Below are 112,004 nucleotides of genomic sequence, written 5' to 3'. Positions count from 1 at the left end.
CGGAACGCTTGGCCACGTGCTCCAGCGGGTAGGCCGCACGGCTGTTCTGGGTCAGGCTGACGTCGGTGTAGTCGGCGTGCTTGTTGGCGTCGAGAACGACGTTTTCCAGCACTGCACCGTGCTTGATGGCTTTCCAGATGACCGGCTCGTTCTTCTCGGACAGGTCGATGCACTTGGCGTAGCAGCCGCCTTCCATGTTGAACACCACGCCCTCGCCCCAGCCGTGCTCGTCGTCACCGATCAGGTAACGGCTTTCGTCGGCCGACAGGGTGGTCTTGCCGGTGCCGGACAGGCCGAAGAACAGGGTCACGTCGCCGGCTTCGCCGATGTTGGCGGCGCAGTGCATCGGCAGCACGTCGGCAGCCGGCAGCAGGAAGTTCTGCACCGAGAACATGGCTTTCTTCATTTCGCCGGCGTAGCGCATGCCAGCGATCAGCACCTTCTTCTGGGCGAAGTTGATGATCACGCAACCGTCGGAGTTGGTACCGTCACGCTCAGGCTCGCAGACGAAGTTGGCGACGTTGAGGATCTGCCACTCGCCACGGCCAGCCGGGTTGTACTGCTCCGGGTTGATGAACAGGCAACGACCGAACAGGTTCTGCCAGGCAGTCTGGGTGGTCATCTTCACCGGCAGGTAGTGCTCGGCAGCCGCCCCTACGTGGACGTAGGAGACGAAGTGATCCTGGGCGTTGTTGAACGCCTCGACGCGGTCCCACAGGGCATCGAACTTGTCGGCCGGGAACTTGCGGTTGATCGGGCCCCAGGCAATGGCGTCCTGGGTGGAAGGTTCTTCGACGATGAAACGGTCAGCCGGCGAACGGCCAGTACGGTGACCAGTCTCCACGACCAGTGCGCCAGTATCGGCTAGTACGCCTTCACCGCGTTGCAGCGCTTCTTTTACCAGCTCATCGACGCTCAGGTCGGTGTACACGGTGTTGTTGGCTTGCGTCATGAGATACCCCATCCGGCCCGAGGCCGAGTGCTCCAAACGTTTTGTAGTTGTCTCGAAAAAACTACTACAGCGAAAAAAGTGGCCGGATTATGCCAGAAACGCCCAAAAAAAGTAGGCCCCTCCTGTCAGAACTGCGCTTTTGCGCAATTAGACAGGAGATTATCCTGTAGTTAAACGTTTCAGTGACGAGTTTCTGAGGCTACGTCCGTGCCGCCACCGGCAAACAGTTGCGCCACGTCACTGGCGTCGAAGAAATAGCGCTCGTTGCAGAACTGGCAATCGATCTCGACCTGCCCGCCGCACTCTTCCACCAACGCCTTGGCGTCCTGCTCGCCCAGACTGACCAGCGCATTGCCGGAACGTTCACGAGAGCAACTGCAATTGAAGCGCAACGGCTGGATGTCGAACAGGCGCACGGCATCTTCGTGGTACAGGCGGTGCAGCAAGGTTTCGTTGCCCAAGGCCCATTCATCGGCCTTGAGCGTGGTGGCCAGGGCGACCACGTGCTGCCAGCTTGCTTCGCGCTCTTCGTCGTCGGGCTGGCGATCGCGCGGCAGTTGCTGCAGCAGCAGGCCACGGGCCTTGCCGCCTTCGGCATGCAGCCAGAAACGGGTATTGAGCTGTTGCGACTGCACGAAATAGTTGGTGAAGCACTCTGCCAGGTTGTCGCCATTGAGGTCGACAGTACCCTGGTAGCGCTGGCCCTTGACCGGGTCGATGGTGAGGGTCAGGTGGCCATCGGGCATCAACTCCGACAGGGTCGCCTGGGGCGGGATCTGCTCCGCTTCGTAGCGGGCCATGCCGCGGATGTCGCGGTCACCGGAACACTCGACCATCAGCAGCGGGATCGGCCCGGCCGAACGCGCCTGCAGAATCAGCAGGCCGTCGAACTTCAGTGCCCCGACCAGCAGTGCAGTAGCGGCCATCAGTTCGCCGAGCAGTGTCTGCACCGGCTGCGGGTACTCATGACGCGCCAGCACCGCGGCGTAGCTGTCATCGAGAGACACCCACTCGCCGCGCACATCGCGCTCGTCGAAGATGAAACGTTGGGTGAAATCGGTATCAGGCAAGTCGCTCATAGGTTTTGGCTATCTGAGAATAATGACAAAATGGTTACAAGGGTTGTCGAAAATCGAGCGAGAACCCCGTTATAGAGCGCTTACGATGCGCTCCGCGTCCTGTTTGCAATAGAGGTATTTTATGGACAATCCACCACTGTTCCAAGCAAGGTGGTCCTTCGGGCCATTGGCAGCCTGTACGCTGCTTCCCATCGTTCTACTGTGTTTCTGGTTATGGCCCGTTGGCCAGATCCTGTGCCTGACTTTCGACGAATGGCTGTTCCACAGCCTGAATGCGCCGCTGGCGGAAAACACCACCTGGCGCTACATCTGGACGCTCGGTAGCCTGCGCCCGTTCGACATCGTCGTTGGCCTGATCCTGCTGGCAGTGCTTATCCGCGGCGACTGGGTGTTCAAGGCGGCACAGGTTCGCCAGGCCTTTTTCGGCTTTCTGGTCACGCTTGTCCTCTTAGTGGTGATTCGCGCGCTGTTTTCCAAGTGGGTGGATGCCGCCGGCTGGCAACACAAGAGCCCGTCGATGGTGTTCGACGACGTGGTGCACCTGAGCGACTACTACCCGAACCTGGAGGCTGCCTGGGAGCTCAAGGACCGTTCCAGCAAGAGTTTCCCGGGCGACCACGCTTCGGTGCTGTTGATCTGGGCATTGTTCATGAGCGTGTTCAGCCGGCGCCTGGTGCAGTACCTGGTGATCTGGGCGCTGGCGCTGCTGTTCATGCTGCCGCGCCTGGTGGCCGGTGCGCACTGGGGGCAGGATGACTACATCGGCGGGTTGCTGATGGCCGTGCTGGCATTGGGCTGGAGCTATTACACGCCACTGGCGGCCAAGGGCAGTGCGGCGCTGATGCGCTGGACAGCGCCGTTGTTCAACCTGCTGGGCAAATTACCGTTGGTCGGACGGATGGCCGTCATCCGGTGAGGCCATGGGGCCGCAACGCGGCCCCTTTCAATCGAAACTGCCATGCAACTGGTGAATCTGCCGCCGCTGCTTCTTGGTCGGCCGGCCATCGGTCGTTACCCCCAGGGCGCCCGCCTTGCGCATTTCTGCCGCCTGCTCACGGCGGCGCACGCTCTCTTCGGTTTCCTCATACAACGCCTGCGCCTCCGGCGCCCCACGCCGCACCACCGACAGTGCTTTTACCACCACCGTGCGTTCGTCGAACCCGGTGCGCAGCACGAACTCGTCGCCCACCCGCGGCTCCTTGCCCGGCTTGCAGCGCTCGCCCCGGCAATGCACCTTGCCGCTCTCGATCGCCGCCTTGGCCAGTGCGCGAGTCTTGTAGAAGCGAGCCGCCCACAGCCATTTGTCCAGGCGGACCTTGTCGTCGTCTTCGGCTTTTTGTGCCATCCCATTACCTCGAACGCTGTGTTTCATCGAACTGTACTACCGTAACGAGCGGATGCAAAAAATCCCCGCCGTGCTTACAGTTCAACACCTCATCAGCAGGGTGCGTTTCGTGAAGACATTTGACCATTTGACAGTGATCGGCCTGCGCGAGTGGGTAGCCCTGCCCGACCTTGGCGTGGCCGGGTTGCGCGCCAAGATCGACACCGGTGCCAGCACCTCCAGCCTGCATGCCACCGAAATCGAACCGTTCGAGCGCGACGGCCAACCCTGGGTCCGCTTCACTGCCCACCTGGGTTCTGTGGTGCAACTGCGCCACCGTCGCTGCGAAGCACCGCTGGTGACCATGAAGACCATCAAGAGCTCCAACGGCCAGGCCCAGACCCGCTATGTCATCCGCACGTCACTGGCATTGGGCGATGGTGTGTGGGAGGTGGAGTTCACCCTGGCCTGCCGCAAGAACATGCGTTACCGCCTGTTGCTGGGTTCCAAGGCACTGATCCACGGCCAACTGGTGGTCAACCCCGGGCTGAAATACGTACAAGACAAACCGGCCTTCCCGGCCACCCTTCCCCCTGTCACAGGTGCTGCATGAAGATCGCTGTGCTGTCGCGCAATCCGCGTCTGTATTCCACCCGCCGCCTGGTCGAAGCCGGAACCCAGCGGGGCCACGAAATGGTAGTGATCGATACCCTGCGGGCCTACATGAACATTGCCAGCCACAAGCCGCAAATCCATTACCGCGGCAAACCGCTGGAAGGTTTCGATGCGGTGATCCCGCGCATCGGCGCCTCGGTGACTTTCTATGGCTGCGCAGTGCTGCGCCAGTTCGAGATGATGGGCGTATATCCGCTCAACGAGTCGGTGGCGATTGCCCGCTCGCGGGACAAGCTGCGCTCACTGCAGCTGCTGTCGCGGCGTGGCATCGGCCTGCCGATTACCGGCTTCGCCCACTCGCCAGACGATATCCCCGACCTGATCCAGATGGTCAACGGCGCGCCGCTGGTGATCAAGGTGCTGGAAGGTACACAGGGCATCGGCGTAGTGCTGTGCGAAACCACCAAGGCGGCCGAGTCGGTGATCGAGGCGTTCATGGGCCTGAAGCAGAACATCATGGTGCAGGAGTACATCAAGGAAGCTGGCGGCGCGGACATCCGCTGCTTCGTGGTCGGTGACAAGGTCATCGCCTCGATGAAACGCCAGGCCAAACCCGGCGAATTCCGTTCCAACCTGCACCGTGGCGGGGTGGCCAGCCTGATCAAGATCACGCCGGAAGAACGCATGACCGCCATTCGCGCGGCCAAGGTGATGGGCTTGAGCGTGGCGGGTGTGGATATCCTGCGTTCCAACCATGGGCCGCTGGTGATGGAGGTGAACTCGTCACCGGGGCTGGAGGGCATCGAGGTGACCACCGGCAAGAACGTGGCAGCGATGATCATCGAGCATCTGGAGAAGAATGGCGGGCCTAATCAGACCCGGACCAAGGGTAAAGGCTGAGATTTTGGGGCTGCTGCGCAGCCCATCGCGACACAAGGCCGCTCCTACAGCAGGTCGCGCACTTTTTGTAGGAGCGGCCTTGCGTCGCGAAAGGGCCGCAAAGCGGCCCCGGTAATCACACGGCATTACGTGGCAGCAACAGCCCCAAAGGCAGCCTTACCCGCGCCTCGATCCCGCCCCCGGAGCGGTTGCGCAGCTCCACATTGCCGCCATGCTGCGCCGCGATCCGCTTGACGATCGCCAACCCCAACCCGGTGCCCTTGCCACCACGCGCCCGGTCGCCGCGAATGAACGGGTTGAAGATGGTTTCCAGCTCCGACTCGTCGATCCCTGTGCCACGGTCCAGCACACTCAGCACCACGTACGGCGCACTCTCGTCGCCCGACACATAGGCGGCCACCTCCACACCCTTGCCGGCATGGTGCAAGGCGTTGCCGATGAGGTTGCCAAGCATGCGCTTGAGCGAAACCCGGCGCAGCGGGAACGGCGGAATCGGCTCCAGGCACAGGCGCACGCGCTCTTCCGGCTGGTTGTACGGCGCCACCACTTCGCGCACCAGGTCGGCCAGGTCGACCTCTTCGAGCGGTTCGTCACGGCCATCGCGAATGAAGGCCAGGAACTGATCGAGGATCGCATCCATGTCCTCGATATCACGGACCATGTCTTCACTCAGCTCGCTGTCGCTGTTCAACAACGACAGCGACAGGCGCAAGCGCGTCAGCGGCGTGCGCAGGTCGTGGGACACCCCGGCGAGCATCAGCTCGCGCTCGCGCCCGGCCTGCTCGACATCCTCGGCCATCTGGTTGAAGGCCTTGTACACCTCGGTCATCTCGCTGGGCGTATCGCTGATCGGCAGGCGCACGCTGCGCCCCTGGCCGAGCAGCCGAGCAGCGAATACCAGGCGCTTGAGCGGCTGGTTCAGCTGACGCACGAAGATCCACGCCGAGGCAGTGGACAACAGGCCAATGGCCAGGAACCAGCCCAGCACGTTCCAGATCTTCTGCCCGCGCAGCGGGTGCGGATACAGCGGCACTTTCAGCCAACCGGGGCCCAGGCTGGGCGCGTTGACCCACAACGCCGGCGGCGCGTGAATACGCAGGCGCACCTCGGTGTCATCGCCGAGCTCGGCCTGCATCTGCCGCTGATAGATTTCACTGTAGGGCCAGTGCTGTTCGCCCTCGGGTACTCCCGAGCCGGTAACCCGGATAAGGCCTGCCGCTTCGGCGATCTTGTCGCGGTTTTCTTCGTCGGCAGCCCAGTAGGCACGCAAGGTCAGCGCGACGCCGTGGCTGTACTGGCGGTCGACCAGCACGTCCTCGTTCATCAACAGGTAGACCAGGGTCAAGGCCTTGGAGAACAGGACGACGATCAACACCAGCCACAACGTGCGGGCGAAGAAGCTTTGCGGAAACCACAGCGGTGTCTTCATCAATGACGAGGCATCATTTGCCGGCGTTTCCGTCCGGTACGAACACGTAGCCCACGCCCCAGACAGTCTGGATATACCGCGGCTTGGACGGGTCCGGTTCGATCATGCGGCGCAGGCGCGAGATCTGCACGTCGATGGAGCGCTCCAGCGCATCCCATTCGCGGCCACGGGCCAGGTTCATCAGCTTGTCGCGGGTCAGCGGCTCGCGTGCATGCATGACCAGCGCCTTGAGCACGGCGAACTCACCGGTGGTGAGCATGTGCACTTCGTCGCCACGCTTGAGTTCGCGGGTAGCCAGCGACAGCTCGTAATCGCCGAAGGTGACCGACTCGTCTTCACTGCCCGGCGCACCCGGCACGCTCGGGGCCTGGCGGCGCAGCACGGCCTTGACCCGGGCCATCAGCTCGTCCGGGTTGAACGGCTTGCCGAGGTAGTCGTCGGCGCCCAGTTCCAGGCCCTTGATGCGGCTGAGCTCGTCGCCCTTGGCGGTGAGCATGATGATCGGGATCTGGTTGTTCTGCTGGCGCAGGCGCTTGCATGCCGACAGGCCGTCTTCACCGGGCAACATCAGGTCGAGTACCACCAGGTTGAACACCTCGCGCTGCAGCAGGCGGTCCATCTGCTCGGTGTTGGGCACTGCGCGGGCACGGTAGCCCTTGCTGGCGAAAAAACGCTCCAGCAGGCTGCTCAGCCCCGGGTCGTCATCGACGATGAGAATCTTTTCACCTTCAGCGGTGTTTGGCGTGCCGGTCATGAATTACTCCTCTGGTATCGCCGCGCATTATGGCGTAGCCATTGCTGCACGTTGCGTGAGCATTGTTAGCAGATTTTTCCCCGGGCGCCAGTTCCGGCTGGCCGGGCGCCATCACCGCAAGGCGGTTGCGATGGGTATAATGCGCGGCTTTCATCCAGCGCCGCCGGGCGAAAGGCCCACAGGCGCCCTCCGTATTCATCAATGTCAGGTGGTTTACATGGACAGCATCAACAGCCGTATCGCCGAGGAACTGGGCGTACGCCCCCAGCAGGTCGAGGCGGCCGTGGGCCTGTTGGACGAAGGCTCGACCGTGCCCTTCATCGCCCGTTACCGCAAGGAAGTGACCGGTAGCCTGGACGATACCCAGCTGCGCCATCTGGAAGAGCGCCTGCGCTACCTGCGCGAACTCGACGAACGCCGCGCCAGCATCCTGGCCAGCATCGAGGAACAGGGCAAGCTGACCCCGGAACTGGCCCGCGAGATCAAGCTGGCCGACACCAAGACCCGCCTCGAAGACCTCTACCTGCCGTACAAGCAGAAGCGCCGCACCAAGGGCCAGATCGCCCTCGAAGCCGGCCTCGGCGAGCTGGCCGAGGGCCTGTTCAACAACCCTGACCTGGCCCCGGAAAGCGAAGCCGCACGGTTCGTCAACGCCGACAAAGGCGTGGCCGACGTCAAGGCGGCGCTGGAAGGCGCCAAGTACATCCTCATGGAGCGCTTCGCCGAAGACGCCGCGCTGCTCGACAAGCTGCGCAGCTTCCTCAAGCAGGAAGCCGTGCTCAGCGCCCGCGTGGTGCCCGGCAAGGAAGAGGAAGGCGCCAAGTTCCGCGATTACTTCGCCCATGACGAACTGCTGCGCAACGCGCCATCGCACCGTGCCCTGGCGATTTTCCGCGGGCGCAACGAGGGTGTGCTGAGCGCCTCGCTCAAGGTTGGCGAAGAACTGCCTGGCACCCTGCACCCCTGCGAGCTGATGATTGCCAACCACGTCGGCATCGACAACCGCAACCGCCCGGCCGACAAGTGGCTCGGCGAGGTGGTGCGCTGGACCTGGAAGGTCAAGCTGTACACCCATCTGGAAACCGACCTGTTCGGCGAACTGCGCGACAACGCCGAAGGCGAGGCGATCAATGTCTTCGCCCACAACCTGCACGACCTGCTGCTGGCCGCCCCGGCCGGCCCGCGCGCGACCCTGGGCTTCGACCCGGGCCTGCGCACCGGCTGCAAGATCGCCGTGGTCGATGCCACCGGCAAGCTGCTGGACCACACCACGGTCTACCCGCACGCGCCGAAGAACGACTGGGACCGCACCATTTCCATCATGGCCGCGCTGTGTGCCAAGCACTCGGTGGAGCTGATCGCGATCGGCAACGGCACCGCCAGCCGCGAGAGCGACAAGCTGGTGACCGAGCTGGTCAAGAAGTATCCAGCGCTGAAGATTACCAAGGTCATGGTTTCGGAAGCCGGTGCTTCGGTGTACTCCGCCTCGGAACTGGCTGCCCGCGAATTCCCGGACCTGGACGTGTCGATCCGTGGCGCTGTTTCCATCGCCCGCCGCCTGCAGGACCCGCTGGCCGAGCTGGTGAAGATCGACCCGAAATCCATCGGCGTCGGGCAGTACCAGCACGACGTCTCCCAGGTGAAGCTGGCGCGTGGCCTGGACGCCGTGGTCGAGGACTGCGTGAACGCCGTGGGGGTCGACGTCAACACCGCCTCGGTGGCGCTGCTGACCCGTATTTCCGGCCTCAACGCCACCCTGGCGCAGAACATCGTCGCCCACCGCGATGCCAACGGCCCGTTCGCGACCCGCGCGGCGCTGAAAAAAGTCAGCCGCCTGGGTGAGAAAACCTTCGAACAGGCCGCCGGCTTCCTCCGCGTGATGAACGGCGACAACCCGCTGGACGCCTCGGCAGTGCACCCTGAAGCCTACCCGCTGGTGCAGCGCATTGCCGCCGACACCGGCCGCGACATCCGTTCGCTGATCGGTGACAGCAGCTTCCTCAAGCGCCTGGACCCGAAGCAGTTCACCGATGAAACCTTCGGCCTGCCGACCGTCACCGACATCCTGCAGGAACTGGACAAGCCTGGCCGTGACCCGCGTCCGGAATTCAAGACCGCCACCTTCCAGGACGGCGTCGAAGACCTCAAGGACCTGGAGCCGGGCATGATCCTCGAGGGCGTGGTGACCAACGTCACCAACTTCGGCGCCTTCGTCGACATCGGTGTGCACCAGGACGGCCTGGTGCACATCTCGGCGCTGTCGGAGAAGTTCGTCAAGGACCCGCGTGAGGCGGTCAAGGCCGGCGACGTGGTCAAGGTCAAGGTCATGGAAGTGGACATCCCCCGCAAGCGTGTCGGCCTGTCCATGCGCATGAGTGACACTCCGGGCGAAAAGGTCGAAGGCAACCGCGGCGGCAACCGTGGCACCGGCGGCAACCGCCAGCAGCAGGCACCGCGCCAGCGCGAAACTGCCACTGCCGCCCCGGCCAACAATGCCATGGCCGCACTGTTCGCCAATGCCAAGCAGTTGAAGAAGAAGTGATGGACGTACCCGGCGAATACGTCGAAAGCGCCTTCAGCCAGCTACTCGGCTGCCGCCTGCAACACCTGGAGACAGGTGTCGCCGAGGTAGCCCTGGCGCTCGGGCCGCACTTGCGCAACCGTGGCCAGAAACTGCATGGCGGGGCGATCTTCAGCCTGGTGGATATCGCCATGGGCCTGGCTTGGCTCGGCCAGCCATGGCTTTGACCAGCAAAGCGTGACCATCGAGTGCAAGATCAACTACATGCGCGCCGTCAGTGACGGCGAGGTGCTGTGTACGGCTCGCGTGCTGCACGCCGGGCGGCGCACCCTGGTGGTCGACGCCGACGTAGTCCAGGGCGACAAACTGGTGGCGAAAGCGCAAGGAACCTTCGCGGTTCTCTAGCTCACCAACCGCCATGTGCGGTATTTTCGGCAACAGCCGGGGGCTGCGAAGCGGCCTCCGGAGTCGGCGTTGTGCAATGCCGGAACCGCATAAACCAGGCGACAACGCCAGTTCCTTTTCCCACTACCCTTGTAGACCGTCCGTTCTACCCCCATATTGGGGCGACTGACGCGTGAAGGAATACATCTTGAGCGACCTCCTCAACCGCCGCCTGAGCCTGCTCGGCGCCAATCTCCCCCTGCTCAAGCAGTGCCTGCACGGTATTGAGCGCGAATGCCTGCGTGTGACCGCCGAAGGTCGCCTGGCCCAGACGCCGCATCCGCAAGCCCTGGGATCGGCGCTGACCAACGAGCAGATCACCACCGATTATTCCGAGTCGCTGCTGGAGTTCATCACCCCGGCCCTGCCCGACCCGGCCAAGGTGCTCGAAAGCCTCGAGGAAACCCACCGTTTCGTCTACAGCAAGCTGGGCGACGAATACCTGTGGAGCCCCTCGATGCCGTGCACGCTGCCGGCCGAGGAAGACATCCCGATCGCCGAATACGGCAGCTCCAACATCGGCAAGCTCAAGCACGTCTACCGCAAGGGCCTGGCCCTGCGCTACGGCCGCACCATGCAGTGCATCGCCGGTATCCATTACAATTTCTCCTTGCCGGAGGCACTGTGGCCGCTGCTGCGCAGCGCCGAAGGCAGCAGCGAGAGCGACCGCGACTACCAGTCGTCGGCCTACATCGCGCTGATTCGCAATTTCCGCCGTTACAGCTGGCTGTTGATGTACCTGTTCGGCGCCTCGCCGGCCCTGGACAAAGGCTTCCTGCGTGGCCGCCCGCATCAGCTCGAAGAGCTCGACGCCGAAACCCTGTACCTGCCCTATGCCACCAGCCTGCGCATGAGCGACCTGGGCTACCAGAGCAACGCCCAGGCTGGCCTCACGCCGTGCTACAACAACCTGGCCAGCTACACCGACAGCCTGCGCAAGGCGGTGGGCACGCCCTACCCGCCCTACGTTGAAATCGGCACACACGTGGACGGCGAGTGGGTGCAACTGAACACCAACATCCTGCAGATTGAAAACGAGTACTACTCGAACATCCGCCCCAAGCGCGTCACCTACACCGGCGAGCGGCCAATCCAGGCCCTGACCTCGCGCGGCGTGCAGTATGTGGAAGTACGCTGCCTGGACATCAACCCGTTCCTGCCGGTGGGCATCGACCTGACCGAGGCGCGCTTCCTCGATGCGTTCCTGCTGTTCTGCGCGCTGGAAGACAGCCCGCAACTGGATAACGGCGAATGCGGCCAGTGCACCAGCAACTTCCTGACCGTGGTCAAGGAAGGCCGTCGCCCGGGCCTGGAACTGCGCCGCGATGGCCAGCCGATCGGCCTCAAGGACTGGGCTGGCGAGCTGATCGGGCGTATTCGCCAATTGGCCGACCTGCTCGACCAGGCGCATGGCGGTGCCGAACACGCCAAAGCCCTGGATGCGCAGCAGGCCAAGGTCGACGACGCCTCGCTGACGCCATCGGCCCAGGTGCTGGCGCGCATGACCGAGCATGACGAAAGCTTCGTCAAGTTCGCCCTGCGCCAAAGCCATATCCACGCCGAAACCTTCCGTGAGCAGCCGCTACCGGTCGAGCGCCAGCAAGCCTTCGAGACCCTCGCCCGCGAATCGCTCGCCGAGCAGTCGCGCCTGGAGCAGCAGGAGGTGGGCGATTTCGACCTGTTCGTCGGCGCCTACCAGGCCAGTATCCTGGCGATCAGCAACTGATGACCCGCACGGCCACCCCGCGCAAGCCCCGCGCCAGCAGCCAGGCCAGGATCGCGGCGATCCTGGCGGCGGCACGCGAGCTGCTGGCCGAACAGGGGGTGGCCGCTCTGTCGATCTACAGCGTGGCCGAGCGCGCGCAGATACCGCCATCGTCGGTGTACCACTTTTTCGCCAGCGTGCCGGCCTTGCTGGAAGCGTTGACCGCGGATGTGCACCGTGCCTTTCGCGAAGCCCTGAGCGCACCGATCGACAGCCGTGCATTCACCACCTGGCATGAGCTGTCCCGGCTGATCGAGCAGCGCATGCTGGATATCTACAACGAGGATGCAGCAGCACGGCAGCTGATTCTGGCTCAGCATGGGTTGAGCGAGGTGGTGCAGGCTGACCGGCAGCACGACATGGAGCTGGGCGACTTGATGCACAAGTTGTTCGACCAGCACTTCCATCTGCCGGTGATGCCGCTGGATGTGGATGTGTTCGCCCTGGCCATGGAGCTGAGCGACCGGGTGTATGCGCGCTCGGTGCAATTGCATGATGCAATCACCCCGCGCATGGCCGAGGAAGGCAAGCGGGTGTTCGAGGCGTATCTGGGGTTGTATCTGCCGCCATTTCTGGCCAGGCGTTCCAGCTGAGATCATTGGGGCCGCTGTGCGGCCCTTCGCGGGCACGCCCGCTCCCACAGGGTCCGCGCAAAAACTGAAACCTGCGCAGGACCTGTGGGAGCGGGCGTGCCCGCGAAGGGCTGCCAAGCAGCCCCATGGCCGACACCCATCACAGCTTGGCGATGGACACTTCAGTCGATTTCACGAAGGCAATCACTTCACTGCCCACCTGCAGCTCCAGCTCACGCACGGAGCGGGTAGTGATGACCGAGGTGACGATGCCCGAGGCTGTCTGCACGTCGATTTCCGACAGGACCGGGCCTTCGAGGATCTCCTTGACGGTGCCTTTGAACTGATTGCGGACGTTGATGGCTTTGATGGTCATGATTTCATTCCTTCTCTAGGGACTTTCGGGGGTTCAGTGCGCCCAACGCAATTGCGTGGGCAAAGGGGCGACAGGATCCGGCTCGGGCGCAGCGCCCGGGGCCGACAGAACACGGTTGAGCACTTCGCTCTCCAGCGCGGCCAGGCGGTGCGAACCACGCGCCCGGGGCCGTGCCAGGTCGACGGTGAGATCGAGCCCGACCTCACCGTCCTCGATCAGGATCACCCGGTCAGCCACGGCAACCGCCTCGCTGACGTCGTGGGTGACCAGCAGCACGGTGAAGCCGTGCTGGCGCCACAAGCGTTCGATCAGTTGCTGCATCTCGATCCGGGTCAGTGCATCCAGTGCGCCGAGCGGCTCGTCCAGCAGCAGCAGGCGCGGCTGGTGGATCAACGCCCGGGCCAGGGCCACGCGCTGCTTCTGGCCACCGGAGAGCGCTGCCGGCCATTCGTTGCCACGGTCGGCCAGGCCAACCGCCTCCAGGGCTTCCAGCGCACGCGGGCGCCAGTCGCCGGACAGGCCCAGGCCGACGTTGTCGATTACCTTCTTCCACGGCAGCAGGCGCGCATCCTGGAACATCAGGCGGGTTTCTTCGCGGGCCTCTTCCAAGGGTGCGGCGCCAGCCAGCAGCTGGCCTGCCGTAGGCTGGTCGAGGCCGGCCAGCAGGCGCAGCAAGGTGCTCTTGCCGCAGCCACTGCGGCCGACGATGGCGACGAACTGGCCAGCCGGGATATGCAGCTCGATGCCCTTGAGCACTTCGCGCCGGCCGAAGGTCTTGCGCAGGCCGCTGGCAGCCAGCGGGATACCACGCAACAGGCGTGGCGGCTGTTCCTTGAGCACAGTCATGCGCCCTCCTTCTTCGCCACTTGATAGGCCGGGTGCCAGCGCAGCCACACGCGCTCCAGGCCCCGCGCAGCAAGGTCGGCAAGCTTGCCGAGCACGGCGTACAGGACGATGGCCAGTACCACCACGTCGGTCTGCAGGAATTCGCGGGCGTTCATTGCCAGGTAGCCGATGCCAGCGTTGGCCGAGATGGTTTCGGCAACGATCAGGGTCAGCCACATGAAGCCCAGGGCAAAACGCACGCCGACCAGGATCGATGGCAGGGCACCCGGCAGGATCACCTGGCGGAACAGGCTGAAGCCGGACAGGCCATAGCTGCGCGCCATCTCCACCAGCGCCGGGTCGACATTGCGGATGCCGTGGTAGGTGTTCAGGTAGATCGGGAACAGCGTGCCCAGCGCGACCAGGAACACCTTCGCCGACTCGTCGATACCGAACCACAGGATCACCAGCGGGATCAGCGCCAGGTGCGGCACGTTGCGGATCATCTGCACCGAACTGTCGAGCACGCGTTCGCCCCAGTTCGACAAGCCGGTGATGAAGCCCAGCACCAGGCCGATGCTGCCACCAATGACGAAGCCCAGCCCGGCGCGCCAGCCACTGATCGCCAGGTGGGTCCAGATCTCGCCACTGCGCACCAGTTCGACGCCGGCACTGACCACGGCGCTGGGCGCCGGCAGGATGCGCGTCGACAGCCAGCCGGCGCTGACCGCCAGCTGCCAGGCAGCCAGCAGCAGGACCGGCAGCGCCCACGGCGCCAGGCGCTGGCCAAGGCTATTGGAAGTTGCACGACTCATGGCCAGGCCCTCAACTTTGCGCAACGGACTTGGGCAGGATGTCGTTGGCCACCATCTCGCCGAACGGGCTCACGTAGCCGCCGGCCTTGGCTTGCTCCGGGCGCTGCACGTCCAGGTGCGGGAACAGCAGCTCAGCCACCCGGTACGACTCTTCCAGGTGCGGGTAGCCGGAGAAGATGAAGGTGTCGATGCCCAGCGCGGCGTATTCCTTGACCCGCGCCGCAACGGTCGGGCCGTCCCCGACCAGCGCGGTACCGGCACCGCCACGCACCAGGCCGACGCCAGCCCACAGGTTGGGGCTGACTTCCAGCTTGTCGCGGCTGCCGTTGTGCAACGCCGCCATGCGCTGCTGGCCGACCGAGTCGAAGCGCGCCAGCGAGGCCTGGGCACGGGCGATGGTGTCGTCATCCAGGTGCGAAATCAGCTTGTCGGCGGCGGCCCAGGCTTCTTCGTTGGTTTCCCGCACGATCACGTGCAGGCGGATGCCAAAGCGCACTTCGCGGCCCTGGGCAGCAGCTTTTTCTCGGACCTGGGCGATTTTTTCCGCGACCGCGCTCGGCGGCTCGCCCCAGGTCAGGTACAGCTCCACCTGCTCGGCAGCCAGGTCCTGGGCTGCTTCGGAGGAGCCGCCGAAATACAGGGGCGGGCGTGGTTGCTGGATCGGCGGGTACAACAGCTTGGCGCCCTTCACCTGGATATGCTTGCCGTCGTAGTCGACCACCTCGCCTTCCAGCACTTTGCGCCAGATACGGGTGAACTCCACAGACGCTTCATAGCGTTCCTGGTGGTTCAGGTGCAGGCCGTCGCCGGCCAGTTCGTCCGGGTCACCACCGGTCACCAGGTTGAACAGCGCGCGGCCATTGGACAGCCGGTCGAGGGTGGCCGCCTGCCGTGCCGCGACGGTGGGCGAAATGATGCCGGGGCGCAGGGCAACCAGGAATTTCAGCCGCTGGGTCACCGGGATCAGCGACGCTGCGACCAGCCAGGAGTCCTCGCAGGAACGCCCGGTAGGGATCAGCACGCCACCAAAACCGAGGCGGTCGGCCGCCTGGGCGATCTGCTGCAGGTAGCCGTGATCGACAGCGCGGGCGCCATCCGAGGTGCCCAGGTACTTACCGTCACCGTGCGTGGGCAGAAACCAGAAAATGTTCAGGCTCATTGGAGTTGTCTCCTCAAGGGGGCTCGGCCAGGGCAAGGCCCCGGCGCGGCAAGTCAATCAAGGCGCACTGGCGACCTTGGCCGGGGGTGTCCAGATCACGTCCTTGATGCTCAGCGGCTTGGGAATCAGCTTCAGTGCCTGGAACGTGTCGGCGATCTTCTGTTGCGCGGCCACCACTTCCGGGGTGAGCGCTGCGGCGCCATAGCCCTGGCGCTTGACCGAGGTCAGGGTGATGTCGGCGGGCAAGCCGAGCAGCGGTGCGACTTGCTCGGTCACCTGCTGCGGGTTGGCCTGGGACCACTGGCCCACCGCACGGACTTCTTCGATCAGGGTGTTGATCACCGCCGGGTGCTGGGTCGCATAGTTGCGGGTAGCGAGGTAGAACTGGTGGTTGTCGACCAGCCCTTTGCCATCACGCAGGGTACGTGCCTGCAGCTGTTGTTCGGCAGCCGCCTGGTAGGGGTCCCAGATCACCCAGGCATCGACACTGCCGCGCTCGAAGGCGGCGCGGGCGTCGGCCGGTGGCAGGTACACGGGCTGGATGTCGCTGTACTTGAGGCCGGCATCTTCCAGCGCGCGAACCAGCAGGTAGTGCACGTTGGAGCCCTTGTTGAAGGCGACTTTCTTGCCCTTGAGGTCCTTGACCGACTGTACCGGCGAACCCTTCGGCACCAGGATCGCCTCGCTGTGCGGCGCTGGCGGCTCATAGGCGACGTACAGCAGGTCGGCACCGGCGGCCTGGGCGAACACCGGCGGTGTTTCGCCGGTGACGCCGAAATCGATGGAGCCGACATTCAACCCTTCAAGCAGCTGCGGGCCGCCGGGGAATTCGGTCCACTGCACCTGCACGCCCTGCTCGGCCAGGCGCTTCTCCAGCGTACCTTTGGCCTTGAGCAGCACCAGGGTGCCGTATTTCTGATAACCGATACGCAGGCTCTCGGCCTGGGCTTGGGTAATGGCGCCGAAGGACACAGCCGCCGCAAACAGGGCGACCAGACCGCGACGCAAGAAGACTGTGCGCATGGCGCTCTCCTGTGCGATGGGGTTCGGGTTGCACCTGCTTGCCTCGTTGTCGGGCGAGTAAGGTGGTAAAGCAATAAAGGCCGGTCAGATGCTCCAGCGAGCGCTGATCAGGCGTTCTTCCAGCACGCCGGGGGCCACGGGGCGCGGCCGGCGGGCCAGGGCGACGTGGAAGGTCTCCAGCGAATCCTGCAGGCGTTCTTCCAGCGCCGGTACCAGCTGCGCGGGTTTGCTGCCGTCTGCGTAGGCAACCTGGCTGTCGTCGGCGAAGATCCCTTGCAGGGTCTCCTGCGCCTTGAGTGCCGACAGCACGGGTTTCAGTGCGTAATCCACCGCCAGCATGTGGGCGATACTGCCGCCGGTGGCGATTGGCAACACGATCTTGTGGGCCAGGGCCCGTTCAGGCAGCAGGTCGAGCAAGGTTTTCAGGGCGCCGGCAAAAGAGGCCTTGTACACCGGGGTGGCAACGATCAGGCCATCGGCCTGGGCTACCAGTTGCTGGAAATGCTGCACCTGCGGGCTGTCGAAACGGGCATGCAGCAGGTCTTCGGCGGGGAAGTCGCGTACCTGGAACGTCACCACTTCGACACCACGGTCCTGCAGCCACTGGCGCGAACGCTCCAGCAGCACGCCGGAGCGTGAACGGGTACTGGGGCTACCACCGATTGAGACAACCAACATTGCAGCGTTTCCTTGTCTGGGTTGGGAGTGACATTACCAGTGCAGTCATATATCTAGAAATCATATTTTTTCATTTGTTTATTCCATTCTGTTTTTCATCTGGAAGGCCCGCGAAAAGGCCAATGCGATTTCCACAGGCATAAAAAAGGGCCGTCAAAACGGCCCGAATATCCCTGCTATGGCTAAGAGCAATGCAACGAGGAATTCTTTAGCGATTGGGCTGTGGGGTCAGACGCAAGTAAGGCTTGACCGCCCGGTAACCTTTGGGGAAGCGCTGCCTGATTTCCTCTTCGTCCTTCAGCGAAGGCACGATCACCACGTCGTCACCGTCCTGCCAGTTAGCAGGCGTGGCCACCTTGTGGTTGTCAGTCAGCTGCAGCGAGTCGATCACCCGCAGGATTTCGTTGAAGTTGCGCCCGGTACTGGCCGGGTAGGTGATGGTCAGGCGCACCTTCTTGTTCGGGTCGATGACGAACAGCGAGCGCACGGTCAGGGTGTCGCTGGCATTCGGATGGATCAGGTCGTACAGGTCGGACACCTTGCGGTCGGCGTCGGCGATGATCGGGAAGTTGACCACGGTGTTCTGGGTCTCGTTGATGTCCTCGATCCAGCGCTGGTGCGAGTCGACCGGGTCGACCGACAGGGCGATGCCCTTGACCCCGCGCTTGGCGAATTCGTCCTTGAGCTTGGCAGTCAGGCCCAGCTCGGTGGTGCACACCGGGGTGAAGTCGGCCGGGTGGGAGAACAACACGCCCCAGCTATTGCCCAGCCATTCGTGGAAGCGGATCTTGCCTGCGCTGGAATCCTGTTCGAAATCGGGGGCGATATCACCGAGTTTGAGGCTCATGGGCTGCGGCTCCTGTGCTGTGTTCTGTAGGGCATGGAGTGAATGTGCCTGTACTCGGAGAGAAATAAAAAGAATAAATAACGATTTATTTATAACCCCAAGGAATTATCGACGACAGGCATAAAAAAAGCCTCGCACTAGGCGAGGCTTTCTTTGTGACTACGGCTTACAGGAAGCTGTAAGTGTAGTTCACGATGAAGCGAGCCTGATCCTGGTCGGCGCTGCTCTCGCCGGACCCACGGTAGACGCCTTGGCGCAGGCTGAAGCCCAGGCCTTTGAAGGTGCCTTCCTGAAGGGTGTAGTCGATGCGCGCATCGCGCTCCCATTCGTTGTAGGTGCCGTTGCCCGACTTGTTGCGGATATCGTCACCGCGCAGGTACGCAACCGATGCCTTCAGGCCTGGTACACCCAGGGCCGCGAAGTCATAGGAGTACTGACCGAAGGTGGTGTTTTCGCCAGCGCGGGCGAACGAGTTGATCATGCTGTCGGTGAACAGGTAGAAGCTGGAACCTGCAGCGCCTTCGGAGGTGCCGCTGTCGTTGCTCAGGCTGCCCTGGTTCAACCATACGAAGCCGCCGTCGTCACTCACCTGCTGGTGGCCGACCATCAGCGCGTGGCCACCCAGGGTATAGGTGAACATGGCCGACCAGGTCTTGTTGTCGATCTCGCCGGTGTTCTTGGCGTAGCCACCGTTGTTGTTGAAGTTGTAAGCGCTGTCGTTGCCATTCTTGCCGTCGCTGCTGCTGTCGAAGTAGCGCAGGTCGGTCTTGAACGACTGGTCGTCAGCGATCTTGAACACGTGGGTGGCGCCCAGGAAGTGCTGCTTGTAGAAGTCTTCCAGGTTCGAGTAGTAGTACTGCAGGGTCAGGTCTGGAGTGAGCTTGTAGTCCAGGCCACCGTAGCGGAACTTGTTGCTCTCGGCATTGGAACCGGCAACAGACAGGCCGGTACGGTTGCTCGAAGCACGGCCCATGGCGTGGGTCAGCTGACCGGCGTTGATGGTCAGGTTGTCGATTTCCTTCGACTGGATGGTGCCACCCTCGAAGGTTTGTGGCAGCAGACGACCATCGTTGGAAACCAGGATCGGCAGGTTCGGTGCGAGCGCGCTACCGAAATGCGCTTCGGTCTTGGAGAAGCGCGCCTTGGCATTGGCACCGAAACGGGCCCACTGGGCAGCGGAACCTTTGCCGTCATCCGGGAAGAAGCCAGACTTGTGGTAGCCCTCGCCGCCATCCAGGTGAATACCCCACAGCGCCTGCGCATCAACACCAAAGCCTACGGTGCCTTGGGTAAAGCCCGAGATGTAGTCGAGCTTGAAGCCTTGGCCCGACTCACGCTGGTCCGGACGCTCAGCAGTGCCGGTAGCGTGGGCTTCACGGTTGTCGTTGTTGAAGTACATGGTGCGCGAGCTGAGCGACAGTTTGCTGTCTTCAACGAAACCGGCAGCGCCTGCTTGCTGGGCGAGAACCCCCAATGCCACGGCCAGGGCCAGGCTGGACTTGTACATATTTTGCTCCTCTACGTTCTAATTCTTGTGTATCTCTGGCGGCAGGATCTGTTGCCCCGCTCACCGTGGATTGGCGATTTAGTCCCAAAGCGTGACCATTAAGTCAATCGTTTCTAAACGTTTCGCGACTTTGGTCTAAGACGCCCCCTGCGCTACAGGATAATGACAATCCTATAAATCCAAAATGACCGTTTTATGAATTGGTAAGATTTTTCTGGAATATGTTAGGAACTGTTACAGCCATTCGTAGTAACCACAGGCTCGTTCATAACCTATGGTTATTTGCAAACGTTTTCTCATAACCTAATTCCACATCGTTCTATCAGGACGGGAAAGCCTAGCAGCCCTCTCGCATTTCGCCATTGCGTGAAATCACCCTTGCTGACGTGCCCTGTGTAGGAGCGGCCTTGCGTCGCGATGGGGTGCGAAGCAGCCCCCAGAATCTCAGCTGGCACCGACAGATTGCGAGGGCCGCCTTGCGGCCCATCGCGACGCAAGGCCGCTCCTACACGCATCGCGTAGCGACAGACGGCGGATTCAGACAATTGCTCCTAAGCTAATGCAAAAAAGTTATTTATTTTAGTTTTCTTAGATCATTTAGCCTTTTCGCCATCCATCACACCGATTGCTGACGAGAGGTTCACCATGATCCCGCACGCTCCGCTGCGCCTGTTCGCCGCCCTGACCCTCGCCAGCGCCAGCTGGCTGGCACAGGCTGCCGACCTGACCGTGGCCTACCAGACCACCGTCGACCCCGCCAAAGTCGCACAGGTCGACGGCTCCTACGAAAAGGCCAGCAAGGCCAGCATCGACTGGCGCAAGTTCGATAATGGCGCCGACGTGATCACGGCCGTGGCCAGCGGCGACGTGCAAATCGGCTACCTGGGCTCAAGCCCGCTGGCCGCCGCCGCGACCCGCAAGCTGCCGGTCGAGACCTTCCTCATCGCCACGCAGATTGGCGCCGGTGAGGCACTGGTCGCTCGCGATGGCATCAATACATCGCAAGACCTGGTCGGCAAGAAAGTTGCCGTGCCGTTCGTCTCCACCGGCCACTACAGCCTGCTGGCAGCGCTGAAAAGCTGGAACATCGACCCGTCCAAAGTGCAGATCCTCAACCTCGCACCGCCAGCAATCATTGCTGCCTGGAAGCGTGGCGACATCGACGCTACCTATGTATGGGACCCGGCCCTTGGCGTGGCCAAGGAGAACGGCAAGGTGCTGATTACCTCGGGCGAGCTGGCCGCAAAAGGCGCGCCGACCTTCGACGCGTGGATCGTGCGCAAGGACTTCGCCGCCAAGCACCCGGACGTGGTCAAGGCCTTCGCCAAGGTGACCCTCGACGCCTACGCCGACTACCGCAAGGACCCGAAAGCCTGGCTGGCCAACCCCGACAACGTCGCCAAGCTGGCCAAGCTGTCCGGTGCCAAGCCTACCGATATCCCGGTACTGCTGCAGGGCAACGTCTACCCGCTGGCAGCCGACCAGGCCAGTGCGCTGGGCGCGCCGACCACCCAGGCGCTGACCGACACGGCCACCTTCCTCAAGCAGCAAGGCAAGGTCGACGCGGTACTGCCGGACTACGCGCCCTACGTCAGTGCCCAATACCTGCCCAACTAAGCCTGTAGAAACCGACCGGAGCCTGCCATGGCCTTGCTCGAGCTGGAGCGCATCAGCGCACAGTACCCCGGCGCCGCTACCCCGGTGCTGGCCGACATCAACCTGAGCCTGGGGCCGCGCCAATTGCTGGTGGCCCTGGGGCCTTCCGGCAGCGGCAAGACCTCGCTGCTCAACCTGATCGCCGGCTTCGTCGCCCCCAGCGGCGGGCGCATCACGCTGGACGGCGTGCCCGTCCAGGGCCCCGGAGCCGAGCGCGGCGTGGTGTTCCAGGACGATGCCCTGCTGCCCTGGCAGAACGTGCTGGCCAATGTCGCCTTCGGCCTGGAGCTGGCCGGCATGCCCCGCGCCGAGCGCGAAGCCAAGGCTCGCGAAATGCTGGCCCTGGTCGACCTCGACGGTTTTGCCGAGCGACGTATCTGGCAATTGTCCGGCGGCCAGAAGCAGCGCGTGGGCCTGGCTCGGGCGCTGGCAGCCGACCCTCGGGTACTGCTGATGGACGAGCCGTTCGGCGCGCTCGATGCCTTCACCCGCGAGCAGATGCAGGAGCTGTTGCTGCAGGTGTGGCAACGCACGGCCAAGCCGGTGTTCCTGATTACCCATGACATCGAAGAGGCGGTGTTCCTGGCCAGCGAGCTGGTGCTGCTGGCACCCAACCCAGGTCGCGTAGTGGAACGCCTGCAACTGGACTTCGGCCAGCGCCATGCGGCCGGCGAACCGGCCCGGGCGATCAAGTCCGACCCGGCCTTCATCGAAACCCGCGAGCATGTGCTGGCGCGGGTTTTCTCGCAACGGCAAAGCCTGCAGGAGCGCGCATGAGCAGCCTGGACCTGCCGGTTACCGGCAAACACAACACCCAACCCCGGCCAGTCGCGAGGCTGCGCGCCCCCCTGGCCACCCGCTGGATCAGCACGCTGACCCTGGCCGCCCTGCTGCTGGCCTGGTGGCTGGTGACCGCAGCCGGCTGGATCGAGCCGCTGTTCCTGCCCTCGCCGGCCGATATCGTGGCCAAGGCCTGGACCTTGCTGACCCAGGGCTACATGGATGCCAGCCTGTGGCAGCACCTGAGTGCCAGCCTGGGACGCATCGGCGTAGCCCTGCTGGCCGCCACCCTTACTGCCATTCCGGTGGGCATCGCCATCGGCTACAACCGCGTAGCGCGTGGCATTCTCGACCCGTTGATCGAGTTCTACCGGCCGATCCCACCGCTGGCCTACCTGCCACTGATCGTCATCTGGTGCGGCATCGGCGAGCTGTCGAAGGTGCTGCTGATCTACCTGGCGATCTTCGCGCCCATCGCCATTGCCACAGCCACCGGCGTGCGCACGGTCGACCCGGCCAAGCTGCGTGCGGCGCAATCATTGGGCGCTACCAGGGCCCAGCTGATCCGCCATGTGATCCTGCCCAGCGCCTTGCCCGACATCCTCACCGGCCTGCGTATCGGCCTGGGGGTTGGCTGGTCGACCCTGGTGGCCGCCGAGCTGATCGCGGCTACCAGCGGCCTGGGCTTCATGGTGCAGTCGGCGGCGCAGTTCCTGGTAACCGATGTGGTGGTGCTGGGCATCCTGCTTATCGCCCTGATCGCCTTCGCCCTGGAGATGGGCCTGCGCGCCCTGCAACGCAAACTGGTGCCGTGGCACGGGCAAAGCCACTGAACCCTGTTGACCACGCCAGCAGCCTGGCGCCTGATTGAAGAGACCGACATGAGCCTGACCATCACCCCACTCAGCCCGGCGCTCGGCGCCCAGATCAGCGGCGTGGACCTCAGCCGCGACATCAGCACCGAACAGCGCGACGCCATCGAACAGGCGTTGCTGCAGCACCAGGTGCTGTTCTTCCGCGACCAACCGATAACCCCACAACAGCAGGCACGCTTTGCTGCCCGCTTCGGCGACCTGCATATCCACCCGATCTACCCCAACGTGCCGGAAACCCCGCAGGTGCTGATCCTAGATACGGCGGTCACCGATGTGCGCGACAATGCCGTGTGGCACACCGATGTGACCTTCCTGCCGACCCCGGCACTGGGTGCGGTACTCAGCGCCAAGCAGCTGCCGGCCTACGGTGGCGATACCCTGTGGGCCAGCGGGATCGCGGCCTTCGAAGCGTTGTCGGCGCCCCTGCGCGAGATGCTCGACGGGCTCACTGCCACCCACGACTTCACCAAGTCGTTCCCGCTGGAGCGCTTTGGTACCACGCCAGAGGACCTGGCGCGCTGGGAAGCCACGCGGCGCAACAACCCGCCTTTGTCGCACCCGGTGGTGCGTACGCATCCGGTAAGCGGGCGCAAGGCGTTGTTCGTCAATGAAGGCTTCACCACACGTATCAATGAACTGAGCGAGCTGGAAAGCGAAGCGCTGCTGAAGCTGCTGTTCGCCCATGCCACGCGGCCGGAGTTCAGTATCCGCTGGCGCTGGCAGGAGCATGATGTGGCGTTCTGGGACAACCGCGTGACCCAGCATTTTGCCGTGGATGATTACCGGCCGAACCGGCGGGTCATGCATCGGGCGACCATTCTGGGGGATGCGCCCTTCTGACAGGGCCCTGGGGAGGCCTTCGGCCTCCTTTCGCGACACAAGGCCGCTCCTACACGGGAACGCGATTTGCTGCAGGAGCGGCCTTGTGTCGCGATGGGCCGCAAAGCGGCCCCCAGCGGGTTACCTGACCAGGTGCAGGAACTGCATGTGCCGTTCGTACTGGTCGAGGATGTCGTTGATGATCTGCTCCCGGCTATAGCCCACCAGGTCATAGTTCTGGCTGCCTTCGCTCAGGTGCACCTCTGCCCGGTAGTAACGACGGTTCTTCAACTCCTGCGTGCCCAGCCCACCGAGGGCGAACGATGGCGTGAAGTAGCCACGCATCTGCACCTGGTAGATGAACGGCTGTTCTTCGCCATGGCCAATCTTCAGGCTGACGTTGTCATGGCTCGGGTCGTCCTGGGTAATCAGCACCAGGCCCTTCTGCTCGAACACCTCGCGCACATCGGCAATTGCCGGGCGCACCACGTCGTCCATGAAGCGGTACACCTCGTCGCGCGACGGGAAATGCACCGCCTGGCTCAGGCGCTGACGCCAGCCGCCGCGCCCGCGACGAGACTGCGCGAACGGGGCCAGCGAATGCATCTGCGCGATCTGCCGTTGCGACTCCAGGTAGAACGCCTTGTGCAGCCCCCACATCATGCACAGCAAGATCAGCGAGAACGGCAGCGAGGTCAGCACCACCGCCGACTTCAGCGAATCGATGCTGCCGGCGAACAGCAGCGCGCTGGTGATCAGCGCCGTCATCGCGCCCCAGAAGATACGCAGCCAATTCGGCCCGTCCTCGTCGGCATCACCCCCGGTTGCCGACAAGGTCGACAGCACCACGGTGCCCGAGTCGGCAGAAGTGACGAAGAACACGAAGCTGATGAACACCGTCACGGCGATCACCGTCTTGCTCCAGGGGTAGGTTTCCAGCAACAGGTACAGGCTCATCGCCGGGTTATCCAGCGCCGACTGGCCCAGCGCGGTCATGCCGTGGTTGATGACCTGGTCCAGGGCGCTGTTGCCGAAGATCGACATCCACGCCAGGGTGAAGCCCAGCGGAATCAGCAGTACGCCGAAGACAAACTCGCGAATGGTGCGGCCGCGCGAGATCCGGGCAATGAACAGCCCCACGAACGGTGCCCAGGCAATCCACCAGGCCCAGTAGAACACTGTCCAGCCGCCCAGCCAGCCGCTGTTCTCGCCGTAGGCATACACATCGAAGCTCTTGCGCGGCAGGGCCCCGAGATAATCGCCAAGGTTCTGGATCAAGGTGTTGAACAGGTGCTGGGTAGGCCCCGCGAACAGCACGAACAGCAACAACGCGCAGGCCAGGAACAGGTTGATGTCGCTCATCACCCGCACACCCTTCTCCACCCCGGCGACGGCCACGGCGACCGCCGCGCCCATCATCAGGACGATCAGCAGCACTTGCACCCACTGGCTATGGCTGATGCCGAACAGGTAATCGAGGCCGGCATTCAGGTGCAGCACGCCAAAGCCCATGTCGGCACCCAGGCCGAACACCGTGGCAATGATGCCAAAGCCGTCCACCGCGTAGCCGATCGGCCCGTTGATGCGCTTGCCGATCAGCGGGTACAGCGCCGACCGCAACGCCAGCGGCAGGTTGTGCCGGTAGGCGAAGTAGGCCAGGGCCATGCCGACGAAGGCGAACACGCCCCAGCCGTGCAGGCCCCAGTGCAGGAACAGGATCTGCATCGCCTGGCGCCCGGCCTCGGCCGTGCCCGCCTCACCCTGCGGCGGCTGCAGCATGTGCGTCAGCGGCTCGGAAACGCAGAAGAAGAACAGGGTGATGCTGATACCAGCGGCGAACAGCATGCCAGCCCACGACAGGTAGCTGAACTCGGGTTCGTCGTGGTCGGCACCTAGCTTGATCTTGCCGTAGCCGGACAAGGCGGTGACCACCACAAAGACCAGGTACAGCGTCATCGCCAGCATGTAGTACCAGCCGACCGTGTTGGCCGCCCAGTTCTGCGCCGCCAGCAACCAGTCGCCGGCACTGCGCGGGTTGGCAATGACCACGAGGCCGAAGAGCAGGATGAAACTCGCCGCGAAATAGAACACTGGGGGGTTCATGCGGATCTTGCCAGTGGCAAGGGATGGGATCGGTGCACTCATGGGCGGCGCACCTCGTCGAATGACGTAAGGTTCGGAATGAACGGGTTCAGCAAAGGAATCCTCCTGTTGAACACCGGCAGCGGACCAGCGTTTTTCATTGAACAAGCGTTCAAGTTAAACATGGATCGGATGTCAATGCGAATCAGGGCGCTGGTTGGTGCCCTCCTGCACTGACCTCTTCGCGGGCTTGCCCGCTCCCACAGGTAATGCACAAGATTCAATACTTGTGCGGTCCCTGTGAGAGCGGGCAAGCCCGCGAAGAGGCACAGGTAATGCACAAAATTCAATATTTGTGCGGTCCCTGTGGGAGCGGGCAAGCCCGCGAAGAGGCCAGTGCAGGCTAAACAGATGCTGGATCAAGTCTTGTCCTGGCAATCCAGCTGCAGGTTGGCCTGGGTAATGTTGCTGTCGGCCGGCACGCTACGGGTCAGCCACACATTGCCGCCGATGGTCGAGCCTTTGCCGATGGTGATCCGCCCCAGGACCGTGGCGCCGGCATAGATGACCACATCGTCTTCGACGATCGGGTGACGCGGCAGGCCTTTGTGCAGGGTGCCCGACTCATCGCTGGGGAAGCGCTTGGCCCCCAGGGTCACGGCCTGGTAGATGCGCACGCGCTCACCGATGATCGCGGTTTCGCCGATCACCACACCGGTACCATGGTCGATGAAGAAACTTGGGCCGATCTGTGCCCCGGGGTGGATGTCGATGCCCGTGGCCGAATGCGCCAGCTCCGAGCTGATCCGCGCCAGCAGCGGCAAGCCGGCCTGGTACAGGTGGTGCGCCAGGCGGTGGTGGATGATCGCCAGGATGCCGGGGTAGCACAGCAGCACTTCATCGACGCTGCGCGCCGCCGGGTCACCGTGGTAGGCGGCCAGCACGTCGGTATCGAGCAGCACGCGCAGGCCCGGCAGGGCGGCGGCAAAGCCCTGGACCAGGCGCAGCGCATGGGCGTCGACGCCGGCCAGTTCGGCCTTGTTTTGCCGCGCGGCGTAGCGCAGTTCCAGGCGTGCCTGGGCCAGCAAGGCGGTCAGCGCGGCATCCAGGGTATGGCCTACGTAGAAGTCTTCACTTTCTTCGCGCAGGTCGACCGGGCCAAGGCGCATGGGGAACAGCGCGCCGCACAGTTGCTCGAGAATCTGCCGCATCGCCTCGCGCGAAGGCAACTCACGCCCGCCTTGCTCGCCACTGCTGCGGCCATTGCGCGTACGCCATTGTTCACGGGCGCCGCGCAGACCGGCGACGATGCTCTGCAACTGCCAGTGCCCGGATGAAGGTTGTTCGCTCACGGTTTTCTCCTGCCTGAGTAGGCCAGACTCATTTTTTATTGGCAGACCCGCGAAAGGGCCAGGCCTGCAGACATGCAATCCACTCTACGGCAAATCCATCCCTTGGAAAAAACAACGCTTTATTCCATCCTGCACTAAGTCGGGCATAAGCAGCGATGACGGAGAGCAGATACTCGCCTACCCTCAATGCAGCCAGCACTGACCAAAACACGAAAGGGAATAATAAAATAATTTTTTATTATTTCCTGGCCTAAACGGCCAACCCTATAGTCGCCACCCACCACTCACAACAAGCGCGGGGCTTCCACATGTCGAAATTCGCCAAACCGCTACTCAACGCCAGCCTGGCCCTCCTGCTGGGTGCCGGCCTGCTCAGCCAGGCCTTTGCCGGCGAACAGCTGAAGACCATCCAGGAAAAAGGCGTGATCAACGTCGGCCTGGAAGGCACCTACCCACCGTTCAGCTTCCAGGACGAGAACGGCAAGCTGACCGGCTTCGAAGTCGAGCTGTCCGAACTGCTGGCCAAGGAACTCGGGGTCAAGGCCAAGGTGCAGCCGACCAAGTGGGACGGCATCCTCGCCGCACTGGAGTCCAAGCGCCTGGACGTGGTGATCAACCAGGTGACCATTTCCGAAGAGCGCAAGAAGAAGTACGACTTCTCCGAGCCCTACACCATCTCCGGGATCCAGGCGCTGATCCTGAAGAAGAAGGCCGAGCAGCTGAACATCCACAAGGCCGCCGACCTGGCCGGCAAGAAGGTTGGCGTGGGCCTGGGCACCAACTACGAGCAGTGGGTGAAACAGGATGTGCCGCAAGCCGATGTGCGCACCTATGAAGACGACCCGAGCAAGTTTGCCGACCTGCGCAACGGCCGTATCGATGCCATCCTGATCGACCGCCTGGCCGCGCTGGAATATGCGCAGAAAGCCAAGGACACCCAGCTGGCCGGCGATGCCTTCTCGCGCCTGGAAAGCGGCGTGGCCCTGCGCAAGGGCGAGCCGGAACTGCTGGCCGCGATCAACAAGGCACTGGATAAGCTCAAGGCTGACGGCACGCTGGCCAAGCTGTCCGAGAAATACTTCGGTGCCGATGTCACCAAATGATCGCTGAAAGCCTGCAACTCGTTGTCGATTCTGCGCCCTTCCTGCTGAAGGGCGCGGGTTATACCGTGCTGCTCAGCGTTGGCGGCATGTTCTTCGGCCTGCTGCTGGGGTTTGCCCTGGCGCTGATGCGGCTGTCGAAGATCCTGCCGCTGAACTGGCTGGCCCGGGTCTATGTGTCGTTCTTCCGCGGCACACCGCTGCTGGTGCAGCTGTTCGTGATCTATTTCGGCATGCCGCAGATCGGCATCGAGCTGGACCCGATCCCGGCCTCGCTGATCGGCCTGTCGCTGAACATGGCCGCCTACATCTGCGAAATCCTCCGCGCGGCGATCTCCTCGATCGACCGTGGCCAGTGGGAAGCCGCCGCCAGCATCGGCATGACCCGTGTCCAGGCCATGCGCCGGGCCATCCTCCCACAAGCCTTGCGCACCGCCCTGCCACCGTTGGGCAACAGCTTCATCTCGCTGGTCAAGGACACCGCCCTGGCGGCGACCATCCAGGTGCCCGAGCTGTTCCGCCAGGCCCAGCTGATTACCGCGCGCACCTTCGAGGTGTTCACCATGTACGTGGCGGTCGCGGTCATCTACTGGGTGCTGTGCAGCATCCTCGCGCACTTCCAGAACCGCATGGAAGCCCGCGTCAACCAGCATGACCAGGAGCATTGAGCATGATTGAAGTCAAAGGCCTGACCAAGCGGTTCAAGGGCCAGACCGTGCTCAACGGTATCGACCTGACCGTGCAGCCGGGCGAAGTGGTGGCGATCATCGGCCCCAGCGGCTCTGGCAAAACCACCTTCCTACGCTGCCTGAACCTGCTGGAAACCCCCGATGCCGGGCAGATCCAGATCGGTGGCATCAGCATCGACGCCAACCGCCCGTTGGGTGGCCAGCAAAGCGCGATCCGCCGCCTGCGCCAGCAGGCCGGGTTCGTCTTCCAGAACTTCAACCTGTTCCCGCACCGCACCGCCCTGGAGAACGTCATCGAGGGCCCGGTGATCGTCAAGAAGACGCCTCGCGAGCAGGCCATCGAGCTGGGCCGGCGCCTGTTGGCCAAGGTCGGCCTGGCGGGCAAGGAAGATGCCTACCCGCGGCGCCTGTCCGGTGGCCAGCAGCAACGGGTGGCCATCGCCCGGGCCCTGGCCATGGAACCAGAGGTGATCCTGTTCGACGAACCGACCTCGGCCCTCGACCCGGAGCTGGTGGGCGAAGTGCTGGCGACCATCCGCGGCCTGGCCGAGGAGCGACGCACCATGATCATCGTCACCCACGAGATGAGCTTTGCCCGGGACGTGGCGAACCGGGTGATCTTCTTCGACAAGGGGGTGATCGTGGAACAAGGCGAGGCCAAGGCGCTGTTCGCGGCACCGAAGGAAGAACGTACCCGGCAATTCCTGCGCAAGTTCCTCGGGACAGCGGCTTCCGAGTAAGCCTTAGCCGGCCTCTTCGCGGGCGCGCCTGCGAAGAGGCCGGTACATCCGCAACAAATCCCTCCTTCTATACATATTCCAAAGAGTTAGTTCATAAAGTTTTTATAAAGCATTAGGGTATATCCACCGGACCACCGGACCAGCACACATCCGTCGCGACCCGCTACAGCGACATAACCAATTTGTGAGGTCAGGAATGGTCAGGATCACAATCACCCCAGTGCGCAACGCCAGGGCATTGAGTGCAGCCGAGGAGCGGCACTGATGTCCAGCCAAGCCAATACCCGATTCCACAGCGATCTCGACAGCTCGCCAGTGCTGCTGCCAGCCAAGGTGCTGCGCAACGACGCCGAAGCCTTGCAAGCGGCGCGCGAGCTGGCCGAGGTCGCGCGCGAGCAGGCCGCCCGCCGCGACCAGCAACGCAAACTGCCATGGGCCGAGATCGAGCTGTTCACCCGCAGCGGCCTGGGCAGCATCAGCGTCCCCAAAGCCTTTGGCGGCCCCGAAGTGTCATTCGAGACCATCGCCGAAGTGTTCCGCCTGATCAGCGCTGCCGACCCGGCCCTGGGGCAGATCCCGCAGAACCAGTTTGGCATCCTGCAACTGCTGCGCCTGACCGGCACCGAAGCGCAACAGGCAGCGATCTACCGCAGCGTGCTCGACGGCTGGCGCATCGGCAATGCCGGGCCTGAGCGCGGCACCAAAGATACCCTCACGCTCAAGGCCAGGCTCACCCGGGCCGGCGACGGCTATCGCATCAGCGGCGAGAAGTTCTATTCCACGGGTGCGCTGTTCGCCCATTGGGTGGCGGTCAAGGCGCTGGACGACGAAGGCCGCCAGCGCCTGGCGTTCGTCCGCCGTGGCAGCCCCGGGCTGCGCATCGTCGATGACTGGTCCGGGTTCGGCCAGCGCACCACCGCCAGCGGCACCGTGCTGCTCGACCAGGTGCCGGTGGAGGCCGAGCTGGTGATCGACAACTGGCGCCAGCGCGACATTCCCAATACCCAGGGTGCAGCTTCGCAGCTGATTCAAGCGGCCATCGATGCCGGTATTGCCGAAGCGGCGATCGAGGATGCAATCACATTCGTCCGCGAGAAGTCGCGCCCATGGGTCGATGCCAATGTCGAGCGCGCCAGTGACGATCCGTATGTGATTGCCGACGTCGGCCGCCTGAAGCTCGAGCTGCATGCCGCCGAAGCGTTGCTGCGCAAGGCTGCGCGGGTCCTCGACGAAGTCAATGCCGCGCCGATCGACGCCGCAAGCGCGGCGCGGGCCTCGATCGCGGTGGCCGAGGCCAAGGTGCTGACCACCGAAATCGCCCTGCAGGCCAGCGAGAAGCTGTTCGAGCTGGCCGGCAGCCGCGCCACCCTTGCCGAGTTCAACCTCGACCGCCACTGGCGCAACGCCCGGGTGCACACCCTGCATGACCCGGTGCGCTGGAAGTACCACGCGGTGGGCGCTTACCACCTCAACGGCACGCTGCCTGCGCGGCATTCCTGGATCTGATTTGCTGCCTTTGGGGCTGCTGCGCAGCCCTTCGCGGGCTCGCCCGCTCCCACAGGACTCCCACCGCCTGGACGGGTATCACTTTAACCCGTGGGAGCGGGCGAGCCCGCGAAGGGCCGCACAGCGGCCCCTGGAGAACACCATGACTACAACCATCATTACCAACGACACCCAAGCACTGGCCGTCGCCGAAGACATCGCCCAGCAACTGCGCCGCGACAGCGCCCAGCGCGACCGCGAACGCCGCCTGCCGCACGCCGAGCTGGAGCTGTTCACCCGCTCCGGCCTGTGGGCGATCAGCGTGCCCAAGGCCTTCGGCGGTGCCGGGGTATCCAATGTCACCCTGGCCAAGGTCATCGCCCGCATCGCCCAGGCCGACGGCTCGCTCGGGCAGATCCCGCAGAACCACTTCTACGCCCTGGAAGTGCTGCGGGTGAACGGCTCGCCCGAACAGCAGCAGCGCCTGTATGGCGAAGTACTGGCTGGTCGCCGCTTCGGCAACGCCCTGGCGGAACTGGGCACCAGGACTGCCAACGACCGCACCACCCGCCTGAGCCGCGATGGCGACGGTTTTCGCATCAATGGCCGCAAGTTCTACGCCACCGGGGCCATCTACGCCCAGCGCATTCCCACCTCGGTGGTTGACGAGCACGGCGTGCAGCACCTGGCGTTCGTCCCGGCCGACAGCAAGGGCCTGCAGGTGATCGACGACTGGAGCGGTTTCGGCCAGCGCACCACCGGCAGCGGCTCGGTGGTATTCGACAATGTCTATGTCAGCGCCGCCGACGTGGTGCCGTTCCAGAGCGCCTTCGAGCGCCCCACCCCGGTCGGCCCGCTGGCGCAGATTCTTCATGCCGCGATCGACACCGGCATCGCCCGCGCCGCCTATGAAGACGCCTTGCACTTCGTGCGCAGCCGTAGCCGCCCGTGGGTCGACTCCGGCCTGGACAAGGCCACCGACGACCCGTTGACGCTGAAGAGCTTCGGCCAGCTGGCGATCCGTCTGCATGCCGCCGAAGCCCTGCTGGAGCGTGCCGGCGAATACCTGGACCGCGCCCGTGACGACAGCACCGCCGACAAGGTTGCCGCTGCCTCCATTGCCGTGGCCGAAGCCCGCGCGATCAGCACCGAGATATCCCTGGCAGCCGGCACGACGCTGTTCGAGCTGAGCGGTAGCCAGGCCACCCTGGCCGAACACAACCTCGATCGCCACTGGCGCAACGCCCGCGTGCACACCCTGCATGACCCGGTGCGCTGGAAGTACCACGCCATCGGCAACTACTACCTCAACGATGCCAACCCGCCACGCCGGGGGACCATCTGATGGCCAAGCAGATCCTGCTCAATGCCTTCAACATGAACTGCATTGGGCACATCAACCACGGCCTGTGGACTCACCCGCGGGATACCTCGACCCAGTACAAGACCCTGGACTACTGGACCAACCTGGCGCGGCTGCTGGAACGCGGCCTGTTCGACGGGCTGTTCCTTGCCGATATCGTCGGCACCTACGATATCTATGGGCAGTCGCTGGACGTCACCCTCAAGGAGTCGATCCAGCTGCCGGTCAACGACCCGCTGCTGCTGGTCTCGGCCATGGCTGCCGTCACCCGCCACCTGGGCTTCGGCCTTACCGCCAACCTCACCTACGAGGCGCCGTACCTGTTCGCCCGGCGTCTTTCCACCCTGGACCACCTGAGCAATGGCCGGGTGGGCTGGAACATCGTCACCGGCTACCTCGACAGTGCCGCCCGGGCCATGGGCCTGGCGCAGCAACCTGAACATGACCGCCGCTACGACCAGGCCGACGAATACCTGCAGGTGCTGTACAAGCTGCTGGAGGGTAGCTGGGCCGACGATGCGGTGGTCGCCGACCGCCAGCAGCGCATCTACGCGCGGCCGGACAAGGTGCGCAAGGTCCGCCACCAAGGTGAGTTCTACCAGGTCGAGGGCTACCACCTGAGCGAACCGTCGCCGCAGCGCACCCCGGTGCTGTTCCAGGCCGGCAGCTCACCGCGTGGCCTGGCCTTCGCCGGCAACCATGCCGAATGCGTGTTCATCAGCGGCCAGGACAAGGCCGCCACCCGCGCCCAGGTCGACAAGGTGCGGGCCGCCGCCCAGGCCGCTGGGCGCGACGCGCAGGCGGTCAAGGTGTTCATGGGCATCACGGTGATCGTCGCGGCCACCGAGCAACAGGCCCAGGCCAGGCACGCCGAGTACCTGCAACATGCCAGTGCCGAGGCCGGGGTCGCGCATTTCGCGGCCTCCACCGGTATCGACTTTGCCGCCTTCGAGCTGGACGAACCGATCGCCTTCCGCCAGGGCAATGCCATCCAGTCCGCCACGCGCCAGTTGCAGGACAACGCCTGGACGCGTCGTCGCCTGTTGCAGCAACACGCCCTGGGTGGCCGCTACGTGACCCTGGTCGGCGCGCCGGAGCAAGTGGCCGAGCAGCTGATCGCCTGGATCGATGAAACCGGCCTGGACGGCTTCAACCTGACCCGCACCGTCACCCCGGAAAGCTTCGAGGCCTTCATCGAGCTGGTCATCCCGCAACTGCAGCAGCGTGGCCGCTACAAGACCGCCTACGCCGAAGGCACATTGCGCGAAAAGCTGTTCCAGGCCGACCACCCATACCTGCCCGCCGACCACCCTGGCTCGGCTTACCGCTTTGCCTCTGCCCCTACCCCGACTGGAGCCCTGCACCATGCTTGAAAAACTGTTCCGGCCCGTCGCGGCCGTTGCCCTTACCCTCGGCCTGGGCGCCAGCGCCCTGGCTGCCGAACCGCTGAAGATCGGTACCACCGCGGCCTTCGCCATCCCGCTGGAAGCGGCTGTGGAAGAAGCACACAAGCAAGGCCTGGAAGTGAAGCTGATCGAGTTCAGCGACTGGATCGCGCCGAATGTCAGCCTCAATAGCGGCGACATCGACGTGAACTACTTCCAGCACATCCCGTTCCTGGAGAACGCCAAGGCTGCTGCAGGTTTCAACCTGGTGCCCTACGCCCCCGGCATCATCAACAATGTCGGCCTGTATTCGAAAAAATACAAAAGCTTCGCCGACCTGCCCGAAGGCGCCAGCGTGGCCATCGCCAACGACCCGATCAACAGCGGCCGTGGCCTGCAGCTGCTGGCCAAGGCTGGCTTGATCAGCCTCAAGCCAGGGGTCGGCTACAAGGCCACCGAGGCCGACATTGTCGCCAACCCGAAAAAGCTCAAGATCCTCCAGGTCGAGGCGGTACAACTGGTACGTGCCTATGATGATGCCGACCTGGTGCAGGGCTACCCGGCCTACATCCGCCTGGCCAACAGCTTCGACGCTGGCTCGGCGCTGCTGTTCGACGGCCTGGAGAACAAGGAATACGTGATCCAGTTCGTCATTCGCCCGCAAAGCAAGGACGACCCGCGCCTGGCCAGGTTCGTCGATATCTACCAGCATTCGCCAGCAGTGCGCGCGGCGCTGGACAAGGCCCATGGCAAGCTCTACCAGGTCGGCTGGGAGGGCTGACATGAGCCAGGCCAGCGCGCTGCGGGCGCCCACCGCACAACCACTGCCAACGACGGCCAGGGAGCAGGCCCTGCGCCCGGAGGTCAACCAGGCCCATGTGCGCTTCATCGGCCTGGGCAAGACCTACCCGGGCCAGGCGCAACCGGCCCTGCAAGGCATCGACCTGAACGTCCGCCATGGCGAGATCTTTGGCATCATTGGCCGCAGCGGCGCCGGCAAGTCATCGCTGCTGCGTACCATCAACCGCCTGGAGCAGCCCAGCCAGGGCCGGGTGCTGATCGACCAGGTGGACATCGCCGCCTTTGACGAAGACCAGCTGGTAGCCCTGCGCCGGCGCATCGGCATGATCTTCCAGCATTTCAACCTGATGTCGGCCAAGACCGTGTGGCAGAACGTCGAGCTGCCACTGAAGGTGGCCGGCGTTGCCAAGGCCGAGCGCCAGCGCAAGGTGCGCGAATTGCTGGAGTTGGTTGGCCTGCAGGAAAAACACCAGGTGTACCCGGCGCAGCTGTCCGGCGGGCAGAAGCAGCGGGTCGGCATTGCCCGGGCACTGGTGCATGACCCCGAGATCCTGCTGTGCGACGAGGCCACCTCGGCGCTGGACCCGGAAACCACCACGTCGATCCTCGAGCTGCTGCGCGACATCAACCGGCGCCTGGGCCTGACCATCGTGCTGATCACGCACGAAATGGCGGTGATCCGCGATATCTGCCATCGGGTGGTTGTGCTCGAACGCGGTGCAGTGGTCGAGCAGGGCGAAGTGTGGCGGGTATTCGGCGCACCACGCCACGAGGTCACCCGGACCCTGCTCGCGCCTTTGCAGGCCAGGTTGCCCGCCGCGCTGCAGGCCAGCCTGCAGGCGACCCCGGCGGGCCCTGACAGTGCCGTGGTGCTGAAGCTGACCGTGCTCGGCGAGCCGGAGCTGTCGGCCCTGTTCAATGACCTGGGCGGTCGCGTGCGCCTGCTGCAGGGTGGCGTGGAGACCATTGGCGAGCATGCCCTGGGGCAGCTGATCCTGTCGGTGCAGCACTCGCCGCACGACCCCCATCATTTGCTGGAGCGCGCCCGCCGCTGGGCCGAGGACGTGGAGGTACTAGGCCATGTGGTTTGATCGCCTGCTCGAAGGCTTGCTCGATACGTTGCTGATGGTCGGCGTGTCGTCGCTGATTGCCCTGCTGGTGGGGGTGCCGATGGCGGTATTGCTGGTCACCAGTGACAAGGGCGGGATCTTCCAGGCCCCGGTACTGAACCGGGTGCTGGGCGCTTTCGTCAACCTGTTCCGCTCGATCCCGTTCCTGATCCTGATGGTCGCACTGATCCCTTTCACCCGCCTGGTGGTAGGCACCACCTACGGCGTGTGGGCGGCAGTGGTACCGCTGACCATTGCCGCCACGCCGTTCTTCGCGCGCATTGCCGAGGTCAGCCTGCGCGAGGTCGACCACGGCCTGGTGGAAGCGGCACAGGCCATGGGTTGCCGGCGCTGGCACATCGTCTGGCACGTGCTGCTGCCCGAGGCGCTGCCGGGGATCGTGGGGGGATTCACCATTACCCTGGTAACGCTGATCAACTCTTCGGCCATGGCCGGGGCGATTGGCGCCGGAGGCCTGGGAGACATCGCCTACCGCTATGGTTACCAGCGCTTCGACAGCCAGATCATGCTGACCGTGATTGCCATGCTGGTGGCGTTGGTGGCGTTGATCCAGCTGGGTGGCGACCGGTTGGCGAAAGGCTTGAACAAGCGTTGAGTTCTTCGCCGGCATGCCCGCTCCCACAGGTCCCCACATCTCTCAGGTCCTGTGCAGTCCCTGTGGGAGCGGGCGTGCCCGCGAAGAGGCCCTCAACCCCAGTGCAACTCCGCAGGTGGTACTGGCCGCCCGAACCAGTATCCCTGCCCCAACTGACACAGCTCCTGCAGCAGGAAGCTGGCCTGCTCGGCCTGCTCGATACCCTCGGCCTGCACCTGCATCCCCATGCTGCGGGCCAGGGCGATGATCACCCGGACGATCGCGATATCGTCCTCGTCCAGCGGCAACCCGGCGACAAAGCCCTGGTCGATCTTCAGCTTCTGCACCGGCAAGCGCTTCAGCCGCAGCAATGATGAATACCCGGTGCCGAAGTCGTCGATGGCCAAGGTCACGCCCAGCTCACGCAGGCGATGCAATTGCTCCAACGCCACTTCCGGGTCTTCCATCACCGCGCTCTCGGTGACCTCCAGCTCCAGCAAGGCCGGGGCCAGGCCGGTTTCGTGCAGCACTTCGGCCACTTGCTGATACAACTCATGCTGGCCAAACAAGCGGCTGGAGATGTTCACCGCGACGAATTCCAGCTGTTGGCCCTGAGCTTGCCATTGCACCATCTGCCGGCATGCCTGGCGCAGCACCCAGGCGTCGATCTCGGCAATCAGCCCGGTGCGCTCGGCAATCGGGATGAACTCGCCCGGCGGCACCAGGCCGCGCTGCGGGTGCTGCCAGCGCACCAGCGCTTCGACCCCGACCGGTCGACCAGTCGCCAGGTCGTGCACCGGCTGGTAGAACACCCGTAGCTCATCCTGCTCCAGCGCCCGGCGCAGCTCGCCGGCGGTTTCGACCCGATGCTGGGCATGAGCGGTCAGCTCCTCGGTATAAAGGGCATAGCAGGCCCGCCCGTTGCTCTTGGCCTTGTACAGGGCCGAGTCGGCATTGCGCAGCAACTGCTCGGCGCTCAAGGCGTCGCTGGGGAACAGGCTGATGCCCGCACTCACGCTGATGAACAGGCGGTGACCATCGAACTGGAACGGCTCGCGCATGCGCTCGATGATGCCCTGCGCCAGCTTGCCCGCCTGGCCGACCTGCTGGCAGTTCTCTGCCAGCACCCCGAACTCGTCGCCACCCAGGCGCGCTAGAGTCACGCCGCTGCCCACCACCTCGCCGAGGCGCTCGCCCACCAGCTTGAGCAGCTGGTCGCCAATGGTGTGGCCAAGGCCGTCGTTGATGCTCTGGAAGTGGTCGAGGTCCAGCAACAGCAGCGCGCAGCCGCGCTTGTTGGCCTGGGCTGCGGTCAGGGCCTGCCCGACCCGGTCGGTGAACAGCAGGCGGTTGGGCAGGCCGGTCAGCGGGTCATGGTGGGCCAGGTAGGCCAGTTCCTGCTCCGAATGCTTGATCGCGCTGATATCGCTGAACACCGCCACATAGTGGCTGAGTTCACCTTCGTCATCGTGAATGGCGCAAATGGTCTGCCATTGCGGGTAGATTTCGCCGCTCTTGCGTCGGTTCCAGATTTCCCCGCTCCATTCGCCCTTCTCCGCCAGGGTGGTAAAAATCTGCTGGTAGAACGCCAGGCCATGGCGGCCCGACTTGAACTTGTTCGGGCGCTGGCCAATGACCTCGTCCTGCTGGTAGCCGGTAATGCGCATGAAAGCCCGGTTGACGTGCACGATCAGGCCCTGGCGGTCGGTCACCAGCACGCCTTCGAGGGTACTGTCGAACACGGCAGCGGCCATGCGCAGCCGCTCACGGTCTTCGCAGCGCAAGCGCGCGCCACGGCCGATGAAATTGAGCAGGCGCACCCGCGACACGTAAATCAGCAAGGCACTGAACAGTACCCAGACCACTACATTGATCTGCCGCCCCACGGTGTGTGCCAGGGGATCATCGGTCATGTTCTGCAGCACCACCTCGGCCAGTATCAGCCACAGGACGGATAGCACCACATACAGCGCAGCCATGCGCAAGGCGTCGCGAACGGAAACAGACATGTCGGGTGCGATAGCCCATCAGAAAGGAAGGGGCATTATAAAGGCTGAAACATGTCGTGACTTCCTATCTGAACGGTTGACTGGTTTTATTTCCCCACAAAGGGATAATCACCCCTTCCCCCTGCATTTCGAGGGTATCTGCACCTATGTGGTACAACGGCCTGCTCGACTTGTCGGCCTGGCAACTGGTCGGCATCACCTTGTTGATGACCCATGTGACCATTGTCAGCGTCACGGTCTACCTGCACCGCTACTCCGCGCACCGGGCGCTGGAGCTCAATGGCGCGCTCAAGCACTTCTTCCGTTTCTGGCTGTGGTTGACCACCGCCCAGAACACCCGCGAATGGACCGCCGTGCACCGCAAGCACCACGCCAAGTGTGAAACCCCCGAAGACCCGCACAGCCCGGTATACAAGGGCCTGGGCACGGTGCTGCGCAAAGGCGCCGAGCTGTACCGGGAAGAAGCACGCAACCCCGACACCCTGCGCATCTATGGCAAGAACTGCCCGGACGACTGGATCGAGCGCAACCTCTACTCGCGCTACAAGCTGGGCGGCATCGCGCTGATGGCGGTGATCGACCTGCTGCTGTTCGGCACCATCGGCATCACCATCTGGGCAGTGCAGATGATGTGGATCCCGTTCTGGGCCGCGGGTGTGGTCAACGGCCTGGGCCATGCCCTTGGCTACCGCAACTTCGAATGCCGCGACGCCGCCACCAACCTGGTGCCGTGGGGCATCGTCATCGGGGGCGAGGAGCTGCACAACAACCACCACACCTACCCCAACTCGGCCAAGCTGTCGGTCAAGCGCTGGGAGTTCGACATGGGCTGGGCGTGGATCCGTCTGTTCTGCCTGCTGCGCCTGGCCAAGGTACAACGCGTGGCGCCCATCGCCCACCGGGTGGCCGGCAAGGCCAGCCTGGACATGGATACCGCCATGGCGATCCTCAACAACCGCTTCCAGATCATGGCCCAGTACCGCAAGCTGGTGATCGGCCCGCTGGTCAAGCAGGAGCTGGCCCGCGTCGATGCCTCGGTGCGCCACCACTTCCGCCGGGCCAAACGCCTGCTGTCGCGTGAAACCAGCCTGCTGCAGGACCGCCACCATGTGCGCATCGAATCGATGCTGGCACACAGCCAGGCGCTGAAGACCATCTACGAAAAGCGCCTGGCCCTGCAGCAGATCTGGGCGCGCACCAGCGCCAACGGCCACGACATGCTGGCCGCCATGAAGGACTGGGTACACGAGGCCGAAAGCAGCGGCATCCACGCCCTGCGCGACTTCGCGGAACAACTCAAGACTTATTCCCTGCGCCCCACCAGCGCCTGACCACCGTTGATCGGCACGCCCTTCTGGCAGGGCGTGCCGCCCGGAACTTCGCCCCATCGCTCCTACTCGAATCTGGCACATCGCCCCGCGTGGCGGGCCGGATGCTGGCCGCACGCTTTCACGTCGAGACCTGCTTCGTGCACATGGCCAAGAACATTCCAACGACATTGCCCGGCACACCACCTCCCGAGGCCGCCCAGACCTTGCTTGCCCTGCTTCACGCGCAAGGCGAAGTTGCCCGCCTGAGCGAGCGCGAGCAGCTGTTCAGCTCCCTGCTCGACAGCGTCAACGCCGTGCTCTGGGCCTTCGACTGGGAAACCCGTCAGGTGCTGTACGTCAGCCCTGCCTACGAGCGCATCTTCGGCCGCCCCGTCAGCCTGGTGCTGGCCGACTACAACGAGTGGCGCGACAGCATCTACCCCGACGACCTGGAGTTCGCCGAGCGCAGCCTGGCGCAGGTGTTGCTCAAGGGCTCGGTGGAAGACCGCGAGTACCGCATTCTCAACGCCGACGGCCAGGTCCGCTGGCTCAGTGACAAGTGCTACATCAACCAGCAACGCGATAGCGACCGGGTGATCATCGTCGGCATCGCCGAGGACATTACCGAAAAGAAACAGCTCGAAGGCGAACTGCAGCGGCTGGCCACCACCGACGTACTGACCCAGAGCAGCAACCGCCGGCATTTCTTCGAATGCGCCCAGCAGGCCTTCGATAGCGCCCGCGAAGACGGCACGCCACTGGCCTTCCTGTTGCTGGACATCGACGACTTCAAACGCATCAACGACAGCTACGGCCACCAGGAAGGCGACCAGGTGCTGCAGCGCATCGCCGACAGCGGCAAGGCCGTGCTACGCCGTGGTGACCTGTTCGGGCGCATTGGTGGTGAGGAATTCGCGGCGGTGTTCCCCGGCTGCAATGCCCAGGTAGCCGAGCAGATTGCCGAACGCTTGCAGCGGCACATCCAGCGCCTGAGTTTCAGCCATGGCGAGCAGAGCTATGGAGTGACGGTGAGCCAGGGGGTGACCGCGTTGACCGACGACGATATGACGCTGGACAGCCTGTATGCGCGAGCCGACGCGGCCATGTACCGGGCCAAGCGCCAGGGCAAGAACCAGATCGTCTGCGGCTGAGGCCTGGGGCTGCTTCGCACCCCGATCGCGCCCCAAGCCCCTACAGGCGCCGCCCCCGGTGTAGGAGCGGCCTTGCGTCGCGATGGGCCGCAAAGCGGCCCCGAACCTCAGCCGGAAACCTCAGCCTCAGCCACTGGCGGTTCTTCTTCCGGCTTTACCTCCGGGCTCTGCACCTTGCGCAGCCGGCTCAGCTCCGGCAGGCCAATCTTCAGCAAGCGCGCCGTCTTGCTGCTGGCCACCCGCTCCAGCCCCAGCTCCAGGCCGGCCGGTAGCCGCGACAACTGCCCAGCCAGGTTCATGGCCAGTATCTCTCGGGAATACACCCCGCCACCCAGCTGGTAGATGGCCGCAATCAGCTCGCGCAATGCCAACGGCAGCCGCCAGCGGGTGCGTAGCGCCGAGCCGAACGCAGCACCGAACTCGTCGAGCGACCGCTGCACCTGGCCCTCATCCAGCTCGCCGCCGGCCAGCCGCCACTCCTGCAGGCAACGCAGCACTGCCAGGTCGCCAAGGCAATGCAGCAAACCGGCGCAGTAGCAACGCCCTTCGTCCAGTTCGAGCATGCGTGCCAGGGTACGGCCATACTCGGCAGCATGCAGCGAAAGGCCCCAGTAACGAGCTGCATGCTTGCTCAGCAACGGGTCGCTGAGGCGGGCACTGCGTTTCAGCGTCATGCCCAGGACCAGGTTCATGCTCTGCGTGCTGCCAAGCTTGTTCAAGGCCTGCAGCAACGTCTGCACCGGTGCTTCCCGGTGCAGCGCAGCGCTGTTGGCCGCAGCGATCAGCACGGCGGTGATCTGCGGGTCGTCGTGCAGCTCCTCTTCGAGCACCTTCAGGTTCAGGCCCTGCGGGTTGAGCGCGCGCTTGAGCGCCGCCTGCACATCGGCCATCAGCGGCCCGCCATCGGCGCTGGCGCGGCGTTGCTCAAGGTAGGCCGGCAGGCTGGCACCCGCCTGCAAGGCTGGCGATGGGCAAGTGATCTCTTCGTCAACGCAGAGCAGCAGCTCTTCCAGGCGTTTGCGCAAGTTGTCCAGGTTCAGCGGTTTGCTCAGGTAGGCGGTGGGATGCAGGGGCAGTACCTCATGCACACTGGCACTGTCACTGCGGTTGCTCATGAGGATGAACGGCAACCCCGGCCCTCTGGCGCGGACCTTGCGCAACAGGTCGAGGCCATCGACACCGGCCAGTTCACGCGCGGCGATGATCAGGTCGGGCTGGCTGGACAGCGCGCTCAGCGCCTGCTCGCCATCGGCGCACACCTGCAGGCGGGCATCGCAGCGCACGCTGAGCAACATTTCGCTGAGCATGTCACGGACCCAAGGGTCACCTTCGACGATCAGTACACTGGGTGGGGAGGGGTGCGCAGCGTTCATCGCCAAAACTCCTGAAAATCCCTGACACACAATCCGTCGCAGCTTGCCAAGCGAGTCCTGCCACAACGATAGCGCCGGCAGCGGCATATGGGCATAAAAAAACCCGCCGAAGCGGGTTTTTTCTGCAGCAGGTCACATCAGGCGATTTCAGCGAAGCACTCTTCGATGATCGCCAGGCCCTTGTCCAGCAGCGCGTCTTCGGCGGTCAGCGGAACCAGAATCCGCAGGACGTTGCCGTAGGTGCCGCAGGACAGCAGGATCAGGCCCTTCTCGCGCGCCTTGGCCACAACCTGGCCAACAGCAGCAGCGTTCGGGGTGTGAGTGCCTTTTTCGAAGACTTCCACAGCGATCATCGAGCCCAGACCACGCACGTCGCCGATGATCGGGTACTTCTTCTGGATTTCGCGCAGGCCAGTGGTCAGGCGCTCACCAACAGCCTTGCTGCGGTCCAGCAGTTTCTCTTCTTCGAACACTTCGATGACGGCCAGGGCCGCAGCACAAGCGATCGGCGAACCGGCGTAGGTACCACCCAGGCCGCCCGGGGCGATGGCGTCCATGTACTCGGCCTTGCCGCACACACCGGCCAGCGGGAAGCCGCCAGCGATGGATTTGGCAAAGGTGGTCAGGTCAGGCGCAACACCCATCTGCTCCATGGCGAAGAAGGTGCCAGTACGGCCAGCACCGGTCTGTACTTCGTCGGCGATCAGCAGGATGCCGTGCTGGTCGCACAGGGCGCGCAGGCGCTGCATCAGCTCTTTTGGCGCTGGCAGGAAACCGCCTTCGCCTTGAACCGGCTCGAGGATGATCGCGGCGATGTCGCGCGGCTCGGCGTCGTTCTTGAAGATGCGCTCGACCGAGGCGATGGCGTCGTCAACGCTGATACCGTGCAGTTCGCTCGGGAACAGGGCGCGGAAGATGCCGCCTGGCATCAGGCCCATGCCAGCGGAGTACGGCACGACCTTGCCGGTCAGGCCCAGGGTCATCATGGTACGGCCGTGGTAGCCGCCGGTGAAGGCGATGACGCCAGCACGGCCGGTGGCGGCACGGGCGATCTTGACGGCGTTTTCAACGGCTTCGGAGCCAGTGGTGACCAGCAGGGTCTTCTTGGCGAAATCGCCCGGGACCAGCTTGTTGATCTTCTCGCACAGCTCTACATAAGGTTCGTAGGCCAGGACCTGGAAGCAGGTGTGGCTGACCTTGGTCAGCTGCTCTTGCACGGCCGCAACCACTTTCGGGTGCAGGTGGCCGGTGTTCAGTACTGCGATGCCGCCAGCGAAGTCGATCAGTTCGCGGCCTTCAACGTCGATTACGGTAGCGTTCTTCGCGGTATCGACGAAGATCGGGTGGATCTGGCCAACACCACGTGGGACGGCGGCGACACGACGTTGCATCAAGGATTCGTTGGTCTTGCTCATAATGCCCTCATTTGCGCCGTTCTGAATGGCGCTTTTATTCGGGGGTGGCTGGATGTGCTCGCGAACAGTATTCGTTGATCGACTGCCGTGAACACCCGGGCCACCAGGTACTGCGATGTCAAAAAGGCCAGCGAGACGTCGCTCTCGCGCCCCGCTGGCAGAGGTAAAACCGTTACCTTGCGATCAGATGCTGATGCACAGGTATTTGATTTCGAGGTAGTCCTCGATACCGTATTTGGAACCTTCGCGGCCCAGGCCGGAGGCCTTGATGCCACCGAACGGTGCCACTTCGTTGGAGATCAGGCCGGTGTTGATACCCACCATGCCGTATTCCAGCGCTTCGGCAACACGGAACACACGGCTCATGTCGCGCGCATAGAAGTACGAGGCCAGGCCGAACTCGGTGTCGTTGGACATGGCGATGACTTCTGCCTCGTCCTTGAAGCGGAACAGCGGCGCCAGCGGGCCGAAGGTTTCTTCCTTGGCGACGGCAGCGGTCTTCGGCACGTCGACCAGGATGGTCGGCTCGAAGAAGTTGCCTTCGATGATCTTGCCACCGGCCAGCACCTTGGCGCCTTTGCCAACGGCGTCTTCGATGTGTTCCTGGACCTTGGCCACAGCCTTGCCGTCGATCAGCGGGCCAGTGGTGGTGCCTTCTTCCAGGCCGTTACCGATCTTCAGCTTGGCAACAGCGGCGGCCAGCTTCTGGGCGAACGCGTCGTAGACGCCGTCCTGCACGTAGATACGGTTGGCGCAAACGCAGGTCTGGCCGTTGTTGCGGTACTTGGAGATGATCGCGCCCTCGACCGCCTTGTCCAGGTCGGCGTCGTCAAACACGATGAACGGGGCGTTGCCACCCAGCTCCAGGGAAACCTTCTTGATGTCCTTGGCGCATTCTTCCATCAGCTGGCGACCGATTTCGGTCGAACCGGTGAAGGACAGCTTGCGTACCAGGGAGTTGCTGGTCAGCTCGCCACCCACTTCGCCGGCGCTGCCGGTAACCACGCTCAGCACGCCAGCCGGGATGCCGGCACGGTGGGCCAGTTCGACCAGGGCCAGGGCGGAGTAAGGGGTCTGCGAGGCAGGCTTGAGCACCATGGTGCAGCCAGCGGCCAGGGCCGGGCCGGCTTTACGGGTGATCATGGCGGCCGGGAAGTTCCACGGGGTGATGGCCGCGGTAACACCGATTGGCTGCTTGATGACGATCAGGCGCTTGTCTGGCTGGTGGCCAGGGATGGTGTCGCCGTAGACGCGCTTGGCTTCTTCGGCGAACCACTCGATGAACGAGGCAGCGTAGGCGATCTCGCCCTTGGCTTCGGCCAGCGGCTTGCCTTGTTCGGTGGTCATCAGGCGGGCCAGGTCGTCCTGGTTCTCGATCATCAGTTCGAACCAGCGACGCAGCTTGGCCGAGCGCTCTTTGGCGGTCAGGGCACGCCAGGCCGGCAGCGCCTTGTCGGCGGCTTCGATGGCGCGGCGGGTTTCCGCAGTGCCCATCTTCGGCACGGTACCGATGACTTCACCGGTGGCCGGGTTGGTCACCTTGATGGTCTGGCCGTTGTCCGCATCCAGCCACTCACCGTTGATGTAGGCTTGCTGGCGGAACAACTGAGCGTCTTTGAGCTGCATGTCGGCTTCCCGAATTGTTGATTGTTGAAAAGCGCCCAAGGCAGGGCATCGAGCGTTTGAAATCTCAAACGAATGCTAAGCGGCTGCTGGGGTGTTGGACAATAGGCTGTTCGAAAAAAAGAACGAATGGTTGAACAGCCTGGCGGAAATTTCATGATTCTGTGCTGTGGCAGCCGGCCTCTTCGCGGGCACGCCCGCTCCTACAGGTACCCCACCAGTTTTGAATTCGGTGCAGTACCTGTGGGAGCGGGCGTGCCGCGAATGGCCAGTACAGGTTAGACGAACGAGCTGAAGGAATTGTGATGGGAGGACCGACGGCCCTCCCGAATGGGATGAATCAGAACGCCTTGGCCAGGTCGATCACCAAGGCCCGGTAACCCACGCTGCCCGGCTGCCGGCTGTGCACTTTCAGCTCCACCAGCACCTCCTGTGTGCCGCGCCGTACCTCGTTCAACACGGTAGTGGTGAGCTTTTCCGGCGTGAGGAAATTCACCGAAGCCGAGTAGATGAACTGGGTGTCGGTGTCCGGCCGGTAAGCCACCACCGAGGTCACCGGGCTGTACCACTCGTCACCGCGTTCCTTGCCGTACTCCCATACCTGCTCGACGGTGCCCTTGGCCTCGTCGATGCGGTACTCCACCGCCCGGCTGTAATTGCCGGTCAGCCGGGTCGGCGCAAAATCCCGGCCCCAACCATTGTCGAACACGGTCAGCGTGCCTTTGCCAGTCAGCCAGGCGGTGTGCTGGGTCCACGACCAGTCGAAGCCTTCGGCCGCGACCGGGGTGAGTACTTTTTCGCGCAGGCGCTCAGGCCACCCCTGGGGCGAGGCGAGGATCCACTTCACCTGCTTGTCGCGGCCAATTTTCACCACGCCCTGATGACGCGCTGAAACGATGATGCTGTCGTCATCGGCGTCGTAGTCGATGGCATTGACATGCGCCCAGTTACGCCCGGTCCCCACCCCGGGGGTGTCGCCAAATGGCAAATCGCCTTCGGCCAGTTCGTTGGCCAGCCGCTCGTCCTGCTTGTGCACGCCTTGCGGCAGCTGGATCGCGGCCTTGCCCAGGGTTTCCAGCAGGTCGCCACGGTACGGGTCGAGAATCTGGTTGAGGTCCCAGAAGTCCAGCACATCACCGGCCTCGTTGACTTCGATGATGTGGTCGCGGATCGAACGCACGCGCTTGCCGTCAGGCCGACGGTAGTCGCTGGTGCCCACCCGCAGCAGGTAGGTGCCGTTGGCTGTCTCGCGGATTTCGTGCGAGAAGTCGGCGAACTTGTCGGGCAGGCTGCGCTGCCAGATGCGCCGGCCCAGCAGGTCGTACTTGGAATAGGTCTGGCCCTGGCCCCAGATCAACTTGCCGTCGCGGGTCTGCTGGAAGCCCATGGTGCCGCCCAGGCCATCGCGGCGGTTGGAGTCGTGGATCTGCTCGATGTCCAGGTACCAGCGCACGTCACCGTTACTGTCGGCGATCCAGTTGTTGCCCACCTGGTCCCATTCCGCCGCGCCGCCCAGGGCATTCCACTTGAAGGCGCGTCCACCCGGGATGTCTCCGAGCAAGTGGTTAAATAGATACAGGCGCTTTTCGAACCCTGGCGCCACCTTGATCGGCTGCACCTCCGGCAGTGCGGCGGTCTGTTTCGCCACTACCGGCAGGCGCACTGCCGGGGCGTAGATCTGGTACTGCTCGCGAATACGCTCGCCATCGAGCTTGTAGGTCACTTCCACCTGGTTGACGTGATCCGGGTACAGGCCGAATACCGGGATGCCGCCATAGGTCCATAACGATCGGTCGGACACCTCATAGGCGATGTCCACCCCCCGTTCACCGCGCCCCAGCACGCGCACATGGGCAGCACTCAGGCTGCGCCCACCGTCGCGAATGATCGCGGTCAGCGGCGCCAGGCGGTACGGGTTGACCACCACGTCGCCGAGCAGCGCCTGGTCAGGTTCGGGGACCTTGGCAGTCAGGCAGGCGCCTTCAGGCAATGCAGGGGTTTCGGTCTTGGCATTCATGGCAAAGCTCCTTGTGCTCAGAAGTCATAACGGGCGGTGGCGCCGAACGTGCGCGGGGTACCGAGTACGCCGGCGTAGCCACCGTTGGCGGAGTTCCACAGGCTGGTGAAGTAGGTCTTGTCACCGGCGTTTTTCACCCACAGCGACAGGTCGACCACGCCATCGCCCTGGTCCAGGCGCACACCAGCGGAAAGGTTGACCAGCGCATAGCTGGGGATCTGGCCGAAATCGGAATCATCGATGGTGCCGACCGCCTTCGAGCGGAAGGCGTAGCTGGCGGTGACGTAAGGCTCGACATGGTCGCTGGCCCGCCACTTGTACTGGGTGTTGAGGTTGGCGATGTACTTGGAGGCGCCCACCACCTGGTGGCCCGACAGGTCGCAGGTGGCGGTGGCATTGGCCAGGCTGACCTCGGGTGGGCATGGGGCATCCTCATACTCGGTGTAGCGCACGTCGTTCCACGAGCCGTTGAAGTTGACCGTGAGGCCACGGACCGGCAACGCCGTGGCTTCGAACTCCAGGCCTCGCGAGCGCACGCTGCCGGCGTTGGCCAGGTACTGCACGCGGTTGATCTGGTCGTAGACGTTGGCCTGGTAGCCATGCACTTCGGCCCAGAACAGGTTGGCGTTGAGTTGCAGGCGGTCGTCGAACAGCGTGCTTTTCAAGCCGACTTCGGCGTTGTTGACCCGCTCGGTGCCAACCAGCAGCGAGTCGGTGCCCAGCCGTGGCGCAGCGCCAACGGTCAGGTTGATGCCGCCGGATTTCTCGCCATGGGTCAGGGTCGCGTAGCCCAGCAATTGCTCGTTGAAGCGGTAGCTCAGGCCAAGCAGGCCAGAGGGGCTGAAGCTGTACTGGTTGAGGTCACCCGAGTCATAGGCCCCGACCCTGCCCTGGCGCGCAGCGGCAGCGGCACCGGTCACGGCTGCGCCGCCGGTCGGTGCGTCACGGGTCACCCAGGCGCTCTTTTCCTCATAGGTACCGCGCACGCCGGCCGTGAAGTCCAGGCGCTCGGTGATGTGCCAGGTGCCTTGGGCGAACAAGGCGTAGCTGTCGGTATCGATGTGGCCGTTGCCGATGGTGTCGACGTTGGCCAGGGCGCCGGCCGGGGTGAGGTTCCAGATATCCGCCTGCGGGCCGTAATAGGTGAAGGACTTGTTGTCCAGGTCCTGCTTGAAGTAGTAGGCGCCCAGTACGTAGTCGAAGGCACCACCGGTGGGCGAAGCCAGGCGGATTTCCTGGGAATACTGTTTGTCCCGCACCGACACCCCGGCACTGTAGAACACCGGCACATTGAGGCCGTCGTCGTTGCGCGGCGTGAAGTCCCACCAACGGTAGGCAGTGATCGAGGTCAGGGTGAAGTCGTTGGGCAGGGTCCAGTTGGCCTCGACCGAGGTACCGCCCTGGAACACCGTTACCTGCTGGTCGGCGTCGAAATTGACCTTGCGATCCTTGCCCGACACCAGTGTCGCGCCCGCCTGCGCGGCCAGGCTTTCGTAGCGGTTGACGCCATTGATGGTCGGCCCGGTGCTGTACAGGCTGAGGATGCCGTTGTCCGAGTCTTCTTCGTTGTATTCGCCAATCCAGCGCAGGTTGAAAGTGTCGCTGGGCTGGAACAGCAACTGGGTGCGAAAACCCTGGCGCTTGCCGCCGTTGAGGTCTTCACCGTCGTGGATGTTCTTCACATAGCCGTCGTCTTCAGTCCGGTAGGCGCTGATGCGCCCGGCCAGGGTGTCACTGATCGGCCCCGAGAAGCTGCCCTGGGTCTGCAGGTAGCCGTCTTCGCCAATCGATTGCTGGATGCTGCCCTCGCGATGGAAGGTGGGCTTGCGTGTGCTGATGTTGAGCACGCCGGCCGTGGTGTTCTTGCCGAACAGCGTGCCTTGCGGGCCACGCAACACCTCCAGTTGCTCGACATCGAGCAGGTCGAACACGGCCATGCCCGGGCGGCCGAGGTAGACGTTGTCGAGGTAGATGCCGACGCTGCCCTCCAGGCCGTCGCTGGCCGGGTTGTTGCCCAGGCCGCGGATCGAGATGCTCGACTGGCGCGCATGCACATAGGCGACGTTGGTACTGGGCACCAGCTGTTGCAGATCTTGCACGCGGTAGATGCGCTGGGTTTCCAGGGTTTCGCTGTCGAGCACACTGATCGGCGCGGGTACGCTTTGCGCGGTTTCTTCGCGACGGCGGGCATTGACCGTAACAGTGCCGAGCTTGGCTTCCTGCTCTAGCGCGGGGGTGGCAGTGACTGGCTCTTCGGCGAAGCTGCCGCTGGACGCTGCCAGCAGCACGCCGGCGGCCAGGGGTTGCAAAGTGAAACGCGAGGCGCGCACCGGCCAGCGGGAAAATCCGGACATGCAAATGCTCCTTGAGGCTGAGGCCCTGGCGAGCATTTCCGTTGGCGGAACCGAATCGCAGTCAGTTGGGCTTATATTCTTTTAGGAAATATAAATATTTTGAATTCATATTTTGTGGAATAAGTGGTTCCCTTTATAAGGGGGCTAACCCTTGTCAGCAATTGCATTCGACCGAAAGTTTCAATGTAAAAAATGCATATCGATCTCCGTCAGTTGCGCCACTACATTGCCCTCGTCGAGCACCGCAGCTTCGTCGCTGCGGCGGCTGCGGTTAACCTGTCGCAGTCGGCGTTCAGCCGCAGTATCCAGACCCTGGAACACAACATCGGCTGCCGCCTGGTCGACCGGGCCAGCAAGGAACTGGCGCCGACCCGCCAGGGCCTGCTGGTACTGGAGCATTCACGGCGGCTGGTGCATGGCGCGCACAACCTGGTCAACGAGATTCACCAGTTCAACGGCGCCACCACCGGCGTGGTGCGTTTCGGTTCCGGCCCGGCGCCAGCCGGTGGCCTGGTGCCGCGTGCGGTGGCGCGCTTCGTCGCCGAGTACCCGGCGGCGCGTACCTGTTTCCAGGTGGATAACTGGCAGGCGCTCAACCGCAAGCTGGTAGCCGAGGAGATCGAATTCTTCGTTGCCGACACCCGCCAGTTTGAGTCCGACCCGGACTACCAGGTGCACAAGCTGACGCCACAGCGCTGGCACTTCTGCTGCCGCGACGGGCACCCGCTGACCGAGCGCGATAGCGTGCGGGCGCGGGACCTGTTCGACTACCCGCTGGCCACCACCTTCCGCCCGCCGAATATCCGCAAGATTCTCAGCGACCTCAGTGGGCGGCAGGATTTCCTGCCGTCGGTGGAGTGCGAGCATGGTTATGCGCTGCTGAATGTGGTGTTGCATTCGGACACCATCGGCATCGCCTGCCATGCCAATCTGCGGCCGTACCAGCGTGAGGGAGGGTTGGTGGCGTTGCAGCTGGCCGGGCTCAAGCCGGAGCAGGAGGAGGCCTTCTATACCCGCTATGGCGTGGTAAGCCGCGTGGGCTATGGCTTGTCACCCTTGGCGCAAGGGTTGGTCAGGCAGTTGATTGCCTGTGATACCGAGATGTAGAGGGCGGGTGCCTCGGCCCGGTTTCGCGAAAAGTACGGCGTACGCGGATTCAATGTGGGAGCGGCCTTGCGTCGCGAAAGGGCCGCAAAGCGGCCCCGGCAATATCAGCCTTTACGCGTAGTCCGACTCAATTGGCCATCGACCCCCACCGGCACCTCGCCGGCGAGAGTGACCCGGCGCACCACCCTCGGCTGGGTCCCGTAGTCATCCACTGCATAATGCTGCGTTGCCCGGTTATCCCAGATCGCCACGTCTCCCGCCTGCCAGCGCCAGCGGACGGTGTTCTCCAGGCGCGTCACATGCCCCTGCAGCAACGCAAACAGGTGCTGCGAATCGGCCAGCGAATAACCTTTGATGCGCTTCACGAAATGCCCCAGCTGCAACGCTCGCTCGCCACTGATCGGGTGCACGCGCACCACCGGGTGCTCGGTCTCGTACACGGTAGAAGTGAACACCTTGCGATAACGCTCGAGCTTGGCCGGGTCCACGTCGGGCTTCACCGTGGCATAGTCGTATTCGTTGCTGTGCACCGCCCACAGCTTGTCGGCGAGTTCGCGCAGCGGCTCCGGCAGTTCCTGGTAGGCAGCGGCGGTGTTGGCCCACACCGTGTCACCGCCCGAGGCCGGCGCCACCACGCTGCGCAGGATCGAGGCCTTGGGGTAGGCGTCGACGAAGGTCACGTCGGTGTGCCAGGAATTGGCCCGCTGGCCTTCGGCACCATCGAGCTGCAACAGGTAGCTGGTACCGTCGACCACCGGCACGGTGGGGTGGGCGACCGGCTCGCCGAGCAACTTGGCAAAGGCTTCCTGGCTCTGGTCATCCAGCTGGGTCTGGCCACGGAAGAAGATCACCTTGTGCTTCACCAGGGCGGCCTGGATGGCCTCGACAGTGGCGGCATCGAGGTCGGCAGACAATTGCACGCCACGGATTTCGGCACCGATGCGGCCGGCAACCGGGTGGATGTCAAGTTCGAGGGTTTGTGGCGCGGTGGCCAGTGCAGCGTTGCTCATGGTCTTGGTCCTTGCAGTCATGGTCGGGGGTGAGAATTCAGCGGGCGGCCTGCACGGCCTGCTGCTGGTTCAGGGCAGCATCGAGAAAGCGTGGCTCGATCCATTCGGCTACCTGGAAACCACGGCGGATCAGGCGTTCCTTGGCGGCCAGGTCAACGCCTTGCTGCAACTGGCCAACGAAGCCGGCGTCCAGCCGTGGGTCGAAGTAATGGGCGAGGTCTTCCTGGGCAAGATCATCGCGCAGGATGCTGCGCGGCCAGTTGCCATTGGCGGCCACCAGGTCGACATAGGCGTCGCGGTTGTGCTCGTCACGCAGCCAGTTGCTGGCCTGCTGCTGGGCGTTGACCAGGCGTTGGACCAGCTCCGGGTATTTGCGGATGAAATCGCCCGTGCCCAACAGCACCGCCTGGGTACTGCCGGCACCTTGCAGGTCCCGGGAGCTGATCGGCAGCTCGACCAGCCCGCGTTCACGTAACGACAGCAGGCTGGAAAGGCCCCAGGTGGCGTCGACCTGCCTGGCGGCCAATGCCGCATTGGCGGCGTTGAAGTCCAGGTTGATCACTTTCAGGTCGCGCTCGGTCAGGCCCTGGCTGGCCAGCGCGCTGGCGAACGACAACTGGTTGGCGGTACCACGGAATACCGCCACGCGTTTGCCCTTGAGGTCGTGCAGGGTCTTGATCCCGGAACCGGGCACCACGCCCAGGTAGCTTTTCACGCCCCGCACGCCCGCCGCCAGTACGTGGGTATCAAGGCCATTGGCCTTGCCGACGATCGCGGCCAGGTCGCCCAGGTAGGCGAAATCGGCCTGGCCGTTGGCCAAGGCTTCGTTGATCACAGGGCCGGCCCCTTTGAAGAAGTGCCAGTCGATGCGGATGCCGTCCTTGGCAAACTCCTTCTCCAGCAACTGCTGGTCACGCAGCACATCGACCACGCCGCCAGCGCTGGGCTTGCTACCAGCGCTCAGGTCGGGCACGGCGATGCGAATGCTTTCGGGCTTGGCGGGCTCGGCCGCGTGGCTGGCGAGGGTGAAGGCCAGCCCAAGGGCGGTGACCAAGTGGCGTAACAGGGTTTTCATGGCAAGGCTCCTTGGCAGGCTGCCACCGGCGATGGCCGGCGCTTTGGCCAGAAGCTAGGCAGGTCTGGTTAGAAGCTACAAAGATCAAAACTTCATTTTTAAGTAACTGATTTGCATAAAGCAGGCGTTGTGCGGCCCCGGCGGTAGCTTGCGGAAAGCGCATGGAAAATATGAGGAAAACGCAAGGGATTGGGGCTTCCGGAGACCTGCGCCGCATGTTCTTATCCCTTGAAAGTCGCTTGTTGGATTTTTTAATTCCATAAGTGAATAAACTAACAACACTGCGAGGGATGGCCGATGAATGGAGTTCTGAGCAAAGGCCGAGGTGGGCTTCAGGGGCCGCTGCGTGGCCCTGTCGCGATACTAGGTCGTTCCAGCAAAGGCCTCGCCTACCTGGTGCCTACGGTGATTGCCCTGCTGTGGGTGCTAGCTACCCGTCAACACTGGATGAGCGAGCAGATCCTGCCGGCGCCGACGCTGGTATGGCAGAGCGCGCTGGAGTTTGGCTCCGGCGAACTGTGGGGCCACCTGTGGATAAGCCTGCAACGGCTGTTCTGGGGGTTGGCTGTCGGTGTTGGCGGCGGATTGCTGCTGGGTGTGTGGCTGGGCGCTTCACGGCAGGCGCAGGCACTGGTGCTGCCAACCTTCGTCGCGCTGGCACAGATCCCTACCCTGGCCTGGATTCCGTTGTTCATGCTGTTCTTTGGCATCGGCGAGTTGCTCAAGCTGGTGGTGCTGGTGAAGGCCGTGGTGGTCCCGGTCACCTTGCACACCCTGGTCGGTGTGCGCGATGCCCAGCCCAAATTGCGCGAGGCCGCTGCTGCCCTGCGCCTGCCCCGCCACCTCCTGTTCCGGCGCTTGTTGTTGCCGGCCGCCCTGCCCGCTTTTCTCACCGGTGTGCGCCTGGCCCTGGCCACTGGCTGGACTTCGCTGCTGGCGGTCGAGCTGCTGGCTTCCAGCGAGGGTATTGGCTACCTCATGGTATGGGGGCGACAGCTGTTCATGCTCGACCTGGTGCTGCTGTGCATCCTGGTGATCGGCCTGGTTGGCGCCGTGCTGGAACACGGTTTCTCGGCCGTGGAAAAACGCCTGCTGTATTGGCCGCAAACGGCCACTGGCGAACAACAGCGCGGGCCACTGCCGCGTGGCTGGCAAAGCCTGCTGCTGCCGCTGGCGCTGCTGGTCCTGTGGCAAGCCAGCAACAGCCTTGGCTGGATCGATCCGAACATCCTGACTTCACCGCTTGAGGTATTGCACACCCTGCTGGCCGGCCTGGCCGATGGTTCGCTGCCACAAGCCTTGCTGCTGAGCCTGCAGCGCACCGTGAGCGGCCTGCTGCTGGGTGGCAGCGCAGGCCTGCTGGCCGGTTTGCTGCTGGGGCTGTCCCGCCCTGCCGAGCGCATCTTCGGGCCTAGCCTGTCGGCGTTGCGCCAGGTGGCGCTGTTCGCCTGGGTCCCCTTGCTGACCGCCTGGTTCGGCCTGGGCGAAGCGGCCAAGCACGTGTTTGTCGGTTTGGCTGCATTCTTCCCGCTGCTGATCGCCACCCAACGCGGTATCGCCAGCCTTTCGCCGCAACTGGGCGAAGCCGCCCGCACCCTGCGCCTGAACCTGTGGCAACGCCTGCGCCTGCTGGTGCTGCCGGGTGCCGCACCGGCGATCTTTGCCGGCCTGCGCCTATCGCTGATCTATGCCTGGCTCGGCACCATCGGCGCCGAGTACTTCATGCCTTCGGACGGCGGCATCGCCAGCCTGATGATCGGCGCCCAGCAACTGTTCCGCATGGACCAGGTGATGGCCGCGATGGTCCTGATCGGGCTGGTCGGCGCCCTGCTTGGCACCCTCGGTCAACGCCTCGAATCGCGCGCCACGCGCTGGAGAACCGCATGAACGCCTTCACTGCATCACACCTGCCCGCGGCCAACCAGGCCGACACCACGCCACCACTGGTCAGCTTCGAAGGCGTCGGCAAAACCTTCAGCGTCGATGGCCAGCCGTTCGAGGCCATCCGCAATTTCAACCTGGCCATCAACGAAGGCGAGTTCATCGCCATCGTTGGTGCCTCGGGCTGCGGCAAGTCGACCCTGCTGCGCCTGCTGGTCGGGTTGGACACCGACTACAGCGGCAGCATCCGCGTCGATGGCCAGGCGGTCAGCGGCATCGGCGGCGAGCGTGGCATCGTGTTTCAGGAGCATCGCCTTTTCCCTTGGCTGACGGTGGAGCAAAACATCGGCCTGGGCCTGGTCAACGAAAACCTGACCCAGGGCGAGCGGGCCCGGCGTGTGCACGAGTTCGTGCAACTGGTGGGCCTGGTCGGTTTCGAATCGGCCTACCCGCACCAGCTGTCCGGCGGCATGGCCCAGCGCGTGGCGATTGCCCGTGGCCTGGTGGCCAGCCCACGCATCCTGTTGCTCGACGAGCCGTTCGGCGCACTCGATGCACTGACCCGCCAGCAGCTGCAGGACGAACTGCTGGCTATCCGCGAGCGCGCCGGCATCACCACCTTGCTGGTGACCCACGATGCCGAAGAAGCCACCTACCTGGCCGACCGGGTGGTGGTGCTGGAGCCGCGCCCCGGTCGCATCAAGTCGGTGGTGGAAGTCGACCTGCCGCATCCGCGCCTGCGCTCTGGTGTGGCATTGCATGGGCTGCGCGAAAAGGTACTGCAGCAAATCACCGGTGACGGCGGCTACCTGCCGCCGCCAACACGCCGGGTCGAAGGGTTGCGGCCAGAACTGATCGCCCTCTAGGTCCGCTCCGACACCTGAAAAAACGCTCGACTGCGGACGTGGTACTGCGTGCATTCGATAACAACCTGATCGAGCAATACAGCAGCCACATGGCCAAGGGGGTGCAGCTATGCCACCCCCAGCCCGCGCAAGTAATCCCAGGGGTAGATACCCCGTTGGTGGCCATCGCTGAACAACAGTTGCACGCCGTACCCCTGCGGCTCGATGTGCTCTACCCGTACATCGTCCTGCACCACGCCAATTGCACCGCGCAACTGGGCGGCGCGGCATTGCGAGCACGGGCAGGCACCGCGCAAGCGTGCATGGCTGATGACCTGCTCGCCATCCTGCCAGCGCACGGTCAGTTGCCCTGCCTCGCGTTGATTGCGTATTGCACTCGGGCTGTTCATCAAGCCGCCCCGCGCAGCTGCGCCAAGGCGATGCGGACGGCCTTGCGCACTTCTGGATCGCTGTCCGCTTCGGCCGCCTGCAACGCCGGCAAGGCACGGGCTTGCCCCAGTTCACCGAGCGCCAGCGCAGCTTCCTTGCGCAGGTTGGCAATGCCATGGCCGAGCAAGTCGGCCAAGGCATCCAGCGCCTCGCCATGACGCAAGCGGCCCAACGAGCGGGCAGCGCGCAGGCGTACTTGCCAGAAGCTATCGTCCAGCGCCGCCACCAGTGCCGCTCCCGCCTGGGCATGGCCCAGCTTGCCCAGCGTCGTCGCGGCTTCTTCGCGTACTTGCCAGGCGGCATCGCGCAAGGCGCCAACCAGCGTCGGCAACACCGCGGGATCACGCGCAAGCCCCAAGGCGCCAATCGCTGCGCGACGTACCTCGGTGTCGGGTTCATCCTCGGCCAGCTTCGCCAAGGCGGGCAGCGCCGGCGCATGCTTGAGCCAACCCAGAATACCCACGGCTTCGCGACGCACTGCCGCGTCCTGGTCGTTCAGCGCTCGCAGCGCAGGGCCGGCAGCGTCGTCCAGGCGCAACTCACGCAGGGCGCGCAAGGCACTGGCGCGGACGAAGCCATCGGCATGGGCCGTCCACGGCAGAATCAACAGGCCGGCTTCCGGGGTCTTCAGCTCGCTGAGGCTCTGCGCGGCAGCCAGGCGTACGGCTTCGGCACCATCCGCCAGCGCGGCGCACAAGGCCTGAACCACTTCCGGCTCCTCCCAGGCTTCCAGCAAGCGCGCGGCCTCGGCGCGCACGTCGTCAGCGCCATCGACCAACAAGGCATCGGTGAGCCACGGCAAGGCCTCGGGGTCCTCCAGGTCGGCCAGTTCGATCAAGGCAATGCGCCGCACGCCGGCGTCGTCGGCTTCGAGACGTAGCTGCAGAGCGAGAATGTCGGGGTTGTCGGTGCTTCGTACAGTCATAGCGCGATCCTGAGCGGCGGATGGTCGGTGGCGGGCAGGCCAAGCGGCGTCAGGCGCGGCAGTTCGCGGCCCTCTTCATGGCGCAGCAAGGCCAGGCAATGGCGTTTGAGGTGGGTGAATTCAGGGCTGGTCAGCAGGCTGGCGCGGCGCGGGCGGGCAAAGTTCAGGCGCAGGTCTTCGATGAAGCGACCGGGGCGCGGGCTCATCACCAGGATACGGTCGGCCAGGAACAGGGCTTCGTCGATATCGTGGGTGACGAACACCACGGTGGTGCGAATGCGCGCCCAGATATCCAGCAGCAGCTCCTGCATGCGTGAGCGGGTTTGCGCATCCAGGGCACCGAAAGGCTCGTCCATCAGCAGCAGGCGCGGGCGGTTGATCAACACCCGGGCGATTTCGGCACGCTGCTGCATGCCGCCGGACAACTGGCTGGGCCAACGCTCGGCGAAGTCGGCCAGGCCCACCAGCTGCAGCATCTCCCGGGCCTGCTGGCGGCGCTCGGTCTTGCCCAGGCCTTGCATCTTCAGGCCGAAGCCGACGTTGTCGAGCACGCTGCGCCACGGCAGCAAGGTGTGGTGCTGGAACACCATGCCGCGCTGCGGCGACGGCCCGGCGATGGCCTGGCCATCCACGTTCAGTTGGCCGCTGCTTGGCACCAGGTGCCCGGCCAGGGCGCCGAGCAAGGTCGATTTGCCACAGCCGGACGGCCCGAGGATACAGACAAACTCCCCTGGCTCCACGGCAAAGTCCAGGCGCTGCACCGCCTCGAAGGCTTCACGGCCCTGCCCCAGTCGAATCGACAGGCCATGCCCATCGATGCGCCCGGGCGCCTGTTGGTAACGGTTCATCAGGCGGCCCTCGGTGTGCGGTACCAGGGCGTAGCCAGTGCACCCAGGCGCTTGACCAGGGCGCTGCTGCCCATGCCCAACACGCCAATCAACAGCATGCCGACGATGATGTCCGGGTAGTTCTGCAAGGTGTACGACTCCCACGTGTAGTAACCGATGCCGAACTGCCCGGCGATCATCTCGGCAGTGACCAGGCAGAACCACGAGGTGCCCATGCCAATGGCAAGGCCCGTGACGATGCTCGGCAACGCGCCAGGCAGTACCACTTCGCGCAGGATCGCCCAGCGCCCGGCACCGAGGCTGCGCGCCGACGCCACCAGGCGCGGGTCGACGGCTTCGGCGCCATGCACTGTGTTGAGCAGGATCGGGAACAGCGCACCGGTGAAGGTGATGAACACCATCGACAGCTCCGACGACGGGAACATCAGGATCGCCAGCGGGATCCAGGCCACAGCCGGTATCGGCCGCAGAACTTCAAGTGGCGGCAGCAAGGTGTCCTCGGCCCATTTCGAGCGGCCGATCAGCAGGCCGATGGCCACCCCCAGCAATGCCGCAGCGGCATACCCGGCAAACACCCGCGACAGGCTGCTGCCAAGGTGCGCCAGCAGCGCGCTGGAGGTCAGCAACTGCCAGGCCGCCTCCAGCACCGCTTGCGGCGTGGGGACGTAGGTGAAGGTCAGCAGGCCGAGGTCCAGCTTGACGCGGGCGGCCACCTGCCAGAACAACAGGCAGGCCAGCAGCGAAGCCAGGCGCACGGGCCAGCGCTTGAGGTCGCGGGTCATCTCGGTGCCTCCCGGTCAGCGCTGGGCGACCAGCTTCTGGTTGGCACTGACGAAGTCCAGCGCTTCGCCACCATGCGCCTTGGCGTACTGTTCAGCCTGGTCCTTGAGCAGGAAGGCGGCCAGCTCGCCATGGGCATTGCGCACGAACCAGGCCTGGTTGGCCAGCAGCTTGATGCCGCTGTCGGCAGCCTGGGCGTAGATCGCGCGGATGTCCTTGCCTTCCTGTTCCAGCTGGGCCAGCGCGCCAAGGGCAGCTTGCGGCGAGGCATAGTGGCGCACCTTGTCTTCACCGCGCACCCAGATCTGCGCCAGGCGGCTGAAGTCGGTGATCGGCTTGCCCGTGAGCGCATCGTTGGCCGTGAGCGGCAGCGGGTCGTAGTGCTTCAGCGCCTCGTCGTAATCCAGGCCGGCCTGCTTGAAGGCCGCGCGAATGTACTGGTCGTCGATGAACTGGTCGGTGTCGAGGCCGCGGTCGGTCTTCTTCAGCAGCTTGAGCGTGTCGATGGAGGTCGTTACCGCCTGGCGGTATTCAGGCTTCCAGGTCAGGTCGCGGGTCTGCAAACCGAGCGGGCCGTGGAACAAGTAATTGACCTCGGCCTCGATGCCGGTGACCTTCTCGATCAGTTCGCTGTATTTTTCCGGTTCTGCAGCGATCAGCCGGTCGGCTTCCAGGCTGGCGCGCAGGTAGGCGGTGACCACTTCCGGGTATTTCTTCGCATAGTCGGCGTCCACCAGCGCGCCATGGAATGTCGGCGCGTTGGCCTGGGCACCGTCGTAGACCTTGCGGGCAAAGCCGCGGTTGGGGAACAGCTCGGCGAACGGCACGAAATCGGCATGGGCTTCGATGCGGTTGCTGCGCAGGGCGGAACCAGCGATCTCCGGTGCCTGGGCGATGATTCGCACGTCCTTCTGCGGGTCCCAGCCCTGGGCCGCGACGGCGCGCAGCAGCATACCGTGGGCGGTGGAGGCGAACGGCACGGAGATGGTCTTGCCCTTGAGTTCAGCCAGCGACTGCACCTTCGACGCTGCCGGTACGACAATACCGTTGCCGCTGCCATGCACACTGCCCGACAGCACGCTGATGAACAGACTGCGCTTGCCGGCATCCAGGTGCGCGACGCCGTTGAACGAGCCGGGGAAATCGGCCATGGCGCCGAAGTCGAGCTTGCCGGCGACCATCTCGTTGGTCAGCGGCGCACCGCTGGTGAAGTTCTTCCACTCGATCTGGTACCGGGCATCCTTGTACTTGCCATCGTGCGGCAGGTACTTGTCGAGCAGGCCCAGTTCGCGAATCAGCAAGCCGCCAGTAGCGCAGTTGATGGTGGTGTCCTGGGTGCCGATGGCGATGCGGATGGTTTCGCCGCTGGCATTCAGGCCGGTGAGCGCCAGCGCGAAGCCGGCCACGGTTGCTACAAGGCGCATGGTGTTTCCCCTCGAATCGTTTTGAGTTGTGTAATCGTCTCCGCCACCGGGCTTGGGTGGTGGGAAACGAGGGGGCATTACAGGAGCGCGTCCGGTGGTTCACCGGATGGCGGGAATGAATCAGCGCAGCAGGTACGGGATGTCGACCTTGACCGCGCCAGTGGGGCAGTCTTTCTCGCAGGGCATGCAGTACCAGCACTCGTCGAAGGCCATGTAAGCCTTTTGCGTGGCCGGGTTGATCGCCAGCAGGTCCATTGGGCAGACCTCGACACAGACGGTGCAGCCCTTTTCGGCGATGCATTTGTCTTCGTCGATGGTCACCGGGGCGCTGCTGCGAAAGAAGATTTCCTGGGGCTGGTAGGCCATTTCACGGGGTCCTTGGGGCCTTCATGGGCACCTTTTCATCTAGAGGCTTGCAGGTTCACCTGTGGGGACGGGGCCGACGCCTCGATAAATCCGCTCCCGCAAGGTGAGGTGTCGCTTAGGCGGCATCGGTTCTGACCCTCAAGCGGTCATAGGCAGTCTGCTCTTCGGTATCCAATGCGATCAGGTACGGCTCGACTGCTTTCTTGAAACTGGTCATTTCACCGTTTTCGCCTTTTTTCAGGTGGCAATGGCAGAACCACTCGGCATCATTGCGCTCGGGAAAGTCCACCCGGTGGTGGTACAAGCCCCAGCGGCTTTCCTCGCGGAACAACGAAGCGCGCGCCGCCATCTCGGCACAGTCGCGGATTACCGAGACTTCCATGGCGCGCATCAGCTCATGCGGGTTGCTGGCCTTCATCTGCTCAAGGTCACGCTCGATTTCGGCAAAGCGCGCCAGGCCGATTTCCATTTTCCTGGTCACCTTCGGCGGCTGCAGGTAATCGTTGACCATGCGTCGCAGCTTGTACTCCACCTGCATCGGCGGCAGACCATGCTCACGCCGCAGCGGGGCGAACACCCGCGCGCGTTCACGCTCGACCTGCCCGGCATCGACCTCGGCCAGCTCCCGCCCGGCCACGTATCGCGCGGCATTCACCCCGGCAAACCAGCCATAGGTGAAAGCACCGAGCATGTAGTTATGCGGCACTGCGGCCATGTCGCCGGCGGCATACAGCCCCTTGACGCTGGTCTCGGCCTTTTCGTTGACCCACACTCCCGACGCCGAATGCCCGGAACAGAAGCCGATCTCGGAGATGTGCATTTCGACCATGTGCTGGCGGTAGTCAGTGCCACGCCCGGCATGGAACTGACCACGGCTGGGGCGCTCGTTGCTGTGCAGGATGTCTTCGATGGTCTGGATGGTCTCCTCGGCCAGGTGGTCGAGCTTGAGGAACACCGGGCCGTTGCCACCTTCGAGTTCCTGGTGGAACTCCCACATCATCTGCCCGCTCCAGTAGTCGCACTCGATAAAGCGCTCGCCCTTGCTGTTGGCGGTATAGCCACCCAGCGGGCCGGTGACATAGGCACAGGCCGGGCCGTTGTAGTCCTTGATCAATGGGTTGATCTGGAAGCACTCGAGGTTGGCCAGCTCGGCCCCAGCATGGTAGGCCATGGCGTAGCCGTCACCCGCGTTGGTCGGGTTTTCGTAGGTCCCCATCAGGTAGCCGGACGACGGCAACCCCAGGCGCCCGGCGGCGCCGCAGGCAAGAATCACCGCCTTGGCCCGCACCACGCGGAACTCGCCGCTGCGGCAGTCGAAGCCGAGGACACCCGCCGCCGCCCCTTCCCCATCGAGCAACACACGGGTGCAGACCATGCGGTTGCTGATCTCCACCCGGGCGCGCTTGAGCTGGCGGTACAGTACCTTCTTGATATCGTGCCCCTCGGGCATCGGCAGCACGTAGGCGCCCATGTGGTGAACCTTTTTCACCGCGTAGTCACCGGTCTCGTCCTTCTCGAACTTCACGCCCCAGCGGTCGAGCTGCTCGATGGTCTGGAAACTGTGGGTCGCGTAGGCATGGACCGTGGCCTGGTTGACGATGCCGTCATTGGCCACGGTAATTTCCTTGGTGTATTGCTCGGGGGTGGCGTGGCCAGGAATGATGGCGTTGTTCAGGCCATCCATACCCATGCTGATGGCACCGCTGCGCTTGACGTTGGCTTTGTCCAGCAGCAGCACGCGCAAGTGCTTGTCGTGCTCCTTGGCCTTGATCGCCGCCATCGGCCCGGCAGTGCCACCGCCGATGACGATGATGTCGTAGTCCTGGGTCTGGATACTCATGCCTTGCTCCCCTTCTGACGGTCGATACGCAGGCGGTACTGGAAGGCATCGCCACGGTAATACAGGTGTTCGAAGTCCAGGGGTGTGCCATCGGCGGCGTGGGTCAGACGCTCGATACGCATGATTGGCGAACCCTCTTCCACCTCCAGCGCCTGGGTCAGGTCGCTGTCGGCCAGCACCGCATCGATCGCCAGGTCGGCGTGGCCGAGCGCGATGCCGCAGTCGTTTTCCAACAGCAGGAAGATGTCACGGGTGACCAGATCGGCCTTTTCCAGTTTTTCGCCAATGGCCTTGGGCAACCAGGTCAGTTCCAGGGACACCGGCTCACGGTTGATCAGCCGCACGCGGTGGATCTCGGTGACCAGGCTGCCCTCCTCGACCTGCAGGCGCGCCGCCACCAGGGCACTGGCGGGCACATGACGGAAGCTGCGCAGGCGGTTGATCACTTCGTAACCCATCTGCGTCAACGACTCGCCCAAGCCCTGCAGTGTGCTGACGTTCTGGAACGCCTTGGGCTTGGCGACGAAGGTACCTTTACCGTGGATCTTGAAGATCAGCCCTTCTTTCTGCAGGTCGCCGAGCGCCTGGCGCACGGTAATCCGGCTGACATTGAATGCCTTGCCCAGCTCGCTTTCGGAGGGCATACGGCTGTGCGACGGATAGGTGCCATCAAGGATGCGCTCGCGCAGCAGTTCCTTTAGCTGGGTATAGAGCGGTACCGGGGATAGGGGAAGCAGTTCGGCCATGGGTCTCTTCGCTGGTCAGTGACTTGTTATAACAAGTTGTGACCAGAGCCTAGAGGGTATAAGACTCAGCAGGCAAATACTGATATCGCATATGGTTAGAAAGATTTGCAGTGGCTTGTGCCGGCCCTGTTTGGCACCTTCAGCTCAAGAAAGGAAAAACAGCTACAGATCAAGGCGATGGACGCCATCGGCACAGATAGGTATCATGCGTGCGCGTTGCACTCGTAGCTCAGCTGGATAGAGTACTGCCCTCCGAAGGCAGGGGTCGTGGGTTCGAATCCCGCCGAGTGCGCCATCTTCCTTCCCTTGTGTCAGAAGGATTAGCGGTTCTGACACAAACCCGTCCTGATCCAATTCGCCGAAGGCTATCCAGCCCTACGCAAACCCTCCGAAATCAAAGCCGACCCCCACGCCTGGGCACCTACGCTCGCACGCGACATCCACCGATGCCGGGTTAAGGCGTTTCAGAACAATCGCAACGGCATGTTGACCACCAAGCGCACTTCGTCGTAGCTGCCATCGATTTGCCCGCCATGGGCGCGATGGTTGTAGACGATGGTGCGCACGTTGGTGTCGCGCCAGGGGCCGCCCTGTAGCACGTAGCCGAGCACCAGGCCGTTCTCCTCATGCCGCGCGCCGCGTAGACCACGCACGTTGTACCCGGCGTGGCGGCCATTGCGATCGCCCTGGTAGTGACTGCCATCGATGCCCCAGCCCTTGGCGTGCCACAACCCCAGGCTCAGGCCCGGCACGCCGTAGGCGCTGGCGTCAAAGTCGTAGCGCAACTGCCAGGAACGTTCGTTCGGGCCGTTGTAGTCCGAATACAGCGAGTTGGCCATGTAGTTGCCGGTCGACTCCCACACATAGTCGAAGTACTCGTTGCCCTCGATCTGCTGCCAGGCCAGCGTCAGCCCGTGGGCCTGGTGCGTCAGCGTGGTGGCCAGGCTCCAGGCCTGGTTGTCGATGTAGCCCAGTTGCTGCTGGCCGCTGTCGCGGGTGCGGTAGTAATGAAAGGCCGGGCGCACAGCCAGCTCGGCCCGATCACCCAGCGTGCTACCCAGCCCCAGGTACAGCTGCTGCCAGGTATCTGCCAGCTGCGAGCCGTACAAACTGGCGGACAGCGCACCACTGTAGCGGGCGCCCGCATAGCTGATCGAATCGGCCTTGACCGCCCGGTCGCCGAAGGTGCTGGTCAGCCGTTCGCTGCCGGTGCCGGTGCGCGGGATTGCCCGGTCGAAGCGCCCGGCATCCAACTGCAGGCCAGCGATGCTCTGATCGCTCAACGCCACGCCCTGGAAGCTCGACGGCAACGCCCGGTTGTCCTTGTAGCGCAAAATCGGGTTGTCCAGGCGTTGCCGGCCGACCCGCAAGGTACTGCCGGCCAGGCGCAGGCGCAGCGCACCGACCGCCAGGCGGCTCCAGGTTGGGATAGCGTCGCCATCGCTGTCCACCAGCACCCGGTCGCCACCATTGGCCACCCGGCCGTGGCCGCGTTGCAGGTTGACCGCGCTGTACAACGAGGCATCCACACCGATGCCGAGCACGCCCTGGGTGTAGCCCGATGCATAGTCGAGCATCGCCGCCTGTACCCAGGTCTCGCGCACGCGCGTGGGGGTCAGGCGGCCGTCCTTGCGGATCGCCAGGTAGGTGTCGCCCTGGGTGTGCTGGTTTGAATAGTAGTGCCGCAAGTTGAGGTCCAGGCGGCTGCCGTCGATGAAACCGGGCTGGCCCGCAGCCACGCAAGGCGTGATCAGGGCGCAGCACAGAAGCGTGCGTCGTTGCATGTGCAAGTGTGTTCCTGTCCGTGAACAAAGTCGCGGCCGCGCCTGCCTGGCACGGCGTGGAAGTCACTCGGGCCAGTGGCGGATCGGCCCGCGCCAGGTCTCGAAGGCCTTGGCCAGGCGCAGCAGCCAGGTGTCGGCAAAACGCGGGGCGACCATCTGCAGGCCGATGGGCATGCCTTGGTCGCTGAAGCCGCAGTTGATCGACAGCGCCGGTTGCTCGCCCATGTTCCATGGCACGGTGAACACAATGTGTTCGAATGGCCGTTGCGGGTCGTTGCCGGGCGAGGCCAGTTCGGCGGGATAGGCCTGCACCTGGTTGGTTGGGGACAGCAGCAGGTCGCATTGCTCGAACAACCGCGCGGCGCGCCGGCGCATCTCGAAGGTCTGGTTGAAGCCTTCCACCGCTTCTACCGCCGTCATGTGGCGGGCCGGTTCGGCCCACTGGCGGATGTACGGAAGCACCTGGGCCAGGCGCTCGGGCGCCAGCTGGCTGAGTTCGCTCCACTGGCGCGCACGCCAGAAGCGGTCGAGGCCATCGAGCAGGCGACGCTCCATCAAGGGCGCCACTTCCACCAGCCTGGCACCCTGCGCCTCGAACAACCCGGCGGCGGCGCGTACCGCGGCGCAGGTCTGCGCGTCGGGCTGCAGGCCGCAACCGGGCTCAAGTAGCAGCCCCACCCGCAATCCACGCACACTTACCGGGGCCAGGCCCCAGTCGAGCTCGGCTGGCGGCAGGCTGGTGGCGTCGCGTACATCCGGACGCGCCAGCACCGCCATCATCGCTGCGCAGTCGTCCACCGTGCGGGTCATCGGCCCGGCGCAGCGGCCGGTGTAGTACGGGTCGATAGGAATGCGCCCGAGGCTCGGCTTGAAGCCCACCAGCGCGCACCAACCGGCCGGCAAGCGCACCGAACCACCGATGTCGGTGCCTACGTGAAGGGGGCCGTAGCCTGCCGCCGCAGCCGCAGCCGCCCCGGCGCTGGAACCGCCGGGGTTGAGCGCCGTGTTCCACGGGTTACGGGTGATACCGTGCAGGCTCGACAAGCCCGAGGACAACATGCCGAAGTCTGGCACGCTGGTCTTGCCCAGCAATACCGCGCCCGCCTCGCGCAAGCGTGCCGCCGGTGGCGCGTCAGCTTCAGCCAGGCGCGGCTCCAGGCCTGCGCAGCCCTGGTCGAGCATCTGGCCATGGGTAGCGATCAACGACTTCAAGGTCACCGGCACGCCATCCAGCGGCCCGAGCGGCGCGCCTTTGGCCCAACGTTGAGTGGACGCGGCGGCCTGCTCCAGCACTCGCTCCGGGGCGAACTGGCACAGCGCGTTCAGGGCTGGCTCGCGGCGCTGCACATGGTCGATCAGGTATTGGTGGTACTCCAGGGGTGACAGCTCACGGCGAGCATAAAGCGCCGTCAGTTCGCCCGCCGACAGCCACTGTAGAGGCCCGCCGCTCATTTGACACCTGCCGGCACACCGGCATTTTCTGCGGCCGACCCGCGCTGGCCGAACAGGCGCACGCAGCACAGCCCCACTGCACCCATGAGCACGCTGAAGCCCACCGCCACCCACGGGTTCCAGGGCATCAGGGCAATCAGCAACAACGGCGTGACGCTGGCCCACAAGGCGTAGGCGATGTTGTAAGTGACGGAAATTCCCGACACGCGAATCGCCGCCGGGAACAGCTCGACCATGAGCGACGGCACCACCCCGACCACGCCGCAGCACAGGCCGGCCAGCGCGTAGGCCGCGCCGACCAGCGGCAGTTCGAAAATCAGGCTGGCGTACAACGCCGCCACGCCGGCCGGCAGCAGTGCGCTGTGAATCGCCAAGGCGCGCCAGGGGCCGAGGCGGTCGGCCATGCGCCCGGCGAGCACGCAGCCGAGATTCAGGAAGACAATGCCCACGCTGCTCAGGGCGAAGGTCTGGTCCGCCGGCAGCCCGAAACGCTTCTGCATCACCGTCGGGGTAATCACTACCAGCACCACCACCGCCGAAGTCAGCAGGCAAGTCAACAGCAGCGCAGGGGCGATGGCTGCCCGGTGTTCACGCAGCACGGTGCGCAGCGGTAGCTCCGGGTCGGCGGCACGGCGCGCCTGCAGGGCGACGAACACCGGCGTTTCGCTGAGCCAGCGGCGCAACCAGACACCGATCAGGCCGAACACGCCGCCGAGAATGAACGGCAGCCGCCAGCCGTGATCGAGCATCTCTTGTGGGGTGTAGACCCGCGCCAGCACCGCCGCGGTAACCGCGCCCAGCAGGTAGCCGAAGGTCAGCCCGGCCTGCAGCATGCCCAGGGCGAAGCCGCGGTGCCCGGCCGGCGCGTGCTCGGCGACGAACGTCCAGGCGCTGGGCACTTCGCCGCCCACTGCGGCGCCCTGCAGGATGCGCAGGGCCAGCAACAACAATGGCGCCCAATACCCGATCTGCGCGTAGGTCGGCATCAGGCCGATCACCAGGCACGGCAAGGCCATCATCAGAATGCTCAGGCTGAACACGCGCTTGCGCCCCAGGCGGTCGGCAAAGTGCGCCAGCAGGATGCCCCCCAGCGGTCGCGCCAGGTAACCGGTGACGAAAATGCCGAAGCTCTGCAGCAGGCGCAGCCATTCAGGCATCTGCGGCGGGAAAAACAGCTCGCTGAGGATCAGCGCAAAGAACACGAAGATGATGAAGTCGTAGATTTCCAACGCACCGCCCAGCGCGGCAAGGCCCAAGGTCTTGTAGTCGGCGCGGCCGAAGCGCGTGGGAACGGGTCGAGGGTGGGCCGTCATTGGCATGGCTGTCCTTTAGTCGGGTAACGGAGACGCCGGCAGCACCGGTCGGGCGAATGGTCACCGTGGCAGGCGGCCGGGACAATCAAAAAGCGCATCTGGGTCGCTTTTTCGCCTGAATCTGTACATTGAGTTTTGATCGCGAAAGCCAATAATCGGGCCACCTTTACTCACAAGATGACCCCATCATGGAAGATGTTCAAAGCCAGATCGCCGCATTTGACCACCCAGACGTCGAAGCTGTGGCCATTATCCGTGGCCGTGTGCTGCACGCCTTGCAGACCTTCTTGCTCGAGCGTGACTTCCGCCAGCTGCTGCCCATCCTGATGTCGCCGATCACCGACCCACTGAACCACGCGGTGTACCCGGCCGAGATCCAGTACCAGCAGCGGCGCCTGAAACTCACCGCCAGCATGATCTTCCACAAGCAGTTGGCCCTGACCGCCCGCGGCCATGAGCGCATCTTCATCGTCGCGCCGAACATCCGCCTGGAAAAGCCGGAGATCAAGGACTCCCAGCGCCACCTGCTGGAGTTTTCCCAGTTCGACTTCGAAATCCGCGGCGGCACCATGCAGCAAGCCATGCAACTGATCGAGCAGATGGTCAAGCACACCCTGGACGAGGTGCGTGAGCACTGCGCTGCGCAGCTGGCCCAGCTGGGCCGTGAGCTACCGCGCTACGAAACCGCCTTCCCGGTGTACAGCACCAACGAACTGCAGGCCGAACTGGGCGACGACTTCGAGCGCCTGATGTCGGAAAAGGCCCATACGCCGTTCTTCATCACCAACCACCGCCGCGAGTTCTACGACCGCGAGACGCCTGGCCAGCGCGGCCACTACAACAACTATGACCTGATCTGGCCCGAGGGTTATGGCGAGGCCCTGTCGGGCGCCGAACGCGAGTACGAGCATGGCCAGATCCTCTATCGCATGAACGAGCTGGACATGGACCTGACCCCGTTCGGCAACTTCCTCGAAGTCGCCCGCCAGGGCCTGCTGCACCCCAGCGCCGGTGGCGGGCTGGGCATCGAACGGCTGCTGCGTTTCATCTGCGGCAAGCGCCATATCCGCGATGTCGCCCTGTTCGACCGCAGCGTCGGTAGCGACTTCCTGTTCTGAGCCCACCGCCCTCGCTCGGCCTGCCCTGACGGCAGGCCCTTTCCGGAGATATCCGCATGAACCCCTTGCGCATTCACTGGTGCTCGCCGCTCGACAGCGGCCAGCAGAAAGCCACCGACAAGTACGACACCGGACGCCTGGACTTCGCCGGTATCATCGATTTCGCCCAGGAAGCCGACGAACTGGGCATCGACTCGCTGCTGATGGGTATCAGCTACCACATGCCCGACCCGCTGCCGATGATCGGCGCGCTGGTGCGCGAAACCCGCAACGTAAAGTTCATCCTCGCCTACCGCCCCGGGCTGCTGCACCCGACCCTGTTCACCCAGGTGGTCAACACCCTGTCGTGGATGTCCGACAAGCGCATCGCGCTGAACCTGGTGGCCGGCATCTCGCCGGACGAGCAGGCGTACTACGGTGACTACGTCGCCCATGATGGCCGCTACGCGCGCACCTGCGAGTTCATCGATATCCTCAAGCGCTTCTGGGCCGGGGAAACCCCGCTCACTCACCACGGCGACTTCTACCAGTTGGACAAGGCCCAGCTCGGCCTCCCGTTCAAGGACCACGAGCGGCCACGCCTGTATCTGAGCGGCGCCTCGGGCATCGCCCAGCAGGTGGCGGTATCGCATAGCGACTGCTGGCTGCGCTACGGCGACACCCCCGAGGGCATCGCCGAGGCCGCGCGCGAGGTACTCGCAGCCGGCCGCTCGGTAGGCATACGCATGCACGTGCTGGCGCGGGAAACCCGCGAAGAGGCCCTGGCCGAAGTCGAGGCGATGATGGAAAACCCCGACCAGCAGCACCGCGAATGGGTACGCCAGTTTGTCGCCCGCTGCGACTCCGAGGCGGTCAAAACCTCGTTCCGCCTGGCCGAGGGCGCCCGCCACGACTGGTTGTCGCCGATGCTCTGGTCGGGCGCCGTGGCCTACCGAGGCGGCCCGGCGCTGTGCGTGGTGGGCAGCTACGAGGAAGTGGCCGCCTACCTGCTGGAATACAAGAAGGTCGGGGTGAGCGAGTTCATCTTCTCCGGCTGGCCAACCCGCGACGAGATGCGCCGCTTCTGCCAGCACGTGCTGCCGCGCCTGCGCGAGCTGGAAGCCGACCTGGACCGCCAGCATGGTTGAGCATGCGCCGCTGCGCCGGTTCGGTGCTGGGCTGCTGCTGGGCCTGATGGCTGAACAGACGGTGCTGTTCGCCGTGCCGTTGATGGTCTATCAGGCCACCGGTAGCCTGCGCTATTCGGGGCTGGTGTTCGCCCTGGAGTGGCTGCCGGCGCTGCTCGCCTACCCGTTTGCCGGGGTGCTGGCCGACCGTGTTGGCGGGCGCACCCTGTTGCAGTGGGCCAACGTGCTGCGCGCCGCCAGCCTGGCGCTGACCGTGTTGTGCTGCAGCCTGGCGCCGGCCCTGACGGTCTGGGCGCTGGCGGCCAACGGCGTGCTGCTGTCGCTGCTGATGGCGCCGGTGCGCATGGCCGTCGAGCGCACCGTGCCGCAGGTGGCGCCGGCCGAGCGCCTGGCGCACACCCAGTCGCTGGTGCAGAACATGGAGCTGCTGGCACAGGTGCTGGGCCCCGCCTGCGCCGCCGCGCTGGTGCTGTACAGCGGCAAGCTGGCGCTACTGGGCCTGGCCGCCGTCGCACTGTTGCTGGCAGCACTGTGCTGGCATGGCCTGCCCGACGCCCACGCCAACAGTGCTCGGCAACCGGTGCTAGGCGCCCTGCGCCAAGGCTGGCAGCTACTGCTGGGCAACCCGCCGATCGTCAGCCTGGCGCTGCTGAACTTCAGTATCAACCTGGCCTTCGCCTGCGTGCTCAGCGCCAATGCGTTCGTCATAAGCGGCGTATTCCAGGCCGCCGACGGTGCCTTCGGCCTGATCAACAGTGCCGCCGGCGCCCTGGGCCTGCTGAACTTCCTGCTGGTGCCGTGGCTGCTGAAGCGGCTGTCGATCCACCAGCTGGGCGCGCTGGGTTTCGCCGTGCTGTGCGGCGGGATCCTGGCCATGGGGCTGGCCAACGGCGTGCTCGCCTACGGTGCCAGCTTCGTCCTGGCCATGGCTGGCTGCACCCTGTTCAACGTGTTCAACCGTACCCAGCGAATCAAGGTGATCCCACGCGAGCACCTGGGCAAGGTGATGGGCCCGTTCTACCTGCTCAACCTGGCGTCCTACCCGCTGGGTGGCCTGCTCAGCGCCAGCATCGGCCAGCGCTACGGCATTCAGGGCCTGATTCTCGCCCTGAGCCTGCTGCTGTGCGTGCCGGGCGCCCTGCTGTTTCACCTGACCACGCGGCGCCTGAACGCCGCACTAGGCACTGATAACCCCGCCATGGAGGCATCCCGATGAACAGCCAACCCCTGTGCCTGCTGGCCACGGTCGAATCCGACTCGCACATGTGGAACCTGGTGTATTTGCAGATGTGGCTGAGCGAACGCGGCCTGGACGTGAAGAACCTGGGCAGCTGCACACCGGTGCAGGCCGTGCTCGACGCCGTCGAGCAGCACCGCCACGCGCGCCTGCTGGTGATCAGCAGCGTCAACGGCCACGGTTACTCCCAGGGCCTGGCACTGATCCGCGCGCTGCGCCAGCAGTACCCGCACCTGCACGTGGTGATCGGCGGCAAGCTGACCACCTCCGAGGAACAGACCCGCGCGGTGCGCGAAGAACTGCTGGGCGCGGGATACAACGCGGTGTTCACCGAGGCCGACGCCCTCGACGCCTTCCAGCACCACCTCGAACGCCTGGCCCAGGCCCGTTATTCGCTGGTGCTCGGCACCGGCGACGTGGCGCACTGGACCTGAGCCCCGTCTGCTGCCCGAACAAGGAACGAACCCATGCATATCGTTATCGTCAACCGCTGGCCGCGCTTCCACGATGGCCAGCGCTGGGACAACGAACTGACCCGCTACGAAGCCTTCTTCGACCACCAGGCCCACCGCATCAGTTATGTGGTCGACGGCCCCGGCGCGCTCGGCGTGCTGGCGCCACGCGAGCAGATCGCCCATCTGGTGCAGGTCGAGGACGTCAACCAGTACTCGCAGTTGCTGGCCGCGGTGACCGAGGTGATTGAACGGGTCGGCCCGGTGGACCTGCTGATTGCCTTGTCCGAATTCACCCTCGAGATCGCCGCCCAGGTGCGCCAGGCGCTGAACATCCCAGGCCATGGGCCGGACGAAGTGGCCGTTTACCGCGACAAGGCGCGGATGAAACAGGTGCTGCAGGAACATGGCCTGGCCGTACCGGCCTTCACCCGCTGCCAGAGCCTGGCGCACACCCTGGCCTTCGCCGCGGAAACCGGCTACCCGCTGATCGTCAAGCCGGTGGACGGCGCCGCCAGCATCGGTGTGGTGCGGGTCGACGACGAGCGCCAGCTGCTGGCCGCCCTCGACGGCGTCGACCTGGCGCGCCACGAAGTGGAGGCTTTCGTCGAGGGCCAGGTGTACCACGTCGACGGCTACACCGACGGCACCGGCCAGGTGCCGTTCCAGGCCGTGTCGCGCTACCTCAATAGTTGCCTGGACTTCGCCCGGCGCCAGCCGTTGGGCTCGGTGTTGCTGCAGGCCTCGCCGTTGCGTACACGCATCGCCGACTTCAGCCGCCAGTGCCTGCAGGCGCTGGGGCTGCGCGATACCGCCTTCCACCTGGAACTGTTCGTGCGCGAGGACGGCAGCCTGGTGTTTCTGGAGGTGGGCGCGCGGGTCGGCGGCAGCGAGGTGCCGCACCTGATCAACCGGGTATTCGGCGTCAACCTCTACGAGCACTGGCTGAAGAACCTGCTCGGCGAGCCCGCCGCCCTGCCCGACCAGGACGGCGACCCCAGCGGCGGCTGGCTGATCATCCCCAAGCCGCAACAACTGCCGTACAGGGTGCTTGAGGCGCCGTCGCAGCGCACCCGGGTCGCCTCGCTGTGGCGCGAACTGCTGCCCAAGCCCGGTGAGGTGCTGGAGGCCGGCGGCGGCTATGACGCATTGCAGGGTGGGCGTTTCATCTTCACCGGCAGCGACCAGGCTGGCATCGAGCGAGACATCCGCCACGTCATTGAACACTACCGCCTGGAGGCGCAACCGGCATGAACCACGCCGCCCGTACCGAACACGACGACGCCGTGCTGCTGGCTCGGCTCACCCCTTACCTGAGCGACAACGACCAGCACGCCGTGCGCGTGTTCGGCGAACGCCTGATTGAAGCCGCCGGCGGGCTGGCGGGCCTGGCCGACTACCGCCTGATGGTCGCCTACGGCGGCGGCAAGGACAGCTCCTACACCGTGTCACTGCTGCGCGCGACCCAACTGCACCTGGCCATCAGCCATGGCTGCACCTTCCACCTGCGCATAGCCAACATGCGCCATGCCGGGGTGGCCGATGCGGTGATGGCCAACATCGACCGGGCCTACCGCGCCCTGGCGTTGTACGGCGACCCGCGGGTCGAGATGCTGGTGGTCGACCACCGGCAGATCCGCCCATTCGAACGTCACCTGCCCTTCCCCAGCGAGGTGAAGGCGATGAACCGCTTCGACGTGCTGATGAATGGCCACCGTACCGCCGGTGACGGCCGCCCGACCTTCTGCAACAGCTGCAACCTTGCAGTTGCCGACTTCTTCGGCCGCGCCGCCTGGTGGCAGGGTGGCGTCGACGCAGTGGTCACCGGCGACTCGCGCAAGGAACAGAAGCACTACTTCACCTGGATCATGCGCCTGGCCGAACGCCTGGGGCTGGACGTCGAGGACTGCCGCCGCCAGGGCTTTCGCGGGCTGCTGCAGGCGCTGGACGGTATTGCCCAGGCCTACTTCATCGAACTGCTCGGCGAAGGCTTCGACGCTGCCCTCGACGAACGGCGGGTCAGCACCGGTAACGCCAGCGGCGAGCCTGCGTTCATCAGCATCTACGACCTGGTGAGCTACCGCGTCGACGACCACTGGGAGCTGATTACCGAATTTCTCGGCTTCCGCTTCGAGGAGCTGGCGTTCAGCTTCACCGAGTCGGACTGCGCCAACCCGATGCTGATGGCGCACCTGCGCGGGCTCAAGGCCGAACAGGTGCAGGGGCGCAGTTATGACCAAGGACTGGCCGAATACCTGGAGCTGGCCCAGGCGCTGATGCGCAAGAAAGAAATGCCAGACCGCCTCATCGAGCTGGCCTTGGCGCCCTACGCCGACGCCGCCGGCAAGGCCAACCGGCGCGCCCTGGCCGACGGCTTCGCCCGCTCGGCCTTCGACCTCGACGAAGAGCAGCTGATCTGCATGCAGTTCTCGCCCTTCGTCAGCCAGGGCCGCGACCTGGCGCTGTACCTGAGCCTGCGTCACCCGCAGCTGGTCGGGCGCCTGCCAGACCTGCACGCGCTGCTCGGCGGCCAAGCCGAGGACGAAGTGCTCAGCCACTGGCTCGGCGAGGTCAGCGGCCTGCCGCTGGCGGCATTGCGCAGCCTTTACCGGCACGCGCCCATCGACTTCGACAGTGATGCCTCGCTGATCGCCCGGGTACGCGCCGGCGACCCGCACAAGGGCCGTATCGTGCGCCACGACCCGGCCACCGGCGTACAGGTAGTCGAACTGGTGTCGGGGCGCTGACCATGGCCAGCACCGATACCAGCCACTTCCAGCGGTTCATCGAACGTGCCCGCGAGCGCGGGCAGCTCGTGGTGCAACCGCGCATGGGCTTCGCCGACATCCCGAGCATGCGTGCTGGCCTGGAGGCGGTGGCCCGCCAGCCGGGCGCCCTGGGTACCATCACGCTCGACAGTTACACCCGTGTCGGCGATTACCAGAGCGCCCTGCGCTGCCTCAATGACGGCAGCCCGCTCAACGGCTTCCCCATCGTCAGTCATCCGCTGGAAGCCCTGCGCGGCATTCTCGACGGCCTCTACGGCGCGGACTTCCCGATCCAGGTACGCCATGGCACGGCCCAGCCACAGAACATCTTCAAGCGCATGGCCGCAGTCGGCCTGGACGCCACCGAAGGCGGCCCAGTGTCCTACTGCATGCCCTACAGCCGCCTGCCGCTGCTGCACGCGGTGGATGCCTGGGGGCAAAGCTGCCGGGCGCTGGCCGAGGGCACCGCACATGGCCACATCGAGAGCTTCGGCGGCTGCCTGTTGGGTCAGTTATGTCCACCCTCGATGCTGCTGGCGGTGGGCCTGCTCGAAGCCATGTTCTTCCGCCAGTACGGCATCCGCAGCGTGTCGCTGAGCTACGCCCAGGGCACCAGCATGGTCCAGGACCAGGGCGCGCTGCGCGCCTTGCGCGAGCTGGCGGCGCACTACCTGAGCGATATCCACTGGCACGTGGTGGTGTACACCTACATGGGCGTGTTCCCCTGCACCGAGCATGGCGCCCGCCGCTTGATCGTCGACAGCGCCCGCCTGGCCCAGGCCACCGGTTGCGAACGGCTGATCGTCAAGACCGTGGCCGAGGCCCGGCAGATCCCCTCGGTGCGCGACAACCTCCAGGCGCTGGACATGGCCAGCAACAGCGCGGCGCAAGCGCCGGCGGCGCTCGACCCGGCCAGCCAGGGCTATTACGAAGAGATCCTGCTGGAAACCCGGCAACTGGTCGACGCCGTGCTCGAGCTGCACGCCGACCTGGGCACCGCGCTGCTGCAGGCCTTCGCCCGGGGCTTGCTGGATATCCCCTACTGCCTGCATTCGGACAACCCCGGCCGCGCCACCACCCTGATCGATGACCACGGGGCGCTGCGCTGGGCCAGCCTCGGCGGCCTGCCGCTGGCGCGTAGCCACGCGGCAGGCAACGCCGAACACGGCGTGCGCGCCGACCAACTGTTCCAGATGCTGCACTACATGGTGAACCGTTATGACCAACCCTTGCATTGAACCCGGCCAGCGCCCGCTGGTGCTGGTCGACGCCTACTCCACCGGCGCCTTTCTCGCTCGCGCGCTGGCCGAGCACCGCCCGCTGCTGCATGTAAGCTCGCGACGCGACATGCCGGCGGCCTTCGCCGCCAGCTGCCCGCAGGCCCTGTTCACCCAGCACTACCAACTGCACGAGGTCGGCTTCGAGCCACTGTGCCAGGTACTGGCAGCCCAGCACCCCGAGGCCGTGCTGACTGGCAGCGAGTTCGGCGTTGAGCTGGCCGACCGCCTGGCCGCCGCCCTTGGCCTGCCAGGCAACGACCCGGCGCTGTCGGTAGCGCGCCGCGACAAGGCGCTGATGGCCGAGCAAGTCGCCGCGGCTGGCTTGCCGGTGGCAGCACAGTTGCGCACCGGCAGTGCCGAACAGGCCTGCGCCTGGTTCCAGGCCCAGGGCCCACGGCCGGTGGTGGTCAAGCCGCTGGACAGCGCCGGCTCCGACCAGGTGTTCATCTGTCGCGACGCCAGCCAGGTCCGCGATGCCGCCAATGCCATCCTCGGCGGCACCAACCTGATGATGCGCGACAACCATGAAGTGTTGGTGCAGGAGTACCTCGAAGGCGACGAATACGTGATCAATACCGTCAGCCATCAGGGCCAGCACTGGCTCAGCGATGCCTGGCGCTGCACCAAGACCCTGAGCAAGGATGGCCGCAAGATCTACGACAGCGAATACCTGCTGGCTCCCGACGACCCGTGCCTGGAGACCTTGGTCGGCTATGTCGAGGGGGTGCTCGACGCCCTGGCCATCGCCGAGGGGCCGGCGCACACCGAGGTCATCCTCACCGCCGCCGGGCCACGCTTGCTGGAAACCGGCGCACGCCTGTCCGGCCTGGCCAACCCGCCCGCCCTGCAGGCTGCCACCGGCGCCGACCAGGTCAGCCTGACCGTCGAGGCCTGCCTCACCCCTACGCGCCTGCTGCAGCGCCCACGGCGCTATCGCCAGCTGCAGGCGGCCTGCACCCTCAACCTGATCGCCCGTGGCCAGGGTCGCTTCGACCTGGGCCGGGTAACCTCGCACCTCGACCAGCTGGCCTCGTACCACAGCGCCCGCTGGCGTTTCAGCGACGGCCGCGCCCTGGCGCCGACCGTCGACCTCAACAGTTCGCCGGGGGCCGTGTTCATGGTCCACCCGCAACCTGACCGCATCCGCCAGGACCAACTTGCCTGGCGGACGTGGGAGCAAGACTGGCTGTAACCGGGAGCCCCACCTACCGGGGCCGTTTCACCACTAAGGAGACACTGATGAGCACGCAAATCCGTAACGGACGCATGACTGTCCCGCAACTGGTGGCCATGAAGGGCCGCCAGAAGATCGTCTCACTGACGGCATACTCCAGCGCGATTGCCCAGGTAATCGACCCTCTGGTCGACTTCATCCTGGTCGGTGACTCCACCGCAATGGTCGGCTACGGCCGCAGTTCCACCCTGGGCATGCGCCTGGACGAGACCATCGCCCATACCCGCGCGGTAGTCGACAGCACGCGCCTGGCCTGCGTGATCGCCGACATGCCGTTCGGCAGCTACCAGGAAAGCCCTGAGCAGGCATTTCGCAACTGTGCCGAGGTGCTGGCCCGCACCGGCTGCGCCGCAGTGAAACTGGAAGTCAACCAGGTGCTGGCCAGCACCGTGGCATTTCTGGTTGAGCGCGGAGTACCGGTGATGGCGCACATTGGCCTGATGCCGCAGTTCGTCAACGTCATGGGCGGCTACAAGGCCCAGGGCCTGAGCTCGGAAGGCGGCGCGGCACTGTTGGCCGACGCCCGCGCCAACCTGCAAGCCGGCGCTTTCGCCCTGTTGCTCGAAGGCGTCGCCGAGCCGGTGGCCAGGGCCATCACCGAGGCCAGCGACAAGCCGACCATCGGTATCGGCGCGTCCCCGGCGTGCGACGGCCAGGTGCTGGTCACCGAGGACCTGCTGGGCCTGGGGGGCGAGCACGTGCCACGGTTCGTCAAGCAGTACGCCGATGTCGCCGGGGTGATTCGCGAGGCCTGCGCACGCTTCGGCGACGAAGTGCGTGACGGCACCTTCCCGACGCTTGACCACTGCTATGGGGTCTGAGCCTCGTCCTGAATCGCCTTGACCAGGCGCTGCAGCGCCTGGGGAATGTCCTTGCTCCAGTCCAGCGTGTAACACAGCCTCAGGTGGCTACGCCACAGGCCTTGCTGACTGAAGATTTCCCCGGGCGCGATGACGATGCGCTGGCTCAACAGGCGCTGGAAGACCCGGCGCATTTCTACCGGCCGGGTCGCTTCCAGCCACAGGCTCGCCCCGCCTTGGGCCTCGCCCCAGCGCAGGTAACCCTGGCCGTGGAGCTCCAGCAGGCCCTGCATGTGCTGCATGCGCTCGCGCAGCATGGCGCGCAGCAACTGCACGTGCTGGTCGACCCGGCGTGAGGCGTACAGCTTGGCGATGGCCTTCTGGCGTATTGGCGAGAGGCGGAAGGCGCGCTCCAGAAACAGTTGCTGCAGCTGCTCGATATGGCGCCGGCACAGCAGGTAGCCATAGGGCGCCTCGGAACCGATGACCTTGTCGAGGGTGGAAAACACCAGCAAACGGTTGGGGTCGGCGAAGTCGCGATAGCGGGCCGGCGATGCCTCGAAGCAGAACTCGCCATAGCCATCGTTTTCGAACAGCCACACCTCCCGCTCGGCCAGCCAGCGACAGATCTGCTGCTTGTCCGTGGCCGGCATCAACCCGCCCTGGGGCACGTTGGTGGCCGAGGACAGCACCGCCAGGCGCACGGGCTGGGCATGCAGCAACTGGCGGAACTGCTCCAGGTCGAAACGGCCGTCGGCGCGCAACGGCACCTCGACGACGGTCATGCGCGCAGCCAGCAACTGGCGCAGCACCGCCCAGGAACAAGGCGACTCGACCAGCGCTACCTGGCCTTCCAGGCTCAGGGCGCGCAGCGACAGTTCGAGGATGCTGCGCAGGTCCGAGCCGATGAACACATGCTCGGCATGCCAGTAGCGCTGTGGCGAGCGCGTGTAGCGGTCGGCCAGTACACCGCGCAGCTCCGGCTCGCCGAACGGCTGGTACAGCGGCGCATGGGAGCGTGGGTACTGGCGCGCCAGTTCACGCTCGATCATCAGCAGCGGTTTTTCCAGCGACAGCAGCATGGCCGGCGCGTCGCTGCTCAGGGCCAGCATGCCGGGTTGGCGGGCGCTGGAGAACACCGTGTCGAGCAGGCTGGGTGAACATTCGCCGTGCAACGGTGCCTTGCTGGCCCGGGTGAAGTAACCGTGCCTGGGCTTGGCGTATACCCGGCCCTCGTCCTCGAGCAGCGAATAGGCGTACTTGGTAGAGGACACCGACACGTTCAGGCGCTGGGCCAGCTGGCGCAACGACGGCAGGCGCTGTTCAACATCCGACGGTGAGGCTTCGATCCAGTCGAGCAGGTACCGGTATACGGCCTGGTAGGTGTAGTGGGACTTGATGTTGTTGTCTGCTTCCATTCTCACGGGGTCACTTCTGAAAAAGCGCAGGCACAGGGTACACGCGAATCCAGCGCGCTGCCCTACGCCCCGGGCGGTGTGGTGTAAACCCTGTTCGAAACGGGACAGAAGCACTGAACAGGGCCCGGCAACCTGCCAGCGGCTTTTTCGTTTGTGCGACATGTCGCGTTTCTGGCACTCCCGTGCCAAGGGTCATTGGTGTTAGCGTGGGCGTCTTCCCGTTTCCGGACGGGTAACCCACACAATGATTGGCGAAGGAATGCGCACAACCATGCACCTGAAAAAACTTACCGCCACCACCTTGCTGCTGGCCAGCATCGGTCTTTTCACCCAACCGGCCCAGGCCAACCTCACCCAGCAGCAGTCGGCCGCCATCGTCAAGGCCTTCGACGGCAGCGACCCAAGCGACTTCAAGCAATTCATCGGCAAGCTCAAAGGCAGCGACCTGGCCAAGGCCGACAACCTCGAGGCAACGCTCGATGCCTACCTGGCCGGCAAGCCACTGGCAGCCGAGCAACAGAACGAGATCAACCGTCTGCTCGGCCTGTACACCCGCATCAAGTACGGCAAGGCCGCCAGCGAAACCCTGCGTGAACTGGTAGCTATCCCGACCTTCAACGTCGAAGGCACGCCGCAGCACGAGAACCCCGAGTTCCTCAAGATCGCCGACAAGATCAAGGCCCTTGCCGATAGCTTCGGCCTGGCCTTCCGCAACATCGACAACCGGGTGTACGAGATTTCGCTGGGCAGCGGCAAGGAAGTGGTCGGCATCCACGCCCACGCCGACGTGGTGCCGGTCAACCCGGACAACTGGAAACTGGCCGATGGCACGCGCCTGGACCCGTTCAAGGTGACCCTGGTCGGCGACCGCATGTATGGGCGCGGCACCGAAGACGACAAGAACGGCATTGTCGTGGCGATGTACGCACTGAAAGTGGCCAAGGACGAGAACCTGCCCCTGGCCCGGCAGTTCAAGCTGCTGATCGATACCACCGAAGAAACCAGCGGTGATGCCATCCCGTATTACTTCGAGCGCAACCCCACGCCCGACTACAACCTGGCGCTCGATGGCGGCTACCCGGTGGTCATCGCCGAGAAAGGCTACGGCACGATCATGGCCAGCTTCAGCAAGCGCCCGGCCACAGGCAAGGGTGCGGAGATCGTCAACCTGACCGGCGGCCTGGCCACCAACCAGATCCCGACCACTTCCGTGGCGACACTGGTCTCCGATAACCCGGCGGCGCTTGCCAAGCGCCTGCAGCAAGCCGGCGCCAAGTACGTGAAGCAGCATGGCGGCGATTTCAGCATCGATGCCAAGCCCGATGGCAACAACGTGCTGCTGACGGTGACCGGCGTTTCCGCCCACTCTTCGGAACCGGAATCCGGGGTCAACCCGGTGGCGCGCATGCTTGATTTCATCAATGGCCTCGGCCAGCAGGTGCCGATCAAGCACAACCACTTCACCGATGCCGCCCGCTACGCCGCCGACAACTGGGGCCTGGATTACCTGGGCAACAAGCTCGGCGTGGCCTTCAAGGACCCGTTCATGGGCCCGCTGACGGCATCGCTGACCTTTGTCGGGGTTGATGACAAAGGCCTGAAACTGGCCGTGAACCTGCGCATCCCCAAAGGCAAGCCAATCGCCACGATCAAGGACGAACTGGCCGACAAACTGGGCAAGTGGACCCGGCAAAGCCACACCTCGGTGGCTTTCGACTACAGCCTGGACGAGCCGATGTACCGCAACCCCGAAGGCGAATGGGTCAAGGCGCTGCTTGACGTCGCCACCGAGAACCTGGGCATGAAGCACGAGTTCGGTACCTCCGCAGGGGCGACCTCGGTGCACGACCTGCCCAACGGCGTGCAATTCGGCCTGGCCATGCCGGACGTGAAATACACCGGGCACAACGACAACGAGTTCAAGACCGTGGAACAGTTCATGCTGGACTTGCAGGTGGTGAGCGAGATGGTGGCGCGGATCGGGCAGATGCCGAAACTCTGAGTGACTGTACCGGTCTCTTCGCGGGCACGCCCGCTCCCACAGGAATTGCGCAACCATCAAAGTCGGTGCGATACCAGTGGGAGCGGGCGCGCCCGCGAAGAGGCCAGCACAGGCGACCACTCATGACGTTTTTCAATCGACTCGATGCCGTTTCCTGCATTGCCGTGCAGAGCGCCGTGCCGGATGCTTTATTTACTCCGAGACATGGCTTTCCACCCGCAGAGGCTCGTATGAAGACCGTCGAACAAATCCTCAAGACCAAGTCCCAGCACCACACCGTTTACACCATCGGCCCGGATGACTCGGTACTCGACGCCCTGAAACTGCTGGCGGAAAAAAACGTCGGTGCGCTGCCCGTGGTCGAGGGCAACCAGGTGGTGGGCATCGTCAGTGAACGGGACTATGCGCGCAAACTGGTGCTCAAGGGCCGCTCTTCCGCCGCCACGCCGGTGCGCGAGATCATGAGTGCGCCGGTGGTGACCGTGGAGCCGAAGCAGAACCTCGAGTACTGCATGAACCTGATGACCAACCGCCACCTGCGCCACCTGCCGGTGGTCAGCAATGGCGAGTTGCTCGGCCTGCTGTCGATCGGTGACCTGGTCAAGGAAACCATTGCCGAACAGGCCCACCTGATCCTGCAACTGGAACAGTACATCCGCGGCGAATGATCCGCCTCAATGGTAGGCACGCTCCAGCTCGTCCAGTTGATGGTCGAAGCTGCGCAGGCGTGCCGACCAGGTGTACACCAGCACCTCCAGGTCACGATTGAGCACAGCGGTGTTGCCATGGCCGCTGCGGGTGGGCTCACCCAGGTCCAGCTGGTAGCGCTCACGGGCCATCGCCTGGGCAACACTGGACAGGTCGCGGGCATTGGCCAGCCAGTGGTGATGATGGTCATGAATTTCGCGGTCGAGCGCCCGGCACTGGCGTTTCAGGGCCTCCAGGCTCTGCTCCAGCGGGGTGCCCTTCAGCTCGCCCATGACTTCTTCGAACGTGCGCCCGGAATGCCAGTAGCTGCCCCAGAAATAGCGATCGAACACCGTTTCGACGCGGCGTAGCGCGACCTTGGTGTTCCAGATGGTCAGCAACGTTCGGCCCTGCACCACTTCGCGTTTGTTCAGGTGCAGTTGCTGCCAGGCGATCCAGGCCAGCGCCACCAGGGCCACCGCCACGGTGACCGCGGCAGCGGCATACAGGAAATGCACGGCCTGGTTCATCTGTTGTGTCTGCCTGATGCCATAGAAGTAACTGGCCGTCAGGGTGCCCAGGATCGTCACGGAGCACCAGAAACCCGGTGCGTAGGGATCTTTCATCGCGCTATCCCCTTGTTGTTTTCCTGAGCATAGCAACGGCCAATCACTCGTCAGGCACCACTCGGCGCTTTATTTCTTGCGTGGGTGCAGCGCCTCGTTGAGTTGGTCGATCATCGGAATCCAGTCGTCATCCGCGATGTATTTCTCTTTCAGAAAATCGCGCTGTGAATCATTCCAGAAAGGCGCATCAACCAGCTTCACATCATCGTCCAGCGGCGAATGGGTGCTGATGAAACGGTTGATTTCGACCGGATCGTCAGACAACCCCAGCTGTTTGAAAATCTCCGACAACGGATGAATCGGCTTGTCCATGGTTCCTCCTCGGCGCCGGGCCGGTCGTCGACGATGCCGGCCCGGCATGGGTTGAGAGCATCAACTGAGCTCGCACACTTCGGCGCGCGGCACCAGCTTCAGATATTGCTCCATGCTCATGTGAATCAGATGATCGTGATCACCCGCCTCCAGGTAGACATCGCCTTGGCGGGTAAGACTCGAATCAAGCAGCATCTTTATCTGGTAGGCATCGCCAAGCGCCGGTACGGCTCCGCGCTCGCAGTCGCCGAACAGGCTCGGCAGGCCGCTCTCACGGGTCAGTTGCCAGGCCCCGGACATGCGCACCTTGCTCATGTCCAGGTGCCGGTTGGCCGGCAACACGGCCATGATGTAGTTGCCATGACGATCATCGAGCACCACCGACTTGGCGACCCGCTCGGCGGGTACGCCGGCCGTGCGGGCCGATTCCAGGCTGGTGGCCGAATGGGGATGGGGAATGATGTCGTAGTCGCAGTTGGCCTTGTTCAGGCGATCCTGCAGGGTCTTTGCCATACGCATGATGCACCTCCGGTTTCGCCCCCCAATGTCCAATTCTAGGCCGGGTACCGCCTGGCAGGGCTAAACTTGTGCAATAGAACACACGAGGTGACGACAGGTGATTGCCCGCTGCTGGCGCTGGCTGTTGCTGCTGTTGCTGCTGTTGCTGCTTGGCATCACGCCGGGCGGCCAAGCCGCGCCCGGAGCAGTGTGGGTGCTGGGCATCGATGATGCCATCGGCCCGGCCAGCGCCGACTACCTGGTGCGTAGCCTTGGCCAGGCCCAGCTACAGGGGGCGCAATTGGTGGTGATCCGCATGGATACGCCGGGCGGGCTGGACAGCGCCATGCGCCAGATGATCAAGGCGATTCTCGCCAGCCCGGTGCCGGTGGCCACCTTCGTTGCCCCAAGCGGGGCCCGCGCCGCCAGCGCCGGCACCTACATTCTCTACGCCAGCCACATTGCTGCCATGGCACCAGGAACCAACCTGGGGGCCGCCACGCCAGTGCAGATCGGCGGCCCACCCGGCCCTGCCAGGGAGGACAAGGTCAAAGGCAACGATGACGAAACCCTCGCGCGCAAGCAGGTCAATGATGCGGCGGCCTACATGCGTGGCCTGGCGCAGCTGCGCGGGCGCAATGCCGATTGGGCGGAGAAGGCCGTGCGCGAGGCAGTGAGCCTGTCCGCCAGCGAGGCCTTGCGGCTGAACGTGATCGACCACGTAGCCGATGACCTGCCCGGGCTGCTGCGCAAGCTCGATGGCCAGACCCTCACCGTCGCGGGCCAGACCCGCCAGTTGCAGACCGCCGGCGCCAGCCTGGTCGAGCACCTGCCGGACTGGCGTACACGGGTACTGGCGGTAATCACCAACCCCAGCGTGGCGCTGATCCTGATCATGGTCGGCGTGTACGGCCTGCTGTTCGAGTTCATGAACCCAGGCTCGACGGTCGGTGGCGTGGTTGGCGGCATCTGCCTGCTGCTGGCCTTGTATGCGCTGCAACTGTTGCCGGTGAGCTTTGCCGGGGTGGCGCTGATCCTGCTCGGCATCGCCTTCATGATCGGTGAGGCGTTTTTGCCCAGTTTCGGCGTGGTCGGCTTTGGCGGCATCGTCGCTTTCGTGGTCGGCGCGTTGATCCTGATCGACACCGACGCCCCCGGCTTCGGCATTCCACTGGCCCTGATCGGCACCCTGGCGCTGCTCTCGGCGGTGCTGATCGGTGGGGTGATGGGCATGGCCCTCAAGGCCCGCCGACGGGCGTTGGTCAGCGGCGATGCCGGCCTGCTCGGCAGCCTGGTCACGGTCACCGCGGTAATGGCCGGCAACCCGTTCTGCGGCGTGGTCCTGGCCCAGGGCGAACAATGGCAGGTGCAGTGTGCAACGCCGCTGCAACCAGGCCAGAGCGTGCGGGTGACAGCCCGCCATGGCGTCATGCTGCAAGTGAGCGCCGCCGCTCCTGCGGCGCAAGGAGAGTGACCATGTTCATGCAACTGGGTTTCGGCGCGGTGCTGGTCGTGCTGCTGATGCTGTTGCTGTCGGCGTTCCGCATCCTGCGCGAATACGAGCGCGCCGTGGTGTTCCAGCTGGGGCGCTTCTGGCAGGTGAAGGGGCCGGGGCTGATCCTGTTGATTCCGGTGGTGCAACAAATGGTGCGGGTCGACCTGCGCACGGTGGTGCTGGATGTGCCGCCGCAGGACGTGATCACCCGCGACAACGTCTCGGTCAAGGTCAATGCCGTGGTCTACTTTCGCGTGCTTGACCCGCAGAAGGCGATCATCCAGGTCGAGGATTTCCTGGTGGCGACCAGCCAACTGGCGCAGACCACGTTGCGCGCGGTGCTGGGCAAGCACGAACTGGATGAATTGCTGGCCGAACGCGAACAGCTGAACGCGGACATTCGCCAGGTGCTGGACGCGCAGACCGATGCCTGGGGCATCAAGGTGGCCAACGTCGAGATCAAGCACGTCGACCTCAACGAGTCGATGGTGCGCGCCATTGCCCGCCAGGCCGAGGCCGAGCGCGAACGGCGCGCCAAGGTGATCCATGCAGAAGGTGAGTTGCAGGCATCGGAGAAGCTGATGCAGGCGGCGCAGATGCTGAGCAAGGAGCCGGGAGCGATGCAGCTGCGCTATATGCAGACACTGGGGGCGATCGCCGGGGACAAAAGCTCGACCATCGTCTTTCCGCTGCCGGTGGAGTTGCTCAAGGGGGTGGTGGGCAAGCAGGAATAGCGGAGGGCGCCTTGCGCCCCTTTCGCGACGCAAGGCCGCTCCTACAAGGGTCGTTTAACGCCTGCAGGAGCCCTGGGCCGATCAGATTGGCGCGCGGCGCAGGGTCGCCAGGAAGGTAGCCGCACCAATGAACAACCCGGCAAAGGTCCGGTTCAGGCGTTTCTGCTGCCTGGGCGTACGCAGCAGCCGCAGTACCCGTGCAGCCAGGCCGGTGTAGCCGGCCATCACCAGCATGTCGACGGCGACCATGGTCACGGTGATGGCCACGTACTGCGGCAGCAGGGGGGCATGCGGGTTGATGAACTGTGGCAGCACCGCCAGCATGAACACCAGCGCCTTGGGGTTGCTGACGTTGACCAGGAAACCGCGGAATACCAGGCTCAGTGGCTTGCCGATCGGGCGCACGCCGGACTCATCGCTCATGTCCATCGGCAGTGCGCGCCACTGCTTGTAGGCGAGGTACACGAGGTAGCCGACACCGAACCATTTGATGATGTGGAACGCCGTGGCCGAAGCGGCCAGGATGGCGCCGACGCCGGCGGCGATGATGGCGATTTGCACAATCAGGCCCAGCTGCAGGCCCAGGGCGTTCCAGTAGCCACGCCAGAAACCGTATTGCAGGCCGCTGGACATCGAGGCAATTGCCCCGGCGCCGGGTGAAAGGCTGATCACCCAACAGGCGGCAAAGAAGCCCAGCCATACTTCCATCGACATCACACACCTCGCTCGAACATTTGTCGCAAAACGTTAAGCTAAGGCGTTGATGAAAAAATAACCAGCAGATTTTGCAGGGTTTGCACTGGCTGTACCCGCGCAGAGGCCGGTACAGGTTCAGTCAGCCTCGGCCGGCGTCTCTTGTTGCAGCGATTGCACCTCAGCGCCGCGCCAGCGCCGCACCGACTTCTGGAAAAACTGGCTGTTCGGCACCTGCACCAGCGCCCCTCCCGCCTCGGGCATTTCCAGCAGGGTGGTGAACAGCAGGTTGATGGCGATGACCCGGCCCTTTACGCCCGGCTTGTCGAGGGTGTCGACCAGTTCGACCACGTCTCCGATGCGAAACGGCCCGACCGTGAAGATCAGCACCGCACACAGCAGGTTGGAGAGCACGCTCCAGATAGCAAAGAAGGCCACCGCCGCTACCGCGACGAAACCGGACAATGCTGTCCACAGCACGGTTGCCGATACACCCAGGCGCTCCAGCACGAACAACAGCGCGCTGCCCATGATCAGCCAGCGCAAGCCACCGCGTACCGGCACCAGCAACTCCGGCGGCAGAGGATAACGCTGGCCCAGGCGGCTCAGCCCACGGGCAATGATGCGTTGCAGGACGAACGCCACGATCAGGATCAACAGAATCTGCAAACCCAGCCAGAAGGTGTCCATCCATTGCCCTGGCAGCAGCGAACGCAGTTCCTCCATCAGGACAGCGCCTCGAGTTCGGCCTGCATGCTTTCGAGGGTTTCCAGTGCTTCCATCCAGGCCTCCTCCAGTTCGCCCTCGCGCTGCTTGAGCTTGGTCTGGCGCGCCAGCAGCTCACGCAGTTCATCCTTGCGCGCCGCGTCGTAGAGGCCACCGTCACCCAGCGCGGTTTCGATTTCAGCCAGCTGCGCGTGCACCTGGTTGAGCTCGGTCTCGAGCTTGTCGGCGGCCTTCTTGTGCGGAGCCAGTTGCTGGCGCAAGGCTGCGGCAGCCTGGCGCTGGGCCTTCTTGTCGGTCTTGTCCGGGTTGGCCGGGGTGCTGCTGGCCGGCGCACTGCGCTGGCGGTACTCGACGAGCCAGCGGCTGTAGTCGTCCAGGTCGCCATCGAAGGTATCGACCTTGCCGTCGGCCACCAGCAGGAAGTCGTCGGTGGTGCTCTTGAGCAGGTGACGGTCGTGGGACACCACCACTACAGCACCGGCGAACTCCTGCAGGGCCATGGTCAGAGCCAGGCGCATTTCCAGGTCGAGGTGGTTGGTCGGTTCGTCAAGCAGCAGCAGGTTCGGCCGCTCCCAGGCAATCAGCGCCAGCGCCAGGCGGGCCTTTTCGCCACCGGAGAAGTTCACTACCGGCTCGTCGACACGGTCGCCATGGAAGTCGAAGCCACCGAGGAAATCGCGCAGGGTCTGCTCACGCTCGGCAGGCGCGATGCGCTGCAAGTGCAGCAGCGGGCTGGCCTTGTCGTCCAGCGAGTCCAGCTGATGCTGGGCGAAGTAACCCACGGCCAGGTTCTCGCCACGTACCAGGCGACCCGACAGCGGCTCAAGCTCGCCGGCCAGGTTCTTGATCAAGGTCGATTTGCCGGCACCGTTGGGGCCGAGCAGGCCAATCCGTGCGCCCGGGGTGAGCTGCAGCTTGACCTTGTCGAGGATGGCCTTGTCACCGTAGCCCAGGCGGCCTTCGGACAGGCTCAGCAGCGGGCTGGAAATTTTTTGCGACTCGCGGAAGACAAAGTCGAACGGCGAATCGACGTGCGCCGCCGACAGCTCTTCCATGCGCTCCAGGGCCTTGATTCGGCTCTGGGCCTGGCGGGCCTTGGTGGCCTGGGCCTTGAAGCGGGCAATGTACTTTTCCATGTGCGCGCGCTGCGCCTGCTGCTTCTCGTAGGCCTGCTGCTGCTGCGCCAGGCGCTCGGCACGGGTGCGCTCGAAGGCGGTGTAGCCGCCCTTGTACAGGTTCAGCTTGCGTTGCTCGACGTGCAGCACATGGTCGACCACGGCATCGAGGAAGTCGCGGTCGTGGGAGATCAGCAACAGCGTGCCTGGGTAGCCCTTGAGCCAGTCCTCCAGCCACAGGATCGCGTCCAGGTCCAGGTGGTTGGTGGGCTCGTCGAGCAGCAGCAGGTCGGACGGGCACATCAGCGCCTGGGCCAGGTTCAGGCGCATCCGCCAGCCCCCGGAGAAATCGCCGACGCGGCGATCCATCTGCTCGTTGGTGAAGCCCAGGCCGGCCAGCAACTTGCGGGCGCGGGCATCGGCGGTATAACCGTCGGCGCTTTCCAGCTCACTGTGCAGGCGTGCCAGGGCGGTGCCATCGTGGGCCTGCTCTGCCGCAGCCAGCTCGGCCTGAACCTTGCGCAGGCGCGCGTCGCCGTCGAGCACATAATCCACGGCCAGGCGGTCGAGCGTGTCGACCTCTTGACGCATGTGGGCGATGCGCCAGTCCCCGGGCAGTTGGCAATCGCCGGCATCGGGCGACAGCTCACCACGCAGCAAGGCGAACAGGCTGGATTTTCCGGCACCGTTGGCGCCGATCAGGCCGGCCTTGTGACCGGCGTGCAGGGTCATCTCGGCGCCTTCTAGCAAGCGCTGCGGACCACGCTGTAAAGTGAGGTTGGATAGTCTGATCATGATGGTCGCGGAGTCTACCAGCTTCCTCGGCCCATAGCGCGAGTGGAACCATGCACACCGACCTGTGGAATCACGCCCTGGCCCTGTACGCCAGGCCCGGCGTGGAAGCGGCCTGCCTCGCCTTGCAGGCGCTGGGTGGCGATGTCTGCCTGTTGCTGTGCGCAACCTGGCTGCAAGCACGTGGCGTGGCCGTGCTGGACGAGCGCGTGCAGGCATTGCGCGAGGTTGCCGAGCCCTGGCAGCGTGAAGTGGTTGCGCCGTTACGCAGCCTGCGGCAACAGTGGCGCGCGGCAGCGCAGGGCGATGCGCGGCTGGCAGCGTTGCGTGATCAGCTCAAGCAGCTGGAACTGCAGGCCGAGAAGGCCTTGCTGGAACGCTTGCAAGCGTGTGCACAACAGTGGCCCACGGACGCTGACGTGTCCGCGGGCGACTGGCTGGCCCGGCTGGCGCCGGACCTGGCCCGCCACCACGACGCGCTGGACCAGTTGCGCGTCGCGGCGACCGCGCTTCAGGACGCCGACGGCGCCTGAACCGAGGTACTGGCAGGTGCCGAAGGGGCGGCAGGCGTGGCCGAGTTGGTCACAGCGGCCGTACTGCTGGCGGCAGGTGTAGCCGGTTTGGTTTCGGCTGGCTTGCTGGCAGCAGGCTTGGCGGCAGCAGGCTTGGTCGCTGCACGGGTTGGTGCTTTGGCTGCGGCGGGTTTCGCGGCCGGCTTGGCAGCAGTGGCCTTGGCTGGCGCAGGTTTGGCAGCAGCGGTGGTTTTGGCCGCTGGTTTGGCAGCTGCGGTAGCCTTGGCTGCTGGCTTGGCCGCTGGTTTGGCAGTTGCAGTGGACTTGGCCGCTGGCTTGCCTGCCGGTTTGGCGGCAGCAGTAGTCTTGGCTGCTGGCTTGGCCGCCGGTTTGGCAGCTGCGGTAGCTTTGGCCGCTGGCTTGGCTGCCGGTTTGGCAGCTGCGGTAGCTTTGGCCGCTGGCTTGGCTGCCGGTTTGGCAGCTGCGGTGGCTTTGGCCGCTGGCTTGGCTGCCGGTTTGGCAGCTGCGGTAGCTTTGGCCGCTGGCTTGGCTGCCGGTTTGGCAGCTGCGGTAGTTTTGGCTGCTGGCTTGGCCGCCGGTTTGGCAGCTGCAGTGGCCTTGGCTGCTGGCTTGGCCGCCGATTTGGCAGCTGCAGTGGTTTTGGCTGCTGGCTTGGCCGCCGGCTTGGCAGTTGCAGTGGCTTTGGTTGCTGGCTTGGCAGCTGCGCGTTGGTCAAGGGCTTTGGCTGCTGCTTCTCGAACCTTGCCTACACCTTGAGCCAGCTTGAGGCTGTCCTGTGCATCGCGCTTGAGTTGTTGAATATAAGAACGGGTCTGGCTTTGACGTTCCTTGAGAGAATCGAGCAATTCTTCCAGTTCACCAATGGCTTTATGTGCCTTGGCCTGCGCCTTGGCTTTACCTGCCTTGGCTGCGTCTTGCAGTTTCTGACGCCCACCGTGCAGTTTTTCCTGCGCCTTGACACGCTGCTTTTCCAACTTGGCCAGCAGTTTTTCCGCATCAGCCAGCGCTTGCGAGCAGGCATCCTCCAAGTGTTCGAGCAGGCTGCCCGAAAGTTGCTGGAGCAGGTGTAACGGCGTACTTACTGGCTTCTTCTTGGCCGACATGGTTTACCTCCTGGCTGATGAGATTGCGGCTCATACTATGCTTCTGCTGCTACCGCCGCTAGGGCATGTTGACAGTATTGTTTACGCCGCGTTGCATGCCTGGGCAAAGTTGTTATCTTGCAGCTCCGAGCAAGTGTAGTTGCTGAATAAATGATTGCAGATATTCGGCAACTATCTGAACTGCGCGGTGCCCTTGTAGGAGCGGCCTTGTGTCGCGATGGGGTGCGAAGCAGCCCCAGGATTTGTGCATCGGGTTGATAATGCCGGGGCTGCTTCGCACCCCATCGCGACACAAGGCCGCTCCTACAAAACAAAGGCCTGCAAGCACGCACAATACCAAACTGAACACTGGCATAATTCCCCGCTCATTGGCGCAGGAACTGATCATGCCTCGATATCTGGTTTTAGGTTTATGCCTGCTGGCCCCGCTCGCCCTGGCCAACAGCGACGAACACGACCTGGCCTACAGCCTTGGCGCCAGCCTGGGCGAGCGGCTGCGCCAGGAGATGCCGGGCCTGCAACTGGACACATTGGTCGAAGGCCTGCGTGCGTCTTACCAAGGGCAACCACTGAAGCTCGACAAGGCACGCATGCAGGCCGTGCTGCAGCAACATGAAGCGCAGGAAGACGATGCCGCCGTGCAGAAACAGCAGGCTGCCGAGACACGCTTCATGGCCAACGAGCGCGGTCGTTATGGCGTACATGAACTCCCCGGGGGCCTGCTCTACAGCGAGCTGCAGGCAGGCACGGGCGCGCAGCCCAAAGCCGGCGGCAAGGTGCAGGTGCGCTATGTGGGCAGGCTGCCCGACGGCTCGATATTCGATCAGAACCAGACGGCCCAGTGGTTCAGCCTGGATTCGGTAATCGAAGGATGGCAGGTGGCGTTGCCGCAGATGCGCACCGGCGCCAAATGGCGCCTGGTGATTCCATCGGCACAAGCCTATGGCGCCGAGGGTGCGGGTGACCTGATCGCACCCTACACCCCCCTGGTGTTCGAGATCGAACTGCTGGCGGTTGCTGACTGATCTCGGCCGTCAGGCCTCGACCGCGCCCTCTTCCTTGTGCGCGTTGTGCAGCACCTCGATCAGGCAGTCTTCCAGTTCGAAGCGTTCGTGCAGCAGGGCTCCCAGCTTGGACAGCTTCTCGGCGAAGCGTTCGGTGTCCTTGCATTCACCCTTTTCGCAATGGTCATTGAACGCCAGCGCGGTCTGGGTGATGTCGTTGATCCGGGGATTGATTTCTTCGGCCAGCTTCAGCGCCTTTTCGTCGTCGAAAGCCTTGGCCTCACTGACCAGTTGCTCGCAGACTTCGAAATGCCACGCTGAAACGTAGTCGACCAGAACCGCGCAGAAATCGCGGTTTTTTTCCTTGTCGGCAAAGGCCGGCTTGGCGTCGCGCAATGCGCGGAAAGCCTGCACCAGTTCCTGGCGCTCCTCCAGCCAGCGATCGATCAGCTTGTGAACCCCACCCCAGCGTTCCTGAGCGTTCTGACAACTATCGAGCATGGCGATCTCTTCCCTTCTGGGTAGATGCCGCTGCACCTCGCACTACGACCGTGCAGCACAAAGGTGACATCAGCAGGACGGCATCGAGCAGTTGTGTTTTCGGTATGCGTGTTGCGAGATTATTCCCGCACGTGCTGCCCATCAAGGTACGCAGCGGACAAAGTTCATACAAGCGTTTAATACCCTGTTACACCGCCATTGGTCGCGCTACTGGCCAAGCCTTGCGCCAGGTCAACTTCTGGCCAGGGTGCGGAAACGATACGCCAGCAGGCAGCTCGCGGGCGGTACCGCCAGCAGCAGAAAGGCCAGCAGGCTCCACTCGGGCAGCGTCAGGTCGAGAAAACTCCAGGTCAGCGAGTTGCAGTCAGGGCCGCCGAGCAACAATTGCCGCGCCGCTTCGCTCCAGGACTGTTCCAATACCCATGCGATCGGCAGCGGGCAGAGAGGCAGGGCATCGTCCGCGCCCTGCAACCAGACGTGCCGTGCCGCCAGCAACGCCCCCCCCAGCGCACAACCCAGCGTCGCCCGCGCATAGCGGCGGACACCCTGCGAACGCGGTGCCTGCAGCACGGCCGCGAGGCACAGCAGCGCGTATAGGCCAAGCAGCACACGCTGGCTGAAACACAATGGACACGGCACCAACCCCAGAACCTCTTCCAGCTGGAAGGATGCTGCCAGCACCGCCAGTGCAGCCAGGCAGGCGGGTAGGAAAAAGGTGCGTAAACGGGCCGGCAGCATGGGCGGTCAAGGTCCCGAGAGGATGAAGTGGCTTGAAACGGTAGAGGAAAGACACGCTTTGTTTCAAGGCGCGACAGCCGCGACAAGTCGCTGAATCGCGAAGGAAATTTCTAGCAGATGAGTAGGAAACGTCTGAAGACAGGGACTGCAGATCCAGCTTGCATCGGCGGATAAGTTACCCGGCCCCATGGCCCGCACCTTGGCGCGGGCCGTGGGTAAGGTCAGGCGCGTACGCCTTCTGGCAATGGCAGGGCCAGCAGGCGCTCGTCCAGCAGGCTGAGGCCCTCCTGGAACAACTGGTTGCTGCGCTCGGTCTCGCCAAGGCTGGCGAGCAGCCGGGCCAACTCGGCGCAGGCCTCAGGGTTGCGTTCCATGCGCAGGCTGCTTTCCAGGTAGTCGCGCGCCTTGCCCCACAGGCGGTTCTGCAGGCTCAGGCGACCCAGGGTCAGCAGCAGGCTGGCGTCGTCCGGGTGTGCCTTGAGCCAGCCTTCGGCGGTTTGCAGCTGGCGCGCCGGGTCTTCGCCGCGCACCAGGCCGTAGAGGCGCGCCAGGTGGCTTTCGTAGTCACGCTTGAGGGCGGTGCGCAGCACTTGCTCGGCTTCGCTCTGGGCGCCGACCTGGCGCAACTGTTCGGCGTAGGCCAGCACCAACTGTGGTTCCTGGCGCTGTGCCGCGGTCAGTTGCTGCCAAGCACGCTCCAAGGCCTGGCGCGCACTTTGCGCATCCTCGCCCCGGGTCGAGGCCAGGCTCAGGTTCTGGCCCCACGCGCGTTGCTCCAGGGCGGCCAGCTCGGCAGCCGGCAGCACCTTGCCTTTGCGCAGCTCGGGCAGCAGGCGGATCAGCGCCGACCAGTCGCCGCGCGCCTGGTACAGGCGCTGCAGCAGGCGCAGCACCTGGCTGTTATGCGGGTGGCGGTCGTGCATGGCCAGCAGGGTTTCCAGGGCGCCGTCGCTTTCGCCACGGTCCATCTGCAGCTGCGCATGGGTCAGGGCGATGGCCAGTTCCGCTTGCGGCTGACGCTCCAGGGCACGCTCCAGCAGGTTGTCGCTGTCTTCAGTGCGGCCTTGCTCGTTGGCGGCGCGCGCCGCACCGAGGTAGAACAGCAGCGGCTGGCGCTCGGCCTCGGCGGCCCGGTGCAGGTGGCGTTGGGCGCTGGCCCAGCGGCCCTCGGCAAGGTCCAGCTGGCCCTGTTCGATGGACAAGCGGATGCGTCGGCTGCGGTTGCGTCGCGACCATGGGTTGACTACGCCGCTGGAAGTCAGCACCAAACCGACCAGGTAGCGCAGCAGCCACAGCAGCACGATCACGGCCAACAAGCCGGCCAGGGCTGCCCACAACCCCGACTGGTAGCGGAAACTGCCATAGGAAATCAGCACATAGCCGCTGTGCTTGGCGACCGCGATACCCAGCGCTGCGGCGATCACGATCGCCAGCACGGCCAGCAGGTAGACGCGCTTCATGGCTTGCCCCCTTCCGCCTCGGCCGGCAGGTGACGGCGCTGGATATACGCCTGTACTGCGGCCAGGCTTTCGCTCAGGTCGGGGGTGACCACCGAGACGGGTTGCTCGGCCAAGGCATTGAGGCTGTCGAGCATGGCCTTGCTCTGCGGGTTGTCGGCGTTGAAATTGGCCAGCAGCACGCTACGGGCATCGTCCAGGGCCTGGGTGTAGACCTTGGCGTCGCCATTGAGCGCCGCCCACTGGGCCTGCTCGATGGTCAGGCTCAGGGCCAGGCGCAGCTGGTTCAGTTGCTGCCCGGCCAGCAGTGGGCGCACGTTGTCATCGGCGTTGAAGTCGATCTGGAAATACTTGGAGATCTCGGCCCACCACTGCGACAGGCGGCTGGCGCCATCGCCGTCGGAGGTCAGGGCACCGAGCGCATCGGCATTGCTGGCGAATTCTGGCGACTGGGCGCTAAGTTGCTGCACCAGCTCGCGCTGCGCGGCCAGTTTCAGAAACAGGCCGGTACGGTCCGGTTGCTGCGTGCTGTTGAGCGTGGCCAGGCTACGCGCCAGCTGCTCGCGGGCGGCGAAGGCGCCCGGGTCGCTCTGTTCACGCAGGATCTCGTCGGCACCCTCGACCAGCGCCTTGGCACTGGTGATGTCCTGCAGCGCCGACAGGCGCAGGGTGGCCAGGCGCAGCAAATGCTCGGCCTCGGCCAGGCGCCATTCCTTGCGGCTTTCGCCCAGCACGGTTTCCAGGCGCTGGCTGAGGCGTTGCTGGTCGCCTTGCAGTTGCGCCACCAGGCGGCGACGGTCTTCCAGCTCGCTGGCAGGCGGCAGGCTGGCCAGCTGCGCGCTGATCTGCTGTTCGCGCTGCTGCAGGGCTTCGGCGCGTTGGTTCAGCGCCTCGATGTGCTGGCCCTGGTTGAATTCGCTGCCTTGCAGTTGACGCACCTGCCAGGCACCCCAGCCACCTACCGCGACCCCGGCCGCCCCCAGCAGCAGGGCCAGGGTTGCCAGGCCACTGCCGGAGCGCTTGGCAGGTGGGGGGGTGACGGGTTCCGCCGGCGCCTGTGCCGACGGCTGATCGTTTTTGGACAAGACAGTCTCGCTCACGTATCCATCCTTTGCATGGGGGCGCACCGCGTTCAGCTTAGCGCCTTAGGAGGCAGGTGCAGCGCTGCGCTGCACGGCTGCCAGCAAGGCCGTGGCACTGGCGCCACGGCAATCCACAACCTGTTGGGCCCCGGCGGCCCTGGCCTGTTCGGCGACCCGCGGGCTGGGCACGAACAGCGGCAGGCGCGCCAGCTGCGGCCAATCGGCGCCGGCCATCTGCTGCAAGTGTTCAAAACCCTGCCCACTGCTGACCACCAGGCCATTGAGGCGTTCCGCTTCGATGCGGCGCATCAAGGTGCCCGGCGGGTAAACCGGCAGGCAACGACGATACAGTTCCAGATAATCGACACTAGCACCTTGCTCTGCAAGACGCTCTGCCAGCAGTTCGCGACCTCCGACCCCGCGCACGATCAAGATGCGCGGCGTCGGCACGGCTATAGCCTGGCGCAGGGCTGGCAGCGCCAGCAAGGCTTCGCTGTCATCGCCGGCCGATGGAACGTTCACTGCCAGGCCCGCCGCCTGCAACACCGCCGCGGTCGCCTCGCCCACGGTGAACCAGCCTTGCCGTGGCGGCTGCAGGCCGGCCTGGGCCAGTTGTTCGAGCAATAACCTGGCGGCCGGCTTGCTGACCACGATGATCGCCTGGAAGCCCGACAGGCCTTCCAGCAATCGGCGTTGGCGGTTATCCACGGCAACCGGTTCGATCGCCAGCAACGGCAGGCAGCTACTGCCCACCCCCGCCGCCGCCAGGCTTTGCGCCAGCGCTGCGCAGTCTTCGACAGGCCGGGTCAGCAACAGGCGCCAGGGGCTCACGGGTGGCCGGCCTCGCCGTAGACTTCCTTGAGGATGGCCTCGGCGCCCTGCCCCAGCAGCTCTTCGGCAACCTGCACGCCAAGCGTCTCGGCGTGGCCACGGGGTGCGCGGGCTTCCGCCACCAGCAGGGTGCCGCCGCTGGGCTGGCCGACCAGGCCGCGCAGCCACAATTGGTCACCTTCCAGCACCGCGTAGCAGGCGATCGGCACCTGGCAGCCGCCGTTCAGGCGTTTGTTCAGGGCGCGCTCGGCCACCACCCGGTCAGCGGTATCGACGTGGTGCAGCGGTGCCAGCAATGCGTGGATCTCGCGGTCGGCGCTGCGGCATTCGATGCCCACCGCCCCCTGGCCACCCGCCGGCAGGCTGTCGTCGACGCTGATGGTGGAGGTGATGCGGTCTTCGAAGCCCAGGCGGATCAGGCCGGCAGCGGCGAGGATGATGGCGTCGTACTCACCGGCATCCAGCTTGGCCAGGCGGGTGTTGACGTTGCCGCGCAGGAACCGGATCTGCAAGTCGGGGCGGCGCGCCAGCAGCTGGGCCTGGCGGCGCAGGCTGGAGGTGCCGACGATGCTGCCGGCCGGCAGTGCTTCGAGGCTGGCAAAGCGGTTGGAGACGAAGGCATCACGCGGGTCTTCGCGCTCGCAGATGCAGTACAGGCCCAGGCCTTCGGGGAAGTCCATGGGCACGTCCTTCATCGAATGCACGGCGATGTCGGCTTCATTGTCCAGCAGGGCGGTTTCCAGTTCCTTGACGAACAGGCCCTTGCCGCCGATTTTCGCCAGGGGCGCGTCGAGCAGCTTGTCACCGCGGCTGACCATGGGCACCAGGGTCACCAGCAGACCGGGGTGGGCCTGCTCGAGGCGGGCTTTGACGTATTCGGCCTGCCACAGGGCCAAGGCACTTTTACGGGTGGCGATGCGGATTTCGCGAGTGGACATGAAACGCCCCGATCCAGAGAAATGCTGCCGATGATAACAGCATCGCCGCTACCGCTAGCAGATGTGGATCAGTCAAGGGCCTCTTCGCGGCTGAAGCCGCCCACCGGGTACAGTGCCGCTCGCCAGGGCAATGCTGAACCTGTGGGCGCGGCTTTAGCCGCGAACAAGGGCGCAGCCCTTGCCATGCGCGCGCCGTATCAGAGGGTCTGCATCATCTTGCGCACGCCGGCGACATGCCGTCGGCTGACGGTCAGGGCATCGCCTTCCAGGCCCTTCAGGTACAGCTGGAAATGCCCCAGCGGGGTGCGCTGCAGGCGTTCGATACGTTCACGGGCGACCAGTGCGTTGCGGTGGATACGCACGAAGCGTTCACCAAACTCGTCTTCCAGGGCCTTCAGCGGTTCGTCGAGCAGCACTTCGCCGGCCTCGTGGCGCAGGGTCACGTACTTGTGGTCGGCAATGAAATAGATCACCTGGGGCAAAGGGATCAGCTCGATGCCTTTGCGGGTGCGGGCACTGATGTGGCTGCGCGGGCCGCCACCTTCACTGCCCGGCCGGGTGAGCGCGGCCAACTGCGCGCGATTGGGTTTTTCGGCCTTGCGCAAGGCATCGCGCAAGGCCTGCGCCTGGAAAGGCTTGGTCACATGGCTGAGGGCACTGTCCTTGAACGCCTCGGCACCATATTCATCGTCCCCGGTGCAAAACACCACCGCCGGCGGCGCCTCGCGCTCGCACAGGCGGGCGGCGACCTGCAAGCCGTCCAGGCCTGGCATGCCGATGTCCAGCAGGACCACATCGGGCTTCAGGCTTTCGATCAGCGCCAGGGCCTCCTCGCCGTTGGTGGCGCTAGGCTCCAGCACGGTGTATCCCTCCAGCTCGCCGAGCAGGCGGCTGAGGCGCTCACGGCCTTGGGGTTCGTCATCAACGATCAGGACATTCATAATTGCGCTGGATTCCTGAATGAGTCTCGCACAGGTATAGCGTAGACAGGTATGGTTCGAGCGACACTGCGGTCAGGCTCTAGACCGGTGCGATGGCCAAAGATTCACTCGGCAGGCAGATTCACTGCCAGTCCTCTGTCCAACTGTAGACGGTCCGTGGAACACTGCCGTTCATTCCATGAAATCGTTGTGCGGCGTTTTCCCTTGCATTTCTCTCGACCAGCGCCCTGCGGCGCCCGCCACAACCCTGCTATCATCCGCGCCACTTCTTTCGTTCACGCCTGCAATGAGTGAATCCATGAGCACCGACAAGACCAATCAGTCCTGGGGCGGCCGCTTCAGTGAGCCCGTCGACGCCTTCGTCGCCCGTTTCACCGCCTCGGTCGATTTCGACAAGCGCCTGTACCGCCACGACATCATGGGTTCGATCGCCCACGCCACCATGCTGGCGCAGGTCGGCGTGCTCAGCGATGCCGAGCGTGACACCATCATCGATGGCCTGAAGACCATCCAGGGTGAGATCGAGGCCGGCACCTTCGACTGGCGCGTCGACCTCGAAGACGTGCACATGAACATCGAGGCACGCCTGACCGACCGCATCGGCATCACCGGCAAGAAGCTGCACACCGGCCGTAGCCGCAACGACCAGGTGGCCACCGACATCCGCCTGTGGCTGCGTGACGAGATCGACCTGATCCTGGCCGAGATCACCCGCCTGCAGCAGGGCCTGCTGGAGCAGGCCGAGCGTGAAGCCGAAACCATCATGCCCGGTTTCACCCACCTGCAGACGGCGCAACCGGTTACCTTCGGCCACCACCTGCTGGCCTGGTTCGAAATGCTCAGCCGCGACTACGAGCGCCTGGTCGACTGCCGCAAGCGTGCCAACCGCATGCCGTTGGGCAGTGCCGCCCTGGCCGGTACCACCTACCCGATCGACCGTGAACTGACCTGCAAGCTGCTGGGCTTCGAAGCCGTGGCCGGCAACTCGCTGGACGGCGTGTCGGACCGTGACTTCGCCATCGAATTCTGCGCAGCAGCCAGCGTGGCGATGATGCACCTGTCGCGCTTCTCCGAAGAGCTGGTGCTGTGGACCAGTGCGCAGTTCCAGTTCATCGACCTGCCAGACCGCTTCTGCACTGGCAGCTCGATCATGCCGCAGAAAAAGAACCCCGACGTGCCAGAACTGGTACGTGGCAAGAGCGGCCGTGTATTCGGCGCCCTGACCGGCCTGCTGACCCTGATGAAAGGCCAGCCGCTGGCCTACAACAAGGACAACCAGGAAGACAAGGAGCCGCTGTTCGACGCCGCCGATACCCTGCGCGACTCGCTGCGGGCTTTTGCCGACATGATTCCGGCAATCAAGCCCAAGCACGCCATCATGCGTGAAGCGGCCCTGCGCGGCTTCTCCACCGCCACCGACCTGGCCGACTACCTGGTACGCCGTGGCCTGCCGTTCCGTGACTGCCACGAGATCGTCGGGCATGCGGTGAAATATGGTGTGGACACCGGCAAGGACCTGGCCGAGATGAGCCTGGATGAACTGCGCCAGTTCAGCGGCCAGATCGAGCAGGACGTGTTTGCCGTGCTGACCCTGGAAGGCTCGGTGAATGCCCGCAACCACATTGGCGGCACCGCACCGGCGCAGGTGCGTGCGGCAGTGGCTCGCGGCAAGGCGCTGCTGGCTTCGCGTTAAGCCCTGGACTTGGGGCCGCTGTGCGGCCCATCGCGACACAAGGCCGCTGCTACAGGGGTTCGTCTACCCTCTGCAGGCGCGGCCTTGTGTCGCTACGGGCTGTGAAGCAGCTTCTGGCTTCTAGCGCTTGCCGCTACGAATCATCTCCATGAAGGCCGGCATCGCCGCCGCCTTGTCCGCCACGATCCGCGCCATGTGCGGGTTGTCGCCCATCAGCCCGAGCAACGCCTTGGCCTGGGGGAAATCTTCCAGGAAGTCGATGTTCAGCACCTTCTTGCCCACAGCACAGGCCAGGTCGACCGAGAAGCAGAACATCAGGTCGGCCAGCGTCAGTTGCTCACCCGCTACATAGGGTGCGAAGCGGCCGTTGCGCTTGAGCGTGGCAAACCCGGCCAGCAGGTCGGCACGGGCTTTTTCCTTGACCAGCGGCTCCACCGCCATGCCAAAGAACGATTCGGCGTAGCAGGTACGCGCCGGCAGCTCGATGTACAGCTCGATTTCCTTGAGCAGCTCGCGCACCTTGGCCTGCCCGAACGGGTCGGCCGGCAGCAGCGCCTTGCCGCCCTGGGTTTGCTCGATATAGTCGAGGATCACGCTGGTTTCGCTGAGGAAGCCATGTTCGGTCTGCAACACCGGTACCTTGCCTCGTGGGCTCACTTCCAGCGCCTGCGGCGCCTGGCCGCCATAGAAGGTGACCTCCTCGAAGGGCAGGCCTTTTTCCAGCAGGGCCAGCTTGACCATGTTGTAGTAGTTGCTGACCGCGAATCCGTGAAGCTTGAGCATGAGGTAACAGCCTCCAGGCCGTAAGGGGTTGGCCTGGCTTTTATAGACCGATCGCCAGCCTCTTGACCAGTGTCATGCGCCCCGTCAATGCCCGGGCATTGCCGCCGCAGGCGTGGCACACTGTGCATCCCATCACAGGAGTACCGCCATGAGCGAGCCCACCGACATCGACAATGACGACGACGAAGCCTTCGCCGAGGCGACGCTGACCCAGGCCATCGAAAACCAGATCGAAAGCGGCGAGCCGCCTGCGGCCAAGGCCACCTTCAACAAGCTGACCCTGGTCGGCTATGCGCGCGAAGACATTCTCAACCTGATGGCCCATGTGCTGGCCTTCGAGATCGACAACATGCTGGTGGAAGACCGCGCGTTCGACAGCGAGTGGTATGAAAGCGCACTGCGGGCGCTGCCGGAGTTGCCGCCTGAGATGGATCAAGGCGACGACGAATAACCCGTCTACACTCCAGGATCAGGCACCGCCACTGGTGCCGCCATCCTTGTCTGGAAGTCAGGAGTCGCCATGTCCTTCACCCCCGATCTGATCGCTGAACTGGAAGTGCTCGCGCTGTTCAAACACGACAGCAGCCAGGAAGGCATCAAGATTCACAAGAACGCCTCGCCTGCCCTGGTTGCCGCCGCGCAACGCCTGTATGAAAAGGGGCTGACCGATCAACCTGATGGCGGCTACCTGACCAGCCTGGGTCATGACGCCGTCGAAAGTGTCCAGCTGCTGCAGAACATCCTCAAGGCGCCACAGCCGGCCTGACAGATTGCCGCAATGCCTGTAGGAGCGGCCGGGGGGGGGGGGGGGGGGGGGGGGGGGCGCCCGCCCCCCCCCCCCCCCCCCCCCCCAAACAAGGCCGCTCCTACAGGCGGTCCGTATATGCCTTTAGTGTGCTACTGCCCGGCGCTTTTCCGCCAGGCGTGAGCGCCCGTACAGGAACACGATGGCCAGCAAGGCCACCGCCTGCGCCGACAGCGAGTAGGCATCGGCGTGGATCCCCAGCCAATCGAACTCGAAGAACGCCACTGGCCGTGTACCGAGCACCCCGGCCTCTTGCAGCGCCTTCACGCCATGCCCGGCGAATACCACCGACAAGGCGCACAGCAACCCGGCGTTGATACTGAAGAACAGCGACAACGGCAGTTTGGCCGAGCCCCGCAGGATCACCCAGGCCAACCCCACCAGCAACACCAGCGCCGTGGCACCACCCGCCAGCACCGCCTGGTGCCCGCCTGGGCCTGCCTGCAGCCACAGGGTCTCGTAGAACAGGATCACTTCGAACAGTTCGCGGTACACCGAGAAGAACGCCAGCACGGCGAAGCCGAAACGCCCGCCGCCACTGACCAGGCTGCTCTTGATGTAGTCCTGCCAGGCGGCGGCGTGGCGGCGATCGTGCATCCACACACCAAGCCACAGCACCATCACCGCGGCGAACAGCGCCGTACAGCCTTCCAGCAGCTCACGCTGGGCGCCACCCACGTCGATCACATAGGCCGCCAAGGCCCAGGTGGCGAAGCCGGCCACCAGCGCCAGGCCCCAGCCCAGGTTGACGCTGCGCACCGCCGACTGCTGGCCGGTGTTGCGCAGGAAGGCCAGGATCGCCGCCAGTACCAGGATCGCCTCGAGGCCTTCGCGAAGCAGGATCAGCAAACCGGAAACAAAGCTCAACGACCAGCTCAAGCCATTGCTGCCCAGCAGCTTGGCGGCTTGCTCGAGCTTGGCCTTGGCTTCGCCCAGGCGTTGCTCGGCCTGGGCGACGGGCAAGCCGTCCTGCAGTGACTGGCGGTAGGCCATCAGGGATTTTTCGGTGTCCTTGCGCGCCAGGGTGTCGATGTTGTCCAGTGAGCTTTCCACCAGTTCGAAGCCTTCCAGGTAGGCCGCCACCGACAGGTCATAGGCCTGGTCATGGTCGCCTGCGCGGTAGGCTGCCAGGCTCTTGTCCAAGGTACTGGCGGTGTACTCGAGCAATTGCGCCGGGCCACGCTTGACCTGGGGTGGTTGCGCGCGCTGGGCGCGGAACGCCTCGACGACGGCATTGCCCTCTTTGGCGGCGACTTCGGCCGGGGTCTGGCGGGCCAGGTCGGCAATGTTCCAGGTCTTGTCGCCTTTGCCGGCTTCCGGCTTGGCGGTGAAGCTGGCGATATAGGCGGCCACGTCCCAGCGCTGGCGATCATCCAGCTGGTCGGCGAAGGACGGCATCTCGGTACCGTCGATACCCAGGGCCAAGGTGTTGTAGAGGTCGAACAAACTCAACTGGTCGAGGCGCGCGACATCGCGCAGGTTGGCGGGTGCCGGCTCCAGGCCCACGCCAGCCGGGCCGTCGCCGGCACCGGTGTCGCCGTGGCAGATCGAGCAGTTTTGCGCATACAACGCCGCGCCACGGGCCGGGTCCGGGGTGATCACCGGGGCCTGGCTGACCTCGTAGGCCACCGCCAGACGTGCGCCCAGCTGACGGGCCTGCTTGGCTACCGCTGCACCATCCTGGCGTTGGTCGATGGCTTGGCGCAGCGCCTGCACGCCCTGCTCCAGGGCCGCTTGCTCAGCATGCGCCGGCAGGCCTTTGACCAGGTCGGCCAGCACCGCACTGAATTCCTGCTGCTCGCGGTATTCGCCATTGTCGATCACCTTGCCGTCGTGCACGGTCGGTGGGTAGTCGGCACCAATGTAGTCGAGCAAGTGCAGCGCCTTGGTAGCCTCAGCGGGGGCTTCGGCCAGCGCCAGGCTACTGCACAGCGCCAGCACCGGGCCCAGCACCAATGCAGGCAGCCAGGCAAGCAGACGGGAACGGGTATTCATGGCCAGTCTCGAGGGGAATGCGAAAGAGAACATTGTTCACTTCCACTTTGCTTCTCTCAAGGGTTCTGGGCGGATTTCATGAAAAATCTTGCTACAAATCAGACGAAGTGGGAGGTATGAGGGCTGGGCAATGCCGGTGCCTGGGGAGAGATTGGGTGGGGGCTGACAGGCGCTGAAAATGCCAAGGCAGGCACCTGTCAGCCCTCCCTCAATCTCCCGTCAAACACCCCGTAACTTCACTGCTTCCCAGCCTCCTTCCACCCCCCACCCAACGCCAGGAACACACCAATCTGACCCAACGCCACCTGGCTATTGGCCGCCGCCAACTGCGAGCGCATGTCGGTATAAGTCCGCGTTGCCTGCAAGTCCGCCAGGAACGATTCACGCCCCGCTTGGTAATAGCGGTGGGTCTGGTCGGCAGCGTCCTTGGCCGACTGCTCCGCCTCGGCCAGCGCATCGCGCCGATCCAGCAAGGCACTGTACTGCGCCAGGCGGGTCTGGGTTTCGCGGATGGCGTTCAGCACCACTCCATCGAAGTTCGCCAAGGCCGCCTGGGCCGAGGCTTCGGCCATGCGGATGCGCGCACGGGTGCCGTTGGTGGGAATGGTCCAGCTGACCTGCGGGCCAAAACCCCAGCGGTTGGCCGAGGGCTCGCCAAGGTTTTCAAGCAGGCCGATGGTGCCGACCTGGGCGCCGATGCTGATATCCGGGTACAGCGCACCGGTAGCGACACCGATGTTGGCAGTGGCCGCAGCCAACTGGCGTTCGGCCTGGCGTACGTCGGGGCGACGCTTGAGCAGGGCGGCGCCATCGCCGACGGGCAGCAGCTGGCTCAGGTGCGGCAGTTCGGCACAATCGGCAGTGCCGGCGGGCAGTTGCTCCACCGGCTTGGCCATCAAGGCCGCCAGGGTGTACAGGCCGGCCTCGCGCTCGGCCTTGAAGCGTGGCAGCTCCGCGCGCAAGGACTTGAACTGGGTCTGCGAGCGGGTGACCTGGGTTTCATCGCCACGGCCGGCATCACGCAAGCGCTGGGTGAGCTTGACGCTTTGTTCCTGCAGGTCGAGCGACTCGCGGGCGATATGGTATTCCTCGTTGGCCGAGCAAACCTGGGTATAGGCCTTGACCACGTCTGCCACCAAGGTGATGCGGGCGGTATCGGCAGCGGCCTGCACAGCATCGGCATTGGCCTTGGCGGCCTCGGTGCCGCGCTTGAAGGTACCCCACAGGTCGAACTGGTACGAGGCGCTGATGATCGCCTCACCAATATTCGCCACCGGTACTTTCTCGGGCAGCAGGAAGGCTTCGCCAGACTCCTGCAGGCGCTGGGCACCCAGTTTGACGCCGCCGTTGAAGCCGCCTTGCGACTCGGCCACTTCGACCTGCGCACGGGCCTTGGCGATGTTGGCAGCGGCCACGCGCAGTTCGCTGTTGGCACTCAGGGCCTGGCGCACCAGCTCGTTCAACCGCGGGTCCTGATACAACTGCCACCAGTCCTCAGGCACCGGCGCCGACACCACGCTGTCAGCATCCTGGCGCAACGGGCCATTGAGGTCGCTGCGCTGCACCGCGGCATCCTTCGGTACCTGGTAGTCGGGGCCAACCATCATGCAGGCGCCCAACGACAGGCACAGGCCAGCCAACATCAGCTGTTTCATGGCCGCTGGCCCTCGATGATCGACACCGTGGCGGTTCGCCCGGCGATCATGCGGAAGTCCTCTGGTACCTCGTCGAAGGCGATGCGTACCGGAATACGCTGGGCCAGGCGCACCCAGCTGAACGCTGGGTTGACGTTGGGCAGCAGGTTGGCCCCGCTGCTGCGGTCGCGGTCTTCGATACCGGCAGCAAAGCTCTGCACATGGCCGCTCAGGCGGGTATTGTCGCCCATGACGCGGATATCCACGGCATCGCCGATGTGGATGCCGCCCAGCTTGGTTTCTTCGAAGTAACCGTCGACGTGGTACGAGGCACTATCGACCACCGACAACACCGGCCGGCCAGCAGTGACAAATTCATGGTTACGTGGCGCACGGTCGTTGAGGTAGCCGTCCACCGGGCTGCGCACCACCGAACGGTCGAGGTTGAGCTGGGCGCTGTCGACTGCCACTTGCGCCTCGCTGACCGCCGAGCGGGCACGGGCTTCGCGAGACTGGCTCTCTTCCAGCTGCTCGGCCGCGACCAGATTGCCCAGCTTGCGGTTGCGCTGCGCCTCGCGGGTAGCCTGGGCCAGGGTTTCCTGGCGCTCGGCCAGGGTCGCCTTGGCCTGGCGCAGGGCCAGGGTGAAGCGGTCCTGATCGATGGTGAACAGCACATCGCCACGCTTGACGGTCTGGTTGTCGCGCACCTCGACCTTCTGGATCAGCCCGGAAACGTCCGGGGCGATCTGGATCACGTCGGCGCGGATGTGGCCGTCGCGGGTCCACGGGGCGAACATGTAGTACACCACCATCTGCCACACGAGCACAGCGGCGAAGATCACTACCAGCAAGGTCAGGACCACACGGCCCAGGGTCAGCAAAGGTTTTTTCATGGCAGCATCAGGTTTCGGCAAAAGTGGTCCACCGCGCCAAGCAGCACGGCATACAAGGCAACGTTGAACAATGCCCGGTGCCAGACCAGGCGGTAGAAATGCACGCGCACCAGCACCGCGTGCACCCCGAGGAACAGCAGGTAGGTGCCAAACATCATCACCAGCAGCGTGGGCAGGAATACCCCGCTGATATCCAGTTCACCAATCACAGGGGCGCTCCGTCGAGTCCGGGGGGCAATTGCGGCTGTTCGGCGGGTTCGAGCATCACCTCGACACCCGGCAGCAGCGCCAGGCGCAGGCCGCTCAAGGCGTGCAGCAGGTGGGTGCGGGCATCGCCGCGCTCGTACAGCTCATCGAGGTTCAGCGCCAGGCGCGCGCGCTCCATGTTGCGCAGCAACGCGGCGGGCGCATGCAGGCGCTCACCAGCGCGCAGGCAGGCGGCGTAATGCGCGCCAACTTCCTCGATCACGGTGCCCAGGCGCTCACGGGCCTGCTGGCCGGCACGCGGCATGTAGGCCAGCAAGTCCAGCAGGTTAAGCCCTACGCGCAGGTCACGCAGCGCCACGCCGCTATCCTGGCCAGTCTGCGACAGGCGCGGCAGGTGCTGCATCAGGCGGTCGAGCATCTGCACACCCACGTGGCGGTGTTCGGCAAGGGTGGCCGGCTCGGTCATCTCGACGATGTCGCGCCAGGCGAAGCGGGTCATGCGCTTGGCCGCCAACTCCACGCCGAAGGGGCGCATCACCAGGGTCCAGATGAAGGCGAACAGCAAGCCGACGGGGCCGGCCAGGTTGGAGTTGAGGAAGGTGAAGAAATCCGCGTCGTAGGCACCCTGGATGCTGATGAAGGTCGAGGTGTTGACGATGGTCAGCAAGGTGCCAAGGTAGAAGCGCGGTTGCACGGTCAGGGTGCCGACGCAGATGAACGGCACGGCAAAGGCCAGCACCAGCATGGGGAAGTCGTGCAGGTTGGGCAGCACCAGGAACAGGTACAGGCTGGAGAAGATCACCGACATCAGCGTCCAGAAGAAGAATCTGTAGATCTGCGGCGCCGGGTCGTCCATGGCGGCGAAAAAGCTGCACGATACGGCAGCGAGAATCACCGCGCTGGCCCCGTCGTTCCAGCCCAGGCCGATCCACAGGCCGCAGGCGACAACGATGGCCAGCACGGTCGAGGCTACCGAATACAGCATCAACCCGCGATCGAAGAATGCTGTCAGGCGGCCCAGCCGCCAGTGGCGGTACACCGCGCGCCAGGGTTTGGCATCGTCGCTGCGCAAGGCGTGCTGCAGGCTGCAGCAGTCCTGCCAGAGGTCGGCCCATTCCGTCAGGCGATACAGGGCGTTGGACAGCAGCAGCTCGGCACGTTGGTCAAGGGCTGCGGCGCCAGGCTGCAGGCGCTCGATCTGCTCGTGCAGGGCGGCCCAGCGGGCGGGCGAAGCGCTGTCGGCGGTGCCCTTGAGCCATTCGCGGGCGGCCTCCAGCAGCGGTCGCATCTGGGCGAATTTCTCCGGAGCACGGCCTTCGAGGGCGACCAGGGCGTCGTCGAGGGCGTCGATCACCGGCAGCAGGTGGATCATGCGCCCGCGCAATTCGCGAGCATTCTTCAGGGTGTGCGGGCCGGCACCTTCATGGCCGAGCTGGCCGATCATCAGTTCCAGCGAGTTGAAGGTGGTGACCATCGTGCCGCGCAGGCCACCCACCTGGTCGGCGCTGGCTTGGCGGGCGAGGTAGGTATCGCTGTAACGGATCGCCTCGCTGAACCAGGTAGTGGTGGCACCGACCACCACTGGCGCCAGCCGACGCGGCCAGAAGATGGCCCCGACCACTGCCGCGCAGACGATACCCAGGCAGATTTCCTGGGCACGGGAAGACGCCACGTCGAACACGGCCAATGGGTTGTCGACCACCGCCAGGGCGATCATCGGCAGGGTGTAGCCCGCCAGCATCAGCACGTAGTTGTTGGCGGTGCGCAGATTCAGCGAAAGGAACAGCAAGGTGCCGGTCCACAAGGCGATGGCGATACTCAGCAGCAATGGCGACTGTACCAGCGGCGGCACCAGGAAGATCGCGCCACCGGCACCAAGCAGCGTGCCCAGGGCACGGTACAGGGCCTTGGAGCTGGTCGGCCCGAGGAAGGGGCTGGAGACGATGTACACCGTGGCCATGGCCCAATAGGGGCGCGGCAGCTGCATGAGCAAGGCGATGTACAAGGCGATCATGGAGGCGGCGAAGGTACGCACGCCATAGAACCAGTCGCGCGCCGGTGGCACCGAGCTGAAGAAGCCGTTCATGCGGCCTCGCCTGTGCTGCCCAGGCCAGCCGCTTCGAAGGCACGCAACACGCGCAAGGCGGCCTCCAGGTCGGCTTGGTCGATATGCTGCAGCACCTCACGGCGCAGGCGCACCAGTTCGGCTTCGATGGACTCGGCCAGGGCGCGGCCTTCGGCGGTCAGGCTCAGGCCCTTTGCACGGCGGTCCAGCGGGTCTTCGCTGCGGCACACCAGGCCAGCCTTGCACAACTGGTCGAGCAGGCGCACCAACGACGGGCTTTCCAGGCCCGCAGCCTGGGCCACGGCAACCTGGTGCACGCCGTCGCCCAGGCGCACGATCATCAACAAGGGCGTGGCGCAGGCCTCGGAGATGCCATAACCGGTCAGGGCGGTATGGCAGATGCGCCGCCAATGCCGGGCGGCAACCACCATGCCGCTGCTGACTTGCAGGCGCAGGAGATCAAGGGACATTGAAGAAACCAAGGATATTCATAGTTTGCTAACTATCAATATACGCTTGGCCCTCCCCCTGTCGTCAACCAGTGGTGACGGATAGCCTGGGTGAAATGTTGTTCATGCTTTTTGTCAGTACCGGCCTGAGCAGAACCACTCAGGGCTGGATCTGGTCTTCCAGCTTCATGGTCAGGGCCAAGGTGCTGCCCATCTGTACCGCCCGGTCGCGCCACTCCTGGTACCGCACCTCGTCACGGCTGCTGAAGTGCACTGCCAGCTCCTCGGCAGCCTGCACCACGCCCGCCGCTGCCGCCAGCTCCAGCCAGTACAGCGCCGCCTTGATATCGGCTTCCACGTACAGCCCGTGCATCAACCGGTATCCCACCTCGAAACGGCAACGTGCCTCGCCCCGCTCGGCACCCCGCAGGAACCACTGGTAGGCCTGCACCAGGTCGACCTGCCACAGCAGCTCGCCGTCGCACACCTCTTCCTCGTACAGGTCGCCCAACGCGGCGGCGGCGTGCAGCAGGCCGCGCTCGAAGGCCTGGCGATAGCACTCCGCCGCCTGCACATAGGAGGGCTCGATGCCTTTGCCGAAATAATGCTGCTGGCCAAGGTTGAACCAGGCCGCAGCACTGCCCTGCAGGGCGGCCATGCGCAACAGGTGGCCGGCCAGCACGGTATCGGCACGCCAGTACTTGCCGTTGAGCCAGATCCAGCCGAGGTCATTGAGCGCCGCCACGTTGCCTTGCAGCGCCTGGCGGCGCAGGTCGGCATATACCGCCTGCACGTCGCTGGCCTCGTCCAGGCGGCTGATCAGTAGCGAGCGCTGGCTGGGCAGCCCTACTCCGGCAAACAACCGCTGTCGCCTCCCGACAGCAATCGGTGGGGCGATGACCCGCTCGGGCAGGAGACGGGCAAGCAGCGAATGGATATTGCTGGCAGCAGACATGTTCATCCTCATTGAACGACGCACAACCCCAACCTTCGGCTGTGATGAGGCGTGATTCTGCGTGACGACACGTCAAAACCTGTCGCGAACGAATCGGCACCTGGCAACCAAATGCGACTTCCTTGATCTGAGCAGGCTGTGGCCAATTGCCATGCCCCACGCCTGCCGCCATCCTATTGCGGCAAGCCTAGACAAGGACGTTACCTTTTGCCGTTCGCCACTACCCGCGCCACCCTCAGCCGTCAGTGGGCGCTGCTGCGCCAGCTGCCCAGCCGCTCTCCAGGCATCACCAGCGCCGAGCTGGTCTGGCGCCTGCGTGACGTGGGCTTCACTGTCAGCAAACGTACTGTCGAACGCGACCTCAATGAGCTGTCGCTGATATTCCCGCTGGAGCGCAATGACAAGAGCATCCCGTTTGGCTGGCACTGGTCGGCGAGCGCCGTGGGCGAATTGCGCGGCAATTTCGATTTGCTGACGCACCTGCGCGGCGACGCGTTGCAACCGGCACGGGGTGAGGGGGTCGAGTTGGTGGCACGCATCAGCGATGCACTGGCGCGGCAATTGCGCGATGCGCCGCTGAGTAGCGACATGCAACTGACGGCGCTGGAACACGGGCACCGGATGCGGGCCACGGTGAGTGATGGCTGGCCGCTGCGCTGGTGGCTGTTGAGCCATGGCGATGGGGTGGTGGTCGAGCAGCCTACCGGCTTGCGGGAGGAGATTGGCAGGATACTCAGCAATGCGGCTGCGCAGTACCAGAATTCATAGCCTGTACCGGCCTCTCGCGGCTGAACCCGCGAAGGGCCGGTACAGGCTTGCTGTTAGCGCTGCATCCCCCATCGCCGCACGGTCAGCCGCTCCAGGGTATTGAACACCAGCCCTTCCACCAGCAGGCCGATCAGGATCACCACCGCCAACCCGGCGAATACCTTGTCGGTGTAAAGCTCGTTGCGGTTCTGGAAGATGTACCAGCCCAGCCCACCTTTGCCGCTGCTGGCACCGAACACCAGCTCGGCGGCGATCAAGGTGCGCCAGGCAAACGCCCAGCCGATCTTCAACCCCGACAGGATCGACGGCAGCGCTGCCGGCACCAGGATGTGCAGCACCAGCCGCAGTCCTTTCAGGCCATAGTTGCGACCAGCCATGCGCAGCGTCTCCGACACGCCGAGGAAGCCGGCATAGGTATTGAGCGCCAACGCCCATAGCACCGAGTGCACCAGCACGAAGATCAGGCTGTTGTCACCCAACCCGAACCAGAGCAAGGCCAATGGCAGCAGGGCAATTGCCGGCAGCGGGTTGAACATCGAGGTCAATGTGCCCAGCAGGTCACGTCCCAACTGGGTCGACACCGCCAGGCTGGTCAGGCCAAAGGCCAGGACGATGCCCAGCACATAACCCTTGAGCAAAATCACCAGCGAGACGCCGACCTTGGTTGGCAGTTCACCGCTGAACAGGCCGTCCCACAAGGCGACGGCGGTTTGCACAAAGCTCGGCAGCAACAGGTCGTTGGCCTGGTAGCGGGCCACGGCCTCCCAGAGCACGGCAATCACCAGCAGAATGACCGCCTTGCGCAACCAGCCTTGCTGCCACAGACGCTGCAGCAACGGCAGTTGACGTTCCACGGGCACACTGAGCAGGGGCTGCAGTTGCACCTCGTATTCCTGGCGTACAGGGGTAGTGGTCATGGCTGAAGCTCCTGTCAGTAGGCGATGCGGATATCGTTGAAGCCAAGGTCGCCAGCCGGTTCCGGCGCGTCCGCCTCGTCAAACAGCAAACGGTGGATGCGCCGGGCACTGGCCTGGAAGTCGCTGCCGCCCAGGCTGCCCAGGTCGTATTGGTGGCTGTGCACTTCGGCCCGTACCCGCCCCGGGTGTGGCGACAACAGCAGGATGCGGTTGCCGACCACCAGCGCTTCTTCGATGGAGTGGGTGACGAACAGCAAGGTGAAGCGCACCTCCTCCCACAACAGCAACAGTTCTTCCTGCATCTTGCGTCGGGTCAGCGCATCGAGTGCGGCAAACGGCTCATCCATCAGCAGGATCTTCGGCTGCGTGGCCAAGGCCCGGGCAATGGCCACGCGAGCCTTCATGCCGCCCGACAGGGTGTGCGGGTAGGCATCGGCGAAGGCCGCCAGGCCGACCTTGTCCAGATAATGCAGCGCCCGCTCCTCGGCCTCCGCGCGCTTGAGTTGGCCCGATACCAGCAGCGGGAACATGATGTTCTGCTTCACTGTCTTCCAGGGCGGCAACTGGTCGAACTCCTGGAACACCACGATGCGATCGGGGCCCGGGCCTCTGACTGCCTGGCCCTGCAGCAGGATCTGCCCTTCCTGGGGCGAAATGAAGCCAGCCACCGCCTTGAGCAAGGTGGACTTGCCACAACCAGAGGGGCCGAGCAGCACGAACCGGTCGGCACGGTCGACTTCGAAGCTGACCTGGTGGGTGGCCCGCACCACGCGCTGCGCAGTGCGGTATTCGAGGCTGAGGTTGTCCACCTTGAGCAAAGGCGGCGTGGCGACATGGCTCAGGTTGCTGGCCGTGTGGCCTGGCAAAGGGGCGGTCATGATCGGTCAGCTCCCCTGCAGCGGGCGTTCATCCTGGAAGAAATAGTCCTTCCACGATTCCGGCTTGTGCTTGATGGCGCCCACCCGATAGAGGAAGTCGGCCAGTTTGTAGGTGTTTTTTGGCGTGATGGTGAATTCGTACTGCGGGTTGTCGATCAGCTTGATCAGCGTGTCGCGGTCGATCTTGGCCTTGGTCACGCGGATAT

102 protein-coding genes, 1 tRNA gene and 2 pseudogenes (2 of these 105 cut by a window edge) are annotated in these 112,004 nt (G+C 64.5%); 45 read left to right on the top strand and 60 right to left on the bottom strand.

Translation table 11 applies throughout. The features are described 5' to 3' along the window. Positions 1–952 carry the 5' portion of a phosphoenolpyruvate carboxykinase gene (locus ACJA3S_RS01235; RefSeq protein ID WP_170027823.1) on the bottom strand. 590 nt of this gene lie to the left of the window's left edge, so only the first 952 of its 1,542 coding nucleotides appear in the window; its start codon is at positions 950–952; the stop codon falls past the left edge of the window. A 179-nt stretch (positions 953–1,131) separates the two neighbouring features. Beyond that, complete coding sequence (hslO, locus tag ACJA3S_RS01230; protein WP_406820614.1) at positions 1,132–2,031, bottom strand: Hsp33 family molecular chaperone HslO; 900 nt, start codon at positions 2,029–2,031, stop codon at positions 1,132–1,134. A gap of 121 nt (positions 2,032–2,152) precedes the next feature. On the opposite strand from hslO, the gene ACJA3S_RS01225 reads away from it, so the two are divergent. Further along, positions 2,153–2,947, top strand: a complete 795-nt coding sequence (locus ACJA3S_RS01225) for a phosphatase PAP2 family protein (protein ID WP_406820613.1) — start codon at positions 2,153–2,155, stop codon at positions 2,945–2,947. A 27-nt stretch (positions 2,948–2,974) separates the two neighbouring features. On the opposite strand, the gene ACJA3S_RS01220 is transcribed toward ACJA3S_RS01225, so the two are convergent. Further along, entirely contained in the window at positions 2,975–3,376 is a 402-nt protein-coding gene (locus ACJA3S_RS01220) for an RNA-binding S4 domain-containing protein (protein ID WP_406820612.1), read from the bottom strand. Between the two features lie 175 nt (positions 3,377–3,551). Here ACJA3S_RS01220 and ACJA3S_RS01215 point away from each other — a divergent pair, with 175 nt between their 5' ends. Both ACJA3S_RS01215 and rimK read left to right on the top strand, forming a co-directional pair. Beyond that, the gene (locus ACJA3S_RS01215; RefSeq protein WP_406822186.1) at positions 3,552–3,968 is read left to right on the top strand and encodes an ATP-dependent zinc protease; all 417 of its coding nucleotides are present in this window, start codon (positions 3,552–3,554) and stop codon (positions 3,966–3,968) included. Next, positions 3,965–4,870, top strand: a complete 906-nt coding sequence (rimK, locus tag ACJA3S_RS01210; protein ID WP_013970455.1) for a 30S ribosomal protein S6--L-glutamate ligase — start codon at positions 3,965–3,967, stop codon at positions 4,868–4,870. Before ACJA3S_RS01215 ends, rimK begins: the two co-directional genes overlap by 4 nt. A 115-nt stretch (positions 4,871–4,985) precedes the next feature. On the opposite strand, the gene ACJA3S_RS01205 is transcribed toward rimK, so the two are convergent. Next, positions 4,986–6,299 carry an ATP-binding protein gene (locus ACJA3S_RS01205; RefSeq protein ID WP_170027819.1) on the bottom strand — a complete coding sequence of 438 codons (1,314 nt, stop codon included), beginning with the start codon at positions 6,297–6,299 and terminating at the stop codon, positions 4,986–4,988. 13 nt (positions 6,300–6,312) lie between these two features. Continuing rightward, the gene (gene ompR, locus ACJA3S_RS01200; RefSeq protein WP_170027818.1) at positions 6,313–7,053 is read right to left on the bottom strand and encodes a two-component system response regulator OmpR; all 741 of its coding nucleotides are present in this window, start codon (positions 7,051–7,053) and stop codon (positions 6,313–6,315) included. Positions 7,054–7,270: 217 nt separating this feature from the next. Between ompR and ACJA3S_RS01195 the strand changes: the two genes are divergently transcribed. The 4 genes and pseudogenes from ACJA3S_RS01195 to ACJA3S_RS01180 all read left to right on the top strand — a co-directional run bounded on the left by ACJA3S_RS01195 (position 7,271) and on the right by ACJA3S_RS01180 (position 12,376). Next, positions 7,271–9,595 (top strand): Tex family protein, encoded by a 2,325-nt coding sequence (locus ACJA3S_RS01195; protein WP_406820611.1) that lies wholly within the window; start codon positions 7,271–7,273, stop codon positions 9,593–9,595. Further along, positions 9,595–9,979 (top strand): annotated as a pseudogene (locus ACJA3S_RS01190) (PaaI family thioesterase). Before ACJA3S_RS01195 ends, ACJA3S_RS01190 begins: the two are co-directional and overlap by 1 nt. A gap of 187 nt (positions 9,980–10,166) precedes the next feature. Next, entirely contained in the window at positions 10,167–11,744 is a 1,578-nt protein-coding gene (gene gshA, locus ACJA3S_RS01185; protein ID WP_406820610.1) for a glutamate--cysteine ligase, read from the top strand. After that, entirely contained in the window at positions 11,744–12,376 is a 633-nt protein-coding gene (locus tag ACJA3S_RS01180; RefSeq protein WP_406820609.1) for a TetR/AcrR family transcriptional regulator, read from the top strand. Before gshA ends, ACJA3S_RS01180 begins: the two co-directional genes overlap by 1 nt. 139 nt (positions 12,377–12,515) lie before the next feature. On the opposite strand, the gene ACJA3S_RS01175 is transcribed toward ACJA3S_RS01180, so the two are convergent. The 8 genes and pseudogenes from ACJA3S_RS01175 to ACJA3S_RS01140 form a co-directional block, all read right to left on the bottom strand. Further along, positions 12,516–12,731: a molybdopterin-binding protein gene (locus ACJA3S_RS01175; RefSeq protein ID WP_003255829.1), complete on the bottom strand. Its 216-nt coding sequence runs from the start codon at positions 12,729–12,731 to the stop codon at positions 12,516–12,518. 33 nt (positions 12,732–12,764) lie between these two features. Further along, positions 12,765–13,602 (bottom strand): annotated as a pseudogene (ssuB, locus tag ACJA3S_RS01170) (aliphatic sulfonates ABC transporter ATP-binding protein). Beyond that, the gene (ssuC, locus tag ACJA3S_RS01165; protein ID WP_406820608.1) at positions 13,574–14,371 is read right to left on the bottom strand and encodes an aliphatic sulfonate ABC transporter permease SsuC; all 798 of its coding nucleotides are present in this window, start codon (positions 14,369–14,371) and stop codon (positions 13,574–13,576) included. Before ssuC ends, ssuB begins: the two are co-directional and overlap by 29 nt. A 10-nt stretch (positions 14,372–14,381) precedes the next feature. Next, a complete protein-coding gene (ssuD, locus tag ACJA3S_RS01160) occupies positions 14,382–15,530 on the bottom strand; it encodes an FMNH2-dependent alkanesulfonate monooxygenase (protein ID WP_170027810.1) in 1,149 nt (382 codons plus the stop codon). Positions 15,531–15,587: 57 nt separating this feature from the next. Next, positions 15,588–16,553, bottom strand: coding sequence for a sulfonate ABC transporter substrate-binding protein (locus ACJA3S_RS01155; protein ID WP_406820607.1), 966 nt, complete (start codon positions 16,551–16,553; stop codon positions 15,588–15,590). 84 nt (positions 16,554–16,637) lie between these two features. After that, the gene (gene ssuE, locus ACJA3S_RS01150) at positions 16,638–17,231 is read right to left on the bottom strand and encodes an NADPH-dependent FMN reductase (RefSeq protein WP_406820606.1); all 594 of its coding nucleotides are present in this window, start codon (positions 17,229–17,231) and stop codon (positions 16,638–16,640) included. Between the two features lie 208 nt (positions 17,232–17,439). Continuing rightward, positions 17,440–18,078, bottom strand: coding sequence for a peroxiredoxin (locus tag ACJA3S_RS01145; RefSeq protein ID WP_406820605.1), 639 nt, complete (start codon positions 18,076–18,078; stop codon positions 17,440–17,442). 166 nt (positions 18,079–18,244) lie between these two features. Then, the gene (locus tag ACJA3S_RS01140) at positions 18,245–19,585 is read right to left on the bottom strand and encodes an OprD family porin (protein ID WP_406820604.1); all 1,341 of its coding nucleotides are present in this window, start codon (positions 19,583–19,585) and stop codon (positions 18,245–18,247) included. Between the two features lie 645 nt (positions 19,586–20,230). Here ACJA3S_RS01140 and tauA point away from each other — a divergent pair. Genes tauA through tauD form a run of 4 tightly spaced genes read left to right on the top strand, consistent with a single transcriptional unit; the run spans position 20,231 to position 23,736 of the window. Then, on the top strand, positions 20,231–21,202 hold the full coding sequence (gene tauA / locus ACJA3S_RS01135) for a taurine ABC transporter substrate-binding protein (RefSeq protein WP_406820603.1): 972 nt from the start codon (positions 20,231–20,233) through the stop codon (positions 21,200–21,202). A gap of 27 nt (positions 21,203–21,229) precedes the next feature. After that, a complete protein-coding gene (gene tauB / locus ACJA3S_RS01130) occupies positions 21,230–22,018 on the top strand; it encodes a taurine ABC transporter ATP-binding subunit (RefSeq protein ID WP_406820602.1) in 789 nt (262 codons plus the stop codon). Next, positions 22,015–22,854 carry a taurine ABC transporter permease TauC gene (tauC, locus tag ACJA3S_RS01125; protein WP_406820601.1) on the top strand — a complete coding sequence of 280 codons (840 nt, stop codon included), beginning with the start codon at positions 22,015–22,017 and terminating at the stop codon, positions 22,852–22,854. The genes tauB and tauC overlap by 4 nt, the downstream gene beginning before the upstream one ends. Positions 22,855–22,902: 48 nt before the next feature. Beyond that, positions 22,903–23,736: a taurine dioxygenase gene (gene tauD / locus ACJA3S_RS01120; protein WP_406820600.1), complete on the top strand. Its 834-nt coding sequence runs from the start codon at positions 22,903–22,905 to the stop codon at positions 23,734–23,736. Between the two features lie 120 nt (positions 23,737–23,856). Here tauD and betT read toward each other — a convergent pair whose 3' ends face one another. Continuing rightward, positions 23,857–25,818, bottom strand: a complete 1,962-nt coding sequence (gene betT, locus ACJA3S_RS01115) for a choline transporter BetT (protein ID WP_200627327.1) — start codon at positions 25,816–25,818, stop codon at positions 23,857–23,859. A gap of 398 nt (positions 25,819–26,216) precedes the next feature. Continuing rightward, positions 26,217–27,149 carry a serine O-acetyltransferase EpsC gene (gene epsC, locus ACJA3S_RS01110; protein ID WP_406820599.1) on the bottom strand — a complete coding sequence of 311 codons (933 nt, stop codon included), beginning with the start codon at positions 27,147–27,149 and terminating at the stop codon, positions 26,217–26,219. Between the two features lie 308 nt (positions 27,150–27,457). Between epsC and tcyJ the strand changes: the two genes are divergently transcribed. From tcyJ to ACJA3S_RS01065, 9 genes are all read left to right on the top strand, one after another. Next, the gene (gene tcyJ / locus ACJA3S_RS01105) at positions 27,458–28,252 is read left to right on the top strand and encodes a cystine ABC transporter substrate-binding protein (protein ID WP_186687664.1); all 795 of its coding nucleotides are present in this window, start codon (positions 27,458–27,460) and stop codon (positions 28,250–28,252) included. Continuing rightward, positions 28,249–28,917, top strand: a complete 669-nt coding sequence (gene tcyL / locus ACJA3S_RS01100) for a cystine ABC transporter permease (RefSeq protein ID WP_025337317.1) — start codon at positions 28,249–28,251, stop codon at positions 28,915–28,917. Before tcyJ ends, tcyL begins: the two co-directional genes overlap by 4 nt. 2 nt (positions 28,918–28,919) lie before the next feature. Next, on the top strand, positions 28,920–29,678 hold the full coding sequence (gene tcyN / locus ACJA3S_RS01095) for an L-cystine ABC transporter ATP-binding protein TcyN (RefSeq protein WP_406820598.1): 759 nt from the start codon (positions 28,920–28,922) through the stop codon (positions 29,676–29,678). 264 nt (positions 29,679–29,942) lie between these two features. Beyond that, a complete protein-coding gene (locus tag ACJA3S_RS01090; protein ID WP_406820597.1) occupies positions 29,943–31,184 on the top strand; it encodes an SfnB family sulfur acquisition oxidoreductase in 1,242 nt (413 codons plus the stop codon). A 142-nt stretch (positions 31,185–31,326) separates the two neighbouring features. After that, positions 31,327–32,508 (top strand): SfnB family sulfur acquisition oxidoreductase, encoded by a 1,182-nt coding sequence (locus ACJA3S_RS01085; protein WP_406820596.1) that lies wholly within the window; start codon positions 31,327–31,329, stop codon positions 32,506–32,508. Next, complete coding sequence (locus ACJA3S_RS01080; RefSeq protein WP_406820595.1) at positions 32,508–33,899, top strand: LLM class flavin-dependent oxidoreductase; 1,392 nt, start codon at positions 32,508–32,510, stop codon at positions 33,897–33,899. Before ACJA3S_RS01085 ends, ACJA3S_RS01080 begins: the two co-directional genes overlap by 1 nt. Beyond that, positions 33,892–34,692 carry a MetQ/NlpA family ABC transporter substrate-binding protein gene (locus ACJA3S_RS01075; RefSeq protein ID WP_406820594.1) on the top strand — a complete coding sequence of 267 codons (801 nt, stop codon included), beginning with the start codon at positions 33,892–33,894 and terminating at the stop codon, positions 34,690–34,692. Before ACJA3S_RS01080 ends, ACJA3S_RS01075 begins: the two co-directional genes overlap by 8 nt. 1 nt (position 34,693) lies before the next feature. Next, positions 34,694–35,803: a methionine ABC transporter ATP-binding protein gene (locus tag ACJA3S_RS01070; protein WP_406820593.1), complete on the top strand. Its 1,110-nt coding sequence runs from the start codon at positions 34,694–34,696 to the stop codon at positions 35,801–35,803. After that, a complete protein-coding gene (locus ACJA3S_RS01065; protein ID WP_289131637.1) occupies positions 35,793–36,437 on the top strand; it encodes a methionine ABC transporter permease in 645 nt (214 codons plus the stop codon). Before ACJA3S_RS01070 ends, ACJA3S_RS01065 begins: the two co-directional genes overlap by 11 nt. 92 nt (positions 36,438–36,529) lie before the next feature. On the opposite strand, the gene dibA is transcribed toward ACJA3S_RS01065, so the two are convergent. Beyond that, positions 36,530–38,425 carry a phosphodiesterase DibA gene (gene dibA / locus ACJA3S_RS01060; RefSeq protein WP_406820592.1) on the bottom strand — a complete coding sequence of 632 codons (1,896 nt, stop codon included), beginning with the start codon at positions 38,423–38,425 and terminating at the stop codon, positions 36,530–36,532. Positions 38,426–38,571: 146 nt separating this feature from the next. On the opposite strand from dibA, the gene desA reads away from it, so the two are divergent. Both desA and ACJA3S_RS01050 read left to right on the top strand, forming a co-directional pair. Beyond that, positions 38,572–39,756, top strand: coding sequence for a delta-9 fatty acid desaturase DesA (gene desA, locus ACJA3S_RS01055; protein ID WP_406820591.1), 1,185 nt, complete (start codon positions 38,572–38,574; stop codon positions 39,754–39,756). Between the two features lie 101 nt (positions 39,757–39,857). Next, a complete protein-coding gene (locus ACJA3S_RS01050) occupies positions 39,858–40,886 on the top strand; it encodes a sensor domain-containing diguanylate cyclase (RefSeq protein ID WP_170027790.1) in 1,029 nt (342 codons plus the stop codon). Between the two features lie 107 nt (positions 40,887–40,993). Here ACJA3S_RS01050 and ACJA3S_RS01045 read toward each other — a convergent pair whose 3' ends face one another. The 5 genes from ACJA3S_RS01045 to ACJA3S_RS01025 all read right to left on the bottom strand — a co-directional run bounded on the left by ACJA3S_RS01045 (position 40,994) and on the right by ACJA3S_RS01025 (position 49,668). Beyond that, positions 40,994–42,259 (bottom strand): HDOD domain-containing protein, encoded by a 1,266-nt coding sequence (locus tag ACJA3S_RS01045; RefSeq protein WP_406820590.1) that lies wholly within the window; start codon positions 42,257–42,259, stop codon positions 40,994–40,996. Positions 42,260–42,396: 137 nt separating this feature from the next. After that, entirely contained in the window at positions 42,397–43,674 is a 1,278-nt protein-coding gene (gene gabT / locus ACJA3S_RS01040) for a 4-aminobutyrate--2-oxoglutarate transaminase (RefSeq protein ID WP_406820589.1), read from the bottom strand. Between the two features lie 183 nt (positions 43,675–43,857). After that, positions 43,858–45,300, bottom strand: coding sequence for an NADP-dependent succinate-semialdehyde dehydrogenase (gene gabD / locus ACJA3S_RS01035; RefSeq protein WP_170027787.1), 1,443 nt, complete (start codon positions 45,298–45,300; stop codon positions 43,858–43,860). Positions 45,301–45,637: 337 nt separating this feature from the next. After that, positions 45,638–47,314: an aryl-sulfate sulfotransferase gene (locus ACJA3S_RS01030; protein ID WP_170027786.1), complete on the bottom strand. Its 1,677-nt coding sequence runs from the start codon at positions 47,312–47,314 to the stop codon at positions 45,638–45,640. Between the two features lie 17 nt (positions 47,315–47,331). After that, positions 47,332–49,668 (bottom strand): TonB-dependent receptor, encoded by a 2,337-nt coding sequence (locus ACJA3S_RS01025; RefSeq protein WP_406820588.1) that lies wholly within the window; start codon positions 49,666–49,668, stop codon positions 47,332–47,334. Positions 49,669–49,860: 192 nt separating this feature from the next. Between ACJA3S_RS01025 and ACJA3S_RS01020 the strand changes: the two genes are divergently transcribed. Beyond that, a complete protein-coding gene (locus ACJA3S_RS01020) occupies positions 49,861–50,775 on the top strand; it encodes a LysR family transcriptional regulator (RefSeq protein WP_406820587.1) in 915 nt (304 codons plus the stop codon). Positions 50,776–50,879: 104 nt separating this feature from the next. Here the strand turns inward: ACJA3S_RS01020 and ACJA3S_RS01015 are convergent, their stop codons facing one another. Further along, positions 50,880–51,785 carry a TauD/TfdA dioxygenase family protein gene (locus ACJA3S_RS01015; protein WP_406820586.1) on the bottom strand — a complete coding sequence of 302 codons (906 nt, stop codon included), beginning with the start codon at positions 51,783–51,785 and terminating at the stop codon, positions 50,880–50,882. A 37-nt stretch (positions 51,786–51,822) separates the two neighbouring features. Next, positions 51,823–52,860 carry an ABC transporter substrate-binding protein gene (locus tag ACJA3S_RS01010; RefSeq protein ID WP_406820585.1) on the bottom strand — a complete coding sequence of 346 codons (1,038 nt, stop codon included), beginning with the start codon at positions 52,858–52,860 and terminating at the stop codon, positions 51,823–51,825. Between the two features lie 297 nt (positions 52,861–53,157). Here ACJA3S_RS01010 and ACJA3S_RS01005 point away from each other — a divergent pair, with 297 nt between their 5' ends. Continuing rightward, on the top strand, positions 53,158–54,747 hold the full coding sequence (locus ACJA3S_RS01005; protein WP_406820584.1) for an ABC transporter permease: 1,590 nt from the start codon (positions 53,158–53,160) through the stop codon (positions 54,745–54,747). Then, the gene (locus ACJA3S_RS01000) at positions 54,744–55,607 is read left to right on the top strand and encodes an ABC transporter ATP-binding protein (protein WP_406820583.1); all 864 of its coding nucleotides are present in this window, start codon (positions 54,744–54,746) and stop codon (positions 55,605–55,607) included. Before ACJA3S_RS01005 ends, ACJA3S_RS01000 begins: the two co-directional genes overlap by 4 nt. A gap of 107 nt (positions 55,608–55,714) precedes the next feature. Here the strand turns inward: ACJA3S_RS01000 and ACJA3S_RS00995 are convergent, their stop codons facing one another. From ACJA3S_RS00995 to ACJA3S_RS00960, 8 genes are all read right to left on the bottom strand, one after another. Then, positions 55,715–55,996 carry a DUF971 domain-containing protein gene (locus ACJA3S_RS00995; RefSeq protein ID WP_406820582.1) on the bottom strand — a complete coding sequence of 94 codons (282 nt, stop codon included), beginning with the start codon at positions 55,994–55,996 and terminating at the stop codon, positions 55,715–55,717. Next, entirely contained in the window at positions 55,996–56,961 is a 966-nt protein-coding gene (locus tag ACJA3S_RS00990) for a HEAT repeat domain-containing protein (protein WP_406820581.1), read from the bottom strand. Before ACJA3S_RS00990 ends, ACJA3S_RS00995 begins: the two co-directional genes overlap by 1 nt. Beyond that, the gene (locus ACJA3S_RS00985; protein WP_406820580.1) at positions 56,958–57,809 is read right to left on the bottom strand and encodes an ABC transporter ATP-binding protein; all 852 of its coding nucleotides are present in this window, start codon (positions 57,807–57,809) and stop codon (positions 56,958–56,960) included. The genes ACJA3S_RS00990 and ACJA3S_RS00985 overlap by 4 nt, the downstream gene beginning before the upstream one ends. Then, on the bottom strand, positions 57,809–58,591 hold the full coding sequence (locus tag ACJA3S_RS00980; RefSeq protein ID WP_406820579.1) for an ABC transporter permease: 783 nt from the start codon (positions 58,589–58,591) through the stop codon (positions 57,809–57,811). The genes ACJA3S_RS00985 and ACJA3S_RS00980 overlap by 1 nt, the downstream gene beginning before the upstream one ends. Before the next feature lie 15 nt (positions 58,592–58,606). Continuing rightward, positions 58,607–60,013 carry an ABC transporter substrate-binding protein gene (locus ACJA3S_RS00975; protein ID WP_406820578.1) on the bottom strand — a complete coding sequence of 469 codons (1,407 nt, stop codon included), beginning with the start codon at positions 60,011–60,013 and terminating at the stop codon, positions 58,607–58,609. 120 nt (positions 60,014–60,133) lie between these two features. Then, on the bottom strand, positions 60,134–60,379 hold the full coding sequence (locus ACJA3S_RS00970; RefSeq protein ID WP_008096634.1) for a ferredoxin family protein: 246 nt from the start codon (positions 60,377–60,379) through the stop codon (positions 60,134–60,136). 115 nt (positions 60,380–60,494) lie between these two features. Next, positions 60,495–62,219, bottom strand: a complete 1,725-nt coding sequence (locus ACJA3S_RS00965; protein ID WP_406820577.1) for a fumarate reductase/succinate dehydrogenase flavoprotein subunit — start codon at positions 62,217–62,219, stop codon at positions 60,495–60,497. Further along, complete coding sequence (locus tag ACJA3S_RS00960) at positions 62,216–62,965, bottom strand: GntR family transcriptional regulator (RefSeq protein ID WP_289131618.1); 750 nt, start codon at positions 62,963–62,965, stop codon at positions 62,216–62,218. Before ACJA3S_RS00960 ends, ACJA3S_RS00965 begins: the two co-directional genes overlap by 4 nt. Positions 62,966–63,183: 218 nt before the next feature. Between ACJA3S_RS00960 and ACJA3S_RS00955 the strand changes: the two genes are divergently transcribed. Next, a tRNA-Arg gene (locus tag ACJA3S_RS00955) sits at positions 63,184–63,260 on the top strand. 169 nt (positions 63,261–63,429) lie between these two features. On the opposite strand, the gene ACJA3S_RS00950 is transcribed toward ACJA3S_RS00955, so the two are convergent. The 3 genes from ACJA3S_RS00950 to ACJA3S_RS00940 form a co-directional block, all read right to left on the bottom strand. Then, a complete protein-coding gene (locus ACJA3S_RS00950; RefSeq protein ID WP_406820576.1) occupies positions 63,430–64,749 on the bottom strand; it encodes an OprD family outer membrane porin in 1,320 nt (439 codons plus the stop codon). 63 nt (positions 64,750–64,812) lie between these two features. Continuing rightward, positions 64,813–66,201, bottom strand: coding sequence for an amidase (locus ACJA3S_RS00945; protein ID WP_406820575.1), 1,389 nt, complete (start codon positions 66,199–66,201; stop codon positions 64,813–64,815). Beyond that, positions 66,198–67,514, bottom strand: coding sequence for an MFS transporter (locus ACJA3S_RS00940; protein ID WP_406820574.1), 1,317 nt, complete (start codon positions 67,512–67,514; stop codon positions 66,198–66,200). The genes ACJA3S_RS00945 and ACJA3S_RS00940 overlap by 4 nt, the downstream gene beginning before the upstream one ends. 188 nt (positions 67,515–67,702) lie before the next feature. Between ACJA3S_RS00940 and ACJA3S_RS00935 the strand changes: the two genes are divergently transcribed. Genes ACJA3S_RS00935 through panB form a run of 9 tightly spaced genes read left to right on the top strand, consistent with a single transcriptional unit; the run spans position 67,703 to position 77,551 of the window. Continuing rightward, a complete protein-coding gene (locus tag ACJA3S_RS00935) occupies positions 67,703–68,632 on the top strand; it encodes an asparagine synthetase A (protein ID WP_406820573.1) in 930 nt (309 codons plus the stop codon). Positions 68,633–68,688: 56 nt separating this feature from the next. Next, the gene (locus ACJA3S_RS00930) at positions 68,689–69,759 is read left to right on the top strand and encodes an LLM class flavin-dependent oxidoreductase (protein ID WP_170027769.1); all 1,071 of its coding nucleotides are present in this window, start codon (positions 68,689–68,691) and stop codon (positions 69,757–69,759) included. Next, entirely contained in the window at positions 69,752–70,975 is a 1,224-nt protein-coding gene (locus tag ACJA3S_RS00925; protein ID WP_406820572.1) for an MFS transporter, read from the top strand. Before ACJA3S_RS00930 ends, ACJA3S_RS00925 begins: the two co-directional genes overlap by 8 nt. After that, positions 70,972–71,430, top strand: a complete 459-nt coding sequence (locus ACJA3S_RS00920) for a cobalamin B12-binding domain-containing protein (protein WP_406820571.1) — start codon at positions 70,972–70,974, stop codon at positions 71,428–71,430. The genes ACJA3S_RS00925 and ACJA3S_RS00920 overlap by 4 nt, the downstream gene beginning before the upstream one ends. Positions 71,431–71,463: 33 nt before the next feature. Next, entirely contained in the window at positions 71,464–72,702 is a 1,239-nt protein-coding gene (locus tag ACJA3S_RS00915; protein WP_406820570.1) for an acetyl-CoA carboxylase biotin carboxylase subunit family protein, read from the top strand. Further along, positions 72,699–74,195 (top strand): hypothetical protein, encoded by a 1,497-nt coding sequence (locus ACJA3S_RS00910; protein WP_406820569.1) that lies wholly within the window; start codon positions 72,699–72,701, stop codon positions 74,193–74,195. The genes ACJA3S_RS00915 and ACJA3S_RS00910 overlap by 4 nt, the downstream gene beginning before the upstream one ends. 2 nt (positions 74,196–74,197) lie before the next feature. Then, positions 74,198–75,454 carry a methylaspartate mutase gene (locus tag ACJA3S_RS00905; protein ID WP_406820568.1) on the top strand — a complete coding sequence of 419 codons (1,257 nt, stop codon included), beginning with the start codon at positions 74,198–74,200 and terminating at the stop codon, positions 75,452–75,454. Further along, positions 75,435–76,688 (top strand): ATP-grasp domain-containing protein, encoded by a 1,254-nt coding sequence (locus ACJA3S_RS00900; RefSeq protein ID WP_406820567.1) that lies wholly within the window; start codon positions 75,435–75,437, stop codon positions 76,686–76,688. Before ACJA3S_RS00905 ends, ACJA3S_RS00900 begins: the two co-directional genes overlap by 20 nt. 47 nt (positions 76,689–76,735) lie before the next feature. Then, positions 76,736–77,551, top strand: coding sequence for a 3-methyl-2-oxobutanoate hydroxymethyltransferase (gene panB / locus ACJA3S_RS00895; RefSeq protein WP_406820566.1), 816 nt, complete (start codon positions 76,736–76,738; stop codon positions 77,549–77,551). On the opposite strand, the gene ACJA3S_RS00890 is transcribed toward panB, so the two are convergent. Continuing rightward, complete coding sequence (locus ACJA3S_RS00890) at positions 77,539–78,948, bottom strand: PLP-dependent aminotransferase family protein (protein WP_406822185.1); 1,410 nt, start codon at positions 78,946–78,948, stop codon at positions 77,539–77,541. The two genes, panB and ACJA3S_RS00890, sit on opposite strands and share 13 nt — an antisense overlap. A 271-nt stretch (positions 78,949–79,219) precedes the next feature. On the opposite strand from ACJA3S_RS00890, the gene ACJA3S_RS00885 reads away from it, so the two are divergent. Beyond that, positions 79,220–80,950 carry a dipeptidase gene (locus ACJA3S_RS00885; RefSeq protein ID WP_406820565.1) on the top strand — a complete coding sequence of 577 codons (1,731 nt, stop codon included), beginning with the start codon at positions 79,220–79,222 and terminating at the stop codon, positions 80,948–80,950. Between the two features lie 230 nt (positions 80,951–81,180). Further along, the gene (locus ACJA3S_RS00880; protein ID WP_056806073.1) at positions 81,181–81,618 is read left to right on the top strand and encodes a CBS domain-containing protein; all 438 of its coding nucleotides are present in this window, start codon (positions 81,181–81,183) and stop codon (positions 81,616–81,618) included. Between the two features lie 6 nt (positions 81,619–81,624). Here the strand turns inward: ACJA3S_RS00880 and ACJA3S_RS00875 are convergent, their stop codons facing one another. The 3 genes from ACJA3S_RS00875 to ACJA3S_RS00865 all read right to left on the bottom strand — a co-directional run bounded on the left by ACJA3S_RS00875 (position 81,625) and on the right by ACJA3S_RS00865 (position 83,094). Continuing rightward, positions 81,625–82,263, bottom strand: coding sequence for an NADH:ubiquinone oxidoreductase subunit N (locus tag ACJA3S_RS00875; protein ID WP_406820564.1), 639 nt, complete (start codon positions 82,261–82,263; stop codon positions 81,625–81,627). Positions 82,264–82,332: 69 nt separating this feature from the next. Beyond that, entirely contained in the window at positions 82,333–82,575 is a 243-nt protein-coding gene (locus tag ACJA3S_RS00870) for a DUF2789 domain-containing protein (RefSeq protein WP_406820563.1), read from the bottom strand. Between the two features lie 60 nt (positions 82,576–82,635). Beyond that, positions 82,636–83,094, bottom strand: a complete 459-nt coding sequence (locus ACJA3S_RS00865) for an aminoacyl-tRNA deacylase (protein ID WP_170027758.1) — start codon at positions 83,092–83,094, stop codon at positions 82,636–82,638. Between the two features lie 97 nt (positions 83,095–83,191). Here ACJA3S_RS00865 and ACJA3S_RS00860 point away from each other — a divergent pair, with 97 nt between their 5' ends. After that, a complete protein-coding gene (locus tag ACJA3S_RS00860) occupies positions 83,192–84,547 on the top strand; it encodes an NfeD family protein (protein ID WP_406820562.1) in 1,356 nt (451 codons plus the stop codon). A 2-nt stretch (positions 84,548–84,549) separates the two neighbouring features. Beyond that, complete coding sequence (locus tag ACJA3S_RS00855) at positions 84,550–85,302, top strand: slipin family protein (protein ID WP_186687741.1); 753 nt, start codon at positions 84,550–84,552, stop codon at positions 85,300–85,302. An 81-nt stretch (positions 85,303–85,383) separates the two neighbouring features. On the opposite strand, the gene ACJA3S_RS00850 is transcribed toward ACJA3S_RS00855, so the two are convergent. From ACJA3S_RS00850 to abc-f, 3 genes are all read right to left on the bottom strand, one after another. Next, positions 85,384–86,016 (bottom strand): LysE family transporter, encoded by a 633-nt coding sequence (locus ACJA3S_RS00850; RefSeq protein WP_170027755.1) that lies wholly within the window; start codon positions 86,014–86,016, stop codon positions 85,384–85,386. A gap of 117 nt (positions 86,017–86,133) precedes the next feature. Further along, positions 86,134–86,721: a mechanosensitive ion channel domain-containing protein gene (locus ACJA3S_RS00845; RefSeq protein WP_406820561.1), complete on the bottom strand. Its 588-nt coding sequence runs from the start codon at positions 86,719–86,721 to the stop codon at positions 86,134–86,136. Next, a complete protein-coding gene (abc-f, locus tag ACJA3S_RS00840) occupies positions 86,721–88,631 on the bottom strand; it encodes a ribosomal protection-like ABC-F family protein (protein WP_200627162.1) in 1,911 nt (636 codons plus the stop codon). The genes ACJA3S_RS00845 and abc-f overlap by 1 nt, the downstream gene beginning before the upstream one ends. A 50-nt stretch (positions 88,632–88,681) precedes the next feature. Here abc-f and ACJA3S_RS00835 point away from each other — a divergent pair, with 50 nt between their 5' ends. Then, positions 88,682–89,161, top strand: coding sequence for a TIGR02444 family protein (locus ACJA3S_RS00835; RefSeq protein ID WP_406820560.1), 480 nt, complete (start codon positions 88,682–88,684; stop codon positions 89,159–89,161). Here the strand turns inward: ACJA3S_RS00835 and ACJA3S_RS00830 are convergent. Continuing rightward, entirely contained in the window at positions 89,140–90,264 is a 1,125-nt protein-coding gene (locus tag ACJA3S_RS00830) for an AlgP family protein (protein WP_406820559.1), read from the bottom strand. The genes ACJA3S_RS00835 and ACJA3S_RS00830 overlap by 22 nt on opposite strands. Before the next feature lie 386 nt (positions 90,265–90,650). Between ACJA3S_RS00830 and ACJA3S_RS00825 the strand changes: the two genes are divergently transcribed. After that, positions 90,651–91,289 carry an FKBP-type peptidyl-prolyl cis-trans isomerase gene (locus ACJA3S_RS00825; RefSeq protein WP_406820558.1) on the top strand — a complete coding sequence of 213 codons (639 nt, stop codon included), beginning with the start codon at positions 90,651–90,653 and terminating at the stop codon, positions 91,287–91,289. Positions 91,290–91,298: 9 nt separating this feature from the next. Here ACJA3S_RS00825 and rsd read toward each other — a convergent pair whose 3' ends face one another. The 7 genes from rsd to ACJA3S_RS00790 all read right to left on the bottom strand — a co-directional run bounded on the left by rsd (position 91,299) and on the right by ACJA3S_RS00790 (position 97,756). Next, entirely contained in the window at positions 91,299–91,769 is a 471-nt protein-coding gene (rsd, locus tag ACJA3S_RS00820) for a sigma D regulator (protein WP_406820557.1), read from the bottom strand. Between the two features lie 231 nt (positions 91,770–92,000). Next, positions 92,001–92,507 (bottom strand): disulfide bond formation protein B, encoded by a 507-nt coding sequence (locus ACJA3S_RS00815; protein ID WP_406820556.1) that lies wholly within the window; start codon positions 92,505–92,507, stop codon positions 92,001–92,003. Between the two features lie 221 nt (positions 92,508–92,728). Then, entirely contained in the window at positions 92,729–93,967 is a 1,239-nt protein-coding gene (locus ACJA3S_RS00810) for a heme biosynthesis protein HemY (protein ID WP_406820555.1), read from the bottom strand. Continuing rightward, positions 93,964–95,064, bottom strand: a complete 1,101-nt coding sequence (locus ACJA3S_RS00805; RefSeq protein WP_406820554.1) for a uroporphyrinogen-III C-methyltransferase — start codon at positions 95,062–95,064, stop codon at positions 93,964–93,966. The genes ACJA3S_RS00810 and ACJA3S_RS00805 overlap by 4 nt, the downstream gene beginning before the upstream one ends. 45 nt (positions 95,065–95,109) lie before the next feature. Continuing rightward, positions 95,110–95,877 (bottom strand): uroporphyrinogen-III synthase, encoded by a 768-nt coding sequence (locus ACJA3S_RS00800; protein ID WP_406820553.1) that lies wholly within the window; start codon positions 95,875–95,877, stop codon positions 95,110–95,112. Further along, on the bottom strand, positions 95,874–96,815 hold the full coding sequence (gene hemC, locus ACJA3S_RS00795) for a hydroxymethylbilane synthase (protein ID WP_406820552.1): 942 nt from the start codon (positions 96,813–96,815) through the stop codon (positions 95,874–95,876). The genes ACJA3S_RS00800 and hemC overlap by 4 nt, the downstream gene beginning before the upstream one ends. Positions 96,816–97,012: 197 nt before the next feature. After that, complete coding sequence (locus ACJA3S_RS00790; RefSeq protein WP_170027743.1) at positions 97,013–97,756, bottom strand: LytTR family DNA-binding domain-containing protein; 744 nt, start codon at positions 97,754–97,756, stop codon at positions 97,013–97,015. 298 nt (positions 97,757–98,054) lie between these two features. Here ACJA3S_RS00790 and argH point away from each other — a divergent pair, with 298 nt between their 5' ends. Next, positions 98,055–99,449 carry an argininosuccinate lyase gene (gene argH / locus ACJA3S_RS00785; protein ID WP_406820551.1) on the top strand — a complete coding sequence of 465 codons (1,395 nt, stop codon included), beginning with the start codon at positions 98,055–98,057 and terminating at the stop codon, positions 99,447–99,449. A gap of 120 nt (positions 99,450–99,569) precedes the next feature. On the opposite strand, the gene ACJA3S_RS00780 is transcribed toward argH, so the two are convergent. Further along, the gene (locus ACJA3S_RS00780) at positions 99,570–100,232 is read right to left on the bottom strand and encodes a glutathione S-transferase (protein ID WP_406820550.1); all 663 of its coding nucleotides are present in this window, start codon (positions 100,230–100,232) and stop codon (positions 99,570–99,572) included. 148 nt (positions 100,233–100,380) lie between these two features. Between ACJA3S_RS00780 and ACJA3S_RS00775 the strand changes: the two genes are divergently transcribed. Both ACJA3S_RS00775 and ACJA3S_RS00770 read left to right on the top strand, forming a co-directional pair. Beyond that, positions 100,381–100,683, top strand: coding sequence for a hypothetical protein (locus tag ACJA3S_RS00775; RefSeq protein WP_186687761.1), 303 nt, complete (start codon positions 100,381–100,383; stop codon positions 100,681–100,683). Between the two features lie 69 nt (positions 100,684–100,752). After that, on the top strand, positions 100,753–100,998 hold the full coding sequence (locus tag ACJA3S_RS00770; RefSeq protein WP_289131597.1) for a TIGR02647 family protein: 246 nt from the start codon (positions 100,753–100,755) through the stop codon (positions 100,996–100,998). A gap of 123 nt (positions 100,999–101,121) precedes the next feature. Here the strand turns inward: ACJA3S_RS00770 and ACJA3S_RS00765 are convergent, their stop codons facing one another. The 7 genes from ACJA3S_RS00765 to ACJA3S_RS00735 all read right to left on the bottom strand — a co-directional run bounded on the left by ACJA3S_RS00765 (position 101,122) and on the right by ACJA3S_RS00735 (position 109,235). Beyond that, positions 101,122–103,065, bottom strand: a complete 1,944-nt coding sequence (locus ACJA3S_RS00765) for an FTR1 family protein (protein WP_406820549.1) — start codon at positions 103,063–103,065, stop codon at positions 101,122–101,124. Positions 103,066–103,268: 203 nt separating this feature from the next. Further along, entirely contained in the window at positions 103,269–104,687 is a 1,419-nt protein-coding gene (locus ACJA3S_RS00760; RefSeq protein WP_406820548.1) for an efflux transporter outer membrane subunit, read from the bottom strand. Continuing rightward, positions 104,684–105,559: an efflux RND transporter periplasmic adaptor subunit gene (locus tag ACJA3S_RS00755; protein WP_406820547.1), complete on the bottom strand. Its 876-nt coding sequence runs from the start codon at positions 105,557–105,559 to the stop codon at positions 104,684–104,686. Before ACJA3S_RS00755 ends, ACJA3S_RS00760 begins: the two co-directional genes overlap by 4 nt. Next, positions 105,556–105,768 carry a DUF1656 domain-containing protein gene (locus ACJA3S_RS00750; RefSeq protein ID WP_114169105.1) on the bottom strand — a complete coding sequence of 71 codons (213 nt, stop codon included), beginning with the start codon at positions 105,766–105,768 and terminating at the stop codon, positions 105,556–105,558. Before ACJA3S_RS00750 ends, ACJA3S_RS00755 begins: the two co-directional genes overlap by 4 nt. Next, on the bottom strand, positions 105,765–107,852 hold the full coding sequence (locus ACJA3S_RS00745; protein WP_170027736.1) for an FUSC family protein: 2,088 nt from the start codon (positions 107,850–107,852) through the stop codon (positions 105,765–105,767). Before ACJA3S_RS00745 ends, ACJA3S_RS00750 begins: the two co-directional genes overlap by 4 nt. Then, positions 107,849–108,301: a MarR family winged helix-turn-helix transcriptional regulator gene (locus tag ACJA3S_RS00740; protein WP_186687775.1), complete on the bottom strand. Its 453-nt coding sequence runs from the start codon at positions 108,299–108,301 to the stop codon at positions 107,849–107,851. The genes ACJA3S_RS00745 and ACJA3S_RS00740 overlap by 4 nt, the downstream gene beginning before the upstream one ends. A gap of 139 nt (positions 108,302–108,440) precedes the next feature. Further along, complete coding sequence (locus tag ACJA3S_RS00735; protein ID WP_170027734.1) at positions 108,441–109,235, bottom strand: tetratricopeptide repeat protein; 795 nt, start codon at positions 109,233–109,235, stop codon at positions 108,441–108,443. Between the two features lie 207 nt (positions 109,236–109,442). Here ACJA3S_RS00735 and ACJA3S_RS00730 point away from each other — a divergent pair, with 207 nt between their 5' ends. Beyond that, entirely contained in the window at positions 109,443–110,003 is a 561-nt protein-coding gene (locus tag ACJA3S_RS00730; RefSeq protein WP_186674864.1) for a WYL domain-containing protein, read from the top strand. Positions 110,004–110,056: 53 nt separating this feature from the next. On the opposite strand, the gene ACJA3S_RS00725 is transcribed toward ACJA3S_RS00730, so the two are convergent. The 3 genes in view from ACJA3S_RS00725 to ACJA3S_RS00715 are tightly spaced (at most 14 nt apart) and all read right to left on the bottom strand, a layout consistent with a single transcriptional unit that may run on beyond the window. Then, complete coding sequence (locus ACJA3S_RS00725) at positions 110,057–110,920, bottom strand: ABC transporter permease (protein ID WP_406820546.1); 864 nt, start codon at positions 110,918–110,920, stop codon at positions 110,057–110,059. 14 nt (positions 110,921–110,934) lie between these two features. Further along, complete coding sequence (locus ACJA3S_RS00720; protein ID WP_406820545.1) at positions 110,935–111,798, bottom strand: ABC transporter ATP-binding protein; 864 nt, start codon at positions 111,796–111,798, stop codon at positions 110,935–110,937. A 6-nt stretch (positions 111,799–111,804) separates the two neighbouring features. Then, positions 111,805–112,004, bottom strand: the end of a protein-coding gene (locus ACJA3S_RS00715) for an ABC transporter substrate-binding protein (RefSeq protein ID WP_170027730.1). 820 nt of this gene lie beyond the right edge of the window; the window shows 200 of its 1,020 coding nt (coding positions 821–1,020); its start codon lies off the right edge, out of view; the stop codon is at positions 111,805–111,807.

The organism is Pseudomonas sp. KnCO4, assembly GCF_045344305.1.
Taxonomy (GTDB): Bacteria; Pseudomonadota; Gammaproteobacteria; order Pseudomonadales; family Pseudomonadaceae; genus Aquipseudomonas; species Aquipseudomonas anuradhapurensis.
This window is presented reverse-complemented; position numbering and strand designations above follow the sequence as displayed.

What these genes read in the sequence shown, in the direction of transcription:
- ACJA3S_RS01180 (WP_406820609.1), top strand. Translation starts at nt 11,744, where the DNA reads ATGACCCGCACGGCCACCCCGCGCAAGCCCCGCGCCAGCAGCCAGGCC.
- ACJA3S_RS00755 (WP_406820547.1), bottom strand. Translation starts at nt 105,559, where the DNA reads ATGAAAAAACCTTTGCTGACCCTGGGCCGTGTGGTCCTGACCTTGCTG.
- ACJA3S_RS00880 (WP_056806073.1), top strand. Translation starts at nt 81,181, where the DNA reads ATGAAGACCGTCGAACAAATCCTCAAGACCAAGTCCCAGCACCACACC.
- ACJA3S_RS00790 (WP_170027743.1), bottom strand. Translation starts at nt 97,756, where the DNA reads ATGAATGTCCTGATCGTTGATGACGAACCCCAAGGCCGTGAGCGCCTC.
- ACJA3S_RS00890 (WP_406822185.1), bottom strand. Translation starts at nt 78,948, where the DNA reads ATGGAAGCAGACAACAACATCAAGTCCCACTACACCTACCAGGCCGTA.
- ACJA3S_RS00725 (WP_406820546.1), bottom strand. Translation starts at nt 110,920, where the DNA reads ATGACCACTACCCCTGTACGCCAGGAATACGAGGTGCAACTGCAGCCC.
- rsd (WP_406820557.1), bottom strand. Translation starts at nt 91,769, where the DNA reads ATGCTCGATAGTTGTCAGAACGCTCAGGAACGCTGGGGTGGGGTTCAC.
- ACJA3S_RS00775 (WP_186687761.1), top strand. Translation starts at nt 100,381, where the DNA reads ATGAGCGAGCCCACCGACATCGACAATGACGACGACGAAGCCTTCGCC.
- tauC (WP_406820601.1), top strand. Translation starts at nt 22,015, where the DNA reads ATGAGCAGCCTGGACCTGCCGGTTACCGGCAAACACAACACCCAACCC.
- ACJA3S_RS01005 (WP_406820584.1), top strand. Translation starts at nt 53,158, where the DNA reads ATGAATGGAGTTCTGAGCAAAGGCCGAGGTGGGCTTCAGGGGCCGCTG.
- ACJA3S_RS00915 (WP_406820570.1), top strand. Translation starts at nt 71,464, where the DNA reads ATGCATATCGTTATCGTCAACCGCTGGCCGCGCTTCCACGATGGCCAG.
- ssuE (WP_406820606.1), bottom strand. Translation starts at nt 17,231, where the DNA reads ATGTTGGTTGTCTCAATCGGTGGTAGCCCCAGTACCCGTTCACGCTCC.
- ACJA3S_RS00905 (WP_406820568.1), top strand. Translation starts at nt 74,198, where the DNA reads ATGGCCAGCACCGATACCAGCCACTTCCAGCGGTTCATCGAACGTGCC.
- ACJA3S_RS00910 (WP_406820569.1), top strand. Translation starts at nt 72,699, where the DNA reads ATGAACCACGCCGCCCGTACCGAACACGACGACGCCGTGCTGCTGGCT.
- tauD (WP_406820600.1), top strand. Translation starts at nt 22,903, where the DNA reads ATGAGCCTGACCATCACCCCACTCAGCCCGGCGCTCGGCGCCCAGATC.
- ACJA3S_RS00865 (WP_170027758.1), bottom strand. Translation starts at nt 83,094, where the DNA reads ATGCGTATGGCAAAGACCCTGCAGGATCGCCTGAACAAGGCCAACTGC.
- desA (WP_406820591.1), top strand. Translation starts at nt 38,572, where the DNA reads ATGTGGTACAACGGCCTGCTCGACTTGTCGGCCTGGCAACTGGTCGGC.
- ACJA3S_RS00830 (WP_406820559.1), bottom strand. Translation starts at nt 90,264, where the DNA reads ATGTCGGCCAAGAAGAAGCCAGTAAGTACGCCGTTACACCTGCTCCAG.
- ACJA3S_RS00975 (WP_406820578.1), bottom strand. Translation starts at nt 60,013, where the DNA reads ATGCGCCTTGTAGCAACCGTGGCCGGCTTCGCGCTGGCGCTCACCGGC.
- ACJA3S_RS01000 (WP_406820583.1), top strand. Translation starts at nt 54,744, where the DNA reads ATGAACGCCTTCACTGCATCACACCTGCCCGCGGCCAACCAGGCCGAC.
- ACJA3S_RS00920 (WP_406820571.1), top strand. Translation starts at nt 70,972, where the DNA reads ATGAACAGCCAACCCCTGTGCCTGCTGGCCACGGTCGAATCCGACTCG.
- ACJA3S_RS00770 (WP_289131597.1), top strand. Translation starts at nt 100,753, where the DNA reads ATGTCCTTCACCCCCGATCTGATCGCTGAACTGGAAGTGCTCGCGCTG.
- tauB (WP_406820602.1), top strand. Translation starts at nt 21,230, where the DNA reads ATGGCCTTGCTCGAGCTGGAGCGCATCAGCGCACAGTACCCCGGCGCC.
- ACJA3S_RS01020 (WP_406820587.1), top strand. Translation starts at nt 49,861, where the DNA reads ATGCATATCGATCTCCGTCAGTTGCGCCACTACATTGCCCTCGTCGAG.
- ACJA3S_RS00735 (WP_170027734.1), bottom strand. Translation starts at nt 109,235, where the DNA reads ATGTCTGCTGCCAGCAATATCCATTCGCTGCTTGCCCGTCTCCTGCCC.
- ACJA3S_RS00985 (WP_406820580.1), bottom strand. Translation starts at nt 57,809, where the DNA reads ATGAACCGTTACCAACAGGCGCCCGGGCGCATCGATGGGCATGGCCTG.
- ACJA3S_RS00990 (WP_406820581.1), bottom strand. Translation starts at nt 56,961, where the DNA reads ATGACTGTACGAAGCACCGACAACCCCGACATTCTCGCTCTGCAGCTA.
- ACJA3S_RS01090 (WP_406820597.1), top strand. Translation starts at nt 29,943, where the DNA reads ATGTCCAGCCAAGCCAATACCCGATTCCACAGCGATCTCGACAGCTCG.
- ACJA3S_RS00745 (WP_170027736.1), bottom strand. Translation starts at nt 107,852, where the DNA reads ATGAACGGCTTCTTCAGCTCGGTGCCACCGGCGCGCGACTGGTTCTAT.
- dibA (WP_406820592.1), bottom strand. Translation starts at nt 38,425, where the DNA reads ATGTCTGTTTCCGTTCGCGACGCCTTGCGCATGGCTGCGCTGTATGTG.
- ACJA3S_RS01025 (WP_406820588.1), bottom strand. Translation starts at nt 49,668, where the DNA reads ATGTCCGGATTTTCCCGCTGGCCGGTGCGCGCCTCGCGTTTCACTTTG.
- betT (WP_200627327.1), bottom strand. Translation starts at nt 25,818, where the DNA reads ATGAACCCCCCAGTGTTCTATTTCGCGGCGAGTTTCATCCTGCTCTTC.
- ACJA3S_RS01205 (WP_170027819.1), bottom strand. Translation starts at nt 6,299, where the DNA reads ATGAAGACACCGCTGTGGTTTCCGCAAAGCTTCTTCGCCCGCACGTTG.
- ompR (WP_170027818.1), bottom strand. Translation starts at nt 7,053, where the DNA reads ATGACCGGCACGCCAAACACCGCTGAAGGTGAAAAGATTCTCATCGTC.
- ACJA3S_RS01225 (WP_406820613.1), top strand. Translation starts at nt 2,153, where the DNA reads ATGGACAATCCACCACTGTTCCAAGCAAGGTGGTCCTTCGGGCCATTG.
- gabD (WP_170027787.1), bottom strand. Translation starts at nt 45,300, where the DNA reads ATGCAGCTCAAAGACGCTCAGTTGTTCCGCCAGCAAGCCTACATCAAC.
- ACJA3S_RS00930 (WP_170027769.1), top strand. Translation starts at nt 68,689, where the DNA reads ATGAACCCCTTGCGCATTCACTGGTGCTCGCCGCTCGACAGCGGCCAG.
- tauA (WP_406820603.1), top strand. Translation starts at nt 20,231, where the DNA reads ATGATCCCGCACGCTCCGCTGCGCCTGTTCGCCGCCCTGACCCTCGCC.
- ACJA3S_RS00950 (WP_406820576.1), bottom strand. Translation starts at nt 64,749, where the DNA reads ATGCAACGACGCACGCTTCTGTGCTGCGCCCTGATCACGCCTTGCGTG.
- ACJA3S_RS00825 (WP_406820558.1), top strand. Translation starts at nt 90,651, where the DNA reads ATGCCTCGATATCTGGTTTTAGGTTTATGCCTGCTGGCCCCGCTCGCC.
- ACJA3S_RS00995 (WP_406820582.1), bottom strand. Translation starts at nt 55,996, where the DNA reads ATGAACAGCCCGAGTGCAATACGCAATCAACGCGAGGCAGGGCAACTG.
- ACJA3S_RS01140 (WP_406820604.1), bottom strand. Translation starts at nt 19,585, where the DNA reads ATGTACAAGTCCAGCCTGGCCCTGGCCGTGGCATTGGGGGTTCTCGCC.
- ACJA3S_RS00835 (WP_406820560.1), top strand. Translation starts at nt 88,682, where the DNA reads ATGCACACCGACCTGTGGAATCACGCCCTGGCCCTGTACGCCAGGCCC.
- ACJA3S_RS01080 (WP_406820595.1), top strand. Translation starts at nt 32,508, where the DNA reads ATGGCCAAGCAGATCCTGCTCAATGCCTTCAACATGAACTGCATTGGG.
- ACJA3S_RS01145 (WP_406820605.1), bottom strand. Translation starts at nt 18,078, where the DNA reads ATGAGCCTCAAACTCGGTGATATCGCCCCCGATTTCGAACAGGATTCC.
- tcyJ (WP_186687664.1), top strand. Translation starts at nt 27,458, where the DNA reads ATGTCGAAATTCGCCAAACCGCTACTCAACGCCAGCCTGGCCCTCCTG.
- ACJA3S_RS00940 (WP_406820574.1), bottom strand. Translation starts at nt 67,514, where the DNA reads ATGACGGCCCACCCTCGACCCGTTCCCACGCGCTTCGGCCGCGCCGAC.
- tcyN (WP_406820598.1), top strand. Translation starts at nt 28,920, where the DNA reads ATGATTGAAGTCAAAGGCCTGACCAAGCGGTTCAAGGGCCAGACCGTG.
- ACJA3S_RS01220 (WP_406820612.1), bottom strand. Translation starts at nt 3,376, where the DNA reads ATGGCACAAAAAGCCGAAGACGACGACAAGGTCCGCCTGGACAAATGG.
- ACJA3S_RS01070 (WP_406820593.1), top strand. Translation starts at nt 34,694, where the DNA reads ATGAGCCAGGCCAGCGCGCTGCGGGCGCCCACCGCACAACCACTGCCA.
- ACJA3S_RS00875 (WP_406820564.1), bottom strand. Translation starts at nt 82,263, where the DNA reads ATGAAAGATCCCTACGCACCGGGTTTCTGGTGCTCCGTGACGATCCTG.
- hemC (WP_406820552.1), bottom strand. Translation starts at nt 96,815, where the DNA reads ATGTCCACTCGCGAAATCCGCATCGCCACCCGTAAAAGTGCCTTGGCC.
- ACJA3S_RS01155 (WP_406820607.1), bottom strand. Translation starts at nt 16,553, where the DNA reads ATGCGCACAGTCTTCTTGCGTCGCGGTCTGGTCGCCCTGTTTGCGGCG.
- ACJA3S_RS01050 (WP_170027790.1), top strand. Translation starts at nt 39,858, where the DNA reads ATGCTGGCCGCACGCTTTCACGTCGAGACCTGCTTCGTGCACATGGCC.
- ACJA3S_RS01075 (WP_406820594.1), top strand. Translation starts at nt 33,892, where the DNA reads ATGCTTGAAAAACTGTTCCGGCCCGTCGCGGCCGTTGCCCTTACCCTC.
- ACJA3S_RS00760 (WP_406820548.1), bottom strand. Translation starts at nt 104,687, where the DNA reads ATGAAACAGCTGATGTTGGCTGGCCTGTGCCTGTCGTTGGGCGCCTGC.
- ssuC (WP_406820608.1), bottom strand. Translation starts at nt 14,371, where the DNA reads ATGAGTCGTGCAACTTCCAATAGCCTTGGCCAGCGCCTGGCGCCGTGG.
- ACJA3S_RS00855 (WP_186687741.1), top strand. Translation starts at nt 84,550, where the DNA reads ATGTTCATGCAACTGGGTTTCGGCGCGGTGCTGGTCGTGCTGCTGATG.
- hslO (WP_406820614.1), bottom strand. Translation starts at nt 2,031, where the DNA reads ATGAGCGACTTGCCTGATACCGATTTCACCCAACGTTTCATCTTCGAC.
- ACJA3S_RS00970 (WP_008096634.1), bottom strand. Translation starts at nt 60,379, where the DNA reads ATGGCCTACCAGCCCCAGGAAATCTTCTTTCGCAGCAGCGCCCCGGTG.
- ACJA3S_RS00965 (WP_406820577.1), bottom strand. Translation starts at nt 62,219, where the DNA reads ATGAGTATCCAGACCCAGGACTACGACATCATCGTCATCGGCGGTGGC.
- ssuD (WP_170027810.1), bottom strand. Translation starts at nt 15,530, where the DNA reads ATGAGCCTGAACATTTTCTGGTTTCTGCCCACGCACGGTGACGGTAAG.
- ACJA3S_RS00845 (WP_406820561.1), bottom strand. Translation starts at nt 86,721, where the DNA reads ATGGAGGAACTGCGTTCGCTGCTGCCAGGGCAATGGATGGACACCTTC.
- ACJA3S_RS01085 (WP_406820596.1), top strand. Translation starts at nt 31,327, where the DNA reads ATGACTACAACCATCATTACCAACGACACCCAAGCACTGGCCGTCGCC.
- ACJA3S_RS00925 (WP_406820572.1), top strand. Translation starts at nt 69,752, where the DNA reads ATGGTTGAGCATGCGCCGCTGCGCCGGTTCGGTGCTGGGCTGCTGCTG.
- ACJA3S_RS01015 (WP_406820586.1), bottom strand. Translation starts at nt 51,785, where the DNA reads ATGAGCAACGCTGCACTGGCCACCGCGCCACAAACCCTCGAACTTGAC.
- ACJA3S_RS01195 (WP_406820611.1), top strand. Translation starts at nt 7,271, where the DNA reads ATGGACAGCATCAACAGCCGTATCGCCGAGGAACTGGGCGTACGCCCC.
- ACJA3S_RS00900 (WP_406820567.1), top strand. Translation starts at nt 75,435, where the DNA reads ATGACCAACCCTTGCATTGAACCCGGCCAGCGCCCGCTGGTGCTGGTC.
- ACJA3S_RS01065 (WP_289131637.1), top strand. Translation starts at nt 35,793, where the DNA reads ATGTGGTTTGATCGCCTGCTCGAAGGCTTGCTCGATACGTTGCTGATG.
- rimK (WP_013970455.1), top strand. Translation starts at nt 3,965, where the DNA reads ATGAAGATCGCTGTGCTGTCGCGCAATCCGCGTCTGTATTCCACCCGC.
- ACJA3S_RS01010 (WP_406820585.1), bottom strand. Translation starts at nt 52,860, where the DNA reads ATGAAAACCCTGTTACGCCACTTGGTCACCGCCCTTGGGCTGGCCTTC.
- panB (WP_406820566.1), top strand. Translation starts at nt 76,736, where the DNA reads ATGAGCACGCAAATCCGTAACGGACGCATGACTGTCCCGCAACTGGTG.
- ACJA3S_RS00935 (WP_406820573.1), top strand. Translation starts at nt 67,703, where the DNA reads ATGGAAGATGTTCAAAGCCAGATCGCCGCATTTGACCACCCAGACGTC.
- ACJA3S_RS00870 (WP_406820563.1), bottom strand. Translation starts at nt 82,575, where the DNA reads ATGGACAAGCCGATTCATCCGTTGTCGGAGATTTTCAAACAGCTGGGG.
- gabT (WP_406820589.1), bottom strand. Translation starts at nt 43,674, where the DNA reads ATGAGCAAGACCAACGAATCCTTGATGCAACGTCGTGTCGCCGCCGTC.
- ACJA3S_RS00850 (WP_170027755.1), bottom strand. Translation starts at nt 86,016, where the DNA reads ATGTCGATGGAAGTATGGCTGGGCTTCTTTGCCGCCTGTTGGGTGATC.
- abc-f (WP_200627162.1), bottom strand. Translation starts at nt 88,631, where the DNA reads ATGATCAGACTATCCAACCTCACTTTACAGCGTGGTCCGCAGCGCTTG.
- ACJA3S_RS00810 (WP_406820555.1), bottom strand. Translation starts at nt 93,967, where the DNA reads ATGAAGCGCGTCTACCTGCTGGCCGTGCTGGCGATCGTGATCGCCGCA.
- ACJA3S_RS00980 (WP_406820579.1), bottom strand. Translation starts at nt 58,591, where the DNA reads ATGACCCGCGACCTCAAGCGCTGGCCCGTGCGCCTGGCTTCGCTGCTG.
- ACJA3S_RS00885 (WP_406820565.1), top strand. Translation starts at nt 79,220, where the DNA reads ATGCACCTGAAAAAACTTACCGCCACCACCTTGCTGCTGGCCAGCATC.
- ACJA3S_RS01030 (WP_170027786.1), bottom strand. Translation starts at nt 47,314, where the DNA reads ATGAATGCCAAGACCGAAACCCCTGCATTGCCTGAAGGCGCCTGCCTG.
- tcyL (WP_025337317.1), top strand. Translation starts at nt 28,249, where the DNA reads ATGATCGCTGAAAGCCTGCAACTCGTTGTCGATTCTGCGCCCTTCCTG.
- ACJA3S_RS00740 (WP_186687775.1), bottom strand. Translation starts at nt 108,301, where the DNA reads ATGTCCCTTGATCTCCTGCGCCTGCAAGTCAGCAGCGGCATGGTGGTT.
- ACJA3S_RS01175 (WP_003255829.1), bottom strand. Translation starts at nt 12,731, where the DNA reads ATGACCATCAAAGCCATCAACGTCCGCAATCAGTTCAAAGGCACCGTC.
- ACJA3S_RS00765 (WP_406820549.1), bottom strand. Translation starts at nt 103,065, where the DNA reads ATGTTCTCTTTCGCATTCCCCTCGAGACTGGCCATGAATACCCGTTCC.
- ACJA3S_RS00720 (WP_406820545.1), bottom strand. Translation starts at nt 111,798, where the DNA reads ATGACCGCCCCTTTGCCAGGCCACACGGCCAGCAACCTGAGCCATGTC.
- ACJA3S_RS00945 (WP_406820575.1), bottom strand. Translation starts at nt 66,201, where the DNA reads ATGAGCGGCGGGCCTCTACAGTGGCTGTCGGCGGGCGAACTGACGGCG.
- ACJA3S_RS01045 (WP_406820590.1), bottom strand. Translation starts at nt 42,259, where the DNA reads ATGAACGCTGCGCACCCCTCCCCACCCAGTGTACTGATCGTCGAAGGT.
- ACJA3S_RS00780 (WP_406820550.1), bottom strand. Translation starts at nt 100,232, where the DNA reads ATGCTCAAGCTTCACGGATTCGCGGTCAGCAACTACTACAACATGGTC.
- ACJA3S_RS00815 (WP_406820556.1), bottom strand. Translation starts at nt 92,507, where the DNA reads ATGCTGCCGGCCCGTTTACGCACCTTTTTCCTACCCGCCTGCCTGGCT.
- ACJA3S_RS00960 (WP_289131618.1), bottom strand. Translation starts at nt 62,965, where the DNA reads ATGGCCGAACTGCTTCCCCTATCCCCGGTACCGCTCTATACCCAGCTA.
- argH (WP_406820551.1), top strand. Translation starts at nt 98,055, where the DNA reads ATGAGCACCGACAAGACCAATCAGTCCTGGGGCGGCCGCTTCAGTGAG.